The sequence below is a fragment of the Agromyces larvae genome (assembly GCF_022811705.1).
GTDB lineage: Bacteria > Actinomycetota > Actinomycetes > Actinomycetales > Microbacteriaceae > Agromyces > Agromyces larvae.
The window spans coordinates 1,025,500-1,140,842 of sequence record NZ_CP094528.1 but is presented as its reverse complement, the minus strand read 5'-3'; the positions used below and the strand labels follow the sequence as shown (position 1 = coordinate 1,140,842).

Sequence of the window (115,343 nt, the reverse complement as noted above, 5' to 3'; positions counted from 1 at the left end):
TCGGCGACGCCGACCAGACCGCGTCCGGCGCGCCGGCGCCGGCGCCGGCGCCGGTCGAGCGCGAGCCCGCGCCCGCCGCGCCCACCCCGCAGCTGCTGCGCGACGCTGAGCTGGCGGCCTGGCTCGCGACCGCGACGGCCGTCGAGCCCGCTGGACTCGGTCTCAGCATCGACGTCGTCGGCGGCGAGGTCGCCGGGGTCGGCATCGCGACCGCGACCGAGACGGTGCGTCTGGACTGGCAGCCCGGCGCCGATACCCCGGCCTTCGCGGCCTGGCTCGCGTCCGACGCGCCGAAGATCATGACCGACGCGAAGCGCCAGCTCGAGGCGATCGCCCGCTCGGGGCTCGCGTTCGACGGTCTGGTCGTCGACACCCTGCTCGCCGGCTGGCTCATGCGACCCAACCTGCAGGAGAAGACGCTCCACGACCTCGTGCAGCGCTATCTCGGCGAGACGGTGCCGCAATCCGACCCGTCGCTCCTCGTGCCCGAGGAGGGCAGCGACGCCGGCGCACCCGAGTACGCCTGGTACTCGCTGCGGGTCGCTCCCGAGGTGCTGCGCGTGCTGCCCGAGCGCACCCGGCAGCTCCTCGCCGACGTCGAGATGCCGCTCGTGCCGGTGCTCGCGGCGATGGAGCTGCGCGGCGTGGCGGTCGACCACGACCGGCTGGCCGCGCTCTCGGCCGAGCTCGGCGACCGGGCTGCCGGCCTCGCGGTGCTCGCCTACGCCGAGATCGGGCGCGAGGTGAACCTCGGCTCGCCCAAGCAGCTCCAGGAGGTGCTGTTCGACCAGCTCGGCATGCCCAAGACCCGCGCGACCAAGACGGGGTACACGACCGACGCGAGCGCACTGGCCGACCTGCAGGAGTCGAACCCGCACCCGTTCCTCGGCTACCTGCTCGAGCATCGGGACGCGACGAAGCTGCGTCAGATCGTCGACGCCCTCGACAAGGCGATCGCCGCCGACGGGCGCATCCACACGAGCTACGGGCAGATCGGCGCGGCGACCGGCCGGATGAGCTCCAACGACCCGAACCTGCAGAACATCCCGATCCGCACCGAGGACGGGCGGCGCATCCGCGAGGCCTTCCGCACCGGCGAGGGATACACCGAGCTGATGACGGCCGACTACTCGCAGATCGAGATGCGCATCATGGCGCACCTGTCGGGCGACCCCGGGCTCATCGAGGCGTTCAACGCGGGCGAGGATCTGCACCGGTTCGTGGGCGCCCGGGTGTTCTCGGTCGACCCGGCCGACGTCACCCCGCTCATGCGCACGAAGGTCAAGGCGATGTCCTACGGACTCGCCTACGGGCTCAGCGCGTTCGGCCTCTCCAAGCAGTTGCGCATCGACCGCGCCGAAGCGACCCAGCTCATGAAGGAGTACTTCGCCAGATTCGGCGCCGTGCGCGACTACCTGCGCGGGGTCGTCGAGCAGGCCCGTATCGACGGATACACCGAGACGATCTTCGGCCGCCGACGTCCGTTTCCCGACCTCAACAGCCCCAACCGGGTGCTGCGCGAGAACGCCGAGCGGCAGGCCCTCAACTCGCCGATCCAAGGGTCGGCCGCCGACATCATCAAGCTCGCGATGATCGGTGTCGAGCGATCGATCGCCGAGGCCGGGCTCCGGTCGCGCATGCTGCTGCAGGTGCACGACGAACTCGTGTTCGAGGTGGCCGACGGCGAGGCCGACGCACTCGAGGCGATCGTGCGCGACCGCATGAGCTCGGCGGCCGACCTGCTCGTGCCGCTCGACGTGCAGGTCGGGCGCGGCGAGAGCTGGGATGACGCGGCGCACTGACGCAGCGCACCGTACCCGGTCCGCCCGTGGTGTCGGCGCCCCCCTCTAGGCTCGGACTCATGACTGCTTCCGAGCCGCGCACCCCCACCGCCGTCGATCGCGTCGCCGAGGCTTGGGTCGACACGCTCGTCGACCTCGACCCGACGGTCGGCACGTACATCGGGCGCACCGACGCCGACGACCGCCTCGGCGACTACTCGCCCGCCGGTCACGAGGCGCTCGTCGCCGCCACTCGTGCCGCCCTCGCCGCCCTCGAGTCCGCTGATCCCGTCGATGAGGTCGACGCCGTCACCCGCGCCGACCTGGGCGCCGAGCTCGGGCTCGTGATCGAGCGGCACGAGGCGGGCCAGCACCTGCGCGACCTCAACGTGATCGCGAGCCCCGCGCAAGAGATCCGCGACGTGTTCGATCTCATGCCCACGGCGACGACCGACGACTGGGAGCGCATCCGCTCGCGGCTCGACGCGGTGCCGGCGGCGGTCGCCGGGTACGTCGAGACGCTGCGGCTCGGTGCCGCGTCCGGCGCGACGCCCGCGCGACGCCAGGTGCGCGAGGTGGTGGCGCAGGTGCGCCGCCACGCCGCTCCCGACGGCTTCTTCGCCGACTTCGCCGCGAACGCCGCGCCGTCCGACGGTGAGCTGCCGGCGACGCTCGCCCGCGAGATCGGCGACGCCGCCGGGCGTGCCGCGGTGGCGTACGAGCAGCTCGCGGGCTTCCTCGGCGACGAACTCGAGCCGGCCGCACGCGAGACCGACGGCGTGGGCCGCGAGCTGTACGCGCTCGAGTCCCGCCGATTCCTCGGCGCGGCGATCGACCTCGACGAGACGTACGAGTGGGGCCTCGACGAGCTGGCGCGCATGGTCGACGAGCAGGAGCGCACGGCGCGCGAGGTGCTGTCGGGGGCGCCTTCGACGGGCTCGGGCAGCGCCGTCGCCGAGGCTGTGGCGCACCTCGAAGCCGACCCTGCGCGCAAGCTCCACGGCACCGACGCGTTGCGGCGCTGGATGCAGGAGACGAGCGACCGGGCGGTCGCCGAGCTCGGCGCGACGCAGTTCGACATCCCGGCCGAGATCCGCACGCTCGAGTGCATGATCGCCCCGACCCACGAGGGCGGCATCTACTACACGGGGCCGAGCGACGACTTCAGCCGGCCGGGGCGCATGTGGTGGTCGGTGCCCGAGGGCGTGACCGAGTTCGACACGTGGCGCGAGCTCACGACCGTCTACCACGAGGGCGTGCCGGGCCATCACCTGCAGATCGGGCAGGCGGTCGTCAACCGCGGCAAGCTCAACACCTGGCGCCGGCAGCTCGCCGGCACGTCGGGCCACGCCGAGGGCTGGGCGCTGTACGCCGAGCGCCTGATGGAGGAGCTCGGCTATCTCGCCGATCCCGCCGACCGGCTCGGCATGCTCGACGGGCAGCGCATGCGCGCGGCGCGCGTGGTGCTCGACATCGGCGTGCACCTCGGCAAGCCGCGCCCCGACGGCGAGGGCGTGTGGAGCGCCGAGTACGCGCTCGAGTTCATGCGCCGCAACGTGCAGATGGACGACGCGTTCGTGCGCTTCGAGGTCAACCGGTACCTCGGTTGGCCCGGGCAGGCGCCCTCGTACAAGGTCGGCCAGCGCATCTGGGAGCAGCTGCGCGACGATGCGAAGGCTCGAGCGGGCGGTGCGTTCGACATCCGCGACTTCCATCGCCGGGCGCTCGATCTCGGCGGCGTGGGGCTCGATACGCTGCGCCGGGCGCTGCTGTCCTGAGGGCCGCGGCGCGGAGGAGCGGTGGCGGCCGACCCGTCGGTTGCCGCCCGCCCCCCGTTTCCGTTAGGATGGAACGTCACTCGTGTGACATCCATGTCCGCTGCCCATCGCGGAAACACACACCAGCTCGAACCGCGAGGGCCCGATACTGTCCATTCGGAGCATCCACTACATGACCACCGTAACGACCAAGGCACCCAAGCAGGTCGCGATCAACGACATCGGATCTGCTGACGATTTCCTCGCCGCGGTCGAGAAGACGCTCAAGTTCTTCAACGACGGCGACCTCATCGAGGGCACCGTCGTGAAGATCGACCGCGACGAGGTCCTCCTCGACGTCGGCTACAAGACCGAGGGTGTCATCCCCTCGCGCGAGCTTTCCATCAAGCACGACGTCGACCCCTCCGAGGTCGTCGAGGTCGGCGACACCGTCGAAGCCCTGGTTCTCCAGAAGGAGGACAAGGAGGGCCGGCTCATCCTGTCGAAGAAGCGCGCGCAGTACGAGCGCGCCTGGGGCGACGTGGAGAAGATCAAGGAGAACGACGGCGTCGTGACCGGTTCGGTCATCGAGGTCGTCAAGGGCGGCCTCATCGTCGACATCGGCCTCCGCGGCTTCCTCCCCGCCTCGCTCATCGAGCTGCGCCGCGTCCGCGACCTCACCCCGTACCTCGGCCAGGAGCTCGAGGCGAAGATCCTCGAGCTCGACAAGAACCGCAACAACGTGGTGCTCTCGCGTCGCGCACTGCTCGAGCAGACCCAGTCGGAGTCGCGTTCGACGTTCCTCGCGAACCTCCACCCGGGCCAGGTCCGCAAGGGTGTCATCTCCTCGATCGTCAACTTCGGTGCGTTCGTCGACCTGGGCGGCGTGGACGGCCTCGTGCACGTCTCCGAGCTCTCGTGGAAGCACATCGAGCACGCCAGCGAGGTCGTCGAGGTCGGCCAGGAGGTCACCGTCGAGGTGCTCTCCGTCGAGCTCGACCGCGAGCGCGTCTCGCTCTCGCTCAAGGCGACGCAGGAAGACCCGTGGCAGGTGTTCGCGCGCACGCACGCGATCGGCCAGGTCACCCCGGGCAAGGTCACGAAGCTGGTTCCGTTCGGCGCGTTCGTCCGTGTCGCCGACGGCATCGAGGGCCTCGTGCACATCTCGGAGCTGTCGGGCCGTCACGTCGAGCTCGCCGAGCAGGTCGTGTCGGTCGGCGAAGAGGTCTTCGTCAAGGTCATCGACATCGACCTCGAGCGTCGCCGCATCTCGCTCTCGCTGAAGCAGGCGAACGAGGGCGTCGACCCCGAGGGCACCGAGTTCGACCCGGCGCTCTACGGCATGCTCACCGAGTACGACGAGCAGGGCAACTACAAGTTCCCCGAGGGCTTCGACCCCGAGACGAACGAGTGGCGCGAGGGCTTCGACGCCGAGCGCGAGAAGTGGGAGCAGGAGTACGCTGCGGCCCAGGCTCGCTGGGAGGCGCACAAGAAGCAGGTCGCTGCGTCGCAGGCCGCTCAGGCCGCCGACGACACGTTCTCGTCGGGCACCTCGAGCTTCTCGAGCGACTCCGCTGCCGGCGGTACCCTCGCCGACGACGCGTCGCTCGCGGCGCTGCGCGAGAAGCTCTCGAGCAACAACTGATCGGTTCGGGCGCCCGGCGCTCGCACGATGAACCGGAAGGCCGGTCCCACTCGGGGCCGGCCTTCCGGCGTCTCAGGCGACGGGTTCGGATCCGGGGGAGCGCGCGGCCGCGTCGCGCTCGGCGCGACGGCGACGACGACGGCGGATGACCCGGATCGCGACGAGCACGATGACGACGATCCCGACGATCACGAGCAGCGGGACGAGGAGCGCGGCGAACGAGAGCGCGACCGACGAGGCATCCTCGGCGGCGCTGACGACGGGCGCGCCCAACCCGAACGTCGCCGCGTTCACGACCGGCCGCGCGGCGGCCTTCAGCAGGTGCACGGCCAGCGCGAGCGCGGCGCCGATGGCGACCGGAACCCACTGGTCGGAGGCGAAGAACGCGGCGGGGTCGGTGACGGCGACCGTCGTGGCGGTCGTGCCCGACCCGAACGCGAGCCCGCCGGCGGTCGGCCGGACGACGGTCTGGATGACGTCGTTCACGTGGTCGAACCCGGGGATCTTGTCGGCGATCACCTCGGCGACGAGCAGCACGACGAGGATGAGCAGCACCCACTCGTTCGAGAGCCACGCCCAGCCGGCGGGCAGCTCGACCAGGCCGGTGAACCGGTCGAGGGCGCCGAGCAGCACGAGCGGGATCCAGGCGTTGAGCCCGGCGGCCAGGGCGAGGCCCGCGCCGGTGAGCAGTTCGAGCATGACGGATGCCTCCCGCTCCCGAGTCTCGCACGCGAGCGCGGCCAAGGCGTCCCGCTAGAGTGGCAGGCGTGTACCTGATCGGCCTCACCGGCGGCATCGCGTCGGGCAAGTCCACCGTGGCGCGTCGGCTCTTCGAGCACGGCGCGGTCCACATCGACGCCGACCAGCTCGCGCGAAAGGTGGTCGAGCCGGGCACTCCGGCGCTGGCGGCGATCGTCGAGGCGTTCGGCTCCGGCGTGCTGCGGGCCGACGGCTCGCTCGACCGCACGAAGCTCGGCACGATCGTGTTCGCCGACCACGAGCAGCTCGCCCGATTGAACGCCATCGTGCACCCCGCGGTGCGCGAGCTGTCGGGGCGTCTGATCGCGAAGGCCGAAGCGGACGATCCCGACGCGGTCGTCGTGTACGACGTGCCGCTGCTGGTCGAGGCGCAGGTGGACCATCCGTTCGATCTCATCGTGGTGACCGACGCGCCGCGCCGCGCCCAGGTCGCCCGTCTCGTCGAAGAGCGCGGTCTCGATCCCGCGCACGCCGAGGCGCGCGTCGACGCGCAGGCCGATCGCGAGGCCCGGACGGCGATCGCCGACGTGGTGATCGACACCGGCGGCACGCTCGCGCACACGATGAGCCAGGCCGATGCGCTGTGGGCGCGGGTGCGCGCCGAGCAGCGCGCGAAGGGGTCGGCGCGACCGGGCTGAGCGCCGCCGCGTCGCGCTCGGCGCCGGGCTCGCCGGTCCAGGGCGTCGCCGGTCGCCGGTCCGCCCGCGGCGAACGCCGGGGGCCGTGTCGGTGGGCGTTCCTAGACTGGAACGCATGGAGACCACTCGTTCTGTCCGCCCGTTCGAGGTCGTCAGCGAGTACCGGCCCAGCGGCGACCAGCCCCAGGCGATCGCCGACCTCGCGGCGCGCGTCAACGCCGGCGAGACCGACGTCGTGCTCCTCGGCGCCACCGGCACCGGCAAGTCGGCGACGACCGCGTGGCTCATCGAGCAGGTGCAGCGGCCCACCCTGGTGCTCGCGCACAACAAGACGCTCGCGGCACAGCTGGCGAACGAGTTCCGCGAGCTGATGCCGAACAACGCGGTCGAGTACTTCGTCTCGTACTACGACTACTACCAGCCCGAGGCCTACGTGCCGCAGACCGACACCTTCATCGAGAAAGACAGCTCCATCAACGCCGAGGTCGAGCGGCTGCGGCACTCGACCACGAATTCGCTGCTCAGCCGGCGCGACGTCGTGGTCGTCTCGACGGTGTCGTGCATCTACGGCCTCGGCACGCCCGAAGAGTATCTGAACGCGATGATGCCGTTGCAGGTGGGCCAGCGGGTCGATCGCGACTGGCTGATCCGCAAGTTCGTCTCGATGCAGTACCAGCGCAACGACGTCGACTTCTCCCGCGGCAACTTCCGGGTGCGGGGCGACACGATCGAGATCATCCCCGTCTACGAGGAGCGGGCCATCCGCATCGAGATGTTCGGCGACGAGATCGAGGCGCTCTACAGCCTGCACCCCCTCACGGGGCAGGTCATCGAGCGTCTCGACGCGGTGCCCGTGTTCCCGGGTTCGCACTACGTGGCGTCCACCGATGTCATGCAGCGCGCGATCGGCACGATCCGCGACGAGCTGGACGAGCGGCTGCAGGAGCTCGAGCGCGAGGGCAAGCTGCTCGAGGCCCAGCGGCTGCGCATGCGCACCACGTTCGACCTCGAGATGATGGAGCAGATCGGCTTCTGCTCGGGCATCGAGAACTACTCGCGGCACATCGACGGCCGCATGGCGGGCGAGCCCCCGCACTGCCTGCTCGACTACTTCCCCGACGACTTCCTCGTCGTGATCGACGAGTCGCACGTCACGGTGCCGCAGATCGGGTCGATGTACGAGGGCGACTCGTCGCGCAAGCGCACGCTCGTCGAACACGGCTTCCGGCTGCCGAGCGCGCTCGACAACCGACCGCTCCGGTGGGACGAGTTCAAGGCCCGGGTGGGTCAGACGGTGTACCTCTCGGCCACGCCGGGCCGGTACGAGATGGGTGTGGCCGACGGCGTCGTCGAGCAGATCATCCGCCCGACCGGCCTCGTCGACCCGCAGATCGTGGTGAAGCCGTCGAAGGGCCAGATCGACGACCTCCTCGAAGAGATCCGGGCCCGCGCCGAGCGCGACGAGCGGGTGCTCGTCACCACGCTCACGAAGAAGATGGCCGAAGAGCTCACCGACTTCCTCTCCGAGGCGGGCGTGCGGGTGCGGTACCTGCACTCCGACGTCGACACGCTGCGCCGCGTCGAGCTGCTCACCGAACTGCGCGCCGGCGTCTACGACGTGCTGGTCGGCATCAACCTGCTCCGCGAGGGGCTCGACCTGCCCGAGGTGTCGCTCGTCGCGATCCTCGACGCCGACAAAGAGGGCTTCCTGCGGTCGTCGACGTCGCTCATCCAGACGATCGGCCGCGCGGCGCGCAACGTCTCGGGGCAGGTGCACATGTACGCCGACGTCGTCACCGACTCGATGCACAGCGCGATCGACGAGACGAATCGTCGACGCGAGAAGCAGGTCGAGTACAACCGGGTGAACGGCATCGACCCGCAGCCGCTGCGCAAGCGCATCGCCGACATCACCGAGGTGCTCGCGCGCGAAGAGGCCGATACCGCGAAGCTGCTCGCCGGTCGTGACGCCAGGGCGAAGTCGCCTGTGCCGAATCTCCGGCGCGAGGGCATCGCGGCCGAAGGCGCCAACGACCTCGAAGACCTCATCCGCGACCTCAACGACCAGATGCTGGTCGCGGCCGGGGAACTGAAGTTCGAACTCGCTGCACGCCTGCGCGACGAGGTCGCCGAGCTGAAGCGCGAGCTCCGGCAGATGGAGAAGGCGGGGCATCTCGGGTGACGGGGATTCGAACGGATGTTCGGGTGACGCGCCGGGGCTCTCAGCCGGATGTCGGAGGGGGTTCGTAGACTCGCATGGTGCCAGTTTCTCGTCTCGACCATCACTCGCGCCTGAGCGTCCGCGGTGCCCGTGTGCACAACCTGCGGAACGTCGACGTCGAGATCCCGCGCGACGCGATGGTCGTGTTCACCGGGCTCTCGGGGTCGGGCAAGTCGTCGCTCGCCTTCGACACGATCTTCGCCGAGGGGCAGCGCCGCTACGTCGAATCGCTCTCGGCGTACGCGCGGCAGTTCCTGGGGCAGGTCGACCGGCCCGACGTCGATTTCATCGAAGGGCTGAGCCCCGCGGTCTCGATCGACCAGAAGTCGACCAACCGCAACCCGCGTTCGACGGTGGGCACGATCACCGAGATCTACGACTACATGCGCCTCCTGTGGGCGCGCATCGGTGTTCCGCACTGTCCCGTCTGCGGTGAACGCATCCAGCGTCAGACGGTGCAGCAGATCGCCGACCGGCTGATGGAACTCGACGAGGGCACCCGGTTCCAGGTGCTCGCACCCGTCGTCTCGAAGAAGAAGGGCGAGTTCGTCGACCTGTTCCGCGACCTCGGCGCGCAGGGCTTCACGCGCGCGATGGTCGACGGCGAACTCATCCGCCTCGACGAGCCGCCGGTGCTGAAGAAGCAGGTCAAGCACGACATCGCGGTCGTGGTCGACCGGCTCGTGGCCGCCGACGATCTGCTCAACCGGCTCACCGACTCGCTCGAAACGGCGCTCCGGCTCACCGACGGCCTCGTCCAGGTCAACTACGTCGACGTCGACGGGCCCGCCGCCTGGCAGACCTTCTCCGAGAAGCTGTCGTGTCCCAACCAGCACCCCATCGCGCTCACCGAGATCGAGCCGCGCACGTTCTCGTTCAACGCGCCGTTCGGCGCGTGCCCCGAGTGCTCGGGCCTCGGCACCCGCATGTCGGTCGACGACGAGCTGCTGCTCGGCGACCCGGGCCTCAGCATCGCCGAGGGCGTCATCCTGCCGTGGACCTCGCAGGGCAAGAGCCTCTACAACTACTACGAGAAGCTGCTCGACGGGCTCGCCCGCGACCTCGGCTTCTCGCTGGCGACGCCGTGGGAGGAGCTCGACCCCTCGGTGCGCAGCGCGGTGCTGCACGGCGACAACTTCGAGGTCAAGGTGCGCTGGCGCAACCGCTACGGCCGCGAGATGAGCTACACCTCGGGGTTCGAGGGCGTCGTGCCGTACATCGAACGGCAGTACGCGCAGGCCGAGACCGATGTGCAGCGCGCCCGCTGGGCCGAGTATCTGCGCGAGATCCCGTGCCCGGTCTGCGACGGCAAGCGTCTGAAGCCCGAGGTGCTCGCCGTGCGCGTGCACGATGCGAGCATCGCCGACGTCTGCCTGATGAGCCTCTCCGACGCGCGTTCGTTCATGGACCGGTTGCACCTGACCGACCGCGAGCAGGCGATCGCGGCGCAGGTGCTGCGCGAGATCAAGCTGCGGCTCGACTTCCTCATCCGCGTCGGGCTGGCGTATCTCGACCTCGCCCGAGCCGCGGGCACCCTGTCGGGCGGTGAAGCGCAGCGCATCCGGTTGGCCACCCAGATCGGGTCAGGGCTGACGGGCGTGCTGTACGTGCTCGACGAACCGAGCATCGGCCTGCACCAGCGCGACAACCGCCGGCTCATCGACACGCTCGTCGCCCTCCGCGACCTGGGCAACACGCTCATCGTCGTCGAGCACGACGAGGACACCATCCGCACCGCCGACTGGGTCGTCGACATCGGCCCCGGGGCGGGCGTCAACGGCGGCACCGTGGTGCACTCGGGCAGCTACGCCGACCTGCTGAAGAACACCGAGTCGCTCACCGGCGACTACCTCGCCGGCCGACGCGAGATCGCGACGCCCTCGCATCGGCGACCGGTCGACCCCGAACGGCACATCACGGTCGAGGGGGCCGAGGCGAACAACCTGAAGAAGGTCGACGTCCGGTTCCCGCTCGGCACCTTCACCGCGGTCACGGGCGTCAGCGGGTCGGGCAAGTCGTCGCTCGTGAACGACATCCTGTACCGGGTGCTCGCGAACCGGCTGAACGGGGCGCGCAAGGTCCCGGGCAAGCACCGCCGGGTCACAGGGCTGGACCACCTCGACAAGGTCGTACACGTCGACCAGGCACCGATCGGGCGCACGCCCCGATCGAACCCCGCGACGTACACCGGGGTGTTCGACCGCATCCGCACGCTGTTCTCCGAGACGGTCGAGGCGAAGGCGCGCGGCTACCTGCCGGGCCGGTTCAGCTTCAACGTCAAGGGCGGGCGCTGCGAGGCGTGCTCGGGCGACGGCACGATCAAGATCGAGATGAACTTCCTGCCCGACGTGTACGTCGCGTGCGAGGTGTGCGGCGGCAAGCGCTACAACCGCGAGACGCTGCAGGTGCATTACAAGGGCAAGAACATCGCCGAGGTGCTCGAGATGCCGATCAGCGAGGCGGCCGAGTTCTTCGAGCCGATCTCCGCGATCCACCGCTACCTGAAGACGCTCGTCGATGTCGGGCTGGGGTACGTGCAGCTCGGCCAGAGCGCGACGACCCTCTCGGGCGGTGAGGCGCAGCGCGTCAAGCTCGCGACCGAGCTGCAGCGCCGCTCCAACGGCCGCAGCGTCTACGTGCTCGACGAGCCGACCACCGGCCTGCACTTCGAAGACGTCCGCAAGCTGCTGAAGGTGCTCGGCAAGCTCGTCGACAAGGGCAACACCGTCATCGTGATCGAGCACAACCTCGACGTCATCAAGTCGGCCGACTGGATCATCGACCTCGGCCCCGAGGGCGGGTCGGGCGGCGGCACGATCGTGGCGACGGGCACGCCCGAACAGGTGGCGCTCATCCCCGACAGCCACACCGGCTACTTCCTGCGCGAGATCTTCGACGCGGCCCCGGGCCGTGCGGAGGTCGCGAGCTGACCGTGGCGAGCACCGTCCCGTACCGACCGAAGGCGGGGGAGATCCCCACCGAGCCCGGCGTGTACCGCTTCCGCGACGCCGAAGGGCGGGTGCTGTACGTCGGCAAGGCCAAGAACCTGCGCGCTCGGCTGTCGAACTACTTCGCGCCGCTGCACACGCTGCACGAACGCACCCGTCGCATGGTCACCACCGCGACCGCGGTCGAGTGGACGGTCGTCGCCAGCGACGTCGAGTCGCTGAACCTCGAGATCACCTGGATCAACGAGTGGAAGCCGCCGTTCAACGTGCGGTTCAAGGACGACAAGTCCTACCCGTATCTCGTGGTGACGATGGCCGACGAGGCGCCCAGGGCGATGGTCACCCGCAAACGCGCCATCCCGGGCGCCCGCTACTTCGGCCCCTACCCGAAGATGTGGGCGCTCACCGACATGCTCGACATCCTGATCCGGATGTTCCCGATCCGCACCTGCAAAGACAGCGACTACCGGCGGGCGATGGCCTCGGGCAAACCGTGCTTCGCCGGGCAGATCGGCCGCTGCTTCGGCCCGTGCTCGGGCAAGGTCACGATCGAGGAGCACCGCGCGAACGTCGATCGGTTCGTCGCGTTCATGCAGAACCAGGACCCGCGCATCGTGACCGAGCTCGAGCGCGAGATGCGGGCCGCGGCGGCGGTGCAGGACTACGAGACGGCGGCACGGCGGCGCGATCAGCTGCAGGCCGCCAACGCGTTCTTCGAGAAGAGCGCGATGGTGCTCGGCGAGCGCGTCGACCTGGACGTGTTCGGCATCGAGCACGACGAGCTCGCGGCCGCGGTGCACCTGTTCATCGTGCGCGGCGGGCGGGTCCGCGGCGAGCGGTCGTGGACCGTCGACAAAGAGCTCGACGTCCCCCTCGCGGATCTCGTGGACTCGGTCCTCCAGAACGCGTACAGCGACGGCATTCTGCCGCCGGCCGAGGTGGTCGTGCCCGAGCTGCCCGACGACGCGGCCGCGGTGGAGACCTGGCTGGGGGGTCTGGCGGGTCGACGGGTGCGTCTGCGCGCGGCCCGGCGCGGCGACAAGGCGGCGCTGCTGGCGACCGCCGCGCAGAACGCCAAGCAGACGCTGATGCGATACAAGACCCAGCGCAGCTCCGACTTCACCACGCGCTCACGCGCGCTCGAAGACATCCAGGAGGCGCTCGGCATGACGGATGCGCCGCTGCGCATCGAGTGCTTCGACGTCTCGCACCTGTCCGGCACGAACATCGTCGCCTCGATGGTGGTCTTCGAGGACGGCCTGCCGCGCAAAGACGAGTACCGCCGGTTCACCATCCCCGCCTCCACCGATGACACCGACTCGATCCACCAGGTGTTGACGCGCCGGCTCGCGTACCTCGCTCCACGCGAGGCATCCGAGGCATCCGAGGCATCCGAGGCATCCGACCCCTCCGAGCCGGCCGGAGCACCCGACCCGACCGGAGCACCCGACGAGCCGGCCGCGACCGCGAAGCGGGCGAAGTTCGCCTACCGACCGAACCTGCTCGTCGTCGACGGCGGGCAGCCGCAGGTCGCGGCGGCGGCGCGGGCGCTGCATGAATCGGGGGTGACGGGCATCGCGCTGTGCGGCATCGCGAAGCGACTCGAAGAGATCTGGACCCCCGACAGCGACTTCCCGGTCATCCTGCCGCGCAACTCCGACGCGCTGTTCCTGTTCCAGCGGGTGCGCGACGAGGCCCACCGGTTCGCGATCACGCACCAGCGACAGCGCCGCAAACGCGACATCTCGACGGTGCTGAGCGAGGTGCCCGGTCTCGGTCCGGCGAGGGTGCGTTCGCTGCTGCGTCACTTCGGCTCCGTGGCGCGACTGCGATCAGCGTCCGAAACCGAGATCGCCGAGGTGAAGGGCATCGGCCCGACGCTCGCCGCGGCGATCCGGCAGCGTCTCTCCGCCGAGCTCGCGCCCGAGCGCGGCTAGGCTGGGTGGAGGTTCCAGGAAGGGGGCGTCGACGCATGGGCGAGGAGTCCGCACAGCAGGAGCTGGTCATCGTGACCGGGATGTCTGGGGCGGGCCGTTCGACGGTGGCCGACGCGCTCGAAGACCTCGGATGGTACGTCGTCGACAATCTGCCGCCGCAGATGCTCCGCCCGCTCGTCGACCTCGCCGAACGCGCCGGCGCATCGCTGCCGCGGATCGCGGCGGTCGTCGACATCCGCGGCCGCGACTTCTTCGCCGAGCTCCAGGACATCGTCCAGGCGTTGCGCAACGGCGTGAACGTGCGGGTGATGTTCCTCGACGCGTCGGATGCCGCGCTGGTACGCCGGTTCGAGTCGGTTCGCCGGCCGCACCCCCTGCAGGACGATGGCACGATCCTCGACGGCATCGTCGCCGAGCGGGCGCGGATGCAGGCGATCCGCGAGACGGCGGATCTCATCGTCGACACCTCCGAGCTGAACATCCACCAGCTCGCGAACCTCGTCACCGAGTCGTTCGCCGAGTCCGGGCGGGCCGGCGTGCACGTCACCGTCGTGAGCTTCGGGTTCAAGTACGGGCTGCCGCCCGACGCCGACCTCGTCGCCGACGCCCGGTTCCTCCCGAACCCGTTCTGGGTGCCCGAGCTGCGGCCCCTCACCGGCGCCGACCCGGCCGTCTCCGAGTTCGTGCTCGGCCAGAACGGGGCATCCGATTTCATCGCGGCGTACACCGCGGCGCTCGCGCCGGTGCTCGCGGGCTATCAGCGCGAGAACAAGCGTCACGCGACCATCGCGATCGGATGCACCGGAGGCAAGCACCGCTCCGTGGCGATCGCCCGTGAGCTGGCCGCCCGCATCGCCGGACTCCCCGGCGTCGCGGTGAATGTGAAAGACCGCGACCTCGGTCGCGAATGACGTACGACAGATGGGAACGACCACGTGGCATTGACCGCAGATGTGAAGGAGGAACTCGCTCGCGTCGAGGTCCAGAAGACGAGTGTGCGGGCCGCCGAGCTCGCCTCGATCCTCCGGTTCGCGGGCGGCCTGCACATCATCTCGAACCGCATCGCGATCGAGGCCGAGCTGGACTCGCCCGCGATCGCGAAGCGGGTCACCCGCGACCTCGGCGAACTGTACGGCGTGCGGCCGACGGTGTCGGTGATCTCGGCGTCGGGCCTGCGGCGGCAGAACCAGTACCTCGTCCGGGTGCTCGAGGGCGGTGAGACCCTCGCCCGGCAGACCGGCCTGCTCGATGCGCGTCGTCGGCCCGTGCGCGGGCTGCCGAACCGGCTGACGACCGGGTCGCGTCCCGAGGTCGCCGCCGTCTGGCGCGGGGCGTTCCTCGCGCACGGCAGCCTCACCGACCCGGGCCGTTCCGCGGCGCTGGAGATCACGTGCCCCGGCAACGAGACCGCGATGGCGCTGGTGGGCGCAGCCGGGCGGCTGGGCGTTTCGGCGAAGGCGCGGGAGGTGCGCGGCGTGCACCGGGTCGTCATCCGCGACGGCGAGGCGATCAGTGCGATGCTCGAGCTGATGGGCGCGACCGACACGGTGCGCAACTGGGAGGAATTGCGCCAGCGGCGCGAGGTGCGCGCCACCGCGAACCGGCTGGTGAACTTCGACGACGCGAACCTGCGGCGCAGTGCGCAAGCCGCCGTCGCGGCCTGCGCCCGCGTCGAGCGCGCCATGGAACTGCTGGGCGACGACATCCCCGACCACCTGAAGTACGCGGGCGAGCTGCGGCTCGCGCACCGCGACGCCAGCCTCGACGAGCTCGGCCATCACGCCGACCCGCCGATGACCAAGGACGCGGTGGCCGGCCGCATCCGCCGACTGCTCGCGATGGCCGACAAGCGCGCCGTCGAGCTGGGCGTCCCCGGCACCGAGGCGAGCCTTCCGGCCGATCTCGACGTGGTGTGACGCAACCCCCGACCGGTCGCGCGGATGCGGGCATAGACTCGAAGACGGCCGCGGTACACCCGGGCAGAAGCCCGGTTCCCGGCACCTGACAAGGAGAAGGAATGGCTGACTACACCCTCCCGGATCTGGCCTACGACTACTCGGCGCTCGAGCTGGCGATCAGCGGCACGATCATGGAGCTGCACCACTCGAAGCACCACCAGGCCTACGTGACCGGCGCGAACACCGCGCTCGCCCAGCTCGCCGAAGCGCGAGAATCGGGCAACCTGGCGAACGTGAACAAGCTCGAGAAGGACCTCGCGTTCAACCTCGGCGGTCACGTCAACCACTCGATCTTCTGGACGAACCTCTCGCCCGACGGCGGCGACAAGCCCACCGGCGAGCTCGCGGCCGCGATCGACGACCAGTTCGGCTCGTTCGACGCGTTCCAGGCGCACTTCACCGCCACGGCACTGGGCGTGCAGGGCTCGGGTTGGGCGGTGCTCGCCTGGGACTCGATCGGCCAGCGGCTGATCGTGCTGCAGTTCTTCGACCAGCAGGCGAACCTGCCTGCCGGCATCGTTCCGCTGCTCATGCTCGACGTGTGGGAGCACGCGTACTACCTCGACTACAAGAACGTGCGCGCCGACTACGTGAAGGCGTTCTGGACGATCGCGAACTGGGCGAACGTCCAGCAGCGGTTCGACGTCGCCCGTGAGAAGACCGCGGGCCTGCTGCTACTGTCATGATGAACGCGGCGTCCCCGGGCGCCGCCCGGGGACGCCGCCGTCCGTACCAATCTCGATCATCCGCGCGCTCGCGCACCGTCATTCAGGAGACCTCCGTGTCCGTAAAGATCGGAATCAACGGCTTCGGCCGCATCGGCCGCAACTACTTCCGTGCAGCGCTCGCTCAGGGCGCCGACATCGACATCGTCGCGGTCAACGACCTCACCGACAACAAGACCCTCGCGCACCTGCTCAAGTACGACTCGATCACCGGCCGCCTCGACGCGACCGTCGAGTACGACGACGAGCACATCATCGTCGACGGCAAGAAGATCCGTTCCTTCGAAGAGCGTGACCCGGCGAACCTGCCGTGGGGCGAGCTCGGGGTCGACATCGTGATCGAGTCGACCGGCTTCTTCACGAAGGCCGCCGACGCGCGCAAGCACATCGAGGCGGGTGCCAAGAAGGTGCTCATCTCGGCCCCTGCGACCGACGAGGACGCGACGTTCGTCATCGGCGTGAACGAGCAGGACTACGACCCGGCGAACCACCACATCATCTCGAACGCGTCGTGCACGACGAACTGTCTCGCCCCGCTCGCGAAGGTGTTCAACGACGCGTTCGGCATCGAGCGCGGCCTCATGACGACCGTCCACGCGTACACCGCCGACCAGAACCTGCAGGACGGCCCGCACCGCGACCTGCGTCGTGCGCGCGCCGCCGCCCTCAACATCGTGCCGACCTCGACGGGTGCGGCGAAGGCGATCGGCCTCGTCCTGCCCGAGCTGAAGGGCAAGCTCGACGGCTTCGCGCTGCGGGTGCCCGTGCCCACGGGCTCCATCACCGACCTCACCGTGACCGCGTCGCGGCCGGTCACGGTCGACGAGGTCAAGGCGGCGTACAAGGCGGCCGCCGACGGCCCGCTGAAGGGCATCCTCAAGTACACCGAGGACCCGATCGTGTCGAGCGACATCGTGACCGACCCGCACTCCTCGATCTTCGATGCCGGACTCGTCCGCGTCATCGGCGACCAGGTCAAGCTCACGTCGTGGTACGACAACGAGTGGGGCTACTCGAGCCGCCTGGTCGACCTCACGGTGTACGTGGCCGAGCGTCTCTGAGTCGAGCTTTCGAGATGTCGCTGCGAACGATCGATTCCCTCGGTCCGCTCGCCGGCAAGCGCGTCGTCGTCCGATCCGACCTCAACGTCCCGCTTCAGGGTGAGGTCATCACGGACGACGGCCGCGTGCGGGCGTCGGTGCCGACCATTCAGGCCCTGACCGGGCAGGGTGCCCGCGTCATCGTGGTCTCCCACCTGGGCCGCCCCGACGGGGCGCCCGATCCCCGGTACAGCCTGGCTCCGGTGGCCGAGCGGCTCGGTGAGCTGCTCGGCGCCGAGGTCGCGTTCGCGGCCGACACGGTCGGCCCGGATGCCGCGGCGAAGGTCGCGGCGCTCGCCGACGGGCAGGTGCTCGTGCTCGAGAACCTGCGCTTCAACCCGGGCGAGACCAGCAAGGACGACGACGAGCGACGCGCGTTCGCCGAGCAGCTCGCCGGGTTCGCCGACGCCGTCGTCTCCGACGGGTTCGGCGTCGTGCACCGCAAGCAGGCGAGCGTGTGGGATCTGGAGCAGCTGCGGCCGAGTGCCGCCGGCCTCCTGATCGCGGCCGAGCTCGACGTGCTCGACCGGCTCACCGAGAACCCCGAGCGGCCCTACACGGTCGTGCTCGGCGGCTCGAAGGTGTCCGACAAGCTCGGCGTCATCGCCCACCTGCTGCCGCGCGTGGACGCGCTGCTCATCGGCGGAGGCATGCTGTTCACCTTCCTGGCCGCGCAGGGCCATGCCGTGGGCAAGAGCCTCCTCGAGGCCGACCAGATCGACACCGTGCGCGGGTACCTCGACGAGGCCGCCGAGCGCGGCGTCGAACTGGTGCTGCCGACCGATGTCGTCGTCGCCGAGTCCTTCTCGGCCGACGCGGCCCACGAGGTCGCCGCGGCCGACGCGATCGAGCAGACCGCGTTCGGCGCCGCCGGGCTCGGACTCGACATCGGCCCCGAGACGGCCGAGGCCTTCGCCGAACGGATCCGTGCGTCGAAGACCGTGTTCTGGAACGGCCCGATGGGCGTGTTCGAGCTGACGCCGTTCGCCGAAGGCACCCGCACGGTCGCCCAGTCGCTCACCGAGGTCGACGGCCTCAGCGTGGTCGGCGGCGGCGACTCGGCTGCTGCGGTCCGCCAGCTCGGGTTCTCCGACGACCAGTTCGGACACATCTCGACCGGCGGCGGCGCGAGCCTCGAGTTCCTCGAAGGCAAGCAGCTTCCCGGACTGGAGGTGCTCGGATGGCAGTGAACCGTACGCCGCTCATCGCCGGCAACTGGAAGATGAACCTCGATCACCTGCAGGCGATCGCGTTCGTGCAGAAGCTCGCCTGGTCGTTGGCGGAGGCGAAGCACGCCCCCGCCGACGCCGAGGTGGCGGTGTTCCCGCCGTTCACCGATCTGCGCAGCGTGCAGACGCTGGTGGCGGCCGACTCGCTGCCGATCGCGTACGGCGGGCAGGACCTGTCGGCGCACGACTCCGGTGCCTACACCGGCGAGATCTCGGGTGCCTTCCTCGCGCAGCTCGACTGCGCGTACGTCATCATCGGGCACTCCGAGCGGCGGACCCTGCACGGCGAGACCGATGCCGAGGTGAACGCGAAGGTGCTCGCCGCCCAGCGGCACGGGCTGGTGCCCGTGCTCTGCGTCGGCGAGACGGCCGAGGATCTCGAGCAGCACGGTGCGAGTGCGGTGCCCGTTGCGCAGCTGCGCGCGGCGCTGGCCGGCGTCGACGCCTCGAAGGAGATCGTCGTCGCGTACGAGCCGGTCTGGGCGATCGGGTCGGGTCAGGCGGCGACGCCCGAGCAGGCCGAGCAGGTTGCGGCGGCGCTGCGAGGCGTCCTCGCGGAGCTGCTCGGCGACGAGATCGCCGCGCGCACGCGCATCCTCTACGGCGGGTCGGTCAAGGCCGCGAACATCGCCGCGTTCATGCGCGAGCCGAACGTCGACGGTGCGCTCGTCGGCGGAGCGAGCCTCGACATCGACGAGTTCAGCGCGATCGTCCGCTTCAAGAAGCACATCGGAGCCTGATCCGGCGGGCCCCCGGCTTCGGCCGTGGGCCCGCGCTCTGGCTATACTCGTAAGTCGGCACGTCCACTGCGTCGTGCCTGGAAAGGGTTCACCGTGGAGATTCTCCAGGTCGTACTGCAGGTGCTGCTCGGCCTCACCAGCCTGTTGCTGACGCTGCTGATCCTGCTGCACAAAGGCCGCGGCGGGGGTCTGTCCGACATGTTCGGCGGCGGCGTGACGTCGAATCTCGGCGCGTCGGGCGTGGCTGAACGCAATCTGAACCGCATCACCGTGATCCTCGGCGTCGTCTGGATCGCCTGCATCGTGGTGCTCGGATTGATCACCAAGTTCGACACCGCACTCTGATCGAGAGGTTCCGATGGTTTCCGGCAACAGCGCGATTCGCGGCTCCCGCGTGGGAGCAGGCCCGATGGGGGAGCAGGACCACGGCGTCCACGCCGACCGCATCGCGGTGAGCTACTGGGACGCGAAGGGCAACGAGACGATCCGCTACTTCGCGGCCAATCTGCCCGAAGACGAGATCCCCGACGTCATCGACAGTCCGTCGACCGGTCTTCCCGCCGGTCGCGACCGCGACAACCCGCCCGCGCTCGCGAAGACCGAGCCGTACAAGACGCACCTCGCGTACGTGAAGGAGCGCCGTTCCGAGGAGGAGGCGGCGACGCTGCTCGAGGAGGCGCTCCAGCAGTTGCGCGCCCGCCGCGGCACCGCGACGACCGACTGACCTCGCACACCGCGATCGAAGGGGCGGGCCGATCCGATGGATCGGCCCGCCCCTTCGTGTGATCGTGCGGCCTGCGCGGGTCAAGAGGCCTGCGCGGGTCAAGAGACCTGCGCGGGTCAATAGTCGCGCGCGATGAGCTCCTCGGGCACTTCGGCCGCAGCATCCTGGTCGACGAAGAAGACGGTGCGTCGCCGGCCCTTGATGCCCGCGACCGGAACCTCGTCGCGCGACGCCCCCGCGAGCGCGAGGCCCAGCGCCGATGCCTTGTCGGCTCCGGCGAGCACGAACCACACCCGCTGCGACGCGTTCAGCACCGGGCGGGTGAGACTGAGCCGCTCGGGCGGCGGCTTGGGGGAGTTGCGCACCGGGATCACCGTGCGATCGGTGACCCGGATGCCGGAACGGTGCGGGAAGAGCGACGCGATGTGGCCGTCGGGTCCGACGCCGAGGAACGTGATGTCGAACACGGGGTGCGCGAAGCCGGGCGCCGCCCACGCGGCGAGCTCGGCCGCATAGCGATCGGCGGCCTCGTCGAGGTCGACTCCGGAGTCCGCCGCGGGGAAACGATGCACGTTCTCGGCCGAGAGGTCGAGGTCATCCAGGAGGGCCGCGTCGGCCTGGGCGTCGTTGCGATCGGCGGATCCCGCGTCCACCCAGCGCTCGTCACCCCACCACACGTGCACCCGCGACCAGTCGATCGTGGTGCGTGCGGGCGATGCGGAGACGGCCTCCAGCACGGCGGCACCCATCGACCCGCCGGTGAGCACGATGTGCGCGAGCTCCTGGTCGTCGAGGATGTCGAGGGTCTTCGTGATGAACCGCGCCGCGACCGCCCCCGCGAGGGCGCCCTTGTCGGGGTGCACGAGCACCCGCCGATCGTTCGTCATGCGTCTGCGCCCTCCGACTCGGCTTCACCGAGCTGCTGAAGCCCGTTCGTGATCACCTCACCGTACAACTCGTCGGGGTCGAGGCGGCGCAGCTCGTCGGCCAGGCAGTCGCGAAGGCTGCGGCGAGGCAGCGCGACGTCGTGCACGGGCTGCCCGGGCTGACGGAGGGTGGCGACACCCGGAACGTCGCGGATGAGCTCGATGGGACCGGTCGGACGCTCGAGCACCACGCCGTGGATGCCGTGCGACCCTGCTTCGACCGGTGTGAGCACGTAGTCGGTCTGCGCACCCAGCTGCATCCGCAGCCACGCCGCGAGCAGCGTCGTCGAGGGCGAGTCGATCGCCCCGGTGACCTGCACACCGGTCACCGGTGCGTACGGCGGCTGGTCGAGCACCGCGGCGAGCTGCGCGCGCCACAGCGTGAGCCGGGTCCACGCGAAGTCGGCGTCGCCCGGCGTGTAGTTGCGCTGCAGGGTCAGCAGAGCGCCCTGCGGATCGGGCTGAGCCGATGCATCCGTGATGCGCCGCTGCGCGAACCGACCGAGCGGAGCCTCGCCGGGCACCGCCGGAGCGATGCCGGGCCACCAGGTCACCACCGGCGCGTCGGGCAGCAGGAGGCCCGTGATCAGGCTCTCCTCGTCGCGGGCGGCGTCGCCGGTCGCGCGCAGCACGATGACCTCGCTCGCGCCGGCGTCACCGCCGACGCGGATCTCGGCGTCGAGGCGCGGCTCGACGGCCGCATCCTCGGTGCCGGGCTCGGTGGCCACGACGATGACGCGCATCGGATGCTCCCGAGATGCGTCGTTCGCCGCCTCGATCGCCTCCTCTTCGGCGCCGGGGGCGGTTGCGATGATGAGCGTGAGCACGCGGCCGAGGGCCACCGCACCGCCCTCCTCGCGGAGTTTCACGAGCTCTTTCGAGATCCGGCTCGTGGTGGTGTCGGGAAGGTCGACGATCACGGGCGCCTCCAGCTACGGCCGTCGCGGGCGAGCAGGGCATCGGCCGACGACGGACCCCAGGTGCCCGGTCGGTACTGTTCGGGACGGCCCTGCGTCGACCAGAACTCCTCGATCGGGTCGAGGATCTTCCAGGAGAGCTCGACCTCCTCTTGGCGGGGGAACAGCGGCGGGTCGCCGAGCAGCACGTCGAGGATGAGTCGCTCGTACGCTTCGGGGCTCGCCTCGGTGAACGCGTGGCCGTAGCCGAAGTCCATGGTCACGTCGCGCACCTGCATGCCGGCGCCGGGGACCTTCGAACCGAATCGGATGGTGACGCCCTCATCGGGCTGCACCCGGATGACGAGCGCGTTCTGACCCAGCTGCGAGGTCTGGCTGTCGGCGAAGAGCTGCTGCGGTGCTCGCTTGAACACCACCGCGATCTCGGTGACGCGGCGGCCGAGCCGCTTGCCGGCGCGCAGGTAGAACGGCACGCCCGCCCAGCGGCGGGTGCCGATGAGGAGCTTCAGCGCCGCGTACGTCTCCGTCGTGGACTCGGGGTTCATGCCGTCTTCGTCGAGGAAGCCGACGACCTTCTCGCCGCCCTGCCATCCGCCGGTGTACTGACCGCGCGCGGTGGCGGTCGACAGGTCGTCGGGCAGGCGAACCGCTGCGAGGATCTTCTCCTTCTCGGCGCGCAGCGCCGCCGCATCGAAGGAGATCGGCTCTTCCATCGCGGTGAGGGCGAGCAGCTGCAGCAGGTGGTTCTGGATGACGTCGCGCGCCGCGCCGATGCCGTCGTAGTACCCGGCCCGGCCCCCGACGCCGATGTCCTCGGCCATCGTGATCTGCACGTGGTCGACGTAGTTCGCGTTCCAGATGGGCTCGTAGAGCTGGTTCGCGAACCGCAGCGCGAGGATGTTCTGCACCGTCTCTTTGCCGAGATAGTGGTCGATGCGGAACACCGAGTCGGGCGGGAAGACGCTCGCGACGACGTCGTTCAGCTCGCGCGCCGTCTTCAGATCGCTGCCGAAGGGCTTCTCGATGACGACGCGTCGCCACTGCCCGTCGCGCTGCTCGGTGAGCCCGGAACGCTTCAGCTGCTCGGTCACGAGCGGGAACGACTTCGGCGGGATCGACAGGTAGAACGCGTGGTTGCCCATCGTCCCGCGCTCGCGGTCGAGGCGGTCGACCACCTCGCGCAGGCGGTCGAACGCGGCCGCGTCGTCGAAGGTGCCGGTCACGAAACGGATGCCACGGGCGAGCTGCTCCCAGACATCCTCGCGGAACTCGGTGCGCGCGTACTGCTTGACCGAATCGTGCACGACCTGCGCGAAGTCCTGGTCGTCCCACTCGCGACGGGCGAACCCGACCAGCGCGAAGCCGGGGGGCAGAAGCCCCCGGTTCGCGAGGTCGTAGACCGCGGGCATCAGCTTCTTGCGCGAGAGGTCGCCGGTCACGCCGAAGATGATGAGGCTCGACGGGCCGGCGATCCGGTTCAGGCGGAAGTCGTTGGGGGAGCGGAGCGGATTGCGCCCCGCCTCGATGAGGGCCGGTTCCATGGATGCAACCCGCCCGTCAGCCGAGCGCGTCGACGATCGAGGCGAGCTGGGTCGCCGGATCGGTGAGCGTCAGCGTCAGCACCGGTCGCCCGTGGGCGGCGAGCACGCTCGCATCGCCTGACGCCTGCGCGGCGATGAGCTCGCCGAACGTGAACGGTCGCTCGGGGATCTCGAGGTCGTCGTCGGTGCGCGCGGTGAGCTGCAGGAACACGCCCACCGCCGGGCCGCCCTTGTGGAACTGCCCGGTCGAGTGCAGGAACCGGGGGCCCCACCCGAACGTCACCGGTCGCCCGGACCGCGCGGCGATCAGGTCGCGCAGCTTCGCGAACTCGGGGTGGTCGACGCGGTCGAGGTACGCCTGGACCGACACGTACCCGTCGGCGGGGAGCTCTTCGAACAGCACCTCGAGCGCCGAGGCGAGGTCGCTCGACGCGCCGATCACCTCGGGCGTGCCGCGCACCTCGATGCCGTTCGACACGAAGGCGGCGGGCTCGGGGGCCGGACGCTGGTCGAGCAGGCCGCGAGCGGCGATCTTCGCCGACTCGACGTCGGGCTGGTCGAAGGGGTTGATGCCGAGCAGCAGACCCGCCACCGCGGTCGCGTACTCCCACACGAGCAACTGCGCGCCGAGCGTGCCCGACACGCGGATCTCGTCGGGTGCGTCGTGGGGGAAGACCTCGTCGCCGGCGTCGTCCACCAGGCGCACGACCTGGAGGTCGGCGGGGGGAGCTGCCAGCTCGGGGGCACCGAGCTCGAGCACGACGGGAAGGATGCCGGTGCCCTCCTTGCCCGTCGATTCGGCGATGAGCTGCTCGGCCCAGTCGGCGAAGCCGACGATGTGCGTGCCGTCGGCCACGATCGCGAGCTTGTCGCGGCGCGGTGAGGCGGCGGCGATCGCCGCGCCGAGGATCAGCCCGGGGTTCTCGTCGGTGTCCACGGCGAGCGAGAGCTCGATCGTCTCGGCCTCGTCGAGGATCTCGGCGATGTCGACGCCGGCGAGGCCCGAGGGGACCAGCCCGAACGCGGTGAGGGCCGAGTAGCGACCGCCGACGTTCGGGTCGGCGTTGAACACCCGGTACCCGGCCTCGCGGGCCGACGCGTCGAGCGGCGAACCCGGGTCGGTCACCACGATGATGCGCCCGGCCGGGTCGATGTCGGCGTCGCGGAACGCCTGCTCGTACACGCGTCGCTGGCTGTCGGTCTCGACGGTCGAGCCCGACTTCGACGAGACGACGAGCGCCGAGGTGGCGAGCCGATCGGCCAGTGCGGCGCGCACCTGCCCGGGGTCGGTCGAGTCGAGCACCGTGAGGTGGGCGCCGACCGTGCGCGTGATGACCTCGGGGGCGAGCGACGAGCCGCCCATGCCGGCCAGCACGATGTGGTCGACGCCCGCAGCGCGCAGTTCATCGCGCAGGGCGACGATCTCCTCGACGAGCGGACGCGAGACGGCGACCGCCTCCGTCCAGCCGAGTCGCTTGGACGCTTCGTCCTCGGCGGCGGGGCCCCAGAGGGCGCCGTCCTGGGCGGTGATGCCGGAGGCGATCCGGTCGGCGACCAGCTGCGGCACCGCGGCGCGCACGGCGTCGGCGGCCGCGCCGCCGACCGAGATGCGGAAGCTCACTTGGCCGCCTCCAGCGCCGAACGGACGGTGTCGAGCAGCTCGTGCCACGAGACGATGAACTTCTCGACGCCCTCGCGCTCGAGCAGCGCCGTGACGTCGTCGTAGTCGACGCCGACGCCGGCGAGCTTGTCGAGGACCGTCGCTGCGCCGGTGTAGTTGCCGGTCACCGTGTCGCCCTCGACGACACCGTGGTCGAAGGTCGCCTCGAGCGTCTTCTCAGGCATGGTGTTGACGACGCCCGCCGCGACGAGCTCGGTCACGTAGAGCGTGTCGGGCAGCGACGGGTCCTTCACACCGGTCGACGCCCACAGGGGGCGCTGGCGGTTCGCTCCCGCGGCGAGCAGCGCCTGCGCGCGCTCGCCCGCGAACTCCTGCTCGAAGAGCTCGTACGCCAGACGCGCGTTCGCCACGCCCGCCTTGCTCTTCAGCGCGAGCGCCTCGTCGGTGCCGATCGCGGTGAGCCGCTTGTCGATCTCGGTGTCGACGCGCGACACGAAGAACGAGGCCACCGAGTGGATCGTCGACAGGTCGATGCCGGCGGCCTGCGCGATCTCGAGGCCCGAGAGGTAGGCCGCGATGACCTCGCGGTAGCGGTCGATGCTGAAGATCAGGGTCACGTTGACGCTGATGCCGGCGCCGATGGTCTCGCGGATCGCGTCGAGGCCCTCGACGGTCGCGGGGATCTTGATCATCGCGTTCGGACGGTCGACCTTCGCCCACAGCGTCTTGGCGGACTCGATCGTCGCCGCAGCGTCGTGCGCGAGATCGGGGGCGACCTCGATCGACACCCGGCCGTCGAGACCGCCGGTCGCGTCGAAGACGGGGCGGAACACGTCGGACGCCGCACGCACGTCGTCGGTCGTGGTCTCGAAGACCGCGGTGTCGACGTCGGCGCCGGACGCCGCGAGGGCGTGCAGCTGCTCGGCGTACGCCTCGCCCTGGGAGAGCGCGGCGGCGAAGATCGTCGGGTTGGTGGTGACGCCGACCACGTTGCGCTCGGCGATCAGGCGCTCGAGGTCGCCGGACTGGATGCGCTGGCGCGACAGGTCGTCGAGCCAGATGCTCACGCCCGAAGCCGAGAGGGCTGCGGTGGGCGTCTGGGACTGGGTCTGGGTGGACATCTCTGCTACTTCTTCCTGCTCGCTCAGGCGGCGAGCGATTCCTTCGCGGCGGCCACGACGTGCTCGGCGGTGATGCCGAACTCGCGGAACAGGGTCTGGTAGTCGGCCGAGGCACCGAAGTGCTCGATCGACACCGCGCGCCCGCGGTCGCCGAGGAGCTTCTCCCAAGTCAACGCCAGACCGGCCTCGACCGATACCCGGGCGGTGACCGAGGACGGCAGCACCTGCTCGCGGTACTCGTCGGACTGTTCGGCGAACCACTCGAGGCTCGGCGCGGACACCACGCGCGCGTTCACCCCGTCGGCGGCGAGCTGCTCGCGCGCCGCGATGGCGAGCTGCACCTCGGAGCCGGTCGCGATGAGGATCACGTCGGGCGTGCCGCCGGGGGCTTCGGCGAGGATGTAGGCGCCCTTCGCCGTGTTGGCGGCCGAGGCGAGGACCTCACCGGATGCTTCGCCGTCGCCGCGCTCGAACACCGGGATGTTCTGGCGGGTGAGGGCGATGCCGCTCGGCTCGTGCCGCCGGCGCAGGATCTCGAGCCACGCGTACGAGACCTCGTTCGCGTCGGCGGGGCGCACCACGGACAGGCCCGGGATCGCCCGCAGCGTGGAGAGCTGCTCGATGGGCTGGTGCGTCGGGCCGTCCTCGCCGAGGGCGACGGAGTCGTGCGTCCAGACGAACACCGACGGCACCTTCATGAGCGCGGCCAGACGCACGGCGGGGCGCATGTAGTCGCTGAAGATGAGGAACGTGCCGCCGAAGGGGCGCGTCGGCCCGTGCAGCACGATGCCGTTCAGGATCGCGGCCATGGCGTGCTCGCGGATGCCGAAGTGCAGCACGCGCCCGTACGGGTTGCCGGCGAACTCGTGCGTCGACCACTGCTCGGGGATGAACGACGCCGCACCGTTGATGGTGGTGAGGTTCGACTCTGCGAGGTCGGCCGAGCCGCCCCAGAACTCGGGCAGGAGCGGCGCGAGGGCGTTGATGACCTTGCCCGATGCGGCGCGGGTCGACACCTGCGTGCCGCCCTCGAACACCGGCAACGCGGATTCGAGGTCGGCGGGCAGTTCGCCGGCGAGCAGCCGGTCGAGCAGCGCCTTGCGCTCGGGGTTCGCGGCCGCCCACGCGTCGAACGACGCCTGCCACTCGGCCTGCGCCGCAGCGCCGCGCTCGAGGGCGCCGCGGGTGTGCGCGAGCACGTCGTCGGCGACGACGAAGGTCTCGGCGGGATCGAAGCCGAGCACCTCCTTCACCGCGGCCAGCTCGTCGGCGCCGAGCGCCGAGCCGTGGATCTTGCCGGTGTTCTGCTTCTTCGGGCTCGGCCAGCCGATGATCGTCTTCAGGATGATGATCGACGGCTTGTCGGTCTCGCCCTTGGCGGCTTCGATCGCCTCGTGCAGGGCCGCGACATCCTCGACGTACTCGCCCGTCTTCTTCCAGTCGACGGTCTGCACGTGCCATCCGTAGGCCGCGTAGCGGTCGGCGACGCTCTCGGTGAAGGCGATGTTCGTGTCGTCCTCGATCGAGATCTGGTTCGAGTCGTAGATGACGACGAGATTGCCGAGCTGCTGGTGGCCGGCGAGCGAGGACGCCTCGCTGGTGACGCCCTCCTGCAGGTCGCCGTCGCCCGCGATCACGTAGACGAAGTGGTCGAACGGGCTCTGGCCGGCCGGAGCATCCGGGTCGAACAGGCCGCGCTCGAAGCGCGAGGCGTACGCGAAGCCGACGGCCGAGGCGAGGCCCTGGCCGAGCGGCCCGGTGGTGATCTCGACGCCGTCGGTGTGGCCGTACTCGGGGTGGCCGGGGGTCTTGGAGCCCCAGGTGCGCAGCGCCTTGAGGTCGTCGAGCTCGAGACCCGAGCCCTCGAGGTAGATCTGGACGTACTGGGTCAGCGAGGAGTGCCCGGCGGACAGGATGAACCGGTCACGGCCGAGCCACGCGTGGTCGGCGGGGTTGCGCCGCATCACCTTCTGGAAGAGGAGGTAGGCCGCCGGTGCCAGGCTCATCGCGGTGCCGGGGTGGCCGTTGCCGACCTTCTCCACAGCGTCGGCCGCGAGCACGCGCGCCGTATCCACGGCCCGAGCATCGATCGGATCCCATTCGAGACTTGCCACGAGGTTGCAGTTCCTTCCGGTCATGGCGACACCCGCGGGACGTTCCAGGGGGCCGCCGTATCGTCACGGCGCAGTGGACCCGACGACCGTTCCGGTCTCACGTCGGTGGTTGAGAAGACGGCACTCGAATCCACGCCGCCTGGCGCGCTGGTGTCAAGTATACGGACGCCGCGTATTCCGCCACGGGGATCTGTGACGGGGGATGACTCACCCCCGCCGCGGCACGATGTGAGGTTCGGGCGGGGCGGCGGATGTCCTAGAATCATCGAGGATCGCGCACGCCGATCGGGCTGTCGCGCGGGCCGGAACGAGGAACGATGCAGCAGGCCGTACAGACCCGTGACGCCAGACCGGCGACCTCTCTGCGACGCAAGGCGGCCGCATACGTCGCCCTCACGAAGCCGCGGGTGATCGAGCTGCTGCTGGTCGTCACCGCGCCGACCATGATCCTGGCCGCCGACGGGCTGCCCGACCTGTGGCTGCTCGTGGCCACCCTGATCGGCGGGGCGATGAGCGCAGGCTCGGCGGGCGCCTTCAACTGCTACATCGACCGCGACATCGACCGGTTGATGAAGCGCACGAAGAACCGTCCGCTCGTGACGGGCGAGCTCACCGACCGGCAGGCGCTCGTGTTCGCCTACGCGCTCGGCGTGGCATCCATCGCCTGGCTCTGGGTCTTCACCAACTGGGTCGCGGCCGCGCTGTCGCTTGCGGCGATCCTGCTCTACGTCGTCTTCTACAGCCTCATCCTGAAGCGTCGCACCGCGCAGAACATCGTGTGGGGCGGCGTCGCGGGGTGCATGCCCGTGCTGATCGGCTGGGCGGCCGTCACCGGCAGCCTCGACTGGGCGCCCGTCATCCTGTTCCTCATCATCTTCCTGTGGACGCCGCCGCACTACTGGCCGCTCTCGATGAAGTACAAGGACGACTACGCCGCCGCGCAGGTGCCGATGCTCGCCGTGGTGCGGGGGCGCGCGCAGGTGGGCCTGCAGGTCATCCTCTACACGTGGGCGACGGTCGCGTGCTCGCTGCTGCTCATCCCCGTCGCCGACATGGGGCTCGTGTACACGGCCGTCGCGATCGTGGTGGGCGGATGGTTCGTCTACGAGACGCACCGTCTCTACGGCCTCGCGATCCGGCATGTCGAGGTCTCGCCGATGCGCGTCTTCCACGGCTCGATCGTGTACCTCTCGCTGCTGTTCCTCGCGGTCGGCATCGACCCGCTGCTGCCGTTCTGAGCCCGGGCCGCTCCGGTCGCGCGACCGCGTTCCGCGCCATCGCGAGTTCGGATATCTGTGCGTCGCGCGATCGACGACGGTCGACTGGTCCGGGTCCGCCGCAACCGGGTGGCACTGCCCGGAGCCGATCACGAACTCGTGCCAGCCGATCGGCCCGATGCCGTGCAGATCTCCGAAGTTCTGGCGGGTGCGGGCGTCAGGCGGGGACGGATGCCTCGGCCGGCACGTCGGCGGTCACCGGGCGCTTCAGGCGCAGGATGACGAGGGTCGTGGTCGCGGCGGCGAGGGCGGCGAGCACCATGTGGATGCCGACGAGCACCGGCGGGAGGCCGTTGCGGGCCTGGATGAGGCCGACCGCGATCTGCACGAACTCGACGCCCAGCAGGGTGGCGGCCCAGCCGAGCGTCGGCAGCTTCAGCCGCCAGGCGGCGACGACGAGCACGAGCGTGAGGGCGAACAGCGCGTAGCCGGGCCAGGCGTGGATGTGCTCGAGGAGCTCCGCGTCGAACCCGTTGCGGCCGGCCGCGGCGTCGCCGGAGTGCGGCCCCGCCCCGGTGGTGAGGATGCCGAACGCGATCGTCAGCGCGAGCACGGCGGTCGTCGCGTGCGCGAGCCCCGCGTACCAGCCCGGGACGGCGCGCTCGCGGGGGCCGGGCACGGCGTCGAGCCGGGCGAGGAACGCCGCGGTCACGCACACCAGCACGATCGACGACACGTAGTGGAACCCGACGATGAAGGGGTTGAGCCCTGTCCACACCGTGATGCCGCCCACGATCGCCTGCGTGACGATGCCGGCGCCGACGATGAACGCGAGCACGAAGAGGTCGCGTCGCTCACGACGGATGCGCCACACCAGCACGAACACGACGAGCGCGAGGATGCCCACGACGCCGGTCATCATCCGGTTCCCGAACTCGATGAGCGAGTGGTAGGTCAGCTCCTCCGTGGGGACGAGGGATTCGGGTGTGCAGGTGGGCCAGGTGGGGCATCCGAGACCCGACCCGGTGAGCCGGACCGCGCCGCCCGTGGCGATGATGATCGTCTGTGCGAGGAAGCTCAGCCACGCGAAGACGCGCAGCGAGCGACGGATGGGGGTGGGCGCGGGGTTCACGCGGGTTCGTTCCTCACTCGGGCTGCGGGCCCTGTGACGACGCCGTGAGTCCGGCGCCGCGGCATCCGCGACCCTATAGACTTGTCAGGTTGAGGCATCCGCCCGGTGCGTGCTGCGCACCGCCGGATCCCCAGCCATCTTAGGTTCGCAATGGAGCCACCCGCACATCACCGCCGAACGCACGCACCTCGACGTGTGAGCAGCGGTGAGCCGGACTGATAGCCGGTCGCACGGGAGGAGAAGAGGAGCATATGACGGACGTACTGATCGACCGCCCCGAACTGGAAGGTCTCGGCGTCTACGAGTTCGGCTGGGCCGACTCCGACGCGGCAGGCGCTTCCGCCCGCCGCGGCCTCTCCGAGGAGGTGGTCTCGAACATCTCCGGGCTCAAGCAGGAACCCGAATGGATGCTCCAGCGCCGCCTGCGGGCGCTGCAGCTCTTCGACCGCAAACCGATGCCGTCGTGGGGGGCCGACCTCTCCGAGATCGACTTCGAGAACATCAAGTACTTCGTCCGCTCCACCGAGAAGCAGGCCCAGACCTGGGAAGACCTGCCCGAAGACATCCGCAACACCTACGAGCGGCTCGGCATCCCCGAGGCCGAGCGTCAGCGCCTCGTCGCCGGCGTCGCCGCCCAGTACGAGTCCGAGGTCGTGTACCACCAGATCCGCGAGGACCTCGAGGCGCAGGGCGTCATCTTCCTCGACACCGACACGGCGCTTCGGGAGCACCCCGAGTTCTTCGAGGAGTACTTCGGCACCGTGATCCCGGCGGGCGACAACAAGTTCGCCGCGCTGAACACGGCGGTCTGGTCGGGCGGCTCGTTCGTGTACGTGCCGAAGGGCGTGCAGGTCGAGATCCCGCTGCAGGCGTACTTCCGCATCAACACCGAGAACATGGGCCAGTTCGAGCGCACGCTCATCATCGCCGACGAGGGCTCGTACGTGCACTACATCGAGGGCTGCACGGCGCCGATCTACAAGAGCGACTCGCTGCACTCGGCGGTCGTCGAGATCATCGTGAAGAAGAACGCCCGCGTGCGGTACACGACGATCCAGAACTGGTCGAACAACGTCTACAACCTCGTCACCAAGCGCGCGGTCGCCCACGAGGGCGCCACCATGGAGTGGATCGACGGCAACATCGGCTCCAAGGTGACGATGAAGTACCCGTCGATCTTCCTGATGGGCGAGCACGCCAAGGGCGAGACCCTGTCGGTCGCGTTCGCGGGCCCCGGCCAGCACCAGGACGCGGGCGCGAAGATGATCCACATGGCGCCGTACACGCAGTCGTCGATCGTCTCGAAGTCGATCGCCCGCGGCGGCGGCCGGGCCGGGTACCGCGGTGAGGTGCGGGTGGATGCGAACGCGCACCACTCGGCGAACACGGTGCGCTGCGACGCGCTGCTCGTCGACACCATCTCGCGCTCCGACACCTACCCGGCGATCGACATCCGCGTCGACGACGTGCAGCTCGGGCACGAGGCCACGGTCTCGAAGGTCAGCGAAGAGCAGCTCTTCTACCTGATGGCCCGCGGCATCCCCGAAGACGAGGCCATGGCGATGATCGTGCGCGGCTTCATCGAGCCGATCGCCCGCGAGCTGCCGATGGAATACGCGATGGAACTCAACAAGCTCATCGAGATGGGCATGGAAGGATCGGTGGGCTGAGCGTGACCACCCCCGCTACGCAGAGCACCGCTGTGCCCTCGACCGGCCTCGTCACCGAGGGCCAGCACGGCATCCGCCCGCACTCCGAGGGCGCCGGCGCGACGGTGCCGGTGCAGACCCGTTCCGAGCGATTCCGCTCGGTGAACGTCGACGACTTCGAGCCGGTCACCGGCCGCGAGCACGAGTGGAAGCTCTCGCCCGTCGCCGCGTTCGCCGACCTGACCTCGGGCGGGCTCGACGGCTCGCGCCCGACGATCGAGACGACGGATGCCCCGGGCATCACGACCTCGTGGATCGGCCGCGACGACGCCCGCATCGGTTCGGCCGGCATCCCCGAGGAGCGCGCCAGCGCGAACGCCTGGTCGAACTTCGGCGAGGCGCTGCTGGTCTCGGTCGCCGGCGAGGACGACAAGGTCGCCACCGTCACCCGCACCGGGCTCGGCACGACGCCGCGCGGCGCCCACACGGTCATCGAGGCGGCGCCGAACAGCCGCGGGCTCGTCGTGCTGCGCGGCACGGGCGACGCGCGTCTCACCGAGAACGTCGAGATCCTCGTGGGCGAGGGGGCGAACCTCACGGTCGTCTCGCTGCAGGAATGGACGGATGACTCGGTGCACCTCGCGAGCCACTTCGCGCGCATCGCGCGCGACGCGAAGCTCAAGCACATCGTCGTCTCCCTCGGCGGCAAGGTCGTGCGAGTCAACCCGTCGACGCACCTGGCGGAACAGGGCGGCGACGTCGAGGCGCTCGGGCTGTACTTCTCCGACGCCGGCCAGCACCTCGAGCAGCAGGTGTTCGTGCACCACGACGCCCCGCACACCCGTTCGCGCGTGACCTACAAGGGCGCGCTGCAGGGTGAGGGCGCGCGCAGCGTCTGGATCGGCGACGTGCTGATCGGCAACGCGGCGACCGGCACCGACTCGTACGAGCAGAACCGCAACCTCGTGCTCACCGACGGCACCCGCGCCGACTCGGTGCCGAACCTCGAGATCGAGACCGGCGACATCGAGGGAGCCGGGCACGCGTCGGCGACCGGCCGGTTCGACGACGAGCAGCTCTTCTACCTGATGGCCCGCGGCATCCCCGAGGACGAGGCGCGCCGCCTCGTCGTGCGCGGGTTCCTCACCGAGATCGTGCAGCAGATCGGCCAGGCCGAACTCGAAGCACGGCTCATCGAGGCCCTCGAAGCCGAGCTGCAGGGGGCCTGACGTGGCATCCGTTCGCGTGTGCGGTCTGGACGAACTGGTCGAGAACCAGGCGTCGCGGTTCGTCGTCGACGGCGTGCCGATCGCGGTCGTGAAGGACGCGGCCGGCGAGGTCTTCGCGATCGGCGACACCTGCACGCACGGCGACATCTCGCTGTCCGAGGGGTTCGTCGAGGACGACACGCTCGAGTGCTGGGCCCACGGCTCGAAGTTCTCGCTGAAGACCGGCAAGCCCCTCACCCTCCCGGCGTACGAGCCGGTCCCCGTCTACCGGGTCGACATCGAGGGCGGCGACGTCCTCATCGACCCCGCGGTCACGCTGACCGTCTGAAACCTGCTGCGGCCGCAGGCCGCACGACCGAAGGAAAGAATCCCCACATGTCCGTGCTCGAGATCAAGAACCTGCACGTCAACGTCGAGACCGACCAGGGCACCCGCGAGATCCTCCGCGGCGTCGACCTGGTGATCAACGAGGGCGAGATCCACGCCATCATGGGGCCGAACGGCTCCGGCAAGTCGACCCTCGCGTACACCATCGCCGGTCACCCGAAGTACACCGTCGTCGGCGGCGAGATCCTGCTCGACGGCGAGAACGTGCTCGAGATGACCGTGGACGAGCGCGCCCGCGCCGGCCTGTTCCTCGCCATGCAGTACCCGGTCGAGATCCCCGGCGTCACCGTCACGAACTTCCTCCGCACCGCCAAGACCGCGATCGACGGCGAGGCGCCGGCGATCCGCACCTGGCTGAAGGACGTGCGCGGCGCCATGCAGAACCTCAAGATGGACCAGGCGTTCGCCGAGCGCAACGTCAACGAGGGGTTCTCGGGCGGCGAGAAGAAGCGCAACGAGATCCTCCAGCTCGAGCTGCTGAAGCCGAAGTTCGCGGTGCTCGACGAGACCGACTCGGGCCTCGACGTCGACGCGCTGAAGGTCGTCTCCGAGGGCGTCAACCGCGCCCACGACAACACCGGCCTCGGCATCCTGCTCATCACGCACTACACGCGCATCCTGCGCTACATCAAGCCCGACTTCGTGCACGTGTTCGTCGCGGGCAAGATCGCCGAGCAGGGCGGCCCCGAGCTCGCCGAGCGCCTTGAAGAAGAGGGTTACGACCGCTACCAGGTCGCCGAGGCCGCCGACCCCGAGTCGGCTGTCCTCGAGGCCGCCGGCGAGTGACCCGGGCGTAGACTCGGATCATGGTCAGCTCACTCGCGCCCGAGAAGTTCGACGAGGTCACCGAGGCGTTGAAGGACGTCGTCGACCCCGAGCTCGGTGTCAACGTCGTCGACCTCGGGCTCATCTACGACCTCGGCTGGGACGACGAGCACGACGCGCTGGTCATCCACATGACGCTCACGAGCGCCGGATGCCCCCTCACCGACGTGCTCGAAGAGCAGACCGCCGAGGCGCTGGACGGCATCGTCGAACAGTTCCGCATCAACTGGGTGTGGATGCCGCCGTGGGGGCCCGAGCGCATCACCGACGACGGGCGCGACATGATGCGCGCGCTCGGCTTCGCGATCTGATGACCGCCGACCCGGCGGATCGACCGGTGGAGTCCGCGCCGCGCGACACGTACACGCACGGCCATCACGAGAGTGTGCTGCGCAGCCACACGTGGCGCACCGTGGAGAACTCGGCGGCCTACCTCGTGCCGCACCTGTTCGACGGCGCGAGCGTCCTCGACGTGGGGTGCGGGCCCGGCACCATCACCGTGGACCTCGCCCGTCGCGTGCCGGCCGGGCGCGTGCTCGGCGTCGACGCATCGGCCGACGTCGTCGCGCAGGCCGCGGGGCTCGCCGAGAGCTCGGGCGTGACGAACGCCGAGTTCCGCACCGGCGACGCGTACGCGCTCGACCTGCCCGACGACAGCGTCGACATCGTGCACGCGCACCAGGTGCTGCAGCATCTCTCGCGGCCCGTCGACGCGCTGCGCGAATGGCGGCGCGTGCTGCGCCCGGGCGGCGTGCTCGCCGTGCGCGACGTCGACTACGGCGGTGTGATCTGGAATCCCGTCTCGGCCGGGCTCACCCGCTGGCTCGAGCTCTACCACGACGTGCACCGCTGGAACGGCGGCGAACCCGACGCCGGCCGGCACCTCACCTCGTGGGTGCGTGCGGCGGGGTTCGACGACATCGCCGCGACCGGGTCGGTCTGGGTGTTCGCCACCGCGCTCGAACGCGAGTGGTGGGGCGGGTCGTGGGCGGTGCGGGCCACCGAGTCGCAGTTCGCCGCGCACGCGGTCGAGGCCGGCCACTCCCACCCCGACGAGCTGCAGCGGATCGCGCAGGCCTGGCGGGACTGGGCGGCCGACCGCGACGGGTGGCTGCTGATGCCGCACGGCGAGATCATCGCGCGCGGCTGAAACCCGACCGGGTGCCGCCCCCGATGTCGCTCCGAGCTACTCGGGAGTCACCAGTCGTCGTCGGTCTCGTCGAGGTCGACGACCGTGTCGCGAACGACGGTGCCGTCGTCGAGTTCGGCGATCGGGCGCCCCTCGAGCCAGGTGAGGGTCCAGGTTCGGCCGGCACCGTCGGTGCGACGTGCCTCGGCGGCGCTGATCGCCGGGCGGATCGCCGCCGGCACGGAGGCGGGCGGCTCGGCGCCGAACGACCAGCGGGTGCCGAGCTGCATCAGGCGTCCATCTCGTAGGTCACCCACGAGGTGCGCCGCGCGAGCGCGTCGTAGAGCCGCTGCGCCTGCTCGTTGTCTTCGGCGGTGATCCAGCTGACCCCGCCGCCGAGCTGCCCGGCGCGAGCGTGCACCGATTCGATCAGCGCGCGACCGACCCCGGTCGCCCGGTGGTCGGGTGCGACCCAGAGGTCGTCGAGGTGCAGCCCGGTGGTCGCCGTGAGGGTGTCGGGTTCGGGACGGAAGTGCGCGAGCCCGACCGGGGTGCCCTCGTCATCGACGGCGACGAGCGCGTCGAGCGGGTGCTGCTCGTCGCGGATCCAGTTCCAGACGATCAGCGCCTTGGCGTCGTCGAGGTCGTGCCCGTAGAAGCGGCAGTACCCCTCGAACAGCGGCAGCCATCCGAAGAAATCGTCGTCGCCGACGGGCCGGATGTCAGTGGTCACGGTTCCCCCTCACTGTGGTCATGCGTCGCACCTACTGCTGCGAGGCCTCGAGCTCGATGTCGCGCACCTCGAGCGTGTCGCCCTCGACGAACGAGAGGTCGGCGATCCGCCCGACGGCGCTCAGGTCGGCGGCAGCGGTCTCGAGCAGGCGGATCGCGTCGGCGGGGCCGGCGATCGCCGCGCGGGCGACCGGGGTCTTCTGCGACGCCTTGGCGTTCGTCTTCGCGCCGCGGATGCCGGTGAGTGCGAGGCCCGCGAGCTCGAGCAGTTCGTCGCCGGCGTCGCCGCGTGCGGCGAGCTCGTCGACCGTCGGCCACGAGGCCGTGTGCACGCTCGCCTCGTTCGACCAGCTCCACGCCTCTTCGGCCGCGAACGGGATGACGGGCGCGAAGAGGCGCAGCAGCACGCTGAGCGCGGTCTTCAGCGCGGCGACCGCCGACGCCTGCGCGGGGGAGGCCTCGCCGTAGGCGCGCTCCTTCACGAGCTCGAGATAGTCGTCGCAGAAGGTCCAGAAGAACGTCTCGGCGACCTCGAGCGCGCGGGCGTGGTCGTACGACTCGAGCGCGCGGGTGGCCTGCTCGACGACCCGCGCGAGCGCGGCGAGCATGCTGCGATCGATCGGCTCGCTCACCGGGGCATCCGCGGTGCCTTCGAAGCCGAGGATGAACTTGGCCGCATTCAGCACCTTGATCGCGAGGCGCCGTCCGATCTTCACCTGGGTCGGGTTCTGCGGGTCGAACGCCGCGTCGGTGCCGAGGCGGCTGGAGGCCGCCCAGTAGCGCACCGCGTCGGAGCCGTGCTGCTCGAGCAGGCCGGCCGGGGTCACCACGTTGCCCTTGGACTTCGACATCTTCTTGCGGTCGGGGTCGACGATGAAGCCCGAGATCGCCGCGTTCGACCACGGTGAGACGCCGTGCTCGAGCTGGGCGCGCAGCGCGGTCGAGAACAACCAGGTGCGGATGATGTCCTGGCCCTGCGGGCGCAGCGAGAACGGGAACACCAGGTCGAACAGCTCGGGGTCGCGCTCCCAGCCGGCGGCGAGCTGCGGGGTGAGCGACGAGGTCGCCCACGTGTCCATGACGTCGTGCTCGCCGACGAAGCCGCCGGGCTCGCCGCGCTGCGACTCGTCGTAGCCCGGGGCGGGCGCCGATGACGGGTCGACCGGCAGCAGCTCGCGGGTCGCGATGATCGGCGCGTCGTAGACGGGGTTGCCGTCGGCGTCGAGCGGATACCAGACGGGGATCGGCACGCCGAAGAACCGCTGGCGCGAGACCAGCCAGTCGCCCGAGAGACCGCCGACCCAGTTCTCGTAGCGCACCCGCATGAAGTCGGGGTGCCAGTCGATCTCGCGGCCGACCTCGAGCAGACGCTGCTTCAGCTGCTCGTCGCGCGCGCCGTTCGTGATGTACCACTGTCGCGTCGAGACGATCTCGAGCGGGCGGTCGCCCTTCTCGAAGAACTTCACGGGGTGGGTGATCGGCTTCGGGTCGGCGAGCAGGTCGCCCGACTCGCGCAGCAGCTCGACCATCGCCTGCTTGGCGCTGAACGCGGTCTTGCCGGCGAGCTGCGCATAGGCGGCGAGCCCGGCCTCGGAGGTGATCGCGTCGGGCGCGTCGGCGATGATGCGGCCGTCGAAGCCGATGATCGCGCGGTTCGGCAGCTGCAGCTCGCGCCACCACACGACATCGGTCACGTCGCCGAAGGTGCAGATCATCGCGATGCCGGTGCCCTTGTCCTTCTGGGCGAGGTGGTGCGCCACCACGGGAACCTCGACGCCGAACACGGGCGTCGTGACGGTCGAGCCGAACAGCGGCTGGTACCGCTCGTCATCGGGGTGCGCGACGAGCGCCACGCACGCGGCGATGAGCTCGGGGCGGCTGGTCTCGATCTCGATCACGCCGCCGTCGGGGCGGTGGAACGACACCCGGTGGTAGTGGCCCGGCTGCTCGCGGTCTTCGAGCTCGGCCTGCGCCACCGCGGTGCGGAACGTGACATCCCAGAGGGTCGGGGCGAGGGCCTGATAGGCCTCGCCGCGCTCGACGTTGCGGATGAACGCGAGCTGCGAGGTGAACAGGGCCTCGTCGCCGATGGTGCGGTATGTCTGGCTCCAGTCGACCGAGAGGCCGAGCGAGCGCCACAGCGCCTCGAACTGCTGCTCGTCTTCGACGGTGAGCCGCTCGCACAGCTCGATGAAGTTGCGGCGCGAGATCGGCACCTGGTCGGCGGCTTTGATGCTCTTGCCCTCGCCGCCCTCGAACGGCGGGGTGAACCCGGGCTCGTACGGCCGCGTCGGGTCGCAGCGGACGCCGTAGTAGTTCTGCACCCGGCGCTCGGTCGGCAGACCGTTGTCGTCCCAGCCCATCGGGTAGAACACGTGCTTGCCGCGCATGCGCTGGAAGCGGGCCATCACGTCGGTGTGCGTGTACGAGAACACGTGCCCGATGTGCAGCGAACCCGACGCGGTCGGCGGCGGCGTGTCGATCGAGTAGATGCACTCGCGCGTCGCCGAGTCGCGGTCGAACCGGTAGGTGCCCTGCGTCTCCCAGAGACCGCCCCACTTCGCTTCGAGGCCTTCGAGGGCCGGCTTGTCGGGGATGCGCGCGTCGGTCATGATGCTCCGGTTCGATATGTGCGGCACCGAGTCCGTGATGAGGTGCCTGAATGTGGATCCGACCGATTCTAACGGGAACGGTCGGATGACCCGAAGCCGACGCCCGACGTCACCGGTACGCCGCGGCGAGAGTGGGGCGATCGGCGAGCAGTCGTCGCGTGTACGGGTCGCTCGGCGTGTCGAACACCGCCGCGGCCGGCCCCGACTCCACTGCACGGCCGTCGTGCATGACGAGCACGCGGTCGGCGAGGTGCCGAGCGACGCCGAGGTCGTGCGAGATGAACAGGTAGGCGAGCCCGTGCTCGCGCTGCAGGCGACCGAGCAGGTCGAGCACGCGCGCCTGCACGGTGACGTCGAGCGCCGACACCGGCTCGTCGAGGACGAGCACCTCGGGCTCGGCCGCGAGCGCGCGGGCGATGGCGACGCGTTGCCGCTGACCCCCCGACAGCGTCGCAGGCGCTCTCGGTGCGAGGTGGCCGGCGAGGCCGACGTCGGCGAGCAGTTCGCCGACGCGCCGTTCGCGCTCGGCGGCGTCGATGCCCGGGGGCAGCGCATCGGCGATCGTGCGCGCGACGCTCCAACGCGGATCGAACGACGAGGCGGTGTCCTGGGCCACGAGCCCGATGCGGCGACGCAACGCGCGTCGTTCACGGTCGCCGGTGCCCTCCCACGGCCGGCCGAACCAGGTCACCGACCCGGCGTCGACCGCGGTGAGCCCGAGCACGGCGCGCGCGAGCGTGGTCTTGCCCGACCCCGATTCGCCGACCACGCCGAGGGTCTCACCGGCGCGGAGTGCGAAGGCGACGTCGTCGACGGCGAGACGGTCGCCGAAGGCCTTCGAGACCCCGGTCGCCGCGAGGACCGGGGGAGCGGCCGCAACCGGGGGAGCGTCCGGTGACGCGCCGGGATCGGATGCGCCGGATCCGGGCGTGGTCCCCGCCGTGGCCCGCGGTGCGAGATCGGCTGCCGCGACGAGTTCGCGCGCGTACGCCGTCCGGGGTGCGGTGAGCAGGTCGCGAGCGGTGCCGTGCTCGACGATGCGGCCGTCGCGCATCACGAGCACGCGGTCGGCGATGCCGGCCACGACCGCGAGGTCGTGGCTGATCAGCAGCACCCCGGTGCCGTTGCCCTTCAGACGGGCGAGCTCGTCGAGCACGCGACGCTGCACGGACGCGTCGAGCGCCGTGGTCGGTTCGTCGGCGATCACGAGCGGCGGGTCGAGCACGATGGCCGACGCGATGAGCGCGCGCTGGCGCAGGCCTCCGGACAGTTCGCCGCTGCGCTGCGTCGCGCGGGTGCCGGGGTCGGGCATGCCGACGCGTTCGAGCGCGTCCTGCACCGCCGCCGCGCGTGCGGCGGGTGGCAGCCGGCGGTGCAGGCGGGGCGCGTCGGCGATCTCGCGGCCGATCGGGCGGAGCGGGTCGAGCGAGACGAGGGCGTCCTGCAGCACCAGCCCGACCCGATCGCCGCGGATGGTGCGCCATCGGCGTTCGCTGATTCCCCGCAGGTCGCGGCCGTCCAGTTCGAGCCGGGCTGTCGTGACGCGCGCGTTCGCACCGGCGAGCCCGAGCAGCGCGCGCGCCGTGACCGACTTGCCCGATCCGGATTCGCCGACGATCGCGACGCACTCGCCGGCCGCGATCGAGAACCCGACCTCGGAGACCACCTCACGGTCGCCGAAGGCGACCCGCAGGCCTTCCACCGAGAGCAGCGGCACGGATGCCTCGGGCCGGGTCTCTGCGGTCGGCCCCGCGCTGGCGGCCGTCATCGCCTCGTCGTGTTCGGCGGGCGTCCCGACCGGCTCGCTCGGCCCGGGCGTGTTCGAACCGGGAGCGTTCGTCGCCGCAGCATCCGTCCCGGCCGAGTCGGCCCGCCGGCGGGAACCGGCGGCGAGGCGGCGCCCGATCACGGTGGCCGAGATGATCGTGCCCACGATCATGAGCCCCGGCATGACGGTCAGCCACCACGCGGTCTGGATGTAGGTGCGGCCCGCGTTCAGCATCGCGCCCCACTCGGGCGCGGGCGGCTGGGCGCCGAGACCGAGGAAGCTGAGCGTCGAGGCCCAGACCACGGCCTGACCGACCCCGAGGGTCGCGAGCACGAGCAGTTCCACGGCGACGTTCGGCACGATCGAACGGAACACGATCCGGGTCCGCGAGTGCCCGAGCACCCGCGCCGCCTCGACGAATCCCGTCGACCGCACCCGGAGCACCTGCCCGCGGATGATGCGCGCATACCCCGGCGCCGTCGACAGGCCGACGGCGATCGTCGCCGGCAGCGGGCCGGGGCCGGCGATCACGATCACGAGCAACGCCAGCAGCAGACTCGGGAACGCGAACAGGACTTCGAGCACGCGGCCCACCACGAGATCGGCGGCGCGGCCCGCCAGGCCGGCGGTGAACCCGAGCACCGAGCCCAGGGCGAGCCCGATCGCGGTCGCGGCGACGCCGATGACGAGCGATGCGGCCGCCCCGTGCACGAGCCGCGTGTACACGTCGCGGCCGGATTCGTCGGTGCCCAGCCAGTGCCCCGGCGACGGTGCGGTGAACGCCTCGGTCGGCGCGATCGCGAGCGGATCGCCGGGGGCGATCAGCCAGGGGGCGACCGCGGCGATCGCGAGGAAGACGGCGAACGCGATCGCGAGCAGTTCGCCGATGGACAGGTCGGGCAAGCCTCGAACGCGCAGCCGGGACGCCCCGCGCGTGCCGCGCGTCTCGAGCTCGGCGGCGCCGCCGTGCGGGTCGGGCCGGCTCATCGGGCGACTTCCCGCGCCGGTGCCCGCAGACGCGGGTCGAGGACGACGCTCACCGCGTCGGCGACGACGGTCACGACGATGTACGCGATCGCCGAGACGAGCACGATGCCCGTCACCAGGGGGACGTCGCGCAGCGTCACCGCCTGCAGCAGCGAACGCCCGAGCCCGGGCCGCGCGAAGATCGTCTCGACCACCACCGCGCCCGAGACGAGGTAGCCGAACGCCCACGCGCTGAGGTTGACGCCCGGAAGGGCGGCGTGTCGCAGCGCGTGCCGGAGGCGCACGCCCCCTTCGGTCTCGCCGCGGGCGCGAGCCGAGAGCGCGAACGGCGTGCCGAGCGCCTGCTCGAGGGACTCGCGCATCACCTGGGCGAGGAACCCCGCGACCGGGATCGCCAGGGTGACGACGGGCAGCACGAGGCCCGAGGCATCCGAGGTGCTCACCGGCGGCAGCAGCCGCAGCCAGGTGCTGAACACGACCACCAGCACCGCCGCGAGCCAGAAGTGGGGGAGCGCGGCCGCGACCGTCTCGACGGTGCCGCCGATCGCGGCGGCGACCCGGCCGCCGCGGGTGCCCATGCCGAGCGTCGAGAACAGCGCGAGGCCGAGCGCGATCAGCCACGCCAGCGTCAGCGCGAGCAGCGCGAGCAGGAACGTGCCCGGCAACTGCGCGGCGATGACGTCGGCGACGGGCTGGCGCAGCGCGTACGAGGTGCCGAAGTCCCACACGACCAGCCGGCCGAGCGCCATCAGGTACTGCTGGAGCAGCGGCAGGTCGAGCCCGTACTCGCGACGCACCGCCTCGAGCGCCTCGGCGCTCGCCTGCGACCCCGGCCCGCCCAGGATCGCCTCGGCCGGGTCGCCGGGGATGAGCCGGATCGCGAAGAACGTGATGGTGGCGACGGCCCACAGCACGAGCACGGCGCCGCCCAGGCGCACGCCGAACCGGCGCGCGAGCGGCTGCCACCGCCCGCGCGCCGGTTCGATGCGTGCACCGCTCACGCGAGTCCGCTCACTCGGTGAAGCGCGCGTCGAGGAAGGTCGGCGTCGACACGGTCGGCATCGCACGCACGCCCTCGAGGCGCGAGGTGAGCAGGTAGTGGTTCTGCTGGTCGTAGATCGGCAGCAGGTAGCGGCCCTCGAGCACGCGCTGCTGCACGTCGCGGTAGATCTCGGTGCGCTCGTCGGCGTCCTGTGAGGCGGACGCCTGCTCGAGCAGCGCGTCGATCTCGGGGTCGCGCACCTGCGCGAGGTTCGCGAAGTAGCCGCTCGGCGCCGGGATCGTGCTGTCGGAGTGGAACAGGATGCGCAGCACGTCCGGTCCGACCTTCGTGTACGGGGCGCTCACCAGCTCGTACTCGTGGGCGGCGAGCGCGCCGTACCAGCTCGACAGGTCGAGCGGCGTGATCCGCACTTCGAAGCCCACGGCCCGGGCGCCCTCGCCGAGCTGCTCGAACAGCGACTGCTCGGCCGGCGTCGACTGGTTCGTGCTCACCGGGAACCGCAGCTCGAGGCGCTGCCCGTCCTTCACCCGCACGCCGTCGCCGTCGCGTGCCGTCCACCCGGCCTCGTCGAGCAGGCGGTTCGCCTCGTCGGGGTCGACGTCGAACAGGTCGGGCTCGCCGAACGCGGTGGGCTCCACGCTCGACAGCGGCGAGTACCCGCGCTCGGCGGTGCCGAAGAACAGCGAGTCGATGCCGGCGTTCACATCGACGGCCTTGATGAACGCCTCGCGCACCCGGATGTCGTCGAACGGCGGCTTCGAGGAGTCGAGCTCGATGCGGTTGGACGCCCCGGGGCGGGGGGCGTCGAGGTGCACGATGCCCGCCTCCTCGGAGGCCGCCGCGATCGTGTCGGGCTGCGCGTTGTCGATGACGTCGACCTCGCCCGACTGCAGGGCCGCGTAGCGCGTGGCCGAGTCGGGCAGGAACCGCCACTCGATGCGGTCGAGATAGGCGGGCCCGTCGTGGCCCGCGTCGGCGGGCGGCGAGGCGTAGTCGGGGTTCTGCACGAAGACGATGCGGTCCTGCTTCGTCCACGAGTCGACGATGAACGGCCCGGTGCCGATCGGGGCGAGGCAGTTCTCGTCGGTGCCCCGCTCGAGCCCGGCCGGCGACTCGATCGCCACCCAGGGCTGGCTGAGCGACTCGAGCAGTGCGCTGTCGGGCGCGCTCAGGTGGAAGCGGGCGTGGGTGTCGTCGACGACCTCCACCTCGGCCACCTTCGCGAGCGCGAGCCATCCGGTCGAGGACGCGGTGTCGGGGTCCTGCACGTGCTCGACGTTGGCCTTCACGGCCGCGGCGTCGAACGGCGTGCCGTCGGTGAACTCGACGTCGGCCTTCAGCGTGAAGTCCCAGGTGAGGCCGTCGTCGGAGACCTGCCACGATTCGGCGAGCCAGGGGATGATCTCGCCCTCGGCGTCGCGCGAGACGAGCGATTCGAGGAACTGGGTCGCCGCCAGGGCCTGCGGGTAGTTGCCGCCGACGTGCGGGTCGAGGCAGGTCGGTTCGGCGTCGCCCGATGCGTAGACGAGCGTGCCGCCCGAGCCGGCGTCGCCGGAAGCGCCGGGATCGGCGGGCGTGCACGCGGCGAGCGCGAGCACGGCCGCGGCCGAGATCGCGACGGGCGCGCCGAAGCGGAGGGAACGATTGCGAGCGAACACGAGACTCCTCGGGGATGCTCCGCCGAGACCTTCGCGGCGGATTCTCGGACTGAGTCCGGATAATGATCCTATGCCCATTCCACGCGGCGCCGGCCGCCCGCGCGCCTCGAGCCGGCGCGACCTCGAAGACGCCGCCGCCGAGCTCTTCCTCGAGCAGGGCTACGGCCGTACCACCATCGACGACATCGCCCGCCGCGCGGGCGTCAGCCGCAACACGTTCTTCAACTACTTCGCGTCCAAGGGCGACCTGCTCTGGGTCGACCTCGACGACACGATCGATCGGCTCGGCGCCGCCCTCGCGGCCGAACCTCTCGGTCGACCGCCCATGGACGCCGTGCGCGCCGCGCTGGTGGCCACCGCCGAACGCCACCCCGATTCGGCGGTGCCGATCGCGCTCACGCAGGCCGAGCTGATGGACACCATCACCGAGTTCCGGGTGGCCGGGGTGGCGAGGTTCGAGCGGGTGAGCGCGCTCGTCCGGGCCGACCTCGCCCGGCGGGCGGGCGGCACCGCCCACGGTGCCGCCGACCTGCGCGCGGCTGCCGCAGCGGTGACCGCGGCGTGCTCGGCGGCCGTCGAGGTGTGGGCGCTCGCCGGGCCCGAGCGCGGCCGGCTCGTCGCGCATGTCGCGCGGGCGGTGGAGCCCGTGTGCGACGGATTCGCCCGAGTCATCCGCACCGCCCCGTGAGCGCGGGGCGGGCATCGCTAGCATGAACGCATGACGCAGGGCGGGATGCGTACGGATGCAGGTTCGGTGCTCGACGCGCCGTGGGCGGCCGAGGTCGACGACGTGTTCGCAGCGCTCGGAGCGACCGGGGCCGGCCTCACGTCCGGTGCCGCGGCGGCCGAGCTCGCCCGAGTCGGGCCGAACCGGCTCCCGACGCCCCCGCGCGCCCCGCTGTGGCGCCGGGTGCTCTCGCACTTCCAGGACGTGCTCATCTACATCCTCCTGGCGTCGGCGGGCCTGAAGGCGATCCTCGGCGACTGGATCGACTTCGCGATCATCCTCGCCGTGGCCGTGATCAACGCGGCCATCGGGTTCATCCAAGAGGGTCGGGCCGAACGGGCGCTGCAGGGTATCTCCGAGATGCTGTCGGTGCACGCGCACGTCCGACGCGACGGCGAGTGGACGACCGTCGACGCCGAGGACCTCGTGCCCGGCGACCTCGTGCGGGTGCGCTCGGGCGACCGGGTGCCGGCCGACGCACGACTCGTCGACACAGTCAATCTGCGGGTGGACGAGTCCGCGCTGACGGGCGAATCCCTGCCCGCGGCGAAGCACGCCGGCACCGTCGCCGCCGATGCCGGCGTCGGCGACCGCCACGACATGCTGCACTCCGGCACGCTCGTCGCCGCGGGCACCGGCGAGGCGGTCGTGGTGGCGACCGGCCCGGCGACCGAGATCGGCCGCATCTCGACGCTCATCTCGACCGTGGACGCGCTGGAGACTCCGCTCACCCGCACGCTGGCCGCATTCGGCAAACGGCTCGCCCTGCTCATCGTCGCCCTGGCGATCGTGATGGTCGTGATCGGCAAGCTGGTGCACGACTTCACGATCCCCGAGCTCGTGTCGGCCGCGATCGGCTTCGCGGTGGCCGCCGTGCCCGAGGGCCTGCCCGCACTCGTCACCATCACGCTCGCGCTCGGCGTGCAGCAGATGGCGCGCCGGCAGGCGATCACCCGCAAGCTCACCGCGGTCGAGACGCTCGGTTCGGTCACCACGATCTGCTCCGACAAGACCGGCACGCTCACCCGCAACGAGATGACCGCGCGCAGCGTCCGCACCCGCGGCGGGCACTACGCCGTCTCGGGCATCGGGTACGGCATCGACGGCGACGTGACGGTCGACGCGGCACCGGCGTCCCTCGCCGACCATCCCGGTCTGCGCGCGCTGGTCGAGACGATGTCGCTGTGCAACGACGCCCGCGTCGTCGAGGCGGACGGGGCCTGGCGGCTCGTGGGCGAGCCCACCGAGGGCGCCCTGCACGTGCTGGGCGTCAAGGCGGGCTTCGACCCGGCCGGATGGCGGCGCGCAGCGGTCGTGCCGTTCGAGTCGGCGACGAAGTACATGGCCACGCTCGACGTCGGCAGCGACGGGAGCCGTGCGGTGCACGTCAAGGGCGCCCCCGACCGGCTCCTCGCGAGAAGCTCGAGCCAGCTCGGCCCCACCGGCACGACCGAACCGCTGGACACCGCATTCTGGAACGACGAGATCGACCGGCTCGGCGCGCAGGGGCTGCGCGTGCTCGCCGCTGCGCGCACGGCGCCGACCGCCGGACGGGACTCGCTCGAGGCATCCGATCTCGATACCGGGCTCGAGTTCATCGGGCTGGTCGGCATCGTCGACCCGCCGCGCCCCGAGGCCGTCGAGGCGATCGCGGCCTGCCACACGGCGGGCATCCGCGTGAAGATGATCACCGGCGACCACGCCGGCACCGCCGTGGCGATCGCCCGCGAGATGGGCATCGTCCGCGGCGACGACGTGCGCGTGCTGACGGGGGAGCAGCTCGAAGCGATGGGCGTCGAGGAGCTGCACGACCTCGCACCCGTCGTCGACGTGTACGCGCGCACCAGCCCGGAGCACAAGATCCGCATCGTCTCGGCGCTGCAGTCGCGCGGCGAAGTGGTCGCCATGACCGGCGACGGCGTCAACGACGCTCCGGCGCTCACCCAGGCCGAGGTCGGGGTCGCGATGGGCATCAAGGGCACGGATGCCACGAAGGAGGCCGCGGAGGTCGTGCTCGCCGACGACAACTTCGCGACCATCGAGCGCGCCGTCGAGGAGGGGCGGCGCATCTACGACAACCTGCGCAAGTCGATCCTGTTCCTGCTGCCGACCAACGGCGCGCAGTCGCTCGTCATCCTCGTGGCCGTGCTGTTCGGTCTCGCGCTGCCGCTCGAGCCGGTGCAGGTGCTGTGGGTCAACATGGTCACCGGCGTGACGCTCTCGCTCGCGCTGGCCAACGAGGGCGCCGAGTTCGACGTGATGGCCCGGCCGCCGCGCGATCCCCGGGCGCCGATCCTCGGTGCCGCGGCGCTGCGGCGCATCGCCCTCGTCTCGGTGCTCATCGGCGGCGCCACCCTCGGCGTGTTCTACGCCGAGCGCGCCGCCGGTTACGACCTCGCCAGCGCGCAGACCACGGCCGTCACGATGCTGGCGCTCGGCCAGCTCGCGTACCTGTTCAACTGCCGATTCCTCGACCGATCGAGCGTGACGCTCGACGTGCTGCGCGGCAACCGGGTCGTGTGGTGGTCGACCATCGCCCTCGTCCTGCTGCAGCTCGTGTTCGTCTACGCCCCGTTCATGCACACCTGGTTCGGCTCGGCCGCGATCGGCGCGCGCGAGTGGGGCATCACGCTGGCGCTCGCCGTGGTGATCTTCCTCGTCGTCGAGGCGGCGAAGGCGATCGCGCGGCGGGCGCGGCGCGCCGGGTAAGATAGCGGCAACGACTGCGATCCGGCCATCACCGGGGAGTCTTCGGAAGAACGCGGGTCCACGCGCGCTGAGCCGGTCGAAGCGCGCCGAGTCCGTCACTAGAACCGAACGGGGCAGGCCCGTCACAGCCGCAGTGAGAGCGGTCCCGAGCGATCGGGGCAAGCGAGGTGGTACCGCGGCGGCGCCCGTTCGGGCGGCCGGCGTCCTCGTGAAGGCATCCGTCCCCGCAAGGAGCGAGCGTGTACCCGCGCACCCCAGACGACCACGGCGTGAACCCCTCACCGAGCTTCCCGGCCATCGAGCAGGAGGTGCTCGCCTTCTGGAAGGCCGACGGCACCTTCCAGGCGTCGATCGACGAGCGCGAGGGCTCGCCTGAGTGGGTCTTCTACGACGGCCCGCCGTTCGCGAACGGCCTGCCGCACTACGGGCACCTGCTCACCGGGTACGCGAAAGACGTCTTCCCCCGATTCCAGACCATGCGCGGCAAGCAGGTGCACCGCCGGTTCGGCTGGGACACGCACGGCCTGCCCGCCGAGCTCGAGGCCGAGCGGCAGCTCGGCATCACCGACAAGAGCCAGATCGAGGAGATGGGTCTGGCCGCGTTCAACCGCGCGGCGCGCGACTCGGTGCTGCGCTACACGGACGAGTGGCAGGAGTACGTCACCCGGCAGGCGCGGTGGGTCGACTTCGAGCACGACTACAAGACGCTCGACGTCACGTTCATGGAGTCGGTCATCTGGGCGTTCAAGCAGCTGCACGAGAAGGGGCTGGCGTACGAGGGCTTCCGGGTGCTGCCGTACTGCTGGCGCGACCAGACGCCGCTGTCGAACCATGAGCTGCGCATGGACGACGACGTCTACAAGATGCGGCAGGACCAGACCGTCACGGTCACCTTCCCGCTGACCGGCCCGAAGGCCGAGTCGCTCGGCCTGACCGCCGTGCGCGCGCTCGCGTGGACGACCACGCCCTGGACGCTGCCGACCAACTTCGCCCTCGCGGTCGGCCCCGACATCGAGTACGCGGTGGTGCCGGCCGGCCCGAACGGCACGCCCGACGCGACGGTGCTGCGCGAGGCGTCGCCCGAGAGCTCCGCGAGCCCGTCGAAGGGAGCACCCACCGAGGTGCTGGGCGCCGAGTACCTGCTCGCCGTCGACCTCGTCGGCGGCTACGCGAAGGAGCTCGGCTACGACTCGGCCGATGCCGCGCGCGCCGCGATCTCGCGCACCGTGCGCGGCGCCGAGCTCGAGGGCGTCACCTACGACCGGCTCTTCGACTACTACGCCGACGTCGAGGCGTACGGCCTCGAGCACGCCTGGCGCATCCTGGTCGCCGACTACGTCACCACCGAAGACGGCACGGGCATCGTGCACCAGGCGCCCGCCTACGGCGAGGAAGACCAGCGGATCTGCGAGGCCAACGGCATCCCCGTGATCCTCTCGCTCGACGACGGCGGCAAGTTCCTCCCGGCGGTGACGGATGTCGCCGGCCTGCTGTGGAGCGACGCGAACAAGCCGCTCACGCAGCTGCTGAAGGCCGAGGGCCGGCTGCTGCGCCAGGCGTCGTACGAGCACTCGTACCCCCACTGCTGGCGCTGCCGCAACCCGCTCATCTACAAGGCAGTGTCGAGCTGGTTCATCCGCGTGCCCGAGTTCCGCGACCGCATGGAGCAGCTGAACGACGACATCACCTGGGTGCCCGAGAACGTGAAGTACGGGCAGTTCGGCAAGTGGGTCGGCAACGCCCGCGACTGGTCGGTCAGCCGCAACCGGTACTTCGGATCGCCGATCCCGGTGTGGAAGAGCGACGACCCCGAGTACCCCCGCATCGACGTGTACGGCTCGCTGGAGGAGCTCGAGCGCGACTTCGGCCGGCTGCCGCGCAATCCCGAGGGCGAACCCGACCTGCACCGCCCGTACATCGACGAGCTGACCCGCCCGAACCCCGACGACCCCACCGGCCGGTCCACGATGCGCCGCATCACCGACGTGTTCGACGTGTGGTTCGACTCGGGCTCGATGCCGTTCGCGCAGGTCCACTACCCGTTCGAGAACCGCGAGTGGTTCGACACGCACCACCCGGCCGACTTCATCGTGGAATACATCGGCCAGACCCGGGGCTGGTTCTACGTCATGCACGTGCTCTCGACCGCGCTGTTCGATCGCCCCGCGTACCGCAACGTGGTCAGCCACGGCATCGTGCTCGGCAGCGACGGACAGAAGATGTCGAAGTCGCTGCGCAACTACCCCGACGTCAACGAGGTGTTCGACCGCGACGGCTCCGACGCGATGCGCTGGTTCCTGATGTCGAGCTCGGTGCTGCGCGGCGGCAACCTGATCGTCACCGAGGAGGGCATCCGCGAGGGCGTGCGCCAGCTCATGCTGCCGCTCTGGAGCACCTGGTACTTCTTCTCGCTGTACGCGAATTCCGCGCTCCCGTCGACCGGCTCAGGCAGCGGCAGCTACGAGGCATCCCGTTCGACGTCGTCGACCGACGTGCTCGACCGCTACCTGCTCGCGAAGCTGCGCGACCTCGTGACCGCGGTGACGGCCGACCTCGAGGAATTCGACACGACGCTCGCGTCGCAGAAGCTGCGCGACTTCGCCGACGTGCTCACCAACTGGTACGTGCGCCGGTCGCGCGACCGGTTCTGGCAGGGCGTCGCCGACGACGGCTCCGGTGCCGAGGCCTTCGACACGCTGTACACGGTGCTCGAGACGCTCACCCGCCTCGCGGCGCCCATGCTTCCCCTCGTCACCGAGAAGATCTGGCGGGGGCTCACCGGCGGGCGCAGCGTGCACCTGGCCGACTGGCCCGACGCGGCCGAGTTCCCGGCCGACCCCGAGCTGGTGGCCGCGATGGACGCGGTGCGCGAGATCGCGGGCACCGCGCTCGCGCTGCGCAAGCAGGCGGGCCGTCGCGTGCGGCTTCCGCTCGCGACGCTCACGGTGGTGGCCTCGGATGCCGCGGCGCTGGCGCCGTTCGAGGCGATCCTGCGCGACGAGCTGAACGTGAAAGCGGTCGAGCTGGTGCAGCTCGATGAGGGCAGCGCCGAGCGGTTCGGCGTCACCAAGCGGCTCACGGTGAACGCCCGCGCCGCCGGCCCGCGCCTCGGCAAGCAGGTGCAGCAGGCGATCGGCGCCGCCCGCGCGGGCGACTGGACCCTCGACGGCGACACCGTCGTCGCCGGCGGCATCGCACTCGAGCCGGGGGAATACGACCTCGTGCTCGAGACCGGCGCGGCGGGCGACGGCTCGGCCGTGCTGGGCCTGCTCTCCGACGGCGGGTTCGTGATCCTCGACACGGCGACCACGCCCGAGCTCGAAGCCGAGGGCATCGCACGCGACCTGGTGCGCGCGGTGCAGGAGGCGCGCAAGGCCGCCGGGCTCGAAGTCGGCGACCGGATCCGTCTCACGCTCGCGCTCGATGCGGTGTCGGCGCTCGCCGCCGACGCCCACCGCGAGCTGATCGCGGGCGAGACCCTCGCGGTGGCCGTCGACCTCGCCGCCCTCGACGGCGACGAGGGCGCCGCACTGACGCCGCTCGCCGGCGGCACCCTCGTCCGCATCGACCTGGAGCGCGCATGACCGACGAGTTCGACCCCGACTTCGACCCCGACGCCCGCGAGGCCGCCGACGCGGTGTACGCCGACCTGCTCGGCCGGGTCGGCGAGGCGGCCCCCGAGCCGCGCCTCGGCGCCACCCGGCGCGCTGTCGAGCTGCTCGGCGACCCGCACCGGTCGGCACCGGTGATCCACCTCACCGGGACGAACGGCAAGACCTCGACGAGCCGTATCGTCGAGAGCCTGCTGCGCGCCGACGGTCTGCGCACCGGCCTGCTCACCAGCCCGCACCTCGAGCGGTTCACCGAGCGGATCCTGATCGACGGCGAGCCCATCGCCGACGCCGACGTCGCGCGCATCTGGGACGAGATCGAGCCGATCGTCTCGCTCGTCGACGACGAGCTCGTCGCCGCCGGCGAGGCGCGGCTCACCTTCTTCGAGGCGCTCACGGTGCTCGCGTTCGCCTGCTTCGCGGATGCCCCGGTCGACGTGATGGTGCTCGAGGTCGGCATGGGCGGCGAGTGGGACTCGACGAACGTGGCCGACGGCCAGGTCGCGGTGTTCTCCCCGATCGCCCTCGACCACGAGCGCCGCCTCGGCGGCACGGTCGAGCAGATCGCCCGCACCAAGTCGGGCATCGTGAAGCCGGGCGCCGATGTCGTCACCGCGTTCCAGCAGCCGGCGGTGCTCGAGGTGCTGCGCGAGGCGGCAGCGCGCGCCGACGGCACCTTCGAGGTCGAGGGCGGCGGGTTCGCCGTGATCGACAGCCGCGTCGCGGTCGGCGGGCAGCTCGTGTCGGTACGCGGGCTCGCGGGGGAGTACCGCGACCTCGCGCTGCCGTTGTTCGGCCGCCATCAGGCCGAGAACGCCGCCGTCGCGATCGCCGCGGTGGAGTCGTTCCTCGGCGTCGCGCGCATCCCCGATGAGGTCGTACAGGCCGGTCTTGCAGCGGTCACCTCGCCCGGGCGCCTGCAGCGGATCGCCGCCGACCCGACGCTCATCGTCGACGCCGCCCACAACCCGCACGGCGCCGCGTCGCTCGCCGCGGCCCTCGAGGAGTACTTCGACTTCACCGAGCTCGTCATCGTGCTCGGCATCCTCGCCGACAAGGACGCCGAGGGCATCGCCCGCGCGCTCGAACCGACGGGCGCGACCTTCGTCGTGACGCGGTCGTCGTCGGATCGGGCGGTCGAGGTCGGCGAGCTCGCGGCCCGCATCGCCTCGGTCGTCGGCCCCGAACGGGTCACCTCGGCCGACCGCCTCGAGGACGCCCTCGAGGAGGCGCGCGACTGGGCGGCCGACGCCCCGGGCCGCGGCGTGGTCGCGACCGGCTCGGTCACGCTCGTCGGCGAGGTCGTCGCGTTCGCGCGGGATCGCGGATGGAGCGGCGAATGAGCGCAGCATCCGATCCGTCCGACCCCGTCGAGCCGGCGACCGAGCCCGCTGCATCCGACGCGCCCGCCGGTGCGGCTCGGCCGACTTCGGTGCGCCGCAGCCTCGCCTCGATCGTGCTCGCCTTCGAGACCGTCGTGGTGTTCCTCGCCGCGCTCGTCATCTGGGGCCTCGCCGACGCCGCCGGCGGCGCGTGGGGCCTTCCGTCGTGGGTGGCGCTGGCCGCCGGCGGCGTCATCATCCTGCTGCTCGTCGCGACGATCGGCCTGCTGCGGTTCCGCTGGGCGTTCTGGCTCGGCTGGGCGATCCAGGTCGTGGTGATCGTGGCGGGCATCATCAACCCGGCGATGTACGTCGTCGGCGCACTCTTCGGCGGCCTGTGGGCGTACTGCATGGTCGTCGGCGCACGAATCGACCGAGACAGGGCGGCTGCGGCCGAACCCGGAAAGGAACCGCAATGAGCAACGGCATCGAGGAGACCCTGGTGCTCGTCAAGCCCGACGGCGTGGCCCGCAACCTCACCGGCGAGATCCTGCGCCGCATCGAAGCGAAGGGCTACTCGCTCGTCGACATCCGCCTGGTGCAGGCCGACCGCGAACTGCTCGCGAAGCACTACGCCGAGCACGAGGGCAAGCCGTTCTACGAGCCGCTCATCGAGTTCATGCAGTCGGGCCCGGTGGTCGCGTTGCGCATCGCGGGCAACCGCGTGATCGAAGGGTTCCGGGTGCTCGCCGGCACGACCGACCCGACGACGGCGGCGCCCGGCTCGATCCGCGGCGACTTCGGTCGCGACTGGGGCCTCAAGGTGCAGCAGAACCTGGTGCACGGCTCCGACTCGCGCGAGTCGGCCGAGCGCGAGCTCGCGCTCTGGTTCGCCTGAGCCCGGAGAAGCTCCCTGAGCCTGTCGAAGCTCCCTGAGCCTGTCGAAGCTCCCTGAGCCTGTCGAAGGGAGCCCCTTCGACGGGCTCAGGGAGCTCGGGGAGTCGGCGGAGCGCCCCTTCGACGGGCTCAGGGAGCTCGGCGGAGCGCCCTTCGACAGGCTCAGGGAGCTCGGCGGAGCGCCCTTCGACGGGCTCAGGGAGCTCGGGGAGCTCGGCGGAGCGCCCCTTCGACGGGCTCGGAGAGCTCAGCGGAAGAAGTTCTGCAGGTCGATGAGCACCCGCGGGATCGCGTTCATCTGCGCCTGGGCGAGCAGGATGACGATCGCGTAGCAGACGACGGTGATGAGCGGGATCCAGCCGAACCAGGCCGCACCGAGGCGTCGCGCCCGCTCCGAGGAGCCGAACCGGCCCTCGCGCAGGTTGTCGAGCGTGACGATCCAGAACGTCGGGATGGTGACCGCCCAGGTGAGCATGCACCAGGGGCAGAGCACGTCGAGCACGTAGATGCTCTGGTAGATGAGCCAGCCCACGAAGACGAGTGCTCCGGCGACGCCTGCGTTGAACGCGATCCAGAACCAGCGGGGGAATCTCACCCCGCCGATGAGCGCGACGGCGATCGTGATCACGACCGGCCACGCCATCAGCCCGAGGAACGGGTTCGGGAACCCGAACACCCCGCCCTGCCAGCTCGCGAGGTTCACGCCGCAGCCCACGAGCACCCCCACGTTGCACGAGGGAACATGGCTCGGATCGGTGAGGGTGAGCACCTTCTCGACGGAGAGCTCGAACGCCGCCAGGAGGCCCAGCGCCCCCAGGATCAGGAGGGCGATGCCGAGTCCGAGACGGCGGGTGGGGGCGGGGGCGTCGGGCATGGTTCGTATTCTGGCACGCGGGTTCCGACGGCTGCTGTGCGAAGCATGCGATAATCGAGGGAGTCGTCCGGGCCGCGCCCGGCGCGACGCCAACGAAGGCTTTGAGGATGCACCGCATCCGCACTGCGGTGAGGACACCGCGAGACGTGGCGATCCGGCCGACGGCCGGTCGCAGCAGTGAAGGATTGGCGGGGTCGCGCCAGGCGCGATTCCGCTCGAGGAGTACGGGACGGACGGCGCGGCCGTCGTACCCGGTGTAGGAGTGCACCAGGGATGGTGGAAGGCAACGAGAACAACGCCGGCGGGTCAGAGACCGGCGCAGGCGCACCGAAGCGACGCGGGGGATTCTTCACCGGGCGACGCGGTCGCGGGCGGGGCGGAGCGACGGTCGGCGCCCGACCGGCGACCCCCGGCGACGCCGAGTCGACGGCGACGGACGTCCCCGCCGAGGCGACGACGAACGACGCGCCGCAGCCGGTCGAGTCCGCGGTGCCCGCCCCGGCGGTCGAGACCGCCGCGGCCGAGGGTACGGGCTCGATCGACGGGGCAGCGGGCGAGACGACCGCGTCCGCCGAGGTCGAGCCCGAGGCATCCGAGTCGGCCGAGCACCTCGCGCCGATCGAGACGTCCGCGCTCACGACGACGTCGCTGATCTTCCGAGCGCCGCCCGTGCTCGCGGTGCCCGATCGGCCCGAGCGCAGCGACCGCGACCGCGGCGACCGCGACCGCGGCGACCGCGCCGGCGAGGAAGCCTCGTCGACCGTGCGCCGTCGCGCCCGCCGCCGCAGCGGCGAAGAGGGCCGGGCGTCGGGCGACGAGCCCGCGAACACCGTCGTCAAGGTGCGCAAGCCCCGCGAACCCGAGCTCATCACCGAGCCGCAGAAGGTGAAGGGGTCGACCCGCCTCGAGGCGAAGAAGCAGCGTCGCCGCGACGGCCGTGACGCGGGCCGGCGCCGTGCGGTGATCACCGAGGCCGAGTTCCTCGCCCGCCGCGAGTCGGTCGACCGGCAGATGATCGTCCGTCAGAAGGGCGGCCGGATCCAGATCGGCGTCCTCGAGGACGGCGTGCTCGTCGAGCACTACGTCGCGCGCAACCAGGACGCGTCGCTCATCGGCAACGTGTACCTCGGCCGCGTGCAGAACGTGCTGCCGAGCATGGAGGCCGCGTTCGTCGACATCGGCCGGGGCCGCAACGCGGTGCTCTACTCGGGCGAGGTCGACTGGGAGGCCGCCGCCGAGAACGGCGAGAAGAACCAGCCCCGCCGCATCGAGCTCGCGTTGAAGCCCGGCGACAAGGTGCTCGTGCAGGTCACGAAGGACCCGGTCGGCCACAAGGGCGCCCGCCTCACCAGCCAGGTCTCGCTGCCCGGCCGCTACCTCGTGTACGTGCCGAACGGCTCGATGAACGGCATCAGCCGCAAGCTCCCCGACACCGAGCGCGCGCGCCTGAAGAAGATCCTGAAAGAGGTCCTGCCCGAGAACGTCGGCGTCATCGTGCGCACGGCGGCGGAGGGCGCGACCGAGGAGCAGCTCACGCTCGACGTGAACCGGCTCACCGCCCAGTGGGCCGACATCTCGGCGGCGCTCGAGAAGGTGCAGGCGCCCGCGCTGCTGCACTCCGAGCCCGACCTGCTCGTGAAGATCGTGCGCGACGTCTTCAACGAGGACTTCCAGAAGATGATCATCGCCGGCGACGAGGCTCGGCAGACCATCGAGCGGTACCTCGGCGCCGTAGCGCCCGACCTGCTCGAGCGTGTCGAGGCCTACTCGGGCGAGCGCGACGCGTTCGATGAGTTCCGCATCACCGAGCAGATCGAGAAGGCCCTCGAGCGCAAGGTGTGGCTGCCGTCGGGCGGTTCGCTCATCATCGACCGCACCGAGGCGATGACCGTCGTCGACGTGAACACCGGCAAGTTCGTCGGATCGGGCGGCAACCTCGAAGAGACCGTCACGAAGAACAACCTCGAAGCGGCCGAAGAGATCGTGCGCCAGCTGCGGCTGCGCGACATCGGCGGCATCATCGTGGTCGACTTCATCGACATGGTGCTCGAGTCGAACCGCGATCTCGTGCTGCGTCGCCTCGTCGAGTGCCTGAGCCGCGACCGCACCAAGCACCAGGTCGCCGAGGTCACCTCGCTCGGCCTCGTGCAGATGACCCGCAAGAAGCTCGGTCTCGGGTTGCTGGAGTCGTTCAGCGAGCCGTGCGAGGTCTGCGCCGGGCGCGGCATCATCGTGCACCACGAGCCGATCCTGAAGCACCGTGCCCCGCAGCAGCAGGTCGAGCGGCGCCGCAACCGCGGCGGCGGTCAGCAACATCAGCCGGCACCCGCCGCCGAGTCGAAGCCGCACGCGGGCACGCACGCCATCACCGAGGACGCGAAGAACGCACTCGCGAAGATCGCGGCCTCCACGCTCGCGCACGGCGAGCCCGGACGCCCCGCCGCCGACGAGCCCGCCGCGCAGGCCGGCGACGTCGTCGAGGCGGTGCCGGCGACCACGGATGCCGAGCCCGCGTCGGAGTCGCGCGGCTCGCGTCGCCGGGGCCGGCACCGGCGCGCCACCTCGGCGGACGCCTCGGCGTCGGCGGGCGCGCCCGCGGGCGTCCCCGCATCCGAACCCGCTGCCGCCGACCAGCCGACCGCTCCGGCGGTGCCGGTGCTCGACCTGCCCGAGGCGCCGGTGCGCCGCGAGCGGCCCAAGCCGGCGGTCGACCCCGACGAACTGCTCGGCTCGGTGCTCGACGCGCTGCCCGCACCGAAGGCGCAGGGCGAAGGGCGCTCGCGGAGCCGGCGGGTCTCGACCACGGCGCTGAGCACCGCGGGTGCCGCCCCGGTGATCGTGCGCGCCGAACCGACCGAGGCGGATTCAGCCGAGTGACCGGCGGGCGCGCCGCTCGCGCGGCGTGACCCGCAGGCCGCTCGCGGCGAGTCGACGCACCAGCAGGCGCGCATCCACCGGCTCCGCGCCGAGCGCGACGAGTTCGTCGTACCGCTCGGCCGGGACGTCGTAGTGGTCGAGGTCGAAGGCCCGCTCGGGCAGACCCGCGTGCCGGGCGAACGCCTGCAGCTCGTCGATCGAGGCATCGCTCACGAGGTGGCTCCAGACCGTGCCGTGGCGCGGCCAGAGCGGTGGATCGATGAGCACGGCCATGCCCTGAGCATATGCTGGGTGCGGCCGGCGGGGCGTGTCGCGCGTTTGACCGGCCACGAGGCATCCGATAGACTCGACCGTTGGTGCCACCGGCTTATCCCGGCGGGCACGCACAGTTTTCTGGCAGTGACGACCCTCCATCCCGCTGGGGTCTTCCGCGCAGTGACAACCCCATCAGGCAGTCGGGGCCGCGAGGCTCCCCAAAGATAGGTACGAGTAGTGGTTTACGCAGTAGTGCGCGCCGGAGGCCGACAGGAGAAGGTCGAAGTCGGCACCATCGTGACGATGGACCGAGTGCAGGCCGACAAGGACGGCAACGTGCAGCTCACGCCGGTTCTCCTCGTCGACGGCGACAAGATCACCTCCGACGCGAAGTCGCTCGCGAAGGTCACGGTCACCGCTGAGGTTCTCGGCGATCTCCGCGGCCCGAAGATCGTGATCCAGAAGTTCAAGAACAAGACCGGTTACAAGAAGCGCCAGGGGCACCGCCAGGACCTCACGCGCGTCAAGGTCACCGGCATCAAGTAACGGCCAGAGGGAGACGAAGACATGGCACACAAGAAGGGTGCGAGCTCCACTCGCAACGGTCGTGACTCGAACGCGCAGCGCCTCGGCGTGAAGCGCTTCGGCGGTCAGGTCGTGCAGGCCGGCGAGATCATCGTCCGCCAGCGCGGCACGCACTTCCACCCCGGCGCAGGCGTCGGCCGCGGCGGTGACGACACGCTGTTCGCCCTCGAGGCGGGCGCGGTGCAGTTCGGCGCGAAGGGCGGCCGCAAGGTCGTCAACATCGTGGCGGTCGCCGAGTAATCGGGCGATCGATGTCGTGAGGGCGAGCTTCGGCTCGCCCTCACGCGTTTCATCAGAGGAGAGGCATCGACATGGTCAGTTTCGTCGACGAGGTCCGGCTGTTCGTGAAGGCCGGACACGGAGGCAACGGCTGCGTGTCGGTGCGCCGTGAGAAGTTCAAGCCGCTCGCCGGCCCCGATGGCGGGAACGGCGGCAACGGCGGCGACATCGTGCTCGTCGCCGACCCGCAGGTCACCACGCTGCTCGCCTACCACGGGCGCCCGCACCGCACGTCGCCCAACGGGCAGCCCGGCATGGGCGACAACCGGTCGGGGTCGACCGGCGAAGACGTCGAGCTGCCGGTCCCGGTCGGCACGGTCGTGAAGGACGCCGACGGCACCGAGTTGGCCGACCTCGACGAACCCGGCATGCGGTTCGTCGTGGCCGAAGGCGGCCAGGGCGGGCTCGGCAACGCCGCGCTGGCGACCACCAAGCGCAAGGCGCCCGGGTTCGCGCTGCTCGGCACGCCCGGCTTCGAGGGCGAGGTCACGCTCGAACTGAAGACCATCGCGGATGTCGCACTGGTGGGGTACCCGTCGGCGGGCAAGTCGAGCCTCATCGCCGCGATGTCGGCCGCACGACCCAAGATCGCCGACTACCCGTTCACCACCCTCCACCCGAACCTCGGGGTCGTGCAGGCCGGCGACCACCGGTTCACCGTGGCCGACGTGCCGGGGCTGATCGAGGGCGCGAGCGAGGGCAAGGGGCTCGGCCTCGACTTCCTGCGCCACGTCGAACGCTGCTCGGCGTTGCTGCACGTGCTCGACTGCGCGACCCTCGATCCGGGCCGCGACCCGATCAGCGATCTGGACGTCATCCTGGGCGAGCTCGCCGCCTACCCGGTGCCCGAGGGGCAGAAGCCGTTGCTCGAGCGTCCGCAGCTGGTCGCACTGAACAAGGTGGACGTGCCCGAGGCGCGTGACCTCGCCGAGTTCGTGAAACCCGAGCTCGAGGCCCGCGGCTACCGCGTGTTCGAGATCTCGACCGTGAGCCACGAGGGGCTGCGCCAGCTCGGCTTCGCGCTCGGCGAGCTCGTCGACACCGCCCGCCGCGAAGCGGCCGAAGCACCGGCGGTGCCGCGCATCGTGATGCGGCCGCGGGCGGTCGACGCGGTCGAGTTCACCGTGCGCGCCGAGGGCGGCAGCTACGGCACCATCTACCGAGTGCTCGGCGCCAAACCGCAGCGCTGGGTCGCGCAGACCGACTTCACGAACGACGAGGCCGTCGGTTACCTCGCCGACCGGCTCGCCCGTCTCGGCGTCGAAGACCAGCTGGTCCGCGCGGGCGCCGTCGCCGGCTCGACCGTCGTGATCGGTCCCGGCTCGGGGGTCGTGTTCGACTGGGAGCCGACCCTCACCTCGACGGCCGAGCTCATCACCGCCCCGCGCGGTACCGACACCCGCCTCGACGAGAACCGACGCGCCACTCGCGCCGAGCGTCGCGAGGCCTACTTCGACCGCATGGACGCGAAGGCCGAGGCGCGCGCCGAGCTCGAGCGCGAGCGCGAAGCGGGCATCTGGGCCGACGACCGGCACGACGACGAGGAGGACGGCGAGGGATGACCCCGCGCGAACGTTCGGACATCCCGCACGCGACCCGCATCGTCGTCAAAGTCGGCTCCTCGTCGATCAGCGGCGAGAACGCCGGGCAGATCGCGCCCCTCGTCGACGCGATCGCCGCAGCGCACGGCCGCGGTGCCGAGGTGGTGCTCGTGTCATCCGGTGCGATCGCGACCGGCATGCCGTACCTCGACCTCGACGCGCGTCCGTCCGATCTCGCGACCCAGCAGGCGGCCGCCTCGGTGGGGCAGAACATCCTGGTCTTCCGCTACCAGGACTCGCTGCGCCGGTACGGCATCGTCGCCGGGCAGGTGCTGCTCACAGCCGGCGACCTCGAGAACGCGACGCACCGCTCGAACGCGCAGCGCGCGATGGAACGACTGCTGGGCCTTCGGATCCTCCCGATCGTGAACGAGAACGACACCGTTGCGACGCACGAGATCCGGTTCGGCGACAACGACCGGCTCGCAGCTCTCGTCGCCGAGCTCGTCAGCGCCGAACTGCTCGTCCTGCTGAGCGACGTCGACGCCCTCTACACGAAACCGCCGCACCTGCCCGGCGCCGAGCGCATTCCGGTCGTGCCGTACGGCGACGACCTCGCCGGCGTCGAGATCGGCAGCGCCGGCCGCGCCGGCGTGGGCACCGGGGGAGCCGAGACGAAGGTGTCGGCCGCGCGGATCGCCGCGGCCGCGGGTACGGCGGTGCTGATCACCGCCACGCCGCTCGTGCACGAGGCGCTCGAGGGCCGCGAACTCGGCACTTGGTTCGAACCGGCGCCGAATCGTCACACGCCCGAGGAGTCCTCGCTCCTCGCCTAGGCTGGGCGCATGGCCCTCACCGACCTCTCCGTCCTCGACGCCCGGTTCGCGGCTGCGAAGGAGGCATCGCTGCGGCTCGCGACCGCGACCACGGCGCAGAAGGATGCCGCGCTCGAGGCCGTGGCCCGGATCCTGCGGGAGCGCGCCGACGAGATCGTCGCCGCGAACGCGGACGACCTCGCTGCCGGCCGCGCACGCGAGCTCTCCGACGGGCTGCTCGACCGGCTGCGCCTCGACGCGGCGCGCATCGCCTCGCTCGCCGACGCGGTGCTCGAGGTCGTGCAGCTCGACGACCCGGTCGGCGAGACCGTCTCGGGCCGTTCGCTGCCGAGCGGGGTGCGCATCGACCAGGTACGGGTGCCCCTCGGCGTGGTCGGCGCGATCTACGAGGCGCGCCCGAACGTCACCATCGACATCGCGGTGCTCGCGCTGAAGAGCGGCAACGCCGTCGTGCTGCGCGGCGGCACCGCTGCCGAGCACACGAACCGCGTGCTCGTCGAGGTGCTGCGTTCCGCACTCGAATCGGTCGGGTTGCCCGGTGACGCGGTGCAGACGGTCGACGACTTCGGACGCGAGGGTGCGCGCCACCTCATGCAGGCGCGCCAGTACATCGACGTGCTGATCCCGCGGGGGAGCGCGGGGCTCATCAGCGCCGTCGTCGACGAGGCGAAGGTTCCGGTCATCGAGACGGGCGCCGGCGTCGTGCACATGTTCCTCGACGAGAGTGCGCGCGACGACTGGGCGGTCGATCTCGTGCACAACGCGAAGGTGCAGCGCCCCAGCGTGTGCAACGCGCTCGAGACGGTGCTCGTCCATCACGCTGCGGCCGAACGACTGCTCCCCGCGGTGCTCGACCGGCTCGAGGCATCCGGCGTCGTCGTGCACGGCGACGAGCGCGTCCGCGCCGTCCGGCCCGAGGTGCTGCCGGTGAGCGATGACGACTTCGCGACCGAGCACATGGGCCTCGAGATCTCGGTTGCGGTGGTCGACTCGCTGGACGACGCGCTGCGGCACATCCGCCGGTTCTCCACGCGGCACACCGAGTCGATCGTGACGAACGACCTCGGCAACGCCGAACGGTTCCTGAACGAGGTCGACGCGGCCGCGGTCATGGTGAACGCGTCCACCAGGTTCACCGACGGCGGCGAGTTCGGCTTCGGCGCCGAGGTCGGCATCTCCACGCAGAAGCTGCACGCCCGGGGTCCGATGGGGCTGCCCGAGCTGACCAGTACGAAGTGGCTCGTGCGCGGCGCCGGGCACGTGCGCGCCTGACCCCACTAGACTGTGGATGGCGCGACGGCAGCGGCTGTCGTGCAGCAACTCGAAAGGAACGGCTGAATGAGCCTGGTGACCGCTGTCCTCGCCTCGGAGTCGGTGAACGCGAGAGAGCTCCCCGTCGAGCCGTTCGTGTACGGGCTGGTCGCATTCGTCATCTTCGTCGCCCTCGCGATCGTCACGTACTCGTACCGCGACGTCGCCAACCGTCACCGTGCGAAGGCCGCGGCCTACGCCGCCCGGCACAGCGGAGACGAGCACGCGGGCCACTGAGCGGCGCTCGCACATGACCGGCGACGCTCGCCGACCCCGGGTCGGTGTGATGGGCGGCACGTTCGACCCCATCCACCACGGCCACCTCGTGGCGGCCAGTGAGGTGGCCCAGTCGTTCGGACTCGACGAGGTGATCTTCGTCCCGACCGGGCAGCCCTCGTACAAGACGGTCGTGACGACCGCCGAGCACCGCTACCTGATGACGGTGATCGCGACAGCCTCGAACCCGCGCTTCACGGTCAGTCGGGTCGATATCGATCGCGACAAGCTGACGTACACGATCGACACGCTGCGAGACATCCGAACGGAGCGTCCCGACGCCGAACTGTTCTTCATCACCGGGGCCGACGCGGTCGCCCAGATCCTCTCCTGGCGCGACGCGTCGGAGTTGTGGGATCTTGCGCACTTCGTCGCTGTGAGTCGACCGGGACATGTGCTGAACGTTTCGGGATTGCCCGAGCAGCACGTAAGCTTGTTGGAGGTGCCGGCGCTGGCGATCTCGTCGACCGACTGCCGGGACAGGGTTCGCCGGGGCCACCCGGTGTGGTACTTGGTTCCCGACGGGGTCGTCCAGTACATCTCCAAGCACCACCTCTATCGGAGTGTCGAATGACGTCGTCGCAGGAACCGCCTCTCACGAGGCGTGAGGCTCGCGAACGCGAGCGACTGGCCCAGCAGGGCCCCGCGGCGACCCCCGACACCCCGTCGGCTGCGGTGCCGCCCGCGCCGCAGTTCCCGTTGCAGGCACCGGCGCCCACCTTTCCGCAGCCCGCATCGCCGCCCGCGCCCGCCGCGCAGCAGCCGTACGCGGCGCCCGTCGGCGCGCCGTCGAGCGCGCCGAACGGCGCCGCGCCGCGCCAGGCCTCAGCACCGCCCGCTCCCACCGGGTATCGGCCCGGTTCGGGTGGCGCGCCCGTCTCCGCACCGTTCGGCGCCCCGACCGGATTGCCCGCGCAACCGCCCCGGCAGCCGGCTCCGGGCCAGCGTGCGCCGGGTCAGCCGGTGCCCGGCCAGTCCGCGCCCGGCCAGCCCGGGCACGGTCAAGTCGCGCCCGGCCAGCCGCTGCCCGGTCAGTCTCGCCCGGGCCAGCCCGGCGGTCAGTCCGCGCCCGCGACCTATCAAGGCCTGCGCCCCGCACCTGCACCCGCTGCGCCGAGCGCCCCGAGTGCGCCGGTCGTCCCCGGGCAGCAGACTTCGCCGCGCTCCGCGCCCGGCGTTCCGACGCCGAGCCAGTCCGGTCCCGCCGCGCCCCGATCGGGGCCGCGCCCATCCGTGGCGCCCGGGTCTGGGCAGGCACCCGAGCCGCCGTCCGGGTCGAACGCACCGCGACCGACGAGCGGGGGCCGCACTCCAGAGCGCACGCTGACTCGTCGCGAACTGCGGGCACTCATCGATGCGCAGCAGGCGGACGCTCACGACGACGACGACCTCTTCACCCCAGACGACGCCCCACCCGGCCCGACCCGCGAACCGGCGCCGCACCAGTCGGCGAAGGCGGCGCGGGCAGATGAGCCGATCGCCGCACCGAGGCCATCGGGCCACTGGACCGACCAGCTCCACCTGGTCGACGACGAGGCGACACCGTTCGACCAGGTGCTCTCCCGCGGGCGCTCGTCGCACGGCGTGCCGACGACGACGAACGCGCTGATCCTGCCGAGCCTGCCCGATCAGGGCCCGCTCGGCAGCCCGCTCGCCGAAGGCGGCGAGATCATCGTGACGGGTTCCATCGACCTGCCCCGCAGCTACGCCGCGACCGGGGTGCACCCGAGTCAGGTCGACTCCTCCGAGATCGACCACCTGTTCGACAGCGACGACGCGGCCACGGCCGGCGTGAAGCCGGTTGCGGCGACGAGCGCCATCTCGACGCAGGTCGGCGCCCGCACCGTGGTCGCCCCGCCGAAGAAAGACGGCATGAACCTGCCGCTCATCCTCGCGCTCACCGCAGGCGTGCTCGCGCTCGGTGTCGTGACCACGCTCATCATCGGCGCCGTCTCCGGATTGTTCGGATGACGCGCGGCGTCCCCACCCCGGAAGCGAACGAATGACCGCATCCCAGCGCGCCCTCGACCTGCTCGCCATCGCCGCACGCGCAGCCGACACGAAGGGCGGGGAAGACCTCGTCGCGCTCGACGTGTCCGTGCCGACGCCGTTCGCCGACGTGTTCCTGCTCGCGACCGGCTCGACCGAACGCAACGTGTCGGCGATCGCCGACGCGGTCGAAGAAGCGCTCGCCGAGCACGACGTGCACGCCGCCCGCCGCGAGGGCCGCGACCACGCACGTTGGATCCTGCTCGACTTCGGCGATCTCGTCGTGCACGTCTTCCACCGCGAAGACCGCCTGTACTACGGCCTCGAGCGGCTGTGGCTCGACTGCCCGCCGATCGCCGTCGCACCGCTCCTCGACGCGGCCGAGCGCCCCGGCGAGTGAGGGGCGCTCGATTTCATCTGAGCCGGTTCGCTGGTGTACAGTGAATTCGTTGCCCCGCGAGAGCGGGCAGCATCCCGAACGGGTCTGTGGCGCAGCTGGTAGCGCACCTGCATGGCATGCAGGGGGTCAGGGGTTCGAGTCCCCTCAGATCCACCAAGAACCCCTGATGAATCGATAGATTCTCAGGGGTTTTCTCGTTGGCGGCGGGCTGGTTCGGGGCGGTTGAGGCCTTTTTGGGGCTTTTTTCGTTTCGAGCAGGCTCCCAGGCGGGCCCCACAGGCATCCACAACCGTCGCCCACTGACGTAGAACATCGCGGCTTGATGCGCACTCCTACGGAGTATGAGCAGATCAACCGAACCCAATGCACCGGCCTCGCGGTTCGTCGACGACCTCGGCGACTACCTCAGCGTCGACGAACTGGCGCAGTACCTGCAGCTGTCTAAAGAGACGATCTACCACTGGCGTCTCGAGGGATCGGGGCCGAAGGCCACGAAGCTCGGCAAGCACCTGAGGTACAGCTGCGAGACGTGCTGGCCTGGCTGGGGTCTGTCAGATGAACGGTGGATCTGGTCTGGCGCATTTCAGTTGATGCGGCCTTCGAAGGTGATCGCGAACGCGTTCAGCGCCGGCTTCCACCTCGTGACCCAGCGTGCCCGTCCTCGCCCGGTGGGGTCAAGCGAGCGGGTCACGAGGTAGAGGCACTTCAGCGCGGCGGCATCGTTCGGGAAGTGCCCGCGAGCCCTGACCGCTCGTCGGTAGCGGGCGTTGAGAGACTCGATCGCGTTCGTCGAGCAGATGATGCGGCGGATCTCGATGTCGGAGTCCAGGAACGGGATGAACTCGCTCCAGGCGTTCTCCCAGAGCTTGCGGATCGCGGGATACATGCTCGCCCACTTCTCCGCGAACTCCTCGAACCTTGCCTTCGCGGCGGCCTCGGTCGGGGCGGTGTAGACCGGCCGCAGGTCGCGGGCGATCTGGTCCCAGTACTTGCGGGACGCGAACTTGAAGGTGTTGCGGATCAGGTGGATGATGCACGTCTGCACGACCGCGAGCTCCCACGTGGTGGTGATCGACTCGGGCAGCCCCTTCAGCCCGTCGCAGACGACGATGCAGACGTCCTCGACGCCGCGGTTCTTCAGCTCGGTGAGCACGCCCAGCCAGAACTTCGCACCCTCGCCGCCGCCGTCGCCGGCCCAGATCCCGAGGATCTCGCGCTCCCCGGCTGTGGTGACGCCGACAGCGACGTAGAACGGTTTGTTGCGCACCTGCCCGTCCCGGACCTTCACCACGATCGCGTCGATGAACACCACCGGGTAGACCCGGTCCAACGGGCGGTTCTGCCACTCGGTCATCTCCTCGATGACCTTGTCCGTGATCTTCGAGATCGTGTCCTTGCTCACGCTCGCGCCGTAACATCGTCGAAGTGCGCCGCCACCTCACCCGTGGTCAGCCCCCGCGCCGTCAGCGACAGCACGATCTCGTCGATCCCGTCCAGCCGGCGTTGCCGCTTGCGGACGATCTTCGGCTGGAACGACCCGTCACGGTCCCGCGGCACGTCGATCTGAACCGCGCCAACCTCGGTGAGCACCGTCTTGGACCGGGTGCCGTTGCGGGCGTTGTCACCCTCGCTGGCGCCGTGCTTCTCGTAGCCGAGGTGCTCGGTCATCTCGGCCTCGAGCGCGGTCTCCAAGACCGTCTTGGTGAGGTTCCCGAGCAGCCCACCCGGGCCGACCAGGCTCACGCCCTGCTCCTTCGCCTGCGCGAGCAACTGCGCGGCGATCTGCTGCTGATCGATGATCTCTCCGGTCACAGGATCGATCATCTCGATGACATCGGTCATCGCCCTTCCCTTTCGGTCAGGCCAGATCCAGATCCACCGTTGTTCTGACAGTCCCGGCGTCGATGGTTTCCTGAGCTCAAGCCGTAGCGCCGTACCTGCGCGCTCCCTCGATGCCCCAGCCGTCGGCGCGTGTGAGCGCGCAGTCGGCGGCGCGTGCGACGATGAGTCGTGGTCAGCATCCAGGTCTCTGCGGGCAAGAGCCTCCTTGAGGGATACGTCAAGACACCTCCCGTTGGGGTCTGCGAACTCATCTGGAATGCCTTTGACGAGGATGCCAAGCTGGTGACCGTCGCCGTCGAACGCGGACCTATCGGCGGGATCGAGATGATTCGAATCGTCGACAACGGTCGAGGTATGAACCTTGAGCGGGCGGAGTCGGCGTACTCGCACGTTGGCGACAGCTGGAAGCTCGCCCCAGGCACGACGAGCGAGGGCGGTCGTCCAGTTCACGGCAAGCTCGGGCGTGGCCGATACGCTGCGTTCTCGATCGGATCCATTGTTCACTGGGTCTCGACCAGTAAGGCGATAGGCGGCGAGCTGGCGACGGTCGAGATCAAGGGTGCACGTTCTCAACTCGATCGTTTCGACATCGACGAGGTGGCACTCGCCCAGATTGAGGCTGGCACCACTGTCGAGATCGCTGGGATCACGGGTGAGGCAGCCGCTGTCTTTGACGAACTGAGCGGACTCCGAGAACGGCTGCTCACGGAGTTCGCCCTCCATCTTGAGCGACACCCGGATTTTCGGATCGACCTTCTCGGAACTGAGATCGACCCCTCCGCTGTGATCTCGTCTCGCACTGTTCTTCCAGTCGAACTCCCAGATGACATCGAGGGTTCCGCGACGCTGACGGTTCTTGAGTGGAACCTTTCCAACGTCGAACGTCGGCTCTATCTCTGCAAGCCCAGCGGTGCAATCGTCGACGAACTCCAGGCAGGCATCCAGGCGGTGGGGGCGGAGTTCACTGCCTACCTCGAGTGGGACGGGTTCGAGCAAGAGCAACCGCTCATCCTCGAGGGCGACACCCAGACGGCGGCTGGGATGGTAGTGGCCGCCGGGCGAGCAGCCCTGCGCGCGCACCTGAGCGAGTCGTCACGGCGCCGTGAAGCCGAAACTCTGAAGCGCTGGAAGGCAGAAGGCGTGTACCCGTATCGCGGGGAACCGAAGTCCGAGGTTGAGCGGGCAACCCGCGACACGTTCAATGTTGTCGCGATGGCCGCCTCTCGGACAGTCGACGAGGCCCGGACGCAGAGTTCGAAGGCGCTCGCGCTTGGCCTGCTGAAGGAGACCTTTGAGAACGACCCCGAGGCGCTGCTACCGATCTTGAAGCAGTTCTCGCAACTCCCGGCAGCGCGGATTGACGAGCTTAGGGAGATTCTCGAACGCACCACTCTGACCCAGCTCATCGCGCTGGGCAAGGAGGTCGGCAATCGTATCGACTTCATGAACGGACTCAACGCGCTGCTGTTCGACAAGCAGACCAAGAAGCGACTCCTCGAGCGCCGTCAGCTGCATCGGATCCTGGCGCACGAGACTTGGCTCTTCGGCGAGGAGTGGTCGCTCACGGGCGACGATGAGCGGCTGAACGAGGTGCTGAAGAAGTACCTCGACAAGCTTGGGCTCGGTGTTGACTTGGCAGGCGACGGGCCGGTGCTTCGCGAGGATGGCTCGATCGCGATCCCTGACCTCGTGCTAGGCCGCAAGCTGGAGACCCGGGAGAACCACTTCGCCAACTTGGTCATCGAGCTGAAGCGTCCCAGCCACACTCTCGACGACAGCGACGTCTCGCAGCTCCGCAGCTACGCGAGCGCAATCACGAAAGACGAACGCTTCGATCAGCCGAACGCCTCGTGGGAGTTCTGGTTGATCGGCAACGAGGTGAAGGACACCGTCAACGAGGCTCGCGAGCAAGAGGGACGTCCGCACGGCGTCGTCCAGGCGAGCAAGAAGTACACGCTCATCGTGCGCACCTGGGCGGAGGTCATCGGCGACGCTGAACACAGGATCAAGTTCGTGCAGCGCTCGCTACAGTACGAGTCGAACCGTGACGCCGGCCTGGCCTCTATGCGAACTCGCTACGCCGAGTACCTCCCGCAGGTCACGCTGGATGAGGTCGGCGCCGCGAGCGATGAAGGCGGGGAAGGTGCGGGTCAAGTTGTCTGAGGCCCTGTCCTCTTCACGAAAACCCCAGGTTGTGAGATAATTCCAATGGAATGCGGTGCCAGTAGAAGCGAGGATGCTCCTGGCCGCAGATTTCGATGCGTCCCCAGTTCAGAGCGTGCCACCTCCTTGAGTGTCGGAGGTGGCCGCTACGGTGAGGCGCAGACTTCAACAGACGCAAGCACGCCTCGGGCGTGAAGGAGAACCCCCCATATGGCCCGAGTAGCGAAGCCGAAGCCACAGAAGACCCTGGAGCAGCGCCTCTGGGACGCCGCCGATGCCCTGCGTGGCAACCAGGAGCCAAGCGAGTACAAGCACGTCGTGCTCGGTCTGGTCTTCCTGAAGTACATCTCTGACTGAATCGGCTGTAAGTCTCGGAAGTGGCTGGCCTGGGGCTGGCTGGCAGGGTTGGTGCTGGCGCTCCTGCGTGATCGTGCCTCATGAATTGGCTGGCCGCCACCTCGGTGGTGTGCCTTTGTCAGGATCTGTCCGATCGTGCGGGAAGCCGGCGCCGACCCGGCCCATTTCGATGGCTTGATCAGAAGCATGCCCGATCGTTGCCGCGATCGTGGCCCATTACAGGACTGCCTCGGAGTGACCTTCGCCCGGGCCGACGCCGACTCTTGGCGACGTCACTCAGAGGAAGGATCACGATCACCATGACCATCGTCGCAAACGCGTACGCGTATGTCATCGGCGTGGATACGCACGGCAGAACGCACACCCTCGCCCTGCTGGATAGCGGTACCGGGGTCAAGCAGGCGATCTCGACCTTCCCGACGAGCGCGGCCGGCTTGTCCAGGGCCCTCGCCTGGGTCGCCCGTCGCACGGGCGGGCTTGCTGATGTGCTCGTCGTGATCGAAGGAATCGGGTCCTACGGTGCCACGCTCGCCCGCCGCTGCACCGCGTCCGGGTACCGGGTCGTAGAGCCCTTTCCGACGTCCCGCAACGAACGACGCGGACGCGGTAAGAGCGACGAGGTGGACGCAGAACTGATCGCACGGTCGGTGCTCGCGACCGACGCCGATCAGTTGCGCGAACCGCGGCACGACGCGGGCGTTCGCGGCGCGCTTCGCGTCCTGGTCGTTGCTCGTGACCAGATCAACGCCGAACGCACCAAAGAGATCAACACGTTGACCGCGCTGCTGCGCACCATCGATCTCGGAATCGATGCACGCACGCCGCTGGGCCGGGCGCAGCTCACCCAGATCGCCAGCTGGCGATCCCGACACGAGGACATCGCCACCGCGACCGCACGGCGCGAGGCGGTCCGGCTCGCCAAACGGATCGCCGTCTGCGATGACGAACTCACGACCAACCGGGACGAGCTGACCGTGCTCGTCAGCGCCAGCGACGGCGCGCACCTGCTCGACGAGCCCGGCATCGGCCCGGTCAACGCGGCCGTGATCATCACCGCATGGTCGCACCCCGGACGAGTCCGCTCCGAAGCAGCGTTCGCGGCGCTTGCCGGGGTCAGCCCGGTGCCCGCCTCGAGCGGGAACACCACGAGGCACCGACTCAACCGCGGCGGCGACCGACGCCTGAACCGGGCATTGACCTCGATCGCGCTGACACGCATGTCACACCACCCCGATACGCGCGCCTACGTCGACCGACGCCTCACCGACCAGAACGGAGCTTGACAAGACATAGAAGCATCTACGAGATGCCTCTCGGATCGGTCGAACAGCGGTCTAGACAATCACTATTCTTCCCGATCAGAGGGGCACTTCCGTGTCACGGCACCCGCTCAACACCCAGACGCATCGGTGGATCGAGGCTTAGCGGACGTGCGGTCTCGGCTCTCGCCCTGCACTACGTCTAGCGGCATCGCTCTACCTCTCAATTGACCGCCGCGCCAATGCGCGGCAGCGGACTCTGGCAAGACTATCCGCGGGGTCCGATTTCTGACGCGATCGCGCGTCTGCTCGGGAGGTTAGCTAGGACTCGACGATGATTCGGATGTCGTAGCTCCCGAGAACGATGACCGATCTCGCGAGGTCCTCGACGTCGGAGACATCGTGAGGATTTCTGCTCGCACCACGCGCAGCGTCGGCCAGGCGTCCACTCGATCCGAGCGCCTCAGTTGCGCGCAGGTGCTCGACGACCGCACGCCTCAGCTGCTCATCGGTCACCCTCTCTCTGAGCGCGTCGATGCGCTTCTGCTGCGGGAGATCTCCGACGTGGGCCTGTGCCTCAAGGAGGGCCGCTTCGGCGTTCATCTTTCGGGCTGAGGCCGCGTCGAGTTCGGCGGCGGCTTGCTCCCGGTGGGCCGTTGCGTTGTCCTTCGCTGCTGTGGCCAGGTATCCGACTCCCTTGCAGAGTGCGAGAATGGTGCCAGCGATCGCGGCAGCGACCGTCACGATGACCTGGAAGTCGCTGCCGTACCGCGCCCGAATCAGGATCGTGGAACTCGGAGCGGCAGAGTTGACCCGGGCTGCCATATGGCACAACGACTCCAAGGCGCTGAGGATCTCCGAATACTCGACGAGAGCGAGATCGTCGGGCAGCTTCCGCTCAGCGATGACTGTCGCGATGCCGGTGTCGATCGCGGTGGGTCCGATACTCATGCCCCGGATCGTATCGAGTCTCCTCGGGGTTGTCGTGCCGGTCACCGCCGCATGTTCGCCTGCAGATTGTCACCACCGTTGTCGCATCATGGGCCAGCGTTCAAGTTGTGTCCACGGGACCGATTGTGGAAGCATCGCAGGAGCTCAGTCGTCGCGAATCGCCTTCAAGATCGTATGGGTGCTGAATCCCAGCCTGCGCCCGATCGACCTGGCCGACTCGCTTGCAGCGTGTGCCTCACGGGCCCGCGCGATATCGACCTGAGACATGCGCCGAACTGTGCCGACGCCCGCGTCAGCCAGCAGCTTTCCCGCGGTCTGGCGCGTGATGCCGAGCGCCTTCGCCGCGGCGACCACGCTTCCGTGCTCGCGATAGTGAGCGACAAGCTCCTCCGTCTCATCCGAGCGCAGCTGTCGTGCGTGCCTCAGAGACGACGGAGAAGCTTCGCGTCTGCGCGATCGACGGGCAGCGTCGGCGAGAGCCTGTGTAGGGGGAGTGTCTCTCGATTGTTTGGAGTAGGCGTGCAGCAAGTCCACCACGTTCTCTGCGATTGACCGGCACTTCTTCAGTGCCGGTCATTCCTGTTTGACACCGCTTTCGGCGCCGAGAGGCAAGACCGAGTGGATGGTTCGGGTGTGTCATGCGCGTCCGGCCCGGCCGGCTCGGTGCCGGAGCCCGTCGTCTGGGCCGAGGGCGGGGTCGTCGAGCGCTCAGTCGGTAGATTCGTCTGCGGATGACTCGACTCGGTCGGGTCTGGTCGACGGGTCGCCTGTGGCTTTCGACGATCGCACCCTGCGAAGGGGCAGTTTCGGCGAGCTCTGTGCGGGCGAGGCTCAGGCTGGCGGCAGCTGAAGTGGGACCGAGATCTGAACTCGCAAGATGCGCAATAGGACGGTGAGTACGGCCTTCAGCGTTGCTTCCAACAAGCCGCGTCGCTGCAACTTGATCTCGATCTCCTGCACGATCACCTGCATGCTCACCACAAGCTCGATCGATGAGCTCACGGTTGCTTCGAAGCCGCGATAGAACTTCTGCGCGTGTGCCATACGCAGCTTCTGCCTTTCGAGTCGCGGTCGGAGCGCGTCGGCGGTCCACACTGCCTTCGCCGAATCGATCGCAATCGCCTCAAGTTCTCGATGGATGTCGACGAGAAGTTCCAGGATTCTGGGAGTGGGGAGGGGGCCTCGACATCTTCCGCAGAGCACTCGGCGATCGCCGACCGTCGCCGGAATGCGGTTGGTGGTGGCACACCAGGTGCACCTGTGCGTCACGGTCCCCATGCGCGCAGTCGAGAGCGACGCCGTCCGCTGCGGGAGGGCGCGTGCCTGTCGTTACTCGCCGACGTTCGATCGGACGGCCCGTGAACGGATCCCTTTCCAGATCGATGTCACGGGTCGCCACACGGCGGCCCGTCGCGAGGCATGACGTCTGAGCCCACGTCGACGACGAAGGCGATGCGCAGCGCGCCCGATCGCGTCGCCGCTCGCGGCCGACGGCGCGCCGGGTTGACCCCCTGTCGGGCCCGACAGAGAATTGACAAGCTGTTTCCGAACATCGAAGGGCGGGGGATCCGGATGGCCAGTGCATCGGCACGTTCGACCAATGACATCGACGTCCAGGCGGTGATGTCCACGGCGGACGACCAGATCGGCGGGTTCGGTCCGGCTGATCCCGAGCCGGCTGCGGCATCGACGGTCCCACCGGTCGCCCCGGTTCCGACGCCGGCCCCGGGCACGGCGACCGAATCGTCGGCCGACGAAGACCGGCGCGGCTGGCACCGCGACCTGCGATTCATGCTCGTCGTCCTCGTGGCGATCGTCGTGCTGTTCCTCGCGTTCGCCCTGCTCATCGCGTTCAGTCCGACGGGTGCGGCGATCAGCGCGCTCGCGGTCATCGCAGCTCCCATCGCGACGATCGTCGCCGCGTACTACGGCATTTCGTTGGCGCTGCGCCAGGTGCGCGACGCGCGCGACGCGGCGGATGCCGCCGAGGCTCGGGCGCGCGCGGCCGAGGCGTCGGCTCGCGAGTCCGACGCGTGGGCGGCGCAGATGGAGTCGGGGCTCCGCGTGGCGGTCTCCAAGCTCAAGAGCGCGTCGCTCGACACCCGTGACGTCGAGCGCGCGGCCGGCACGCCCGACGAGTTCTTCTAAGCGCGCCAGGTTCCGAGCGACTGCGCGGGCGGTGATCCGGTCACCTCGTCGAGGATGAGGTGCGACCTGGTCGACACCACACCGGGCAGGTCGTGGATGTCGCGCAGAATCGCCTGACTCAATTGCTCGTGGTCGGGGGCGCTCACGGTCAGGATGAGGTCCATGTCGCCCGAGACCGCCTGCACCTTCTCGACGAAGGGCAGCGCGGCGAGCTGACGGGCGATCTGCTCCCACGGCACCTCGGCGACCCGAACCACGACGAGGGCCGAGACCACGAGCCCGATCGATCGGCGGTCGATCTGGGCGCCGTACCCGGTGATCACGCCGCGTTGCTGCAGGTGCTGCAAGCGGTTGTGCGCCGCGGTGCGCGAGATGTGCACGAGGTCGGCGAGCGTGCGCACCGACAACCTGCCGTCGCGGCTCAGTTCCGCGACGATGCGCCGATCGACGGCGTCGAGCGGCTCCCCCCGGTGCGCGTGTTCGGTCATCATCGTCCTCGCATCGGGGCCAGCCTATCCGGTGCGCGCGGCCACGCGCCGGAGCGAGATCCGCAGCGGGATCCGGCGCACGGGTTCGGGCAGCAGCAGCCGTGCGACGGCGATGGCGGTGAACCATCCGTCGGCGGTGCGGGCCACCCGCGGCGTCCACCGGAAGCCGTACGCGTCGCGGATGACGGGCGGCAGCAGTGCGGCGGTGAGGATCCGCACCGGCGGCAGTGCGAGGCGCAGGGGTGCGGGGAGCTGCGCGTGCACGAGCAGGTCGCGAGCGAGGCGTCGGGCGTCGTCGCCCACCTCGAGGCGAGCGAGTCGGGCGTTCCACCAGGTGTCGAACTCGGCACGCGTCGACGGCCATCCGGCACCGCCCGCCTGGAGTCGTGCCGCAAGCGGTGCGTAGCCGCGGACGATCGCGTCCGCGACGCGGTCGGGCATCGGACCGGCGACGCGCTCGTGCACCTGCAGGGCGACGGCGGTGAGGGTCGAGGCGACCCAGCGTTGGGCGTCGGCGTCGAACGCGCTGTACCCGGGCTCCGAGGCATCCGTGCGTCCGCGCACCGGAGCATGGCGAGCGTTGACCTCGCGCACGACCGCGGCGACGGCGCGGTCGTCGCCGAAACCGATCGCGTAGGCGTATTCGAGCGTGGCCCGGAGCCGGAGCATCGGCGCCTCACGGAAACCGCTGTGCCGGCTCACCCCGCGAGCGACCCGGGGGTCGGCGAGCTGGAGCAGGATCGCCGCGGCACCGCCGACGAGCAGGGTCGCGTCGCCGGCGTGCCGCCGGAAGACGGCGCGATCCTCGTCGGAGGGCAGCACCGCCGCGGCTCGGTGCGGTCGACTCGCCATCTCGGGCATGCCCCCAGTCTGACGGTTCGGCGCCCGCCCGTCAGTACCACGCCCGCCCGTCAGTACGCCCGCCCGTCAGTACCAGTTGACGGCTTCGGAGTGCGCCCAGGCGCTGCACGGCGCTCCGTACCGCGCAGAGATGTAGGCGAGGCCCCAGTTGATCTGGGTGTTCGCGTTGGTGCGCCAGTCGTCGCCGGCCGAGGCCATCTTCGCTCCGGGCAGGGACTGCGGGATGCCGTAGGCGCCGCTCGACGCGTTGTAGGCGTCGGCGCGCCAGCTGGACTCGCGCGTCCACAGCAGCTCGAGACAGCGGAACTCGCCGTCGCCCCAGCCGTACGCTCCGATCGCCTGACGGGCGTACGCCTTGGCCGCGGCGGGGTCGACCACGACGCCCGGCGGCGGGGGAGCGGTCGACAGGCCGGCGTTGGCGGCTGCGGCGGCCGCCTCGCGTGCGGCGGCTTCGGCTCGTGCCTGCTCGCCGATGCGATACCGCCGCTCGAGGTCGGCGGTGCGATCGCGCAGGCTCGCGAGTTGCTCGTACAGGGTCTGGACGGTGGCGCGCTGCTCGAGGACGCGGGCTTCGGCCGCCTCGTGCGCGGCCTGCGCGGCCGCGGCGCGGTCGGCGGCCTCGCGGGCGAGCCGATCCCGTTCGGATGCTGCGACGTCCGCCTGTGCGGTCAGTGCCGCCGCCGTGGCGCGACCAGCTGCGGCACGGGCCGCGGCGGCCGCGTTCAGGTCGGCCAGCCGGGTGGTGCGGCCGAGGTCGGAGAGCAGTTGGTCGCTCCGCCCGGTGGGCCGGTCGGCACCGGTCCGCAGCAGCAGCCGCAGCGTGGGGGCGACGCCGCCATCCCGCGAGAGCAGCGCGGCGACGCGCGCGAACCGGCCCGCCGACGCGTCGGCGGCCTGCTGGGCGGCGTCGGCGCGAGCGTGCAGGGCTGCGGCGCGCGCGGTCGCCGTCCGGTGCGCCTCGTCGGCGTCGCGGCTCTCGGCAGCGGCGGCGACCGCGGCGTCGCCGAGGCGTCCGGCCTCCGCCTCGAGGTCGCCGATGAGCGCCTCGATCCGGTTCGCCTCGCTCTCGCGTGACGCGACGTCGGCCTTGGCGGCCTCGACCTCGTCCCAGGACGGGTACTCGTCGGCGGCGGCGAGCGACGGCCACGCCAGCGAGAGCGCGACGGCGGTGGCGATCGCGGCCAACGCCGCGGTCGCCCGGTGCGCCCGTCTCGCCCTCATCCCGCCTCCTCCGCCCGGTCGGTCCGGTCGGGCGCGGCGAGTCTACCCACGCCCCGCGCGGGCCCCGGGAGGGACACGCAGCGTACACTCGGTGCACGTGCCACGAACCCGCGTCCGCCTCCTCGCCGCGGTCGTCGGAACCGCGCTGGCGATCGTCTCGGGCGGCTGCGCGTCCGCAGGCGACGCGATCACGACGACTCCGTCGCCGCCCAGGTCGGTGCCGCCCAGCCCCACGCCGACGATCGACCCGCTCACCGCGTGGGTCGATGCGCGGCTCGAGAGCATGACGCTGGAGCAGAAGGCGGCGAGCCTCATCATGGGCCACGTCCCGGGCGTCGACCCGGCGCCCATGCGCGCGTTCGTCGAGCAGGGCACCGCGGGGCTCATCCTCATGGGCGACAACATGCCGGCCACTCCCGCCGAACTCGCTTCGCTCACCGCGGCCGTGCAGGTCGACCCCGAGGCCCGCGCGCTCATCGCGATCGATGAGGAGGGCGGCATCGTGACCCGGCTGCCGTGGGACGCGTTGCCGGGCGCCGAGGATCTGCGTGCCGCCCCGCCTCAGGCGACGCAGGACGCGTTCGCCCAGCGTGCGGCGCTGCTCGAAGCATCCGGGGTGGATGTGAACTTCGGGATCGTCGCCGACGTGACCGACGATCCCGGCTCGTTCATCTTCGAGCGCGTGCTCGGCACCGATCCGCGTTCGGCGGCCGACCGCGTCGCCGCGGCGGTGACGGGCGAGCACGGCACAGTGGCCAGCACCCTCAAGCACTTCCCGGGCCACGGGGCGGCACCGGGCGACTCGCATTCGAGCGTGCCGACGGCACCGCTCGCGTTCGACGACTGGCGGTCGGGTCCGGCGTTGCCCTTCCAGGCCGGCGTCGACGCGGGCGCCGAGCTCGTGATGACCGGGCACCTGGTGTATCCCGCCATCGACGCCGCGCCCGCGTCGCTGTCGCCGAGGTGGCATGAGATCCTGCGCGAGGACCTCGGGTTCGAGGGCGTCGTCGTCACGGACGACCTGCTCATGCTGCAGCACAACGGGCTGCCCGAGTACGCCGATCCGAACGAGAACGCGGTGCGCGCGGTCGCGGCGGGCGCCGACCTGCTGCTCTACGCGCTGCCCGCGGATCCGGCCGAGTTCGGCATCTCGGTGCCGGGCCTGGCGGCCGCGATCGCCGATGCGGTGCGCTCGGGCCGGCTGCCGCAGGCCAGACTCGACGAGGCCGCCGCGCAGGTGCTCGCCCTGCGGCGGACCGCGGTCGCATCCGATCCGGCGAATCCGGAATAACTCGGGGTGGTCCATACGTTCGAATAGATGACGCTCGGCGAACCGCGACTTCGCGGCCGCATCCGAGCGTCTCCCATGACCGAACGCACGACTTGGAGACATCCGGATATGACGACCACCGCCTCGACCATCGAGATCCCCGGCTACCGCGCTGGCACCTGGGTCATCGACCCCACCCACAGCGAGGTCGGCTTCAGCATCCGACACCTCATGATCAGCAAGGTCAAGGGCAAGTTCGAGCGCTTCCAGGCCACCTTCGTCACCGCCGAGGACCCGCTCGAGTCGAGCGTCACCGCGTCGGCCGAGGTCGCCTCGATCAACACCAACGAGCCCAACCGCGACGGCCACCTCCGCACCGGCGACTTCTTCTCGGCCGACGAGTTCCCGACCATCGACTTCGTCTCGACCGGCGTGCGCGTCGTCGACGGCGACTTCAAGGTCGACGGCGACCTCACCATCAAGGGCGTCACCAAGCCGGTGACCTTCGACTTCGACTTCGGCGGCTTCGGCGGCGACCCGTACGGCAACTACAAGGCCGGCGCCAGCGCGAAGACCGTCATCAACCGCGAGGAGTTCGGCCTCACCTACAACGCCGCCCTCGAGACCGGTGGCATGCTGCTCGGCGACCAGGTCACCATCACGCTCGAGCTGCAGGCCGCGCTCCAGCAGTAACGCGTCGCGCGTCGCGCGTCGCGACGGGTCGGATGCCACGGCGAACGCCGTGGCATCCGACCCGTCGCCGTCCGTCCCGAGGTCGCCGGTCGGATGCTCCGACCCGCGTCGCGACGCCGGGGCCGACTCCGACGGATAGACTGGGAGGCTGTGCCGCTCGGCACCCGCGGACCCGTCCCGCCCCATCCACCCCGTTTCGGAGGAATCACCGTGCTCGCCGTCCACGATCTCGAGATCCGCGTCGGCGCGCGCCTGCTCATGGAGCACGTGTCCTTCCGAGTTTCCGCAGGCGACAAGATCGGCCTCGTCGGGCGCAACGGCGCCGGCAAGACCACGCTCACCAAGACCCTCGCCGGCGAGACCCTGCCGACGGCCGGCCGTATCGACCGCTCGGGTGAGATCGGCTACCTGCCGCAGGATCCGCGCAGCGGCGACCCCGAGATGCTCGCTCGCACGCGGATCCTCGACGCGCGCGGCCTGGGCTCGCTCGTGATCGGCATGCGCGAGGCATCCGAGCTGATGGGCAGCGACGACCCGGCCGTCGCAGCGAAGGCGATGAAGAAGTACGGCAACCTCACCGACCGCTTCACCGCCCTCGGCGGGTACGCCGCCGAAGCCGAGGCCGCGTCGATCGCCTCGAACCTCAACCTGCCCGACCGCATCCTCGACCAGCCGCTGAAGACCCTGTCGGGCGGTCAGCGACGACGCATCGAGCTCGCGCGCATCCTGTTCAGCGACGCCGACACGATGATCCTCGACGAGCCGACGAACCACCTCGACGCCGACTCGGTGGTCTGGCTGCGCGAGTTCCTGAAGAACTACAAGGGCGGGGTCATCGTCATCTCGCACGACGTCGAGCTCGTCGGCGAGGTCGTGAACCGGGTGTTCTACCTCGACGCGAACCGCTCGGTGATCGACCAGTACAACATGGGCTGGAAGCACTACCTGCGCCAGCGCGCCGCCGACGAGGAGCGCCGCCGCAAGGAGCGCGCCAACGCCGAGAAGAAGGCGTCGGCGCTGCAGCAGCAGGCGGCCCGCTTCGGGGCGAAGGCCTCGAAGGCGGCGGCCGCGCACCAGATGGTCGCGCGCGCCGAGAAGCTGCTGTCGGGCCTCGAGGAGGTGCGCGCGGTCGACCGGGTCGCGAAGCTGCGGTTCCCGACCCCCGCCCCGTGCGGTCGCACGCCGCTGTCCGCGAGCGACCTGTCGAAGTCGTACGGGTCGCTCGAGATCTTCACCGCCGTCGACCTCGCGATCGACCGCGGCTCGAAGGTCGTCGTGATCGGGCTGAACGGCGCCGGCAAGACCACGCTGCTGCGCATCCTCGCCGGCGTCGACGCGCCCGACACCGGCCTCGTCGAACCCGGCCACGGGCTGCGCATCGGCTACTTCGCGCAGGAGCACGAGACGCTCGACGTGAAGCGCACCGTGCTGCAGAACATGGTGTCGGCCTCGCCGAACCTCACCGAGACCGAGGCGCGCAAGGTGCTCGGCTCGTTCCTGTTCACCGGCGACGACGTGCACAAGCCCGCCGGCGTGCTCTCGGGCGGCGAGAAGACCCGGCTCGCGCTCGCGATGATCGTCGTCTCAGGGGCCAATGTGCTGCTGCTCGACGAGCCGACGAACAACCTCGACCCCGCGAGCCGCGACGAGATCCTCGACGCGCTGTCCCACTTCGAGGGCGCCGTCGTGCTCGTCTCGCACGACCCCGGTGCGGTCGAGGCGTTGAACCCCGAGCGCGTGCTGATCCTGCCCGACGGGGTGGAAGACCACTGGTCGGCCGAGTATCAGGAGCTCATCGAACTGGCCTGACACGGCGCGGCGTCGCCGCGGCTAACGCCGGTCGAGGATCTCGTCCTCGACGTCGGCGTCGCTGCGCACTCGCGGCTCGCGCTTCGGCTTCGGTTCGCGTTCGGGGCTCCGATCAGGTGCGGATGCAGCGGCGAGACCCTTGCGCTCCTGGTTCGCCGCCCAGCCGAGCCCGATGAACGCGAGCAGTGCGAAGACGAACCACTGCAGTGCGTACGACAGATGCGGACCCTCGTCGCGTTCGGGCCGCAGCGCGGCGAGCGGAGCTTCGTCACGGGCGGATGTCTCGTGCACGAGCAGCCCGTACGCGCCGGTGTAGCCCGGCTCGCCGACGCGCTCGCTCAGCTCGTCGAGATCGATGGTCGCGACCTCGTCGCCGACGGTCGTGCGCCCCGCGATGCGCGGTTCGCCGGCCTTCAGCCGGGCCACCTGTTCCACGTGCCCGGTGGGCGCCGGGGCGTACCCGTCGGGTCCGCCGTCCTCGGCCTGCGGGACCCACCCCCGGTCGACGAAGAACACCGTGCCGTCGTCGAGGCGGAACGGGGTGACCACCTCGTACCCCGAACTGCCCTGGTACGGGCGGTTGCGCACGAGCACTTCGTCGTCGGGCAGATACTCGCCCGACAACTCCACCTTCTGCCAGCGCCGATCGGGGTCGAAGCCGTCGAGCTCGGGGAGCGCGTCGGCGACCGGCATCGTCGCGCCGTCGTAGTTCGCGTCGATGCGCGCCACCTCGGTGAGCGCCTCGGCGCGGCGATTGAGCTGCCAGACGCCGAGCGCACTGCACGCGATCGCGAAGACGACCACGAGCGCGAGATAGCCGGCCCAACGCCCCGACCGCAGGAATGTCCACTCGTTCATGCGCCGGCGTCCTCGGGGTCGAACGCCGAGACGCCGACCGGGAACGAGCGAGCCGACAGGAACTCGCGCAGGTAGTCGACGTGCTCGTCGCAGGCGAGCCAGGTCTTGTGGCGGTCGCCGGTGTGGATGCGGGGGTTCCGCCAGTCGATGCGCCAGGTCGCTGCGGCGGAGCATCCGGCCCGTGAGCAGGTGCCCGCCGCCGGAACCGAGCCCGGCAGCCCGATCACCGCGCGGCTCCGGCGTCGTGACCCGAGCCCGAGCCGGCACCCGAGCCGGACGCGTGGTGCGCCGGGCGCGGATCGGAGCCGGCGGGGTCGCGCACGTCGTCGCGCAGGTCGTCCGCGCCGCCGGCGGTGAGGGCGAGCGTCGGCGCCGCGACCTCGCCGCCGCGCTGGGTTCCGACGTTGGCGAGGACGACCGCGATGTACGGCAGGAAGATGGCCCCGGCCGCGCACACGACCAGCCACCAGCCCTGCACGAACAGCATGAGCACGATGCACACGACGCGGATGGACATCGCGATCGTGTACTTCACCATGCGCGCGCGACGCTCCTCATCGGGGGAGGGCGGCAGCGAGGTGATCGTGTGCTGCGACTTCATGTGCTCGCCGCGCGTGGGCGCGGCTCTCCTTCCGCTCAAGCCTACGTCCATCCGAGCGCGACATCGCCCGCTCGGGGCCAGGCGACCACCCCCTACACTGGGAGGCCGAACCGAGAGACTGGAGCCTGGCAGATGACGACGAGCCGCACCGTGCTGGTGACCGGAGGCAACCGCGGGATCGGGTACGCGATCGCCGAGGAGTTCCTGGCGCAGGGTCACCGCGTCGCCGTCACCGCCCGCTCGGGCGAAGGTCCGGCGGGCGCGCTGACGGTGCGTGCCGACGTGACCGACGCCGAATCGATCGACCGCGCCTTCACCGAGATCGAGGCCGAGCTCGGGCCGGTCGAGGTCGTCGTGGCGAACGCCGGCATCACCCGCGACACCCTGCTGCTGCGGATGAGCGAGGACGAGTTCACCTCGGTGATCGACACGAACCTCACCGGGGCGTTCCGGGTCGTCAAGCGGGCGTCGAAGGGCATGCTGAAGGCGCGGTACGGGCGCATCGTGCTGATCTCGAGCGTGGTCGGGCTGTACGGGTCGGCGGGCCAGGTGAACTACTCGGCGTCGAAGGCCGGCCTCGTCGGCATGGCCCGTTCACTCACCCGCGAGCTCGCCGCGCGCGGCATCACCGCGAACGTCGTCGCACCCGGGTTCATCGAGACGGACATGACCGACGCGCTGCCCGAAGCGCAGCAGGCCGAGTACCGGAAGAGCATCCCCGCGGGGCGGTTCGCGTCGCCGCAGGAGGTCGCGCGCGTCGTCGCCTGGGTCGCGGGGGACGACGCCGCCTACATCTCGGGCGCCGTGATCCCCGTCGACGGCGGCCTCGGCATGGGGCACTGACCCGGCGTCGGGCACTCGCCCGGCGTTCGGCGCGCGCCCGGCATGGGCGCCCGCCCGGTATGGGCGCCCGCCCGGCATGGGCACTCACCCGCTCTGCGCCAGTTCGGCGTGCTGTGCGCCAGTCGGAGTGGCGCGGACGCCGCCGAACTGGCGCAGAGGATGAGATGAACCGGCGGGACGGACGGGCGGGACGGGCTGGACGGACGGGCGCGACGGACGGGCGCGACGGACCGGCGCTGCCGGCGCGGCGAAGGTCAACGGTCGACGCCGGCCGGCGCGTCGATGCCGTCGCGCGAGCCGATGATCTCGGCCGGCGGGAACGCGTCGGCGAGGCGACGTCGGGTGATCTCGTCGAGGGTGATCCGCGCCGCCCCGGCGTTCTCGTCGAGTCGCGCCCGATGCCGCGTGCCGGGGATCGGGACGACCCCCTCCGACAGCACCCACGCGAGCGCGACCTGCGCGACGGTCGCATCGAGCTCCGCGGCGATCGACTCGATCCGGTCGACGAGCCGTCGGTTCGCGGCGAACGCGTCGGGCTGGAAGCGCGGCAGGTATCGCCGGTCGTCGTCGGGCGCGAGGTCGTCGAGGCTGCGGATGCCGTCGCTGAGCACGCCGCGACCGAGCGGCGAGAACGCCACGAACCCGATGCCGAGCTGGTCGGCGGTCGCCTTCTCGCCGTTGTCGAGGATGTCGCGTGCGAAGAGCGAGAACTCGGACTGCACCGCGGCGATCGGATGCACCGCGTGGGCCCGGCGCATGGTCGGCGCCGCCACCTCGGAGAGGCCGAGGTGGCGCACCTTGCCCTCCTGCACGAGTTCGGCCATCGCGCCCACGCTCTCCTCGATGGGCACGGCCGGGTCGGCCCGGTGCAGGTAGTAGAGGTCGATCACGTCGGTGCCGAGATGTCGCAGCGAGCGCTCGGCGGCTCGTTTGATGTAGGCGGGGGTGCCGTTGCGACCGTGGATCGTGCCGTCGTCGTCCGTCTCGGCCGACGCCTTCGTCGCGATCGTGATCTCGTCGAAGCGCCCCTTCAGGGCTCGCCCGATGAGTCGCTCGTTGGCGAACGGGCCGTAGGCCTCGGCGGTGTCGATGAAGGTGACGCCCGAGTCGACGGCGTGCCGTAGGGTCGCGATCGACTCCTGCTCGTCGCTGGGGCCGTAGTAGGCGCTCATGCCCATCGCGCCGAGGCCGATGGCCGAGACGCGCAGGCCGTCGCCGAGCTGTCGTTGCTGCATGAGATGGATCCTTCCGTCACCACACTCAGACCGGATGCGGGCCGCCGCTGTGACCGGCGAGCATGCCGTCCGAGCGGCGCAGGGCGAACGAATCCGGATGCCGCAGCTCAGCCTCGCAGGCCGGCCAGCGCGAGCACCTGCGAGAGATCGGGGCGATTGATCGCGACATCCGCTTGCGCGCGCACGACCGGTTTCGCACAGAAGGCGATGCCGAGCGCGGCGGTCGCGAGCATGCGCAGATCGTTCGCGCCGTCGCCGACGGCGATGGTGCGATGGCGGGGGATGCCCGCCAACTCTGCCCACTCGAGAAGCGCGGCCGCCTTGGCTTCGGCGTCGACGATCGGCCCGTCCACACGACCGGTGAGACGGCCGGATGCATCGAGCTCGAGCCGGTTCGCCCGGCAGAAGTCGAGGCCGAGGCGTTCGGCGAGCGGGTCGAGGAGTTCGTGGAAGCCGCCGGAGACCACGCCGACGCGCCCGCCCGCACGGTGCACGGTGTCGATGAGTTCCTGCACGCCATCGGTCGGGGTCATGCGCGCGCGCACCTGCGCGAAGATCGAGGCATCCAGACCGGCGAGCGTGGCCACCCGCTCGCGCAGGCTCTGCGCGAAATCGAGTTCGCCGCGCATCGCCCGCTCGGTGACCGCCGCGACCAGCTCGAGCGAACCGGCCGCGTCGGCGAGCAGTTCGATCGCCTCCTCGCGGATCAGCGTCGAATCGGCGTCGAGCACGACGAGCGGGCCGGCCGTGCCGGCGGCGACTGCGGCGTTCACGCGCGCGCCCGGACGCGTGAGCCCTTGCCGACCACGGTGAGTCCGCTGTCGGTCACGATGAATCCGCGCGCGAGGTCGGCGGCGCGGTCGACGCCGATCTCGGCACCCGCCTCGACCACCACCTCTTTGTCGAGGATGGCGCGCTTCACGTGGGCGCCTTCGTCGATGCGGGCGCGGTCGAACAGGATCGAGTCGACCACGTGCGCCCCGGAGCCGACGACTGACCACGGGCCGAGCACACTGCGTTCGATGTGCGCACCCGAGATCACCGAACCGAGCGAGACGATCGAGTCGATCACGGTGCCGAGGGCGCCGCGCGCGTCGCGGGTCACCTTCGCCGGCGGCGAGTTCAGCTGCTGCGAGAAGATCGGCCACTCGCGGTTGTAGAGGTTGAACACCGGCAGCACCGAGATCAGGTCTTGATGGGCTTCGTAGTAGCTGTCGAGGGTTCCGACGTCGCGCCAGTAGTACCGGTCGCGGTCGGTCGCGCCGGGCACGTCGTTGCGCTGCAGGTCGTAGACGCCGGCCGCGCCGCGGGCGACGAATGACGGGATGATGTCGCCGCCCATGTCGTGGCTCGACGAGGTCTGCTCGCCGTCGCGGAGCACGGAGTCCACGAGCGCGTCGGCGTCGAAGACGTAGTTGCCCATCGACGCGAACACCTCGTCGGGGGAGTCGGGCAGGCCGACCGGGTCGTTCGGCTTCTCGAGGAATTGCCGGATGCGGTCGGGACGCTTCGGGTCGACGTCGATGACGCCGAACTGGTTCGCGAGCGAGATGGGCTGGCGGATCGCGGCGACCGTGGCCTCGGCACCCGATGCGACGTGGGCGTCGATCATCTGGCTGAAGTCCATGCGGTACACGTGGTCGGCGCCGACGACCACGATGATGTCGGGCTTCTCGTCGTAGATCAGGTTGAGGCTCTGCAGGATCGCGTCGGCCGAGCCCGAGAACCAGCGCTTGCCGAGTCGCTGCTGCGCCGGCACCGAGGCGACGTAGGAGTTCAGCAGCCCGCTCAGTCGCCAGGTCTGCGAGACGTGGCGGTCGAGGGAGTGCGACTTGTACTGCGTGAGCACGACGATCTGCCGCAGGCCCGAGTTGAGCAGGTTCGACAGCGCGAAGTCGATGAGCCGGTACTGCCCGCCGAACGGCACCGCGGGCTTGGCGCGGTCTTCGGTCAGGGGCATGAGTCGTTTGCCTTCTCCGCCGGCGAGGACGATGCCGAAGACCTTGCGCGATGCCATGCTCCCAGCGTAGTCAGGCGGGGCGTCGCGCACGGCAGGGATCGACACGTCGTGACGCACGCCGCGCTCCTGCTCGCGGCGCATCGGGTGGTCCGCTGCGCTACCGTGTGGGCATGCGCGTCGACCTGCTCACCCGTGAGTACCCGCCCGAGGTCTACGGAGGCGCCGGCGTGCACGTCGGCGAGCTGGTGCGTGCGCTGCGGCGCAGCATCGACGTGCGGGTGCGCTGCTTCGGCGCTCCGCGCGACGAGGCGGGCACGGTCGCCTACGCGACTCCGGCGGGCCTCGCCGAGGCGAACGCGGCGATCGCGACGCTGGGCGTCGACCTCGAGATGGCGCAGGATGCCTCGGGCGCCGACGTGGTGCATTCGCACACGTGGTATGCGAACTTCGCCGGCGCCACCGCGAAGCGGCTGCACGGGATCCCGCACGTGGTCACCGCGCACAGTCTGGAGCCGCTGCGGCCGTGGAAGGCGGAGCAGTTGGGCGGCGGCTATCGGGTCTCGTCGTGGGCCGAGCGCACCGCGTTCGAGGAGGCGGACGCGGTGATCGCGGTGAGTGCCGGCATGCGTCGTGACATCCTGCGCGCTTATCCGGGCATCGACCCCGATCGGGTCGAGGTGGTCTACAACGGCATCGACCTCGACGACTGGGCGCCGAATCCCGACCCCGACGCGGTGCGGGCGCTCGGCGTGGACCCCGATCGGCCCTCGATCGTGTTCGTGGGGCGGATCACCCGGCAGAAGGGGCTGCCGTATCTGCTGCGCGCGGCGCGGTTGCTTCCGCCTGGCGTCCAGCTCGTCCTGTGTGCGGGCGCGCCCGACACTCCCGAGATCATGGCGGAGGTCACGGGCCTCGTCGCCGAGCTCGCGGCGGAGCGCGACGGCGTGGTGTGGATCGACCGGCACCTGCCGCGCCCCGAGCTGACGGCGCTGCTCACCGCGGCGACGACGTTCGTGTGCCCGTCGGTGTACGAACCGCTCGGCATCGTGAACCTCGAGGCGATGGCGTGCGGCGCGCCCGTGGTGGGCACCGCGACGGGCGGCATCCCCGAGGTCGTCGACGACGGCGTCACGGGGGTGCTGGTGCCGATCGAGCAGGTCGACGACGGCACGGGCACGCCGGTCGACCCCGACCGGTTCATCGCGGATCTGGCCGAGACGCTGACCGCCGTCGTCTCCGACTCCGGGCGGGCGGCGGCGCTGGGTGCGGCGGGTCGCCGGCGCGCCGAGGAGCGTTTCGCGTGGACGTCGATCGCCGACCGCACCGTCGAGGTGTACGAGCGGGTGCTCGCCCGCGGCTGACGACGTGCACGGCGGGGCTGTGACGCCCGGATAGCATGGACGTATGGCGAGCACGGTTCTGCAGTTCCGCGATGTGTCGGTGGTCCGAGACGGCAACACGATCCTCGACGGGATCGACTGGACCGTCGCCAGCGACGAGCGCTGGGTGATCCTCGGCCCGAACGGCGCCGGCAAGACCACGCTCCTGCAGATCGCGGCCGCCGCGATGCACCCCACGACGGGTGAGGCCGAGGTGCTCGCCGAAGCGCTCGGCAAGGTCGACGTGTTCGAGCTGCGCCCCATGATCGGCTTCGCCTCCACCGCGATGGCGCGCAAGATCCCGCGCAACGAGACGGTGCTCGACGTCGTGCTCACCGCCGCCTACTCGGTCACCGGCCGGTGGAACGAGGAGTACGAGGAGATCGACCTTCGTCGTGCCCAGCGGGTGCTGAAGGAGTGGGGCCTCGAGCAGTTCGCCGACCGCCGTTTCGGCAGCCTGTCCGACGGCGAGCAGAAGCGCGTGCAGATCGCCCGGTCGGTGATGACCGATCCCGAGCTGCTGCTGCTCGACGAGCCGGCCGCGAGCCTCGACCTCGGTGCCCGCGAGGAGCTCGTCGGGCTGCTCGGCGGGTACGCCTCGTCGGGTGCGTCGCCCGCGATCGTCATGGTCACGCATCATGTCGAGGAGATCCCGCAGGGCTTCACGCACGCACTGCTGCTCGCGGACGGCAAGATCCAGGCTGCCGGCCCGTTCGCCGAGGCGCTCACGGCCGAGCACCTCACCGCGACGTTCGGCCTGCCGATCGAGCTCAGCGAGTCGAACGGCCGGTTCGCCGCACGCGCGGCCTGACCGGCGTCGAAGCGTCGATTCTGCTAGACTCGATAGCTGGCCCGTGGGCCACCTCGTCTTCCCGCGCGCCGCGCCGCAGCAGGGCGGGTTTTCCCCATCGCATATTCCGATCAGCAAGGAAGTCTTCATGAAGACCGACATCCACCCCGAGTACAACGCGATCGTCTTCCGCGACCTCGCGTCGGGTGCCACGTTCCTCACGCGTTCGACCGCGACGAGCGACAAGACCATCGAGCTCGACGGTGTCACCTACCCGGTGATCGACGTCGAGATCTCGAGCGAGTCGCACCCGTTCTACACGGGCAAGCAGCGCATCCTCGACTCGGCCGGTCGCGTCGAGAAGTTCAACCAGCGCTTCAAGGGCTTCGGCGGCTCCAAGTAAGCCGTTCGACGACGGGGCGGGCGACGATGTCGCCCGCCCCGTCGTCGTGCCCGCCCGGGCTTCAGCGCAGCGGCCACGCGCCGACCGCGACGAACTCGGGTTCGCCGTTCGCACGGCGCCACGCCTGGTAGCTCGCGGCCTGGTCGCGGCACCAGCCGACCTGCAGGGTGTGCAGTTCGTCGACGGGGATCGACGCCACCTCGGGGTAGGCCCGCGCGATCGCCTGGGCGACCCGGCCGGCTGCGACCGCGTCGGCCCCGGCGTCGTGGGCATCGACGAGCTCGACGCCGTAGTGCGCGGCCGCAGCCGTGAGGGTGCGCTTGCCTCGCCGGTACCGGTCGACGGCCTTGTCGATGACGAGCGGGTCGACGACGGGCGGCGGCCCGGCCAGCGGCGCGTGGCCGTACCGTTCGGCCTCGCGGGCGAGCACCGTGAGGTCGTAGGCGGCGTTGTACGCGACGATCGGCAGGCCGCGCGCAGCCGCGTCGGCGAGCGCCGCGATGATCTCGGCCACCGCGACGACCGCGGGGGCGCCCTCGGCGCGTGCTCGCTCGGTCGAGATGCCGTGGATCAGGGTGGCGGCGGTGGGGATCTCGACGCCGGGATCGACGAGCCAGCGCCGCTGTTCGAGCACCTCGCCGGCGGGCCCGATCACCCCGACGTGGGCCGTCACGATGCGGCACACGTCGACATCGATGCCGGTGGTCTCGAGGTCGAAGACGGCGAGCCGTTCGGCCCAGCCTGCTGAATTCGGGTTCATGCCGTTCACGGTATCCGCGACCACCGTCACGGCCGTCGCGGCCCGCCGTACGGCGCTCGTTCAGGGGGCTCCGCCGTACACTGAACGGGATGATCCCGTCGCCCTACGCCGCCCCGCTCGCACGTATCCCGGTGCGGATGCACCGGTCGAGCGTGCTCGGCACCGAGACCGCGTGGTGGGAGTACGGCGACCCGGCCGCACCGGCGCTGGTGCTGGTGCACGGGTTCCGCGGCGATCACCACGGGCTCGAGCCGATCGTGGCGCATCTGCCCGGCTTCCGGGTGATCTCGCCCGACCTGCCGGGGTTCGGCGCGTCCGCTCCGCTCGAGCGCGTGCACGACATCGACGGGTACACGGCCTGGTTGCGGGCGTTCGTGGACGGGCTCGACCTGGCCGACGGCTTCGACCTGCTCGGTCACTCGTTCGGCTCGATCGTCGCCGCGGCGGCCGTCGCCGACGGGCTGGCGCCGCGCCGGCTGGTGCTCGTGAACCCGATCGGCGCGCCGGCGCTCGAGGGCCCGCGCGGGGTGATGACCCGGCTCGCGGTCGGCTACTATCGCGCGGCCGCAGCGCTGCCCGAGCGCGCCGGGTTCGCGCTGCTGCGCAACGGCGCGATCGTGCGGGTCATGAGCGTGACGATGGCGAAGACCCGCGAGAAGCCGTTGCGGCGGTTCATCCACGATCAGCACGACCGGTACTTCTCGGCGTTCGCCGATCGCGACGCGGTGCTCGAGGCGTTCCGCGCGTCGGTGAGCCACGACGTGCGCGAGTACGCGCCCCGCATCGGCGTGCCGACGCTGCTCGTCGCCGCCGATCGCGACGACATCACCCCGATCGAGGCGCAGCACCGGTTGGTCGAGCGGTTCCCGGATGCCTCGCTCGAGGTGATCCGCGACGTCGGCCATCTCATCCACTACGAGGCGCCGGCCGAGGCGGCCGCGCACATCGGGCGGTTCCTCGGCGACGGGGCGGCGGCGTGAGGGTCGTCGTCGACTGCCGGTACACGCGCATCGGGCAGCACGACGGCATCAGCCGGTTCACCGCCGGCATCGTGGGCGAACTCGCGAAGCGGCATCCGGTCACCATGCTGATCAACGACCACCGGCAGCTCGACCTGCTGCCCGACCTGCCGTGGCAGCTCGTCAGCGGGCCGACCAGCCCGCGCGAGCCGTTCGTCGCACGTCAGGTGCGACGGCTGCGCCCCGACGTCGTGTTCTCGCCGATGCAGACGATGGGTTCGTGGGGGCGCGACTACGCGCTGCTGCTCACCCTGCACGACCTGATCTACTACGAGAACCGCACGCCGCCGCGCGATCTGCCCTGGCCCGTGCGGGTGCTCTGGCGGCTCTACCACCTCGCGTGGTGGCCGCAGCGGGTGCTGCTGAACCGTGCCGACGCCGTCGTCACCGTGTCGGAGACCACGGCCGGCCTCATCCGCGAGCATCGACTCACGAAGCGTCCCGTCACCGTCGTGCCGAACGCCGCCGACGACCTGCCCGCGCCGCCGGTGCCGCGGAGCCGCCCGAGCGGCCACCGGCTCGTGTACATGGGCTCGTACATGCCGTACAAGAACGTCGACACGCTGGTGCGCGCGGTGGGCGTGCTGCCCGACCACGAGCTGCATCTGTGCAGCCGCATCTCCGACGCCGAGCGGGCCCGGCTCACCCGGGTCGCACCGAAGGCGCGGCTCGTGTTCCACGACGGCGTCACCGACGCCGAGTACGCGGAGCTGCTGACCGGCGCGACGGCCCTCGTGCACGCGTCGCGCGCCGAGGGCTTCGGCATCCCCCTCGTCGAGGCGATGCGGGTCGGCACCCCGGTCGTGGTCGGCGACATCCCCATCTTCCGCGAGATCGGCGGCGACGCGGCCGTGTTCTTCGACCCGGCCGACCCGGCATCGCTGGTCGCCGCCCTCGCCCGCCTCGAGACCGAGGGGGAGTGGGAGCGGCGATCAGCCGCCTCGATCGAGGTCGCGTCGCGCTACACGTGGGCGCGGTCGGCCGAGCGGCTGCTCGAGCTCATGCACGAGACGGTCGCCGCGACCCGGCACCGGCGACGGCGGCGCTGAGGCCGTCCCGTCACCCGAGGAGCTCGGTCGCCATCCGGTCGAGCACCTCGCTCGCACCCGCATCGAGCTTCACCGCGGCGCGGCTGTCGCCCTTCGTGATGCCCCGGTTCACGACCACGATCGGCATCCGCCGTCGACGCGCGAGCTCGATCAGGCGCATGCCCGAGTTCACCACCAGCGACGAACCGGCCACCAGCAGCACGTCGCTGCCCGACACCACCGAGGCTGCGGCCTCGAACGTCTCCGCGGGCACGAACTCGCCGAAGAACACCACGTCGGGCTTCAGGATGCCCCCGCAGACGGTGCACGTCGGCAGTCGCATCGCGTCGACATCGTCGACCTCGACGTCGCCGTCGGGCGCCAGCCGGATCGACTGCCCCAGATCGATGTCGGGGTTGAGCGCGGTCAGCCGGTCGGCGATGGCGTGCCGCGCGTACACCTGCCCGCACCGCAGGCACACGACCCGGTCCATGGCGCCGTGCAGCTCGACCACCCGACGGCTGCCGGCGCGACGGTGCAGCCCGTCGACGTTCTGCGTCACCACACCGCTGACCACACCGCCCGCCTCGAGCTCGGCGAGCGCCAGGTGGCCCCGGTTCGGCCGAGCCGACCGGAAGTTGCGCCACCCCAGGTGGCTGCCCGCCCAGTACCGCTTGCGCGCGTGCTCGGTGGCCAGGAACGTCTGGATCGTCATGGGCGTGCGCACGGGGGCGCCCTCGCCCCGATAGTCGGGGATACCGGAATCGGTGCTCACGCCGGCACCCGTCAGCACCGCCACCCGGGCACCCCGCATCACGTCGATCGCATCGCTGAGCAGTTCGTCGGGTGCAGCCTGCACCGGGATCGCAGTGGTCACGTCGAGCCTCCTTCGACAGCGTCACGATAGTAAACGCAGCGCTTTTCCGGAATGTTTCGCCGACTGGCAGGCTGGAGCATCGGAGGGACATCCATGCACATCGAACGGGTCGCGGACGCGGCATCCGACGCCGTCGCCGACTACGCGGCGCTCACCGACGTGGCGCTGCGCAGCCGCGTCGAAGCCGAACGAGGGCTGTACATCGCCGAGTCGGCGAAGGTGATCACCCGCGCCGTCGCAGCGGGTCACCGGCCCCGGTCGGTGCTGACCGAGGAGAAGTGGCTGCCCGCGCTGGAGCCGGTGCTCGCCCCGTTCGATGTGCCCGTGCACCTCGCCGACCCGGCCCAGTTGGAGGCGATCACCGGGTACCGGGTGCACCGCGGCGCCCTCGCCGCGTTCGAGCGGCCCGCCCTGCCCGACCCCGCAGACCTGCTGCGGCACGCCCGCCGCGTCGTGGTGCTCGAGGACATCGTCGACCACACCAACGTCGGCGCCATCTTCCGCAGCGTCGCCGCGCTCGGGGCGGACGCGGTGCTCGTCTCGGAACGCTGCGCCGACCCGCTCTACCGGCGCAGTGTCCGGGTCAGCATGGGCACCGTCTTCCAGGTGCCGTGGACGCGGCTGCCCGGCTGGGGCGACGCCGTGCCGCTGCTGCACGACCACGGGTTCCGCATCTGCGCCCTCGCGCTCGCCGACGACGCGGTGCCGCTCCGGGCGCTCGCCGACGAGGCGCCCGACCGGCTCGCCCTGGTCTTCGGCGCCGAGGGCGACGGGCTGAGCCGGCACGCGCTGGGCGCGGCCGACCAGGTGGTGACCATCCCGATGGCACGCGGCGTGGACTCCCTGAATGTCGCGGCGAGCGCGGCGGTGGTGCTCTACGCGCTGGCCGTCGACGGTTAGGCTGCAACGGATGTCACGCCCCACCACCAGCCCGCCGGCCGGGTCGGCACTCTCGAGCGACCGCCGACCGCTCGACGACGACGTCGAAGCGGCGCGGCTGCTTGCAGCCGCACGCCGCCGTCGGATGTACCGCCGCCGGCGCACGGTCGCCGCGGCGATCCTGCTCGTCGTGATCGGGCTGGGCGTGTGGGGCGGAGTCTCCGTCTCGAACGCGCTGAACGCGCCGCTGCCGGCCGCGAGCGCCGCGGTCGCGCAGCCCGACCCGGTGGTCGCGCCGGCGCAACCGGTCGTCGGGCCCTCGTTCGGCACGTGGGCGATCTCGGCGGTGGGGTTCCCCGGGCCGCTCGCGCAGAGCGCCGATCAGACGCCGCTGCCGAGTGCGAGCATCACGAAGATCATCACCGCGCTCGTCATCCTCGACCAGCACCCCGTCGCGCCCGGTGAGGAGGGGCCGTCGATCGAGTACACCGACACCGACGTGGACATCTACTGGGACATGGTCGCGCAGAACGGCTCGGTCGCGCCGGTGCCCGCAGGCTCGTCGCTGACCCTGAAGCAGTCGCTCGAGACGATGCTGCTGCCGTCGGGCAACAACTACGCGATCTCACTGTCGAACTGGGCGTTCGGGTCCGAACAGGGGCTCGTCGATGCGGCCCGCGCGTGGCTGGACGCCCACGGCCTCGTGCACACCACCGTCGCCGATGCGTCGGGCCTGTCGCTGCTGAACACGTCCACCCCGACCGACCTGGTGCAGCTCGGCGTGCTCGCACTCGAGAACCCCGTGCTCGCCGAGATCGTGGCGATGCAGACCGCCGAGATCCCCGGCGTCGGCACCGTGCAGAACTCGAACAAGATGCTCGGCACCCACGGTGTGGACGGCATCAAGACCGGCACCACCGACGACGCGGCCAACCTGCTGTTCTCGGCGGACTATCCGGTCGGCTCCACGACCGTCACGGTCGTCGGCGTCGTGCTCGGCGGCGAGACCCATGCCGTGCTCGACGAGGCGATCGGGGCCATGCTCGACAGCGTCGCCGCCGGATTCCACGAGGTCGCCGCGCTCACGGCGGGGCAGGAGCTCGCCTCGTACACGCAGCCGTGGGGGGACACCGCGGTCGCACGTGCGGCCGACGGGGCATCCGTCGTGGTCTGGAGCGACACGCCCGTCGAAGTGGAGGTGACGGCCGATTCGCTCGCGACCGCCGTCAACGGCCAGCAGGTGGGCACTGCGATCGTGCGAGCCGGTGAGACGACCGTGACCGTGCCGCTCGTGCTCGACGGCGAACTCGTCGACCCGGGGGACTGGTGGCGGCTCACGCACCCCGACGAGCTCGCCGCGGCAGAGAGCATCCGCCCGCGCCCGAGCGGGTCCGCGGCACCGGCCGGCTACTGAGCGCCGGCTCCGTCGACCGGGTCAGCGGTGCCGCCGGCGTCGGATCCGCGGGCCGCCTGGCTTGCGACCGCCTCTTCGCTCGCGTCGGCGTACGGCCCGGCGGTGGGCCGTTTCGCGGTCACGAAATCGCCCGACGACTGGTGCCGGATGCGTCGCAGCACCCACGGCACCAGGTACTCGCGCGCCCAGGCGAGGTCTTCGACGCGCGCCTGCCGCCAGCTGACGTCGGGCAGCGGCTCGGGCGTGGAGGGCTCGAGGTCGTTCTCGACGTTGAGCGCGGCGAGCACCATGCGCGCCACGGTGTGGTGACCGAGCGAGTTCAGGTGCAGCCGGTCGGGCGCCCAGAAGCGCTGGTCCTGGATCTCGCTCAGTGCCCACTGGTCGGCGACGACGCAGTCGTACTTCGCGGCGATCGCGCGCAGGTTCTCGTTGTAGATCGCGACTTTGCCGCGGATGCCCCGGAACACCGGGGAGAACCCGACGTCGACCCCGGTGAACAGCACGATCGTCGCGTGATCGCGGCTCAGCCGTTCGATCGCGTACTCGAACCGGGCCGAGATCTCGTCGGGGTCGGTGCCGGGGCGGATCACGTCGTTGCCGCCCGCCGAGATCGTGATCAGATCGGGGCGCAGCTCGACCGCGGGCTCCACCTGTTCGTCGATGATCTGCTGGATGAGCTTGCCGCGCACGGCGAGATTCGCATACGCGAAGTCCTCGGTGCCGCGCGACAGCACCTCGGCGACGCGGTCGGCCCAGCCTCGGTGGCCGCCGGGCACGTTCGGCTCGGGATCGCCGATGCCCTCGGTGAAGGAGTCGCCGATCGCGACGTAGCGGGACCAGGGATGCTGCTGGGTGACCATCCCTCCATTCTGCAACGACCATCGGATGCGACGCGCCCGCGCGCGGACGGACGCGCGAGCGTGTCGGCGGGGTGGTCTACAGTGCTGTGAAGTGAGCACAGCGACCCCCTCCGGCAACCACCTGCCGGGCACCTCAGCCGCTGAACACCTCTCACCCGCCTTCCCGGCCCGCGCGCCCTGGGGCACCGCCTCGAAGCTGCGCGCCTGGCAGGCCGAGGCCCTCGAGCAGTACCTCGACGAACTGCCTCGCGACTTCCTCGCGGCCGCGACGCCCGGCGCCGGCAAGACCACCTTCGCGCTGCGCATCGCCGCCGAACTGCGCGCCCGCCACCTCATCGACCGCATCACCGTGGTCGCCCCGACCGACCACCTGAAGCGGCAGTGGGCCGACGCGGCCGCCCGGGTCGGCATCCGGCTCGACCCGGGGTTCCGCAACGCCCACGGGCGCACCGCGCGCCACTACCACGGCGTCGCCGTCACCTACGCGCAGGTCGCGATCCGCCCCGCGCTGCACCGCGAGCTCACCCTCTCGGGGCGCACCCTCGTCATCCTCGACGAAGTGCACCACGGCGGCGACACGCTCTCGTGGGGCGACGCCATCCGCGAAGCCTTCGAACCGGCCGAGAAACGGCTCTCGCTCACGGGCACGCCGTTCCGCAGCGACACCGCACCCATCCCGTTCGTGCAGTACGAACCCGACGCCAAAGGGGTGCGCGTCTCGCGCACCGACTACAACTACGGGTACGGCCGCGCGCTCGCCGACGGCGTCGTGCGCCCCGTGCTGTTCATGGTCTACGCCGGGCACATGCGCTGGCGCACCAAGGCGGGCGACGAGATGGAGGCCAAGCTCGGCGAAGACAACACGAAGGATGTCACGAGCTCCGCGTGGCGCACCGCGCTCGAGCCCACCGGCGAGTGGATCCCCGCCGTGCTGCGCGCCGCCGACCGTCGCCTCACCGAGGTACGCCAGGCCATCCCCGACGCCGGCGGGCTCGTCATCGCCACCGACCAGACCGTCGCCCGCGCCTACGCCGAGATCCTCCAGTCGATCTGCGGCGAGCGCGTCACCGTCGTGCTCTCCGACGAGAAGGAGGCGTCGGCGCGCATCGAGGAGTTCTCCGCCGGCACGAGCCGGTGGATGGTGGCGGTGCGCATGGTGTCCGAGGGCGTCGACGTGCCGCGCCTCGCGGTCGGCGTCTACGCCACGAGCTCGGCGACCCCGTTGTTCTTCGCCCAGGCGATCGGCCGGTTCGTGCGCGCCAGGCGCCGCGGCGAGACGGCCAGCGTGTTCCTGCCGAACGTGCCCGTGCTGATGGCGCTCGCCGGCGAGCTGGAGCGCGAGCGCGACCACGCCCTCGATCGGCGCGACGGCGACGGCGACGACGATCCGGGCCTCGACGACGGTCTGCTCGAGGCCGCGAATCGCGAGGAGCGCGCGAGCGACGAGGCGGGGGAGTTCACCTGGCAGGCGATCGCGAGTGACGCGACCTTCGACCGGGTGGTGTTCGACGGCACCGACTTCGGCACCTTCGCCGAGCCCGGCAGCGACGAGGAGTTCGACTTCATCGGCATCCCGGGGCTGCTGGAGCCCGACCAGGTCGCCGAATTGCTGCGGCACCGGCAGGCGCGTCAGGCCCGACGCGCCGGCGAACGGCGCAAACAGGCCGTCGACGAGCCGGCCGCAGCCGAGCCGGTGGCGCTGTACCGCACCCTGAAAGAGCAGCGATCGCTGCTGAACAGCCTGGTCGGGCTCTACGCCCGCCAGATGGGGCTGCCGCACTCGCAGGTGCACGCCGAACTGCGCCGTGTCTGCGGCGGGCCCGACGTGGCGCACGCCACGGTCACGCAGTTGCAGGCGCGGATCGACCTGCTGCGCCGTCGGCTCGGCGGGCGCTGAGAGGCGGGTGCGGCGCCGGCGCGTCCGCCCGGCTCAGGCCTCGGCGCCGACCGCCTGACCCACCCGGTACCGCGCTCCGCGGTGCTCGTCGGGGAGCCGGTCGCCCCGGCCGTGCAGCTTCTGGCGCAGCGTGCCCGGCTCGTACTCGGTCGGGTAGCGGCCGCGGCGCTGCAGCTCGGGCACGACGAACTCGACGATGTCCTCGAAGGTGCCGGGCGTGATCGCATAGCTCAGGTTGAAGCCGTCGATGTCGGTCTCGGCGACCCATTCCTCGAGCTGGTCGGCGACCTCCTCCGCCGAGCCGACGATGCGGGTGCCGAATCCGCCGATCTTGCCGCGCTCCGCGAGCGTGCGCACGGTCCACTCCTCGCCCGCGTCGGCCTCCTCTTTGAGCGAGGTCACGAGCGACTGGATCGCGTTGCTCTGCACGTCGCCGATCGGGTCGTCGAGGTCGTACTGCGAGAGGTCGGCGCCCATCCAGCCCGACATCAGCACGAGTGCGGCCTCGTCGTCGGCGTACGCCAGGTACTCGGCCTCCTTCGCCCGGGCCTGCTCGGGGGTCTCGTCGACGATCACCGTCGCCATGGCGTAGATGCGCGCCGCGTACCGGTCGCGTCCCGCCGCCTCGAGGGCGTCGCGGATCTGGCGCACCTGCGACGCGACCGTGCGCTTGGAGGGCGCGGCGACGAAGATCGCCTCGGCGTTCTCGGCCGCGAACGCGATGCCGCGCTTGGAGGCGCCGGCCTGGTAGATGACGGGGGAGCGCTGCGGGCTCGGCTCGACGAGGTGGATGCCGGGCACCTTGAAGTGCGTGCCATCGTGACCGATGTCGTGCACCTTCGACGGGTCGGTGAAGACGCCCGACTCGCGATCGCGCACGACCGCGTCGTCCTCCCACGACCCCTCCCACAGCTTGTACAGCACCTCGAGGTACTCGTCGGCGATGTCGTACCGCTGGTCGTGCTCGACCTGGTCGTCGTGACCCATGTTGCGCGCGGCGCTCGGCAGATACCCGGTCACCACGTTCCAGCCGACGCGACCCTTGGTGAGATGGTCGAGCGTCGAGAGGCGGCGGGCGAACGGATACGGATGCTCGTACGCGGTGCCGGCGGTCACGCCGAAGCCGAGGTGCTCGGTCACGGCCGCCATCGCCGACACGACGAGCAGCGGGTCGGTCACGGGCACCTGCGACCCGTGCTTGATCGCGGCCTCGGCCGTGCCGCCGTACACGTCGTACGTGCCGAGCACATCGGCGATGAAGATGCCGTCGAATCGGCCCCGTTCGAGCAACTGCGCGAGCTCGGTCCAGTACGAGATGTCGGTGTAGCGCTGGGCCTGATCGGCGGGATGACGCCAGAGCCCGCTGGAGATGTGACCGACGCAGCTCATGTCGAACGCATTGAAGCGGATGGGACGAGAGGACATACGGGACCGCCTTCCTGAACCCGGCCATCGTGGCCGAGCGGACGGCGTCGCCGTGGGTGCGGGCGACACACGACGTCATCCGGCGCAACCATGTTTCGCTCAGGTGGCGGAGCTCGGCCGGGTAGTGCACGCTCACTCGCCATGACCATCGCACCATCCCCCAGCTCGAGCCGCATCGAACCGTTCGCACCGTGGCGCGGTCACGCGGACGACGCCGAGCGGGAGCGCTGGATCGCGGTCGCCCGAGACGTCGCGGCGGCGCTCGCCGTCGACGTCGTCGACCGCGATCGCTCCAACGCCCTGCCCGTCGCCCCGGTCGCGCTCCTGCGGGAGAGCGGGCTGGCCGACCTGCTGGTGCCGGTCGAGTCCGGCGGGCACGGCGCGCACTGGGAGACGGCGTTCGCGGTCGCGCGCACCATCGCGCGCGTCGATGCATCCGTCGCCCAGATCCTCGGGTACAGCTGGCTGAACCAGGCCTGCGCGGTCTTCTACGGCACGGATGCTTCGCGAGCGCGCGATGTGCTCGCCCGAAGCGCCGCCGGCCACTGGATCTGGAGCGATTCGTTCAATCCGGTCAGCCCCGACCTCGCCCTCGTCGCCGACGGCGACCGGTACCTGCTGAACGGGCGGAAGGCGTTCGCCACCGGTGCCGCGGTCGCCGACGTGATCGTCGCCGGGGCGGTCGCCGTCGGCGGCCGGCACGACGGCGAACTCGTCGTCTTCGCGCTCGACGCCGACCGCGACGGCATCCGGCACCTCGGCGACTGGGACAACATCGGGTACCGCGCCTCGGCGAGCGGCGGAGTCGAGTACACCGACGTCGTCGTCACCGAGGCCGACGTCATCGGCGTCGACCGCGACGAGCCGTTCTCGTCGGTCGTGACGCCGGGGGTCCAGCTGCTCTTCGGCAACATCTACCTCGGCATCGCCGAAGGCGCGCTCGAGCAGGGCGCCGCGCTCACCCGGGCCCGCCCGAACGCCTGGTTCCTGTCGGGAGTCGACCGTTACGCCGACGACCCCGTCACGCACCGCGCCTTCGGCGAACTGGTCTCGCGCACCGCGGCCGTGGAGGCGCTCGCCGACCGGTTGAACCGTCGCTACGACGACGTGGTCGCGCTCGGTCGCGCGACGACCGCCGAGGACCGCGCCGCCATCGAGATCGACGTCGCCCGACTGAAGGTCGTCTCGACGGAGGTGGGCCTGGAGGTGGCCTCGCGGGTGTTCGAACTCACCGGCGCGAGCTCGACGAAGTCCGCGATCGGGCTCGACCTGCACTGGCGCAACCTGCGCACCCACAGCCTGCACGACCCCGTCGACTACAAGCGCATCGAGGTCGGTGCGCACTTCCTGAACGGCACCGTCCAGCCCGTGAGCCTCTACACATGAGCACGCCGTCGCTCCCTGAGCCCGTCGAACGGCACCCGCTCCCTGAGCCTGTCGAAGGGCACCCGCTCCCTGAGCCCGTCGAAGGGCACCCGCTCCCTGAGCCTGTCGAAGGGAGGGCACCGGGCACTTCGACCAGCTCCGCGACTGCTTCGCTGTCGTCGAAGTACGCCGCGGTCTTCGCCGAGATCGGCGCGGGCTCACTGCAGCGCGAACTCGACCGCGAGCTTCCGCACGACGCGATCGCGGCACTCAAACGCGCCGGCTTCACCGGTGTCCGCGTCCCGCGCGAGTTCGGCGGCGACGGCGCCGACCTGCCCCAGCTGTTCGCCCTGCTCGTGGAACTGGCCGGCCACGACCCGCACGTGCCGCAGGCGCTGCGCGGGCACCTCGCGTTCGTCGAGGACCGCTTGAACGCGCCCGCCGGCCCCGAGCGCGACGCCTGGCTGCGGCGGTTCGCCGCCGGCGAGCTCGTCGGCAACGCGGTCACCGAGATCGGCAACGTCGCACTCGGCGACACCTCGACCCGGCTGACGGCGACCGCCGACGGCTTCGCGATCACCGGTCGTAAGTACTACACGACCGGCTCGATCTTCGCCGAATGGATCGACGCCAGCGCGCTCGACCCCGACGGCGCCGAGGTCGCCGCACTGGTGTCCACCTCGAACGGCGCCGTCGAGGTCAGCGACGACTGGAACGGGTTCGGTCAACGTCTCACCGGCAGCGGCACGGCGGTGTTCTCCGGCGCACCCGTCCGCCGCGAGCACGTGTACCCGTTCGCCGAGCGGTTCGACTACCAGACCGCGCTGTACCAGCTCGTGCTCGTCGCCGTCCAGGCCGGCATCGCACGCGCGGCCGCGCGCGACGCCGCCGACCAGGTGGCGAATCGGGCGCGAACGTTCAGTCACGGCAACGCCGCGCGCACCCGGGACGATCCGCAGATCCTCGAGATCGTGGGTCGCATCGAGGCCGATGCGTTCGCGGCCGACGCGATCGTGCGACGCGCCGCCGAGGTGCTGCAGGAGGCGTACGACGCGCGCGATGCCGACGTCGAGACCCGGGCCGCCGCGAAACGGGCCGCCGAGCTCGCCTCTGCCCAGGCGCAGCTCACGGTCGCGCCGCTCGCGCTGGACGCCGCCACCCGCCTGTTCGACGCGCTCGGCGCCAGCGCGACGAGCACGTCGCTCGCGCTCGACCGGCACTGGCGCAACGCCCGCACCGTGGCGAGCCACAATCCCGCCGCGTTCAAGGCACGCATCGTCGGCGACGCACTCGTCAACGACGCCGAGCCGCCCTACGAGTGGGCGATCGGCGTGCCGAAGGCCGCGACCGGCTGAGTCGCGGCATCCGCCCCGCCCCCAACCCACCGTCCCACCATCTCGAAGGAGGCCGTCATGGCCGATACGACCATCGCCGACCGCAGCGCAGCGCCGCCCGACGCAGCCGACGCAACGGACGCTCCCGAGTCCGCCGTCGTCCCACCCGAGGTCCGGCGACTGCGCGGCTCGCTCGGCGTCGCGAGCATCGTCTTCATCGTCGTCGCGGCGGCTTCGCCGCTCGGCGTGATCGGCGGCCCCGTTCCGCTCGGCATCGCCTTCGGCAACGGAGCGGGGTTCCCGTTCGTGTTCATCGTCGTGACCGCCGTGCTGCTGCTGTTCGCGGTGGGCTTCACGAACGCGACACCGTTCGTGAAGTCGGCGGGCGCGTTCTTCGCCTACGTCGCGAAGGGGCTCGGGCGCGGGGCCGGTCTCGGCGCCGCGTTCGCCGCGCTGCTGTCGTACGTCGCGCTCGAGGCGGGCGTGTTCGGCCTGTTCGGTCCGGGCGCGAACGAGCTGCTGAAGTCCTACGGCGCGCCCGACATCCCGTGGTGGGTCTACGCCGCGATCGGGTTCGTCGTGGTCAGCGCGCTCGGGTACTTCAAGATCGAGCTCTCGGGCCGGGTGCTCGCGGTGCTGCTCATCGCCGAGGTGCTGATCGTGCTCGCGCTGGACGCGGTCGTGATCTTCTCCGGCGGCGGTCCCGAAGGGTTCTCGACGGGCATCGTCGATCCCGCGCACATCCTGTCGGGCGCTCCCGGGTTCGCGATCCTGTTCGCCATCCTGAGCTTCATCGGCTTCGAGGCGACCGCGGTCTTCCGCGACGAGGCCCGCGACCCCGAGCGCACCATCCCGCGCGCGACCTACATCGCGCTCATCCTGATCGGCGCGTTCTACACGCTGTCGAGCTGGGTGCTCATCTCGGCGAACGGGCAGAGCACGATCGTCGAGAACGCCTCCGAGAACGCCGGAACCATCCTCGCGACCACGACCGAGCAGTACCTCGGCGCCGTCGGCGGCCACATCATCCAGGTGCTGTTCGTCACCAGCCTGTTCGCGTGCATCCTCTCGTTCCACAACATCGTGTCGCGGTACATCTTCACGCTCGCGGGTCGCGGCGTGCTTCCGCACGCGCTCGGCGACGCGCACGCCCGGCACGGGTCGCCGGCGCGCGCCTCGCTCACCGCGTCGGGCACGGTCGCGGTGCTCATCGCGGCGGCGGTCGCGCTCGGCCTCGACCCGATCGGGCAGTTCTACACCTGGCTCGGCGGCATCTCGTCGGTCGGCATCGTGCTGCTGCTCGTGCTCACGAGTGTCGCCGTCATCGTGATCTTCCGGCGCACCCCGAACGAGCTGGGCGCGTGGAAGACGATCGTGGCGCCCGGACTCGGCCTGGCCGGCCTGGCGCTGTTCGCGGCGCTGGTGTTCGTCAACCTGCCGGTGCTCGTCGCCGAAGACGGGTACGGGCCGTTCTCGTGGGGCATCATCGCGTTGTTCGTCCTCGCGTTCGCGCTCGGCCCGATCGTCTCGCGTCGGGTTAGCGCCCACCTCGAGTAGACCGTCGCCGCACCGCCGCGCCCGGAGTCGCTCGGCCGGCTCCGGGCGCGAGCGTGCTCCGGGCGCGAGCGTGCTCCGGCACGCGCGTGCTCCTGCACGCACGTGCAGCATCTTCGATGCATCCCGATAGGATGCAGCATCCTGCGATTTCCGACCGAAGGAGTCCCTCCGTGGCGCAGCCCCTCGATCTCGACCGCATCGACCGTGCGCTGTTGACAGCGCTCTCGCAGAACGCCAGGGCGTCCGGAGCGGCCCTCGCACAGGAGGTCGGGGTCGCCGAATCGACCGTCTCGCTTCGGCTGCGCCGACTGCAGCAGGGCGGCACGGTGCGCGGATTCCACGTCGACGTCGACCTCGCGTCGGTCGGCGTGTCGCTGCAGGCGCTCATCGCCATCCGGCTGGTGAAGCACGATCGCGCCGAGATCGACGCGTTCCGCGCCCAAGTGCCGCACCTGCCCGGCGTGCTCGGCGTCTTCCACATGGCCGGCGCCGAGGACTACCTGCTGCACGTCGCCGCCCGCGACGCCGAGGAGCTGCGCCAGTTCGTGCTGGCGCACCTCACGGGGCATCCCGCGGTCGCGCACACCGAGACGAACCTCATCTTCGAGCACGTCGACGGCGACGGGTGGCAGCACCTCATCGGCTGACGGGCGGCAGCGGTCGGATGCTCCGCGGCTCGCGCCCGTCGCACCGAGCCGCCCGTTCGGGGCTCCGAAATGCTGCCAATCCGGGCGAACGGGACATTCCCGGCGAACCCGATCGGTAGCGTGGATGCGGGCCGCCGATGCGGCCCGTTCACGTGGCGGGGCGGGCGATCCGGAGTGTCCGTCCACCCGCCCCGCCGACCCTCGGGAGCACCATGGATGACGCACGCCCAGCGAAGACCGGCACCCCGGCCGACCGCGCCAGGTGGCGCCGCTACCTCGCCGACGAGCGCGCCGAGGGCGCCGTCTATCGCGAGCTCGCCGCCCGTCGCACGGGCGAGGAACGCGAGATCCTGCTCGCGCTGGCCGCAGCCGAAGGCCGGCACGAAGCGCACTGGCTCGCCCTGCTGGGCGGTGACGAGACCGGCATCCCGCGCGCCGACCTGCGAACCCGCATGCTCGCCGCGCTCGCGCGCCGGTTCGGTTCGATCTTCGTGCTCGCGCTCGCGCAGCAGGCCGAGGGCCGCTCGCCGTATGCCACCGACCCCGACGCGACACCGGCGATGGCGGCCGACGAGCAGATCCACGGCGAGGTCGTCCGCGGGCTCGCCGCGCGCGGACGACGGAGCCTCGCAGGAACGTTCCGCGCCGCCGTGTTCGGCGCGAACGACGGACTCGTCTCGAACCTCGCCCTGGTGCTCGGCATCGGTGCCACCGGGGTGCCCGCCTCGGTGGTGCTGTTCACCGGCATCGCGGGGCTGCTCGCGGGCGCCCTGTCGATGGGCGCGGGGGAGTTCGTCTCGGTGCGATCCCAGCGCGAGCTGCTCGAGGCATCCGCCCCTGATCCCGCGATCCGCGACGCGCTCGGTCATCTCGACCTCGATGCCAATGAGCTCGCGCTCGTGTTCCGGGCTCGCGGACTGGGTGAGCAGGAGGCGGTCGAGGAGGCGGCGCTCGCGCTCATGCGCGTGCGTTCGGCGGAGGAATCGCGCCTCCCCACCGGCGCGCTCGGCGCGGTCGAGCACGATGACGAGGCTGTCGGCACCGCCTGGGCAGCCGCGCTGTCGAGCTTCTGCTTCTTCGCGTCGGGCGCGGTGATCCCGGTGCTGCCGTACCTGTTCGGGATGAACGGTCTGCCCGCCGTGGTGCTCGCGACCGTGCTGGTCAGCCTCGCGCTCATCGTCACTGGGGCGACCGTCGGCGTGCTCTCGGGGGCGTCGCCGTGGAAGCGTGCGCTGCGACAGCTCGGCATCGGCCTCGGCGCGGCGGCCGTCACGTACCTGCTCGGCCTCGCCTTCGGCGCGACCATCGCCTAGTCGCGCCGCCTGCCGCCTCGCGGTCGCCCGGCGGCCGCGGCCTCACGTTCACGGCACCGTGTTCCGACGGAGGGATCGCCGGCGGTACCTGCATCGGCACACCATGCCTGGAACGGGCGGCACCCGCGCGTCGCGGGCGGCCGGCCTGCGTGAGCGAGGTCGCGCGGGCGCGTGTCAGGATGGTCGGATGACCGCTCCCATCGCCCTCGTCACCGGTGTCGGGCGCTCGAACAGCATCGGCCATGCGATCGTGCTCGCGCTGGCCGCCGACGGGTGGGATGTCGCATTCACCTCGTGGCGCGCGTACGAGCAGCGGGTTCCGCTCGGCGGCGACCCCGCGAACGACCCCGACCGGCTCGTCGCGGCGGTGCAGGCGAGCGGGCGGCGGGCCGTCGCCTTCGAGGCGGACCTCTCCGACCCGACCGTGCCCGACCGGTTGCTCGCCGACGTGGGTGACGCGCTCGGATCGGTCGGCGCGCTCGTGCTCTCCCACGCCGAGAGCGTGGACTCGGGCATCCTCGACACCACGCCCGAGAGCTTCGACCGGCACTTCGCGGTCAACACGCGGGCAGCGTGGCTCCTCATCCGCGCGTTCGCCGGGCAGGTGCCGCCAGGCGGCGGGCGGATCGTCGCCCTCACGAGCGACCACATCGTCGGCAACGTGCCCTACGGCGCGAGCAAGGGCGCACTCGATCGCATCGTGATCGCTGCGGCTCGCGAGCTCGCGCCGCTCGGCATCACCGCGAACCTCGTGAACCCTGGCCCGGTCGACACGGGGTGGATGGACGAGGACACCCGGGCGGCGCTCGCCGCGCATCAGCCGACGGGCCGGCTCGGCACGCCCGACGACGCGGCGCGGCTCGTGCGGTTCCTGGTCTCCGACGACGCGCACTGGGTCACCGGGCAGCTCATCAAGAGCGACGGCGGGTTCTCGATCTGAGCCGCCCGGCGGATGGGCGGGCACGTTCGGTTCTGCGGCACCACTCCGCACAGCGGCTCAGGAATTTCTCAATGACACGCCGGTGCGGATGCCGCGACACGCCGACGTCACGGCGGGAATTCCTGATCCGCGAGGTGGGGCGGGGAGCGGGCGGAGCCGGGCTCAGTGCTCGGGCGCGGTCACGAAGTCGATGAGCTCCTCGACGCGGCCGAGGAGCGCCGGCTCCAGGTCGGCATAGGTGCGCACCCGGCCGAGGATGCGCTGCCACGCGCGGGCGATGTCGGCCTGGTCGGCATGCGGCCAGCCGAACGCGGCGCAGATGCCGTGCTTCCACTCGGTGCCGCGGGGGATCACCGGCCAGGCGTCGATCCCGAGACGGCCGGGCTTCACGGCCTGCCAGATGTCGATGAACGGATGCCCCGCCACGAGCACGTTCGCCCCGTGCGGGCCGCGCGCGACCGCGTCGGCGATGCGCTGCTCCTTCGATCCCGGCACGAGGTGGTCGACGAGCACGCCCGCACGGCGCCCGGGGCCCGGGCGGAACTCGTCGAGCAACTGCGGCAGCAAGTCCACGCCCTCGAGGTACTCGACGACGACGCCCTCGACCCGCAGGTCGGCACCCCACACCCGCTCGACGAGCTCGGCATCGTGCCGGCCCTCGACGAAGATGCGGCTCGGCAGTGCGACCTTCGCGCGGCCGTGGTCGACGGCGAACGAGCCCGATGCGGTGCGCGCGGGCGCCGGGCGGGCCGCGCCGCCTGCACCGGGCGCGGCCCGCGTCGGCGTCACGAGCGTCACCGGTTCGCCGTCGACCAGGAACCCCGGCCCGAGCGGGAACAGCCGGCGCTTGCCGAACCGGTCCTCGAGCGTGACGGTCTGCTTCTCGACGGCGACGACGGCGCCGCAGAACCCGTCGGCAGCGAGCTCGACGACGAGATCGCGGTCGGCGGGCACCTCGGGGATGACGCGGCGCCCGCGGGCACGCCAGTCGCCTGCGAGCACGTCGGAGCCGTAGCGGTCTGGGCCGTCGAAGGGGGAGGCGGGAGCGGGCACCGGTCGAGGCTAACGGAAGTCGCGCGAGCGATGCTTGGCCGACACGGCGAGCGACTCGAACCGGTCGGCGACGACGTTCACGATGCCGTCGCGACTGCGCTCGAGCATGCCGCGGACGATCATCGCGGGCGCCTCGCGGGCGATGCGTCGGTACCGGTTCCACACGCCGACCCCCGCGATGATGTTCACCGTGCCCGACTCGTCCTCGAGGTTCAGGAACGTGATGCCCGACGCGGTCGCGGGACGCTGCCGGTGCGTGACCACGCCGCCGACCTCGATGCGCCGGCCCGACTCGGCGTCGCGCAGCAGGTCGACCCGCAGCACTCCGCGGGCGTCGAGCTGGTCGCGGATGTGCCGGATCGGGTGATCGTCGGGTGAGATCCCGGTGGCCCACAGGTCGTACACGACCTGCTCGGCCTCGGTGAGCAGCGGCAGCAGCGGCGGCTGCACGACCACCACCGACCCCGGCAGGAACTCCTCGCGATCCTGCGCGGCCTCGCCCGCGAGCCAGAGCGCCCGGCGCCGGTCGAGCCCGAAGGAGGCGAACGCTCCGGCCGCGGCGAGTGCTTCGAGTTCGGATGCCTCGAGCCCGCACCGTCTCGACACCTCCGCCATGTCGCGGAACGGGCCGCCGTGTTCGCGCTCCGCGACGATGCGCTCCGCGGTCTTCTCGCCGATCGACGAGACGTCGGCGAGGCCGAGGCGCACCGCGTACGCCCCGTCGCGTCGGTGCTCGGCCGATCGGTCGGGCGCCTCGCGGTCGAACTCCTTCGGGACCGGCGGCTGCACCGGGTCCGCGCACGACGGCATGCCCGTCGGAGCCGCTCGGTTCGCTGAGCTTGTCGAAGCGGGCGTCCTTTCGGCGGGCTCGGGGCGTGCTGGGTTCGCTGAGCTTGTAGAAGCGGGCGTCCCTTCGGCGGGTTCAGGGCGTGCCGGGTTCGCTGAGCTTGTCGAAGCGAGCGTCCCTTCGGCGGGTTCAGGGCGTGCTGGGTTCGCTGAGCCTGTCGAAGCGGGCGTCCCTTCGGCGGGCTCAGGGCCCCGGCGCGCCTCGAGCCCCGCATGCACCCCCGACCGCTGGATGTCGGGCCGCAGCACCTTCACCCCGTGCCGCCGGGCGTCGGCGGTGAGCGTCTGCGGCGAGTAGAACCCCATCGGCTGGGCGCGCAGCAGCGCGGCCAGGAACGCCGCCGGGTAGTGCAGCTTCAGCCACGAGCTCGCGTAGACGAGTAGCGCGAAGCTCAGCGCATGGCTCTCGGCGAAGCCGAAGTTGGCGAACGCCTCGATCTTGCCGTAGACGAGGTCGGCGTCCTCGGGCGAGAGGCCGTTGCGCGCCATGCCCGCATAGAGCTTCTCTTTCAGCCGTGAGATCTTCTCGACCCCGCGCTTGGAGCCCATCGCGCGGCGCAGCAGGTCGGCGTCGGCGGGCGTGCAGTCGCCGACCGCGACCGCCATCTGCATGAGCTGCTCCTGGAAGAGCGGCACCCCCTTCGTGCGCTCCAGTACCGGCTCGAGCTTCGGGTGCAGGTAGGTCACCTCCTCTTCGCCGGTGCGACGGCGGATGTACGGATGCACCGCCCCGCCCTGCACCGGACCGGGCCGGATGAGCGCGATCTCGACGACCAGGTCGTAGTACTCGCGCGGCTTCAGGCGGGGGAGCGTGCCCATCTGCGCCCGCGACTCGACCTGGAACACGCCGATCGAGTCGGCCCGGCAGAGCATGTCGTAGACCGCCGCCTCCTCCTTCGGCAGGCTCGCCAGGTCCCACTCCTCACCGGTCGTCTCGCGGATCAGGTCGAACGTGTACTGCAGGGCCGCGAGCATGCCGAGGCCGAGCAGGTCGAACTTCACCAGCCCCATCCACGCGCAGTCGTCTTTGTCCCATTGCAGCACCGTGCGGTGCTCCATGCGGGCGTGCTCGATCGGCACCACCTCGCCGACGGGGCGATCGGTGAGCACCATGCCGCCCGAGTGGATGCCGAGGTGCCGCGGGAACCCGAGCACCTGCTCGGCGAGCTCGACGACCGGCTGCGGGATGTCGTGGTCGTCGGTCTCGACGACCGCGCCCCATCGCTCGACCTGCCGCGACCAGGCGTCCTGCTGGCCCGGCGAGTACCCGAGCGCCTTCGCCATGTCGCGCACCGCGTTCTTCGGGCGGTAGCTGATGACGTTGGCAACCTGGGCGGCATTCTCGCGCCCGTACTTCGCGTAGACGTACTGGATGATCTCTTCGCGCCGGTCGGAGTCGAAGTCGACGTCGATGTCGGGCTCCTCGTCGCGCAGCGCCGACAGGAACCGCTCGAACGGCAGGTTGAAGCCGATCGAGTCGACCGCGGTGATGCGCAGCGCGTAGCAGACCGCCGAGTTCGCCGCCGAACCGCGCCCCTGGCAGAGGATGCCCCGGCGGCGCGCCTCGCGCACCAGGTCGTGCACGATCAGGAAGTAGCCGGGGAAGTCCTTCTGCTCGATGACCGCGAGCTCCTGTTCGAGCCGAGCGCGCACGTGGTCGGGCACACCGGGGTACAGCTCGGCCGCGCCCTGCCACACCAGTTCGCGCAGCCAGCTCATCGGCGTGTGCCCGTCGGGCACCTCCTGCTTCGGCAGTCTCGGCCGGGCGCTGCGCAGCGTGAACCCGAGCTCCTCGGCCAGCGACACCGATCGGGCCACCGCCCCCGGATACCGTGCGAACCGCGCGTGCATCTCGGCGCCCGACCGCAGGTGCTGCCCGTCGGAGCCCGGCAGCCAGCCGTCGAGCTCGTCGAGACTGCGCCGGGCCCGCACCGCGGCGAGCGCGGACGCGAGCCGATGCTCGGGCGGCGTCGCGTAGTGCACCGCGTTCGTCGCGACGATCGGCAGCCGGGCGCGTGCGGCGAGGCCGGCGAGCACGTCGTTGCGCACCTGATCGTCTGGGTGCCCGTGGTCGGTGAGCTCGACCACCACGTGCTCGGCGCCGAACAGCGCGACCAGCCGGTCGAGCTCGCGCCACGCGGCATCCGGCCCCTCGCTTGCGAGCGCTCGGCGCACCGCACCCTTGCGGCACCCGGTGAGCACGATCCAGTCGTCGCCCGCGCGCGCGGCGAGGTCGTCGAGGTCGTAGACCGGTCTGCCTTTCTCGCCGCCGGCGAGTTGTGCCGCCGTGATCGCGCCCGCGAGCCGGTGGTAGCCCGCTTCGCGCCGGGCGAGCACGAGCAGGTGATCGCCCTCGGGGTCTGGCCGAGGGGCTCCCTGAGCTCGTCGAAGGGAACCGTTGGGTTGCGCGCCCTTCGACGAACTCAGGGGTCGCTTCTCCAGCCCGAGCGAGAGTTCGGCGCCGAACACGGTGGTGAGGTCGGGGAAGCTCTCGGCGGCCTCGGCGAACCGCACGATGCCGTAGAACCCGTCGTGGTCGGTGAGCGAGAGGCCGGTGAGGCCGAGCCGCACCGCCTCCTCGACGAGCTGCTCGGGCATCGACGCGCCGTCGAGGAAGCTGTAGGCCGAATGCGCGTGCAGTTCGGCGTACGGCACGACCGGGCCGTCGAGAGGGCCCCTGAGCTGATCGAAGGGCACCGAGGGCCGGTACGGATGCCGCTTGCGACTCCATGCCGGACTGTCGCCGCCGTCGGCGATGAGCTTCGACCGGCTCTGGTCGGGGCGGCGCCGATCGGAGAGCGTGCGCTCGAGCTCCGACCAGGGGATCTCGGGGTTGTTCCAGCCCATCGCCGTTCCTAGTCGTACCGAGCCTCGGCCTGCCAGCCGTCGTCGTCGCGCACCAGCAACCAGGCGCAGCCGTCGTCGTCGACCACCTGGAACCGGTGGACGCGCCGCGCGTGCACCGGATCCCACCAGCGTTCGACCACCGGCCACGGCCCCGCCCACGCTCGCACCGCGGCGGGCTCGCCGCCCCCGACCGCGAACGAGACCGGGGCGGCCGACACCGCGCCGCGGTCGTCGACCGTCACGGTCGCGCCGCCTGCGTCGAGGAGCACCGCCCGGGGCCGTTCGCGGAACACGCTCGCGGGTGCGAGCGCGGGCAGGCTGCCGGGCCACGGGGCGTCGCCGTCGCGTCGCTCGGGCGGCCGGTCGCCCCACGGTACGAGCACCTGCCGATCGGCGAGCATGCGGCCGCCGCCGACCGTCGCCGTGACGACCGCCTCGTGGCCGAGCATGCTCTGCACCCGGGTGAGCCCGTGGTGCACGCGTTCGTCGGGCCCCCCGCCCCAGAGGCCCTCCTCATGGTTGCCGGTCGAGTCGACCCGCTCGGGTACCACCCGAACCCGTGCGATCGGCGCGGCGAGCCCGCGGTCGACGCTGCCCGAGCCCTGCACCTGCCACCGGATGCGGTCGACCACGTCGGCCGCGGTGAACCAGCGCGGATGCAGCCACCCCCGGCCCGAGTGCTCACCGCGGTCGTCGTCGATCTCGACCCGGATCGCCGTGCACACGAGTCGTGCCGCGCGCATGCGGTCGATGAACTCCTCGGCCCGCACCCGGAACGCGAACGCGAGTTGGTCGACTCGGTCGAGCGGCGGCTCGAACTCCTGCACGACGGCGAACTCGGGCGGGGGAGTGCGCGGCGCGACCCGGGTGCCCTCGCGCCCCGCCGCGAGCATGTGGGCGAACGCGCCCGCGGCGCCGAACCGGCGCCGGACGTCCTCGGCCGGCAGCGCGGCGAACTCGCCCAGCGTGCGCACGGCGAGCCGCTGCAGCAGGGTCGCGACCCGCGGCTCGACCACCAGGCGTACCGGCAGCGGGGCGAGGAACTCCGCGGATGCTCCGGCGTCGACGACCCCGACGGGCCGGTCGACCCGGGTGCCGCGAGCGGCCTGCTCGGCCGCGAACGGCCCGTCGGAGACTCCCACCCTGGCGTCGGGCACGCCGGCCGACGTCGCGGTCGCGAGCAGCGCCTGCGCCGCGGCATCCTCACCGCCGTAGTAGCGCACCGGGCCGCGCGCCCGCATCGCCAGCGTGCCGGGCCGCACCACCTGCACGCCCGGAACCGCCTGCTCGACCGCGCGCACGACCGGCTCGAACGCGCGCGCATCGAGCGCCGCATCGTAGGGCAGCACCGCGACCGAGGGGCAGCGCAGCTGCGCCTCGCGCAGTCGCAGGCCGCGGATGACGCCCTCACGGCGGGCCGCAGCCGACGACGAGTGCACGAGGCCGCCTGCGGTGAGCGCGATGGGCGATGACGGGTCGAGGCCCGCCTCGCGGGCGGCGGCCAGTACCGGCCAGTCGGGGCACCAGAGCACGATCGTGCGGGCGAGGTCGGTCATCCGGCCCGCCGTTCGAGCGGCAGCACGGGGGTGAGCGGGGCATCCGGCTCGGAGGGTTCGGTCGTCGCCGCTAGCCCTCGCTCGGGCAGCCGCAACCGCGCGCGCCGGCCGCGCGCGAGTTCGCCGCGCCCGCCGACCCGCACCTCGACCTCGCGTTCGCGCAGCGCGCCGTGGCCCGGTTCGAGACCGGCCCATTCGCTCGTCGCGACTTCGAGCACGGTGTCGGCGCCGGGCCAGTCGCCGGCGGCGACGAGCACCGACCCGCGCTGGCGGATGCGGGCCGCGAGTCGGGATGCCTCGGCGGGGGAGACCCGCCCCGACGGCCGCACCGCCACGATGGGGATCACTTCGGCGAGCGTGGCCGCCACCGTCAGCCACTGCCCGCCCGGATCGGGCACCAGCACGAGCCGATCGAGCGAGATGCCGAACCGCGCCGCCGCCTCGACGCCGAAGTCGGGCAGACCCACCACCGCGCACCAGCGCCCGCTCTGCGACGGCCCCGCCAGCAACGCCATGACCAGGCTCGTCGAGCCGTCGACCTGCACCACGGTGCCCTCGCGCAGGCTGCCGCCGGGCAGTACCTCGGCCAGCGCCGGGTGGGTGGGCACCGCTCGCGTGTCGAGCCGGGTGGCCTCCATGCCGCGGATGCGCGACTGCAGCTCGCCGACCCGGTCGAGCCGGGAGTCGGCGGGCGATGGAGCAGGTACGGTCACCCGCCCAGTTTCGAACATTCGTTCGAATGAAGCAAGTCGCGGATGCCACGCGTCCGCGCCGTGCGGGGATCGCCGCCGACGTCCCGTCGATGCGGCTCAGACCGGCGCCGCCGGCCCGCGCCGGGGTTTGCGGTGCCGGGTGTCGCCGCCGCCGACGCGGTTGCTGCGTTCGGTGAGCGCGACGAGGGCGAGATGGCGGTCTGCGGTCCAGCAGATCAAGCGACCGCCTCCCTTCGCTCGGCCGAGGATGCCCGCGTCGGCCAGTTCGGTGAGCGCCCGGTGCGCGGCGGAGGGGGAGACGCCGAGGCCCGTACTGACGGTCTCCGCGGTGAGCACGGGCTCTGCGGCGAGCGACTCGAGGATGCGCAGCACGACTGCGTCCCGGCGCGGCACCGCGGGATTCAGCCCGCGCTCGCGCCGATACGCGACCAGTTCGTCGTGCACCTGCTCGTCGAGCGCGGCGATGTCGTCGGCGAGTCGCACCGCGTTGCCGGCTGCGCGCTCGGCCGCCTGCGCGAACCCGATCACCCAGTCGTCGAGCCTCGGCGGGTCGGCCCGATAGGCGGTGAGACCGGCGAGATAGCGGTCGGTGTCGCCGGCGAAGACCGTGCTGATCGGGATGAGCGTGTGCCGCAGCGCATCCGCCCGGCGCAGCACCGTGTGGATGAGCGCGCGCCCGGTGCGCCCGTTGCCATCGATGAACGGATGGATCGTCTCGAACTGGGCGTGCGCGATCGCCGCCCGCACCACGGGATTGCCCGACGTCGCCGACGTGAACCGGGCGAGGTCGGCGACCAGGCGCGGCACCTCACTCTCGGGCGGCGGGATGAACTCCGCCCGCAACGGCGACCACCCGGGACCGCCGACCCAGTTCTGCTCCTGCCGGAGTCCGCGCTCGAGGCGCGGCTCGATGACGTGCTGGAGCGCGACGATGTCGTCCACGGTGATCGGCCGGTCGCGGTCGGCGAGGTCCGCGATCGCGGCCTCGGTCGCCCGCACGTTTGCGACGACGTCCAGGGCCTGCCTCGGCCCCTGGTGGAGCAATTCGGCGATCGCCAGGCGCTTCGGCGTCACGCGGTTGCCCTCGATCCAGGACGACGAGATCGATTCCGAGCGGATCAGCAGATGGTTCAGGTAGCGGCCGCGCGGGCCGATGCGCTCATCCGCCCGAGCCAGCACCGCCAACGCGTCCTCGGCGGCGGCCTGCGCCTCGCTGCCGAGCGCGGGGAGGCGGTCGCCCAGCTCGTCGGGGACGTATGCGAGGTAGCGGCCCGGGGTGCGGTCTCGCCGGCTCAGCCCGCCGGCGTCTTCGGGATGCCACAACCGCTCGACGTACGTGCTCATGAGAGCCTCCCGTCAGCCGTGTGCTATTTCCACTTTAGATGAACTAACCGGAAAATAGGAGAACCGGATGCCACGCGTCCCGTCCGGCATTGCAGCGTGCGCGGCCTCTCAGACCAGCCAGTCCTCGACGGGTCGTCGTCCGGCATCCGGCGCGGCGAGCCACGCACCGAGCGCGGCGACGTGTTCTCGGTGACGATGCGGCGGCAATGGCGACGAGCGGTGGCAGAATAGTGCGGTGAGCGATCAGGTTGCCGAGTCGGGTCAGCGCCTCGTCGGGATGGCTGTCCCAGACCTCGGGTTCCCGGCGACGACCGGCCATGTCGTCGACCTTGCTCAGGAGCCTCTCGGCGACTTCGTCGTGTTCATCTATCCGCGCACGGGGCGTCCTGATCGACCCGAGGGCGATGACTGGGCGCTCATTCCAGGAGCGAAGGGGTGCACGGCCGAGTCGTGCGAGTTTCGTGACCTCGCCGCGGAGTTCTCCTTGATCGGCCTGTCGATCTTTGGTCTGTCGACGCAAGACACCGAGTATCAGCGGGAGGCGGCCGAGCGTCTGCACTTGCCCTACCCGCTGCTGTCCGACCCGCAGATGAAGCTCGGCAGAGCGCTCGGGCTCGAGACGTTCAGCTATGACGGGGTGGAGCTCTACAAGCGAGCCACCCTCGTCGTTCGTGACCGGGTGATCGTCATGGCGCAGCTCGAGATCACCGACGCGGCCTCTCACCCGCGCGACCTGCTCGCCATCCTCAGCACTCCTACGGGCAGCTGACCCGCAGCGCATCCCGGTCGAGTGCCGGTGGAGCGCGGCGGAGAGCAGTAGCGGGCCGATACGGATCGTCACGACCCGCCGCCGCTTCGGCGCAGGCCGGACCCGGACACACGGAAGGCCCGGATCGAAACCGATCCGGGCCTTCCGACACATCGTGCGCGAGGGGGGACTTGAACCCCCACGCCCTTTCGGGCACTAGCACCTCAAGCTAGCGCGTCTGCCATTTCCGCCACCCGCGCGTGTGTCCGCCGCTGATCCCTCAGCGGCCGTAGAAGACATTAGCACGGTTTGCGAGGTGCCTTTGACCACTTCGCTACGGTGGAGCGCATGGCCGAATCCGCAGTGCCCGCGCCCGTTCCGACCGACCTCGAAGAGACCGCGCGCATCGCCCGCGACCTCATCCGCCTCGACACCACCAACCACGGCGAGGGCCGCTCCAACGGGGAACGCGAGGCCGCCGAGTACGTCGAAGCCGAGCTCGCGGCCCTCGGCCTCGAGCCGCGGATGGTCGAGTCCGCGCCCGGCCGGGCCAGCGTCGTCGCCCGGGTTC

The 115,343-nt window shown here is 70.9% G+C and carries 100 protein-coding genes, 2 tRNA genes and 1 pseudogene (2 of these 103 only partly in view); 64 read left to right on the top strand and 39 right to left on the bottom strand.

What is annotated here, in order from left to right; all coding sequences use genetic code 11:
* The 3 genes from polA to rpsA form a co-directional block, all read left to right on the top strand.
* Positions 1–1,802, top strand: the 3' portion of a protein-coding gene (polA, locus tag MTO99_RS05270; RefSeq protein WP_243557596.1) for a DNA polymerase I. It extends 886 nt beyond the left edge of the window; the window shows 1,802 of its 2,688 coding nt (coding positions 887–2,688); the start codon falls outside the window, past its left edge; the stop codon is at positions 1,800–1,802.
* Positions 1,803–1,861: 59 nt separating this feature from the next.
* Complete coding sequence (locus tag MTO99_RS05265) at positions 1,862–3,559, top strand: DUF885 domain-containing protein (RefSeq protein WP_243557594.1); 1,698 nt, start codon at positions 1,862–1,864, stop codon at positions 3,557–3,559.
* A 172-nt stretch (positions 3,560–3,731) separates the two neighbouring features.
* Positions 3,732–5,183, top strand: coding sequence for a 30S ribosomal protein S1 (gene rpsA, locus MTO99_RS05260; RefSeq protein WP_243557592.1), 1,452 nt, complete (start codon positions 3,732–3,734; stop codon positions 5,181–5,183).
* 72 nt (positions 5,184–5,255) lie between these two features.
* Here rpsA and MTO99_RS05255 read toward each other — a convergent pair whose 3' ends face one another.
* Positions 5,256–5,927, bottom strand: a complete 672-nt coding sequence (locus MTO99_RS05255) for a DUF4126 domain-containing protein (protein WP_354002513.1) — start codon at positions 5,925–5,927, stop codon at positions 5,256–5,258.
* A gap of 23 nt (positions 5,928–5,950) precedes the next feature.
* On the opposite strand from MTO99_RS05255, the gene coaE reads away from it, so the two are divergent.
* The 12 genes from coaE to MTO99_RS05195 all read left to right on the top strand — a co-directional run bounded on the left by coaE (position 5,951) and on the right by MTO99_RS05195 (position 20,162).
* Positions 5,951–6,580 carry a dephospho-CoA kinase gene (coaE, locus tag MTO99_RS05250; protein ID WP_243557590.1) on the top strand — a complete coding sequence of 210 codons (630 nt, stop codon included), beginning with the start codon at positions 5,951–5,953 and terminating at the stop codon, positions 6,578–6,580.
* A 115-nt stretch (positions 6,581–6,695) separates the two neighbouring features.
* Positions 6,696–8,762, top strand: coding sequence for an excinuclease ABC subunit UvrB (gene uvrB / locus MTO99_RS05245; RefSeq protein WP_243557588.1), 2,067 nt, complete (start codon positions 6,696–6,698; stop codon positions 8,760–8,762).
* A 77-nt stretch (positions 8,763–8,839) separates the two neighbouring features.
* Positions 8,840–11,731 carry an excinuclease ABC subunit UvrA gene (gene uvrA, locus MTO99_RS05240; protein WP_290428398.1) on the top strand — a complete coding sequence of 964 codons (2,892 nt, stop codon included), beginning with the start codon at positions 8,840–8,842 and terminating at the stop codon, positions 11,729–11,731.
* Between the two features lie 2 nt (positions 11,732–11,733).
* Positions 11,734–13,686 carry an excinuclease ABC subunit UvrC gene (gene uvrC / locus MTO99_RS05235; protein WP_243557584.1) on the top strand — a complete coding sequence of 651 codons (1,953 nt, stop codon included), beginning with the start codon at positions 11,734–11,736 and terminating at the stop codon, positions 13,684–13,686.
* A gap of 35 nt (positions 13,687–13,721) precedes the next feature.
* Positions 13,722–14,597, top strand: coding sequence for an RNase adapter RapZ (gene rapZ, locus MTO99_RS05230; RefSeq protein ID WP_243557582.1), 876 nt, complete (start codon positions 13,722–13,724; stop codon positions 14,595–14,597).
* A 24-nt stretch (positions 14,598–14,621) separates the two neighbouring features.
* The gene (whiA, locus tag MTO99_RS05225; RefSeq protein ID WP_243557580.1) at positions 14,622–15,602 is read left to right on the top strand and encodes a DNA-binding protein WhiA; all 981 of its coding nucleotides are present in this window, start codon (positions 14,622–14,624) and stop codon (positions 15,600–15,602) included.
* A 101-nt stretch (positions 15,603–15,703) separates the two neighbouring features.
* The gene (locus MTO99_RS05220) at positions 15,704–16,330 is read left to right on the top strand and encodes a superoxide dismutase (protein WP_243557578.1); all 627 of its coding nucleotides are present in this window, start codon (positions 15,704–15,706) and stop codon (positions 16,328–16,330) included.
* 95 nt (positions 16,331–16,425) lie between these two features.
* On the top strand, positions 16,426–17,430 hold the full coding sequence (gene gap, locus MTO99_RS05215; RefSeq protein WP_243557576.1) for a type I glyceraldehyde-3-phosphate dehydrogenase: 1,005 nt from the start codon (positions 16,426–16,428) through the stop codon (positions 17,428–17,430).
* Positions 17,431–17,444: 14 nt separating this feature from the next.
* Positions 17,445–18,659: a phosphoglycerate kinase gene (locus tag MTO99_RS05210; RefSeq protein WP_243557574.1), complete on the top strand. Its 1,215-nt coding sequence runs from the start codon at positions 17,445–17,447 to the stop codon at positions 18,657–18,659.
* On the top strand, positions 18,650–19,438 hold the full coding sequence (gene tpiA, locus MTO99_RS05205; RefSeq protein ID WP_243557572.1) for a triose-phosphate isomerase: 789 nt from the start codon (positions 18,650–18,652) through the stop codon (positions 19,436–19,438). The genes MTO99_RS05210 and tpiA overlap by 10 nt, the downstream gene beginning before the upstream one ends.
* A gap of 93 nt (positions 19,439–19,531) precedes the next feature.
* Positions 19,532–19,783 (top strand): preprotein translocase subunit SecG, encoded by a 252-nt coding sequence (gene secG, locus MTO99_RS05200; protein ID WP_243557570.1) that lies wholly within the window; start codon positions 19,532–19,534, stop codon positions 19,781–19,783.
* A 13-nt stretch (positions 19,784–19,796) separates the two neighbouring features.
* Positions 19,797–20,162, top strand: a complete 366-nt coding sequence (locus tag MTO99_RS05195; protein ID WP_243557568.1) for an RNA polymerase-binding protein RbpA — start codon at positions 19,797–19,799, stop codon at positions 20,160–20,162.
* A gap of 116 nt (positions 20,163–20,278) precedes the next feature.
* On the opposite strand, the gene pgl is transcribed toward MTO99_RS05195, so the two are convergent.
* The 6 genes from pgl to tkt are packed head-to-tail and all read right to left on the bottom strand — an operon-like array spanning position 20,279 to position 28,402.
* Positions 20,279–21,049, bottom strand: a complete 771-nt coding sequence (pgl, locus tag MTO99_RS05190; RefSeq protein WP_243557566.1) for a 6-phosphogluconolactonase — start codon at positions 21,047–21,049, stop codon at positions 20,279–20,281.
* Complete coding sequence (locus tag MTO99_RS05185; protein ID WP_243557564.1) at positions 21,046–22,008, bottom strand: glucose-6-phosphate dehydrogenase assembly protein OpcA; 963 nt, start codon at positions 22,006–22,008, stop codon at positions 21,046–21,048. Before MTO99_RS05185 ends, pgl begins: the two co-directional genes overlap by 4 nt.
* On the bottom strand, positions 22,005–23,546 hold the full coding sequence (gene zwf, locus MTO99_RS05180; RefSeq protein ID WP_243557563.1) for a glucose-6-phosphate dehydrogenase: 1,542 nt from the start codon (positions 23,544–23,546) through the stop codon (positions 22,005–22,007). The genes MTO99_RS05185 and zwf overlap by 4 nt, the downstream gene beginning before the upstream one ends.
* 16 nt (positions 23,547–23,562) lie before the next feature.
* On the bottom strand, positions 23,563–25,167 hold the full coding sequence (locus tag MTO99_RS05175) for a phosphoglucose isomerase-related protein (protein ID WP_243557562.1): 1,605 nt from the start codon (positions 25,165–25,167) through the stop codon (positions 23,563–23,565).
* Entirely contained in the window at positions 25,164–26,288 is a 1,125-nt protein-coding gene (gene tal / locus MTO99_RS05170; RefSeq protein WP_243557561.1) for a transaldolase, read from the bottom strand. The genes MTO99_RS05175 and tal overlap by 4 nt, the downstream gene beginning before the upstream one ends.
* 23 nt (positions 26,289–26,311) lie before the next feature.
* On the bottom strand, positions 26,312–28,402 hold the full coding sequence (gene tkt, locus MTO99_RS05165) for a transketolase (RefSeq protein WP_243557560.1): 2,091 nt from the start codon (positions 28,400–28,402) through the stop codon (positions 26,312–26,314).
* A 317-nt stretch (positions 28,403–28,719) separates the two neighbouring features.
* Between tkt and MTO99_RS05160 the strand changes: the two genes are divergently transcribed.
* Complete coding sequence (locus MTO99_RS05160) at positions 28,720–29,640, top strand: heme o synthase (protein WP_243557559.1); 921 nt, start codon at positions 28,720–28,722, stop codon at positions 29,638–29,640.
* A gap of 196 nt (positions 29,641–29,836) precedes the next feature.
* Here MTO99_RS05160 and MTO99_RS05155 read toward each other — a convergent pair whose 3' ends face one another.
* The gene (locus tag MTO99_RS05155) at positions 29,837–30,751 is read right to left on the bottom strand and encodes a COX15/CtaA family protein (RefSeq protein ID WP_243557558.1); all 915 of its coding nucleotides are present in this window, start codon (positions 30,749–30,751) and stop codon (positions 29,837–29,839) included.
* 251 nt (positions 30,752–31,002) lie between these two features.
* On the opposite strand from MTO99_RS05155, the gene sufB reads away from it, so the two are divergent.
* Genes sufB through MTO99_RS05125 form a run of 6 tightly spaced genes read left to right on the top strand, consistent with a single transcriptional unit; the run spans position 31,003 to position 35,991 of the window.
* Positions 31,003–32,421: a Fe-S cluster assembly protein SufB gene (gene sufB, locus MTO99_RS05150; RefSeq protein ID WP_243557557.1), complete on the top strand. Its 1,419-nt coding sequence runs from the start codon at positions 31,003–31,005 to the stop codon at positions 32,419–32,421.
* A gap of 2 nt (positions 32,422–32,423) precedes the next feature.
* Complete coding sequence (gene sufD, locus MTO99_RS05145; protein ID WP_435520800.1) at positions 32,424–33,629, top strand: Fe-S cluster assembly protein SufD; 1,206 nt, start codon at positions 32,424–32,426, stop codon at positions 33,627–33,629.
* A gap of 1 nt (position 33,630) precedes the next feature.
* Complete coding sequence (locus MTO99_RS05140) at positions 33,631–33,957, top strand: non-heme iron oxygenase ferredoxin subunit (protein WP_243557556.1); 327 nt, start codon at positions 33,631–33,633, stop codon at positions 33,955–33,957.
* Between the two features lie 47 nt (positions 33,958–34,004).
* Positions 34,005–34,802, top strand: coding sequence for a Fe-S cluster assembly ATPase SufC (sufC, locus tag MTO99_RS05135; RefSeq protein ID WP_243557554.1), 798 nt, complete (start codon positions 34,005–34,007; stop codon positions 34,800–34,802).
* Between the two features lie 20 nt (positions 34,803–34,822).
* Positions 34,823–35,152: a metal-sulfur cluster assembly factor gene (locus MTO99_RS05130; protein WP_149161943.1), complete on the top strand. Its 330-nt coding sequence runs from the start codon at positions 34,823–34,825 to the stop codon at positions 35,150–35,152.
* Positions 35,152–35,991, top strand: a complete 840-nt coding sequence (locus MTO99_RS05125) for a methyltransferase domain-containing protein (RefSeq protein WP_435520799.1) — start codon at positions 35,152–35,154, stop codon at positions 35,989–35,991. Before MTO99_RS05130 ends, MTO99_RS05125 begins: the two co-directional genes overlap by 1 nt.
* 47 nt (positions 35,992–36,038) lie before the next feature.
* Here the strand turns inward: MTO99_RS05125 and MTO99_RS05120 are convergent, their stop codons facing one another.
* The 6 genes from MTO99_RS05120 to MTO99_RS05090 all read right to left on the bottom strand — a co-directional run bounded on the left by MTO99_RS05120 (position 36,039) and on the right by MTO99_RS05090 (position 44,730).
* A complete protein-coding gene (locus MTO99_RS05120) occupies positions 36,039–36,260 on the bottom strand; it encodes a hypothetical protein (RefSeq protein WP_243557550.1) in 222 nt (73 codons plus the stop codon).
* Positions 36,260–36,703, bottom strand: a complete 444-nt coding sequence (locus MTO99_RS05115; protein WP_243557548.1) for a GNAT family N-acetyltransferase — start codon at positions 36,701–36,703, stop codon at positions 36,260–36,262. The genes MTO99_RS05120 and MTO99_RS05115 overlap by 1 nt, the downstream gene beginning before the upstream one ends.
* Before the next feature lie 31 nt (positions 36,704–36,734).
* Positions 36,735–39,314, bottom strand: a complete 2,580-nt coding sequence (gene valS / locus MTO99_RS05110; protein ID WP_243557545.1) for a valine--tRNA ligase — start codon at positions 39,312–39,314, stop codon at positions 36,735–36,737.
* 109 nt (positions 39,315–39,423) lie between these two features.
* On the bottom strand, positions 39,424–42,069 hold the full coding sequence (locus MTO99_RS19135; RefSeq protein WP_354002511.1) for an ATP-binding cassette domain-containing protein: 2,646 nt from the start codon (positions 42,067–42,069) through the stop codon (positions 39,424–39,426).
* Positions 42,066–43,070, bottom strand: a complete 1,005-nt coding sequence (locus tag MTO99_RS05095; protein WP_435520798.1) for an ABC transporter permease — start codon at positions 43,068–43,070, stop codon at positions 42,066–42,068. Before MTO99_RS05095 ends, MTO99_RS19135 begins: the two co-directional genes overlap by 4 nt.
* A 10-nt stretch (positions 43,071–43,080) precedes the next feature.
* On the bottom strand, positions 43,081–44,730 hold the full coding sequence (locus MTO99_RS05090; RefSeq protein ID WP_435520797.1) for an ABC transporter substrate-binding protein: 1,650 nt from the start codon (positions 44,728–44,730) through the stop codon (positions 43,081–43,083).
* 70 nt (positions 44,731–44,800) lie between these two features.
* Between MTO99_RS05090 and MTO99_RS05085 the strand changes: the two genes are divergently transcribed.
* The 6 genes from MTO99_RS05085 (at position 44,801) to ndk (ending at position 53,997) form a co-directional block, all read left to right on the top strand.
* On the top strand, positions 44,801–45,418 hold the full coding sequence (locus MTO99_RS05085) for a TetR/AcrR family transcriptional regulator (RefSeq protein ID WP_243557544.1): 618 nt from the start codon (positions 44,801–44,803) through the stop codon (positions 45,416–45,418).
* A gap of 30 nt (positions 45,419–45,448) precedes the next feature.
* Complete coding sequence (locus MTO99_RS05080; protein ID WP_243557542.1) at positions 45,449–48,166, top strand: cation-translocating P-type ATPase; 2,718 nt, start codon at positions 45,449–45,451, stop codon at positions 48,164–48,166.
* Positions 48,167–48,405: 239 nt separating this feature from the next.
* Positions 48,406–51,750 (top strand): isoleucine--tRNA ligase, encoded by a 3,345-nt coding sequence (gene ileS, locus MTO99_RS05075; protein WP_243557540.1) that lies wholly within the window; start codon positions 48,406–48,408, stop codon positions 51,748–51,750.
* Positions 51,747–53,120, top strand: coding sequence for a bifunctional folylpolyglutamate synthase/dihydrofolate synthase (locus tag MTO99_RS05070; protein ID WP_243557538.1), 1,374 nt, complete (start codon positions 51,747–51,749; stop codon positions 53,118–53,120). The genes ileS and MTO99_RS05070 overlap by 4 nt, the downstream gene beginning before the upstream one ends.
* Complete coding sequence (locus MTO99_RS05065) at positions 53,117–53,578, top strand: DUF4233 domain-containing protein (protein WP_243557535.1); 462 nt, start codon at positions 53,117–53,119, stop codon at positions 53,576–53,578. The genes MTO99_RS05070 and MTO99_RS05065 overlap by 4 nt, the downstream gene beginning before the upstream one ends.
* On the top strand, positions 53,575–53,997 hold the full coding sequence (gene ndk / locus MTO99_RS05060; RefSeq protein ID WP_243557533.1) for a nucleoside-diphosphate kinase: 423 nt from the start codon (positions 53,575–53,577) through the stop codon (positions 53,995–53,997). Before MTO99_RS05065 ends, ndk begins: the two co-directional genes overlap by 4 nt.
* A 246-nt stretch (positions 53,998–54,243) precedes the next feature.
* Here ndk and MTO99_RS05055 read toward each other — a convergent pair whose 3' ends face one another.
* Complete coding sequence (locus MTO99_RS05055) at positions 54,244–54,870, bottom strand: vitamin K epoxide reductase family protein (protein ID WP_243557531.1); 627 nt, start codon at positions 54,868–54,870, stop codon at positions 54,244–54,246.
* A 273-nt stretch (positions 54,871–55,143) separates the two neighbouring features.
* Here MTO99_RS05055 and MTO99_RS05050 point away from each other — a divergent pair, with 273 nt between their 5' ends.
* Positions 55,144–57,747: an Rne/Rng family ribonuclease gene (locus MTO99_RS05050; RefSeq protein ID WP_243557529.1), complete on the top strand. Its 2,604-nt coding sequence runs from the start codon at positions 55,144–55,146 to the stop codon at positions 57,745–57,747.
* Here the strand turns inward: MTO99_RS05050 and MTO99_RS05045 are convergent.
* Positions 57,736–58,020: a DUF4031 domain-containing protein gene (locus MTO99_RS05045; protein WP_243557527.1), complete on the bottom strand. Its 285-nt coding sequence runs from the start codon at positions 58,018–58,020 to the stop codon at positions 57,736–57,738. The genes MTO99_RS05050 and MTO99_RS05045 overlap by 12 nt on opposite strands.
* 219 nt (positions 58,021–58,239) lie before the next feature.
* Here MTO99_RS05045 and rplU point away from each other — a divergent pair, with 219 nt between their 5' ends.
* The 11 genes from rplU (at position 58,240) to MTO99_RS19130 (ending at position 65,917) form a co-directional block, all read left to right on the top strand.
* Entirely contained in the window at positions 58,240–58,548 is a 309-nt protein-coding gene (gene rplU / locus MTO99_RS05040) for a 50S ribosomal protein L21 (protein WP_149161958.1), read from the top strand.
* Positions 58,549–58,569: 21 nt separating this feature from the next.
* Entirely contained in the window at positions 58,570–58,827 is a 258-nt protein-coding gene (gene rpmA / locus MTO99_RS05035) for a 50S ribosomal protein L27 (RefSeq protein WP_149161959.1), read from the top strand.
* Between the two features lie 71 nt (positions 58,828–58,898).
* On the top strand, positions 58,899–60,428 hold the full coding sequence (obgE, locus tag MTO99_RS05030; protein ID WP_243557525.1) for a GTPase ObgE: 1,530 nt from the start codon (positions 58,899–58,901) through the stop codon (positions 60,426–60,428).
* Entirely contained in the window at positions 60,425–61,243 is an 819-nt protein-coding gene (gene proB, locus MTO99_RS05025; protein WP_243557523.1) for a glutamate 5-kinase, read from the top strand. Before obgE ends, proB begins: the two co-directional genes overlap by 4 nt.
* 9 nt (positions 61,244–61,252) lie before the next feature.
* Positions 61,253–62,515, top strand: a complete 1,263-nt coding sequence (locus MTO99_RS05020; RefSeq protein WP_243557521.1) for a glutamate-5-semialdehyde dehydrogenase — start codon at positions 61,253–61,255, stop codon at positions 62,513–62,515.
* A 66-nt stretch (positions 62,516–62,581) separates the two neighbouring features.
* The gene (locus tag MTO99_RS05015; RefSeq protein WP_243557519.1) at positions 62,582–62,791 is read left to right on the top strand and encodes a hypothetical protein; all 210 of its coding nucleotides are present in this window, start codon (positions 62,582–62,584) and stop codon (positions 62,789–62,791) included.
* Positions 62,792–62,804: 13 nt separating this feature from the next.
* Positions 62,805–63,404 (top strand): nicotinate-nucleotide adenylyltransferase, encoded by a 600-nt coding sequence (gene nadD, locus MTO99_RS05010; protein WP_243557518.1) that lies wholly within the window; start codon positions 62,805–62,807, stop codon positions 63,402–63,404.
* 659 nt (positions 63,405–64,063) lie between these two features.
* The gene (locus MTO99_RS05005; RefSeq protein WP_243557516.1) at positions 64,064–64,801 is read left to right on the top strand and encodes a hypothetical protein; all 738 of its coding nucleotides are present in this window, start codon (positions 64,064–64,066) and stop codon (positions 64,799–64,801) included.
* 31 nt (positions 64,802–64,832) lie between these two features.
* On the top strand, positions 64,833–65,219 hold the full coding sequence (gene rsfS, locus MTO99_RS05000) for a ribosome silencing factor (protein WP_243557514.1): 387 nt from the start codon (positions 64,833–64,835) through the stop codon (positions 65,217–65,219).
* 80 nt (positions 65,220–65,299) lie between these two features.
* Positions 65,300–65,375, top strand: a tRNA-Ala gene (locus MTO99_RS04995).
* A gap of 185 nt (positions 65,376–65,560) precedes the next feature.
* Positions 65,561–65,917: a helix-turn-helix domain-containing protein gene (locus tag MTO99_RS19130; protein ID WP_354002510.1), complete on the top strand. Its 357-nt coding sequence runs from the start codon at positions 65,561–65,563 to the stop codon at positions 65,915–65,917.
* Here the strand turns inward: MTO99_RS19130 and MTO99_RS04990 are convergent.
* Positions 65,803–67,043, bottom strand: a pseudogene (locus MTO99_RS04990) (IS256 family transposase). The gene MTO99_RS19130 and the pseudogene MTO99_RS04990 overlap by 115 nt on opposite strands.
* A 186-nt stretch (positions 67,044–67,229) precedes the next feature.
* Between MTO99_RS04990 and MTO99_RS04985 the strand changes: the two are divergent.
* The 3 genes from MTO99_RS04985 to MTO99_RS04975 all read left to right on the top strand — a co-directional run bounded on the left by MTO99_RS04985 (position 67,230) and on the right by MTO99_RS04975 (position 70,864).
* Positions 67,230–69,224, top strand: coding sequence for an ATP-binding protein (locus tag MTO99_RS04985; RefSeq protein WP_243557512.1), 1,995 nt, complete (start codon positions 67,230–67,232; stop codon positions 69,222–69,224).
* A gap of 210 nt (positions 69,225–69,434) precedes the next feature.
* On the top strand, positions 69,435–69,581 hold the full coding sequence (locus MTO99_RS04980; RefSeq protein WP_435520796.1) for a type I restriction-modification system subunit M N-terminal domain-containing protein: 147 nt from the start codon (positions 69,435–69,437) through the stop codon (positions 69,579–69,581).
* A 299-nt stretch (positions 69,582–69,880) separates the two neighbouring features.
* The gene (locus MTO99_RS04975) at positions 69,881–70,864 is read left to right on the top strand and encodes an IS110 family RNA-guided transposase (RefSeq protein WP_243557510.1); all 984 of its coding nucleotides are present in this window, start codon (positions 69,881–69,883) and stop codon (positions 70,862–70,864) included.
* 297 nt (positions 70,865–71,161) lie between these two features.
* Here MTO99_RS04975 and MTO99_RS04970 read toward each other — a convergent pair whose 3' ends face one another.
* The 3 genes from MTO99_RS04970 to MTO99_RS04960 form a co-directional block, all read right to left on the bottom strand.
* Complete coding sequence (locus MTO99_RS04970) at positions 71,162–71,791, bottom strand: hypothetical protein (RefSeq protein ID WP_243557508.1); 630 nt, start codon at positions 71,789–71,791, stop codon at positions 71,162–71,164.
* A gap of 144 nt (positions 71,792–71,935) precedes the next feature.
* Positions 71,936–72,145: a hypothetical protein gene (locus MTO99_RS04965; protein ID WP_243557506.1), complete on the bottom strand. Its 210-nt coding sequence runs from the start codon at positions 72,143–72,145 to the stop codon at positions 71,936–71,938.
* 477 nt (positions 72,146–72,622) lie between these two features.
* Entirely contained in the window at positions 72,623–73,069 is a 447-nt protein-coding gene (locus MTO99_RS04960; RefSeq protein WP_243557504.1) for a hypothetical protein, read from the bottom strand.
* Positions 73,070–73,363: 294 nt separating this feature from the next.
* On the opposite strand from MTO99_RS04960, the gene MTO99_RS04955 reads away from it, so the two are divergent.
* The gene (locus tag MTO99_RS04955) at positions 73,364–73,939 is read left to right on the top strand and encodes a hypothetical protein (protein WP_243557502.1); all 576 of its coding nucleotides are present in this window, start codon (positions 73,364–73,366) and stop codon (positions 73,937–73,939) included.
* Here the strand turns inward: MTO99_RS04955 and MTO99_RS04950 are convergent.
* From MTO99_RS04950 to MTO99_RS04940, 3 genes are all read right to left on the bottom strand, one after another.
* Positions 73,936–74,427, bottom strand: coding sequence for an Lrp/AsnC family transcriptional regulator (locus tag MTO99_RS04950; RefSeq protein ID WP_243557500.1), 492 nt, complete (start codon positions 74,425–74,427; stop codon positions 73,936–73,938). The genes MTO99_RS04955 and MTO99_RS04950 overlap by 4 nt on opposite strands.
* 24 nt (positions 74,428–74,451) lie before the next feature.
* Entirely contained in the window at positions 74,452–75,288 is an 837-nt protein-coding gene (locus MTO99_RS04945) for an oxygenase MpaB family protein (protein WP_243557498.1), read from the bottom strand.
* Positions 75,289–75,354: 66 nt separating this feature from the next.
* Complete coding sequence (locus MTO99_RS04940; RefSeq protein ID WP_243557496.1) at positions 75,355–76,509, bottom strand: aggregation-promoting factor C-terminal-like domain-containing protein; 1,155 nt, start codon at positions 76,507–76,509, stop codon at positions 75,355–75,357.
* Positions 76,510–76,606: 97 nt separating this feature from the next.
* On the opposite strand from MTO99_RS04940, the gene MTO99_RS04935 reads away from it, so the two are divergent.
* The 3 genes from MTO99_RS04935 (at position 76,607) to MTO99_RS04925 (ending at position 80,281) form a co-directional block, all read left to right on the top strand.
* Complete coding sequence (locus MTO99_RS04935) at positions 76,607–77,800, top strand: glycoside hydrolase family 3 N-terminal domain-containing protein (protein ID WP_243557495.1); 1,194 nt, start codon at positions 76,607–76,609, stop codon at positions 77,798–77,800.
* Between the two features lie 108 nt (positions 77,801–77,908).
* Positions 77,909–78,472: a YceI family protein gene (locus MTO99_RS04930; RefSeq protein ID WP_243557493.1), complete on the top strand. Its 564-nt coding sequence runs from the start codon at positions 77,909–77,911 to the stop codon at positions 78,470–78,472.
* Positions 78,473–78,682: 210 nt separating this feature from the next.
* Positions 78,683–80,281 carry an ABC-F family ATP-binding cassette domain-containing protein gene (locus MTO99_RS04925; RefSeq protein WP_243557491.1) on the top strand — a complete coding sequence of 533 codons (1,599 nt, stop codon included), beginning with the start codon at positions 78,683–78,685 and terminating at the stop codon, positions 80,279–80,281.
* Between the two features lie 21 nt (positions 80,282–80,302).
* Here MTO99_RS04925 and MTO99_RS04920 read toward each other — a convergent pair whose 3' ends face one another.
* From MTO99_RS04920 to MTO99_RS04910, 3 genes are read right to left on the bottom strand one after another with little or no spacing between them, the layout of a single operon-like run.
* A complete protein-coding gene (locus MTO99_RS04920; RefSeq protein WP_243557489.1) occupies positions 80,303–81,139 on the bottom strand; it encodes an SURF1 family cytochrome oxidase biogenesis protein in 837 nt (278 codons plus the stop codon).
* Positions 81,136–81,366 carry a hypothetical protein gene (locus MTO99_RS04915; protein WP_243557488.1) on the bottom strand — a complete coding sequence of 77 codons (231 nt, stop codon included), beginning with the start codon at positions 81,364–81,366 and terminating at the stop codon, positions 81,136–81,138. Before MTO99_RS04915 ends, MTO99_RS04920 begins: the two co-directional genes overlap by 4 nt.
* Positions 81,363–81,740: a DUF3099 domain-containing protein gene (locus tag MTO99_RS04910; RefSeq protein ID WP_243557486.1), complete on the bottom strand. Its 378-nt coding sequence runs from the start codon at positions 81,738–81,740 to the stop codon at positions 81,363–81,365. Before MTO99_RS04910 ends, MTO99_RS04915 begins: the two co-directional genes overlap by 4 nt.
* A 132-nt stretch (positions 81,741–81,872) precedes the next feature.
* On the opposite strand from MTO99_RS04910, the gene MTO99_RS04905 reads away from it, so the two are divergent.
* Complete coding sequence (locus MTO99_RS04905; protein WP_243557484.1) at positions 81,873–82,583, top strand: beta-ketoacyl-ACP reductase; 711 nt, start codon at positions 81,873–81,875, stop codon at positions 82,581–82,583.
* Between the two features lie 254 nt (positions 82,584–82,837).
* Here the strand turns inward: MTO99_RS04905 and MTO99_RS04900 are convergent, their stop codons facing one another.
* From MTO99_RS04900 to glgC, 3 genes are all read right to left on the bottom strand, one after another.
* Positions 82,838–83,818 carry an aldo/keto reductase gene (locus tag MTO99_RS04900; RefSeq protein WP_243557482.1) on the bottom strand — a complete coding sequence of 327 codons (981 nt, stop codon included), beginning with the start codon at positions 83,816–83,818 and terminating at the stop codon, positions 82,838–82,840.
* 107 nt (positions 83,819–83,925) lie between these two features.
* Positions 83,926–84,591: a phosphoserine phosphatase SerB gene (serB, locus tag MTO99_RS04895; RefSeq protein ID WP_243557480.1), complete on the bottom strand. Its 666-nt coding sequence runs from the start codon at positions 84,589–84,591 to the stop codon at positions 83,926–83,928.
* Entirely contained in the window at positions 84,588–85,835 is a 1,248-nt protein-coding gene (glgC, locus tag MTO99_RS04890) for a glucose-1-phosphate adenylyltransferase (protein ID WP_243557478.1), read from the bottom strand. Before glgC ends, serB begins: the two co-directional genes overlap by 4 nt.
* 113 nt (positions 85,836–85,948) lie before the next feature.
* Here glgC and glgA point away from each other — a divergent pair, with 113 nt between their 5' ends.
* The 3 genes from glgA (at position 85,949) to MTO99_RS04875 (ending at position 88,350) form a co-directional block, all read left to right on the top strand.
* On the top strand, positions 85,949–87,139 hold the full coding sequence (gene glgA, locus MTO99_RS04885; RefSeq protein WP_243557476.1) for a glycogen synthase: 1,191 nt from the start codon (positions 85,949–85,951) through the stop codon (positions 87,137–87,139).
* Positions 87,140–87,182: 43 nt separating this feature from the next.
* Positions 87,183–87,968 (top strand): ABC transporter ATP-binding protein, encoded by a 786-nt coding sequence (locus tag MTO99_RS04880; RefSeq protein WP_243557474.1) that lies wholly within the window; start codon positions 87,183–87,185, stop codon positions 87,966–87,968.
* A gap of 127 nt (positions 87,969–88,095) precedes the next feature.
* Positions 88,096–88,350 carry a type B 50S ribosomal protein L31 gene (locus tag MTO99_RS04875; RefSeq protein ID WP_243557473.1) on the top strand — a complete coding sequence of 85 codons (255 nt, stop codon included), beginning with the start codon at positions 88,096–88,098 and terminating at the stop codon, positions 88,348–88,350.
* Between the two features lie 61 nt (positions 88,351–88,411).
* Here the strand turns inward: MTO99_RS04875 and MTO99_RS04870 are convergent, their stop codons facing one another.
* Entirely contained in the window at positions 88,412–89,110 is a 699-nt protein-coding gene (locus tag MTO99_RS04870) for an exonuclease domain-containing protein (protein ID WP_243557471.1), read from the bottom strand.
* A gap of 89 nt (positions 89,111–89,199) precedes the next feature.
* Between MTO99_RS04870 and MTO99_RS04865 the strand changes: the two genes are divergently transcribed.
* Complete coding sequence (locus MTO99_RS04865) at positions 89,200–90,090, top strand: alpha/beta fold hydrolase (RefSeq protein ID WP_243557470.1); 891 nt, start codon at positions 89,200–89,202, stop codon at positions 90,088–90,090.
* The gene (locus MTO99_RS04860; RefSeq protein ID WP_243557468.1) at positions 90,087–91,178 is read left to right on the top strand and encodes a glycosyltransferase family 4 protein; all 1,092 of its coding nucleotides are present in this window, start codon (positions 90,087–90,089) and stop codon (positions 91,176–91,178) included. The genes MTO99_RS04865 and MTO99_RS04860 overlap by 4 nt, the downstream gene beginning before the upstream one ends.
* 10 nt (positions 91,179–91,188) lie before the next feature.
* Here the strand turns inward: MTO99_RS04860 and MTO99_RS04855 are convergent, their stop codons facing one another.
* The gene (locus MTO99_RS04855; protein WP_243558952.1) at positions 91,189–91,971 is read right to left on the bottom strand and encodes a Sir2 family NAD-dependent protein deacetylase; all 783 of its coding nucleotides are present in this window, start codon (positions 91,969–91,971) and stop codon (positions 91,189–91,191) included.
* A gap of 156 nt (positions 91,972–92,127) precedes the next feature.
* On the opposite strand from MTO99_RS04855, the gene MTO99_RS04850 reads away from it, so the two are divergent.
* Together MTO99_RS04850 and MTO99_RS04845 are read left to right on the top strand one after the other, a co-directional pair.
* Complete coding sequence (locus MTO99_RS04850; RefSeq protein WP_243557466.1) at positions 92,128–92,934, top strand: TrmH family RNA methyltransferase; 807 nt, start codon at positions 92,128–92,130, stop codon at positions 92,932–92,934.
* A gap of 10 nt (positions 92,935–92,944) precedes the next feature.
* Positions 92,945–94,327: a D-alanyl-D-alanine carboxypeptidase family protein gene (locus tag MTO99_RS04845; protein WP_243557464.1), complete on the top strand. Its 1,383-nt coding sequence runs from the start codon at positions 92,945–92,947 to the stop codon at positions 94,325–94,327.
* Here the strand turns inward: MTO99_RS04845 and MTO99_RS04840 are convergent.
* On the bottom strand, positions 94,321–95,187 hold the full coding sequence (locus tag MTO99_RS04840; protein ID WP_243557462.1) for an SGNH/GDSL hydrolase family protein: 867 nt from the start codon (positions 95,185–95,187) through the stop codon (positions 94,321–94,323). The genes MTO99_RS04845 and MTO99_RS04840 overlap by 7 nt on opposite strands.
* A gap of 91 nt (positions 95,188–95,278) precedes the next feature.
* Here MTO99_RS04840 and MTO99_RS04835 point away from each other — a divergent pair, with 91 nt between their 5' ends.
* Positions 95,279–97,084: a DEAD/DEAH box helicase gene (locus MTO99_RS04835; protein ID WP_243557460.1), complete on the top strand. Its 1,806-nt coding sequence runs from the start codon at positions 95,279–95,281 to the stop codon at positions 97,082–97,084.
* 33 nt (positions 97,085–97,117) lie between these two features.
* Here MTO99_RS04835 and MTO99_RS04830 read toward each other — a convergent pair whose 3' ends face one another.
* A complete protein-coding gene (locus MTO99_RS04830) occupies positions 97,118–98,509 on the bottom strand; it encodes an LLM class flavin-dependent oxidoreductase (RefSeq protein WP_243557458.1) in 1,392 nt (463 codons plus the stop codon).
* 141 nt (positions 98,510–98,650) lie between these two features.
* Between MTO99_RS04830 and MTO99_RS04825 the strand changes: the two genes are divergently transcribed.
* From MTO99_RS04825 to MTO99_RS04800, 6 genes are all read left to right on the top strand, one after another.
* Positions 98,651–99,895, top strand: coding sequence for an acyl-CoA dehydrogenase family protein (locus tag MTO99_RS04825; protein WP_243557457.1), 1,245 nt, complete (start codon positions 98,651–98,653; stop codon positions 99,893–99,895).
* Positions 99,892–101,229 carry an acyl-CoA dehydrogenase family protein gene (locus MTO99_RS04820; RefSeq protein ID WP_243557456.1) on the top strand — a complete coding sequence of 446 codons (1,338 nt, stop codon included), beginning with the start codon at positions 99,892–99,894 and terminating at the stop codon, positions 101,227–101,229. The genes MTO99_RS04825 and MTO99_RS04820 overlap by 4 nt, the downstream gene beginning before the upstream one ends.
* A gap of 57 nt (positions 101,230–101,286) precedes the next feature.
* Entirely contained in the window at positions 101,287–102,765 is a 1,479-nt protein-coding gene (locus MTO99_RS04815) for an APC family permease (protein WP_243557455.1), read from the top strand.
* A gap of 170 nt (positions 102,766–102,935) precedes the next feature.
* Entirely contained in the window at positions 102,936–103,412 is a 477-nt protein-coding gene (locus MTO99_RS04810) for an Lrp/AsnC family transcriptional regulator (RefSeq protein WP_243557454.1), read from the top strand.
* Between the two features lie 212 nt (positions 103,413–103,624).
* Entirely contained in the window at positions 103,625–104,725 is a 1,101-nt protein-coding gene (locus MTO99_RS04805; RefSeq protein ID WP_243557453.1) for a VIT1/CCC1 transporter family protein, read from the top strand.
* Between the two features lie 187 nt (positions 104,726–104,912).
* Complete coding sequence (locus tag MTO99_RS04800) at positions 104,913–105,665, top strand: SDR family oxidoreductase (RefSeq protein ID WP_243557452.1); 753 nt, start codon at positions 104,913–104,915, stop codon at positions 105,663–105,665.
* A gap of 162 nt (positions 105,666–105,827) precedes the next feature.
* Here the strand turns inward: MTO99_RS04800 and MTO99_RS04795 are convergent, their stop codons facing one another.
* From MTO99_RS04795 to MTO99_RS04775, 5 genes are all read right to left on the bottom strand, one after another.
* Positions 105,828–106,718, bottom strand: coding sequence for a DUF3097 domain-containing protein (locus MTO99_RS04795; RefSeq protein ID WP_243557451.1), 891 nt, complete (start codon positions 106,716–106,718; stop codon positions 105,828–105,830).
* A gap of 9 nt (positions 106,719–106,727) precedes the next feature.
* Positions 106,728–110,411, bottom strand: a complete 3,684-nt coding sequence (locus MTO99_RS04790; RefSeq protein ID WP_243557449.1) for an error-prone DNA polymerase — start codon at positions 110,409–110,411, stop codon at positions 106,728–106,730.
* A gap of 8 nt (positions 110,412–110,419) precedes the next feature.
* Positions 110,420–111,967, bottom strand: a complete 1,548-nt coding sequence (locus MTO99_RS04785; RefSeq protein WP_243557447.1) for a DNA polymerase Y family protein — start codon at positions 111,965–111,967, stop codon at positions 110,420–110,422.
* Positions 111,964–112,680, bottom strand: a complete 717-nt coding sequence (imuA', locus tag MTO99_RS04780; RefSeq protein ID WP_243557445.1) for a DnaE2-dependent mutagenesis accessory factor ImuA' — start codon at positions 112,678–112,680, stop codon at positions 111,964–111,966. The genes MTO99_RS04785 and imuA' overlap by 4 nt, the downstream gene beginning before the upstream one ends.
* A 96-nt stretch (positions 112,681–112,776) precedes the next feature.
* On the bottom strand, positions 112,777–114,024 hold the full coding sequence (locus tag MTO99_RS04775) for a Fic family protein (protein ID WP_243557443.1): 1,248 nt from the start codon (positions 114,022–114,024) through the stop codon (positions 112,777–112,779).
* Positions 114,025–114,259: 235 nt separating this feature from the next.
* On the opposite strand from MTO99_RS04775, the gene MTO99_RS04770 reads away from it, so the two are divergent.
* Positions 114,260–114,793 (top strand): peroxiredoxin, encoded by a 534-nt coding sequence (locus MTO99_RS04770; RefSeq protein ID WP_243557441.1) that lies wholly within the window; start codon positions 114,260–114,262, stop codon positions 114,791–114,793.
* Positions 114,794–114,948: 155 nt separating this feature from the next.
* Here MTO99_RS04770 and MTO99_RS04765 read toward each other — a convergent pair.
* A tRNA-Leu gene (locus tag MTO99_RS04765) sits at positions 114,949–115,032 on the bottom strand.
* A gap of 88 nt (positions 115,033–115,120) precedes the next feature.
* On the opposite strand from MTO99_RS04765, the gene MTO99_RS04760 reads away from it, so the two are divergent.
* Positions 115,121–115,343, top strand: partial view of a M20/M25/M40 family metallo-hydrolase gene (locus tag MTO99_RS04760; RefSeq protein WP_243557439.1) — the start only. 1,103 nt of this gene lie beyond the right edge of the window; the window shows 223 of its 1,326 coding nt (coding positions 1–223); it begins with the start codon at positions 115,121–115,123; the stop codon falls past the right edge of the window.

Bases quoted from the DNA above. Each gene is read 5' to 3' on its own strand.
- MTO99_RS05265 (WP_243557594.1), top strand. From the start codon at position 1,862: ATGACTGCTTCCGAGCCGCGCACCCCCACCGCCGTCGATCGCGTCGCC.
- rpsA (WP_243557592.1), top strand. From the start codon at position 3,732: ATGACCACCGTAACGACCAAGGCACCCAAGCAGGTCGCGATCAACGAC.
- uvrB (WP_243557588.1), top strand. From the start codon at position 6,696: ATGGAGACCACTCGTTCTGTCCGCCCGTTCGAGGTCGTCAGCGAGTAC.
- rapZ (WP_243557582.1), top strand. From the start codon at position 13,722: ATGGGCGAGGAGTCCGCACAGCAGGAGCTGGTCATCGTGACCGGGATG.
- MTO99_RS05220 (WP_243557578.1), top strand. From the start codon at position 15,704: ATGGCTGACTACACCCTCCCGGATCTGGCCTACGACTACTCGGCGCTC.
- MTO99_RS05210 (WP_243557574.1), top strand. From the start codon at position 17,445: ATGTCGCTGCGAACGATCGATTCCCTCGGTCCGCTCGCCGGCAAGCGC.
- tpiA (WP_243557572.1), top strand. From the start codon at position 18,650: ATGGCAGTGAACCGTACGCCGCTCATCGCCGGCAACTGGAAGATGAAC.
- MTO99_RS05195 (WP_243557568.1), top strand. From the start codon at position 19,797: ATGGTTTCCGGCAACAGCGCGATTCGCGGCTCCCGCGTGGGAGCAGGC.
- pgl (WP_243557566.1), bottom strand. From the start codon at position 21,049: ATGACGAACGATCGGCGGGTGCTCGTGCACCCCGACAAGGGCGCCCTC.
- zwf (WP_243557563.1), bottom strand. From the start codon at position 23,546: ATGGAACCGGCCCTCATCGAGGCGGGGCGCAATCCGCTCCGCTCCCCC.
- tal (WP_243557561.1), bottom strand. From the start codon at position 26,288: ATGTCCACCCAGACCCAGTCCCAGACGCCCACCGCAGCCCTCTCGGCT.
- MTO99_RS05160 (WP_243557559.1), top strand. From the start codon at position 28,720: ATGCAGCAGGCCGTACAGACCCGTGACGCCAGACCGGCGACCTCTCTG.
- sufB (WP_243557557.1), top strand. From the start codon at position 31,003: ATGACGGACGTACTGATCGACCGCCCCGAACTGGAAGGTCTCGGCGTC.
- sufC (WP_243557554.1), top strand. From the start codon at position 34,005: ATGTCCGTGCTCGAGATCAAGAACCTGCACGTCAACGTCGAGACCGAC.
- MTO99_RS05130 (WP_149161943.1), top strand. From the start codon at position 34,823: ATGGTCAGCTCACTCGCGCCCGAGAAGTTCGACGAGGTCACCGAGGCG.
- MTO99_RS05125 (WP_435520799.1), top strand. From the start codon at position 35,152: ATGACCGCCGACCCGGCGGATCGACCGGTGGAGTCCGCGCCGCGCGAC.
- MTO99_RS05120 (WP_243557550.1), bottom strand. From the start codon at position 36,260: ATGCAGCTCGGCACCCGCTGGTCGTTCGGCGCCGAGCCGCCCGCCTCC.
- valS (WP_243557545.1), bottom strand. From the start codon at position 39,314: ATGACCGACGCGCGCATCCCCGACAAGCCGGCCCTCGAAGGCCTCGAA.
- MTO99_RS19135 (WP_354002511.1), bottom strand. From the start codon at position 42,069: ATGAGCCGGCCCGACCCGCACGGCGGCGCCGCCGAGCTCGAGACGCGC.
- MTO99_RS05085 (WP_243557544.1), top strand. From the start codon at position 44,801: ATGCCCATTCCACGCGGCGCCGGCCGCCCGCGCGCCTCGAGCCGGCGC.
- MTO99_RS05080 (WP_243557542.1), top strand. From the start codon at position 45,449: ATGACGCAGGGCGGGATGCGTACGGATGCAGGTTCGGTGCTCGACGCG.
- MTO99_RS05070 (WP_243557538.1), top strand. From the start codon at position 51,747: ATGACCGACGAGTTCGACCCCGACTTCGACCCCGACGCCCGCGAGGCC.
- MTO99_RS05065 (WP_243557535.1), top strand. From the start codon at position 53,117: ATGAGCGCAGCATCCGATCCGTCCGACCCCGTCGAGCCGGCGACCGAG.
- ndk (WP_243557533.1), top strand. From the start codon at position 53,575: ATGAGCAACGGCATCGAGGAGACCCTGGTGCTCGTCAAGCCCGACGGC.
- MTO99_RS05055 (WP_243557531.1), bottom strand. From the start codon at position 54,870: ATGCCCGACGCCCCCGCCCCCACCCGCCGTCTCGGACTCGGCATCGCC.
- MTO99_RS05050 (WP_243557529.1), top strand. From the start codon at position 55,144: ATGGTGGAAGGCAACGAGAACAACGCCGGCGGGTCAGAGACCGGCGCA.
- MTO99_RS05045 (WP_243557527.1), bottom strand. From the start codon at position 58,020: ATGGCCGTGCTCATCGATCCACCGCTCTGGCCGCGCCACGGCACGGTC.
- rpmA (WP_149161959.1), top strand. From the start codon at position 58,570: ATGGCACACAAGAAGGGTGCGAGCTCCACTCGCAACGGTCGTGACTCG.
- obgE (WP_243557525.1), top strand. From the start codon at position 58,899: ATGGTCAGTTTCGTCGACGAGGTCCGGCTGTTCGTGAAGGCCGGACAC.
- proB (WP_243557523.1), top strand. From the start codon at position 60,425: ATGACCCCGCGCGAACGTTCGGACATCCCGCACGCGACCCGCATCGTC.
- MTO99_RS05020 (WP_243557521.1), top strand. From the start codon at position 61,253: ATGGCCCTCACCGACCTCTCCGTCCTCGACGCCCGGTTCGCGGCTGCG.
- MTO99_RS05015 (WP_243557519.1), top strand. From the start codon at position 62,582: ATGAGCCTGGTGACCGCTGTCCTCGCCTCGGAGTCGGTGAACGCGAGA.
- nadD (WP_243557518.1), top strand. From the start codon at position 62,805: ATGACCGGCGACGCTCGCCGACCCCGGGTCGGTGTGATGGGCGGCACG.
- rsfS (WP_243557514.1), top strand. From the start codon at position 64,833: ATGACCGCATCCCAGCGCGCCCTCGACCTGCTCGCCATCGCCGCACGC.
- MTO99_RS19130 (WP_354002510.1), top strand. From the start codon at position 65,561: ATGAGCAGATCAACCGAACCCAATGCACCGGCCTCGCGGTTCGTCGAC.
- MTO99_RS04980 (WP_435520796.1), top strand. From the start codon at position 69,435: ATGGCCCGAGTAGCGAAGCCGAAGCCACAGAAGACCCTGGAGCAGCGC.
- MTO99_RS04975 (WP_243557510.1), top strand. From the start codon at position 69,881: ATGACCATCGTCGCAAACGCGTACGCGTATGTCATCGGCGTGGATACG.
- MTO99_RS04970 (WP_243557508.1), bottom strand. From the start codon at position 71,791: ATGAGTATCGGACCCACCGCGATCGACACCGGCATCGCGACAGTCATC.
- MTO99_RS04960 (WP_243557504.1), bottom strand. From the start codon at position 73,069: ATGGGGACCGTGACGCACAGGTGCACCTGGTGTGCCACCACCAACCGC.
- MTO99_RS04955 (WP_243557502.1), top strand. From the start codon at position 73,364: ATGGCCAGTGCATCGGCACGTTCGACCAATGACATCGACGTCCAGGCG.
- MTO99_RS04950 (WP_243557500.1), bottom strand. From the start codon at position 74,427: ATGACCGAACACGCGCACCGGGGGGAGCCGCTCGACGCCGTCGATCGG.
- MTO99_RS04945 (WP_243557498.1), bottom strand. From the start codon at position 75,288: ATGCCCGAGATGGCGAGTCGACCGCACCGAGCCGCGGCGGTGCTGCCC.
- MTO99_RS04940 (WP_243557496.1), bottom strand. From the start codon at position 76,509: ATGAGGGCGAGACGGGCGCACCGGGCGACCGCGGCGTTGGCCGCGATC.
- MTO99_RS04930 (WP_243557493.1), top strand. From the start codon at position 77,909: ATGACGACCACCGCCTCGACCATCGAGATCCCCGGCTACCGCGCTGGC.
- MTO99_RS04920 (WP_243557489.1), bottom strand. From the start codon at position 81,139: ATGAACGAGTGGACATTCCTGCGGTCGGGGCGTTGGGCCGGCTATCTC.
- MTO99_RS04910 (WP_243557486.1), bottom strand. From the start codon at position 81,740: ATGAAGTCGCAGCACACGATCACCTCGCTGCCGCCCTCCCCCGATGAG.
- MTO99_RS04905 (WP_243557484.1), top strand. From the start codon at position 81,873: ATGACGACGAGCCGCACCGTGCTGGTGACCGGAGGCAACCGCGGGATC.
- MTO99_RS04900 (WP_243557482.1), bottom strand. From the start codon at position 83,818: ATGCAGCAACGACAGCTCGGCGACGGCCTGCGCGTCTCGGCCATCGGC.
- glgC (WP_243557478.1), bottom strand. From the start codon at position 85,835: ATGGCATCGCGCAAGGTCTTCGGCATCGTCCTCGCCGGCGGAGAAGGC.
- glgA (WP_243557476.1), top strand. From the start codon at position 85,949: ATGCGCGTCGACCTGCTCACCCGTGAGTACCCGCCCGAGGTCTACGGA.
- MTO99_RS04880 (WP_243557474.1), top strand. From the start codon at position 87,183: ATGGCGAGCACGGTTCTGCAGTTCCGCGATGTGTCGGTGGTCCGAGAC.
- MTO99_RS04875 (WP_243557473.1), top strand. From the start codon at position 88,096: ATGAAGACCGACATCCACCCCGAGTACAACGCGATCGTCTTCCGCGAC.
- MTO99_RS04870 (WP_243557471.1), bottom strand. From the start codon at position 89,110: ATGAACCCGAATTCAGCAGGCTGGGCCGAACGGCTCGCCGTCTTCGAC.
- MTO99_RS04865 (WP_243557470.1), top strand. From the start codon at position 89,200: ATGATCCCGTCGCCCTACGCCGCCCCGCTCGCACGTATCCCGGTGCGG.
- MTO99_RS04855 (WP_243558952.1), bottom strand. From the start codon at position 91,971: ATGCGGGGTGCCCGGGTGGCGGTGCTGACGGGTGCCGGCGTGAGCACC.
- MTO99_RS04850 (WP_243557466.1), top strand. From the start codon at position 92,128: ATGCACATCGAACGGGTCGCGGACGCGGCATCCGACGCCGTCGCCGAC.
- MTO99_RS04845 (WP_243557464.1), top strand. From the start codon at position 92,945: ATGTCACGCCCCACCACCAGCCCGCCGGCCGGGTCGGCACTCTCGAGC.
- MTO99_RS04840 (WP_243557462.1), bottom strand. From the start codon at position 95,187: ATGGTCACCCAGCAGCATCCCTGGTCCCGCTACGTCGCGATCGGCGAC.
- MTO99_RS04830 (WP_243557458.1), bottom strand. From the start codon at position 98,509: ATGTCCTCTCGTCCCATCCGCTTCAATGCGTTCGACATGAGCTGCGTC.
- MTO99_RS04825 (WP_243557457.1), top strand. From the start codon at position 98,651: ATGACCATCGCACCATCCCCCAGCTCGAGCCGCATCGAACCGTTCGCA.
- MTO99_RS04820 (WP_243557456.1), top strand. From the start codon at position 99,892: ATGAGCACGCCGTCGCTCCCTGAGCCCGTCGAACGGCACCCGCTCCCT.
- MTO99_RS04815 (WP_243557455.1), top strand. From the start codon at position 101,287: ATGGCCGATACGACCATCGCCGACCGCAGCGCAGCGCCGCCCGACGCA.
- MTO99_RS04805 (WP_243557453.1), top strand. From the start codon at position 103,625: ATGGATGACGCACGCCCAGCGAAGACCGGCACCCCGGCCGACCGCGCC.
- MTO99_RS04800 (WP_243557452.1), top strand. From the start codon at position 104,913: ATGACCGCTCCCATCGCCCTCGTCACCGGTGTCGGGCGCTCGAACAGC.
- MTO99_RS04790 (WP_243557449.1), bottom strand. From the start codon at position 110,411: ATGGGCTGGAACAACCCCGAGATCCCCTGGTCGGAGCTCGAGCGCACG.
- MTO99_RS04785 (WP_243557447.1), bottom strand. From the start codon at position 111,967: ATGACCGACCTCGCCCGCACGATCGTGCTCTGGTGCCCCGACTGGCCG.
- MTO99_RS04775 (WP_243557443.1), bottom strand. From the start codon at position 114,024: ATGAGCACGTACGTCGAGCGGTTGTGGCATCCCGAAGACGCCGGCGGG.